The organism is Streptomyces sp. NPDC060194 (assembly GCF_042728285.1).
Taxonomy (GTDB): Bacteria; Actinomycetota; Actinomycetes; order Streptomycetales; family Streptomycetaceae; genus Streptomyces.
Window position 1 is genome coordinate 1 of record NZ_JBHWZH010000002.1, and the last position, 93,019, is coordinate 93,019.

At 73.7% G+C, this 93,019-nt stretch carries 78 protein-coding genes; 32 read left to right on the top strand and 46 right to left on the bottom strand.

The features are described 5' to 3' along the window. Positions 1 to 49: 49 nt before the first annotated feature. The gene (locus tag ACFWEG_RS00560; protein ID WP_387207546.1) at positions 50 to 913 is read right to left on the bottom strand and encodes a tyrosinase family protein; all 864 of its coding nucleotides are present in this window, start codon (positions 911 to 913) and stop codon (positions 50 to 52) included. Continuing rightward, positions 900 to 1,385, bottom strand: coding sequence for a tyrosinase family oxidase copper chaperone (locus ACFWEG_RS00565; RefSeq protein ID WP_387207548.1), 486 nt, complete (start codon positions 1,383 to 1,385; stop codon positions 900 to 902). Before ACFWEG_RS00565 ends, ACFWEG_RS00560 begins: the two co-directional genes overlap by 14 nt. 229 nt (positions 1,386 to 1,614) lie before the next feature. Here ACFWEG_RS00565 and ACFWEG_RS00570 point away from each other — a divergent pair, with 229 nt between their 5' ends. Both ACFWEG_RS00570 and ACFWEG_RS00575 read left to right on the top strand, forming a co-directional pair. After that, a complete protein-coding gene (locus tag ACFWEG_RS00570) occupies positions 1,615 to 2,115 on the top strand; it encodes a DUF5949 family protein (protein WP_387207550.1) in 501 nt (166 codons plus the stop codon). Positions 2,116 to 2,448: 333 nt separating this feature from the next. Beyond that, positions 2,449 to 2,709, top strand: coding sequence for a hypothetical protein (locus ACFWEG_RS00575; protein WP_387207552.1), 261 nt, complete (start codon positions 2,449 to 2,451; stop codon positions 2,707 to 2,709). A gap of 67 nt (positions 2,710 to 2,776) precedes the next feature. Here the strand turns inward: ACFWEG_RS00575 and ACFWEG_RS00580 are convergent, their stop codons facing one another. Further along, entirely contained in the window at positions 2,777 to 3,082 is a 306-nt protein-coding gene (locus ACFWEG_RS00580) for a hypothetical protein (RefSeq protein ID WP_387207554.1), read from the bottom strand. A 158-nt stretch (positions 3,083 to 3,240) separates the two neighbouring features. Beyond that, complete coding sequence (locus ACFWEG_RS00585) at positions 3,241 to 4,023, bottom strand: hypothetical protein (protein ID WP_387207556.1); 783 nt, start codon at positions 4,021 to 4,023, stop codon at positions 3,241 to 3,243. Positions 4,024 to 4,214: 191 nt separating this feature from the next. Between ACFWEG_RS00585 and ACFWEG_RS00590 the strand changes: the two genes are divergently transcribed. From ACFWEG_RS00590 to ACFWEG_RS00600, 3 genes are all read left to right on the top strand, one after another. After that, positions 4,215 to 4,502 (top strand): hypothetical protein, encoded by a 288-nt coding sequence (locus ACFWEG_RS00590; RefSeq protein ID WP_387207558.1) that lies wholly within the window; start codon positions 4,215 to 4,217, stop codon positions 4,500 to 4,502. 138 nt (positions 4,503 to 4,640) lie between these two features. Then, positions 4,641 to 5,366, top strand: coding sequence for a hypothetical protein (locus ACFWEG_RS00595; protein WP_387207560.1), 726 nt, complete (start codon positions 4,641 to 4,643; stop codon positions 5,364 to 5,366). Between the two features lie 50 nt (positions 5,367 to 5,416). Continuing rightward, the gene (locus tag ACFWEG_RS00600) at positions 5,417 to 6,631 is read left to right on the top strand and encodes an FAD-dependent monooxygenase (protein ID WP_387207562.1); all 1,215 of its coding nucleotides are present in this window, start codon (positions 5,417 to 5,419) and stop codon (positions 6,629 to 6,631) included. Positions 6,632 to 6,736: 105 nt separating this feature from the next. Here the strand turns inward: ACFWEG_RS00600 and ACFWEG_RS00605 are convergent, their stop codons facing one another. Beyond that, positions 6,737 to 6,916 carry a hypothetical protein gene (locus ACFWEG_RS00605; protein ID WP_387207564.1) on the bottom strand — a complete coding sequence of 60 codons (180 nt, stop codon included), beginning with the start codon at positions 6,914 to 6,916 and terminating at the stop codon, positions 6,737 to 6,739. A 127-nt stretch (positions 6,917 to 7,043) separates the two neighbouring features. Between ACFWEG_RS00605 and ACFWEG_RS00610 the strand changes: the two genes are divergently transcribed. Then, entirely contained in the window at positions 7,044 to 7,622 is a 579-nt protein-coding gene (locus ACFWEG_RS00610; protein ID WP_387207566.1) for an exonuclease domain-containing protein, read from the top strand. Between the two features lie 203 nt (positions 7,623 to 7,825). Here ACFWEG_RS00610 and ACFWEG_RS00615 read toward each other — a convergent pair whose 3' ends face one another. Together ACFWEG_RS00615 and ACFWEG_RS00620 are read right to left on the bottom strand one after the other, a co-directional pair. Next, entirely contained in the window at positions 7,826 to 8,236 is a 411-nt protein-coding gene (locus ACFWEG_RS00615; protein ID WP_387207568.1) for an FKBP-type peptidyl-prolyl cis-trans isomerase, read from the bottom strand. Between the two features lie 49 nt (positions 8,237 to 8,285). After that, a complete protein-coding gene (locus ACFWEG_RS00620; RefSeq protein WP_387207570.1) occupies positions 8,286 to 9,659 on the bottom strand; it encodes a lanthionine synthetase LanC family protein in 1,374 nt (457 codons plus the stop codon). Between the two features lie 333 nt (positions 9,660 to 9,992). Between ACFWEG_RS00620 and ACFWEG_RS00625 the strand changes: the two genes are divergently transcribed. Together ACFWEG_RS00625 and ACFWEG_RS00630 are read left to right on the top strand one after the other, a co-directional pair. Next, positions 9,993 to 11,540 (top strand): serine/threonine-protein kinase, encoded by a 1,548-nt coding sequence (locus ACFWEG_RS00625; RefSeq protein WP_387207572.1) that lies wholly within the window; start codon positions 9,993 to 9,995, stop codon positions 11,538 to 11,540. A gap of 112 nt (positions 11,541 to 11,652) precedes the next feature. After that, on the top strand, positions 11,653 to 11,829 hold the full coding sequence (locus ACFWEG_RS00630; RefSeq protein ID WP_387207574.1) for a hypothetical protein: 177 nt from the start codon (positions 11,653 to 11,655) through the stop codon (positions 11,827 to 11,829). Between the two features lie 11 nt (positions 11,830 to 11,840). Here ACFWEG_RS00630 and ACFWEG_RS00635 read toward each other — a convergent pair whose 3' ends face one another. Further along, entirely contained in the window at positions 11,841 to 12,722 is an 882-nt protein-coding gene (locus ACFWEG_RS00635) for a RimK family alpha-L-glutamate ligase (protein ID WP_387207576.1), read from the bottom strand. A gap of 229 nt (positions 12,723 to 12,951) precedes the next feature. Then, on the bottom strand, positions 12,952 to 17,229 hold the full coding sequence (locus tag ACFWEG_RS00640) for a discoidin domain-containing protein (RefSeq protein WP_387207578.1): 4,278 nt from the start codon (positions 17,227 to 17,229) through the stop codon (positions 12,952 to 12,954). Positions 17,230 to 17,478: 249 nt separating this feature from the next. On the opposite strand from ACFWEG_RS00640, the gene ACFWEG_RS00645 reads away from it, so the two are divergent. The 5 genes from ACFWEG_RS00645 to ACFWEG_RS00665 all read left to right on the top strand — a co-directional run bounded on the left by ACFWEG_RS00645 (position 17,479) and on the right by ACFWEG_RS00665 (position 20,768). After that, the gene (locus tag ACFWEG_RS00645; protein WP_387207580.1) at positions 17,479 to 17,925 is read left to right on the top strand and encodes an ATP-binding protein; all 447 of its coding nucleotides are present in this window, start codon (positions 17,479 to 17,481) and stop codon (positions 17,923 to 17,925) included. 518 nt (positions 17,926 to 18,443) lie between these two features. Continuing rightward, positions 18,444 to 19,346 (top strand): CPBP family intramembrane glutamic endopeptidase, encoded by a 903-nt coding sequence (locus ACFWEG_RS00650; RefSeq protein ID WP_387207696.1) that lies wholly within the window; start codon positions 18,444 to 18,446, stop codon positions 19,344 to 19,346. A gap of 509 nt (positions 19,347 to 19,855) precedes the next feature. Further along, on the top strand, positions 19,856 to 20,140 hold the full coding sequence (locus tag ACFWEG_RS00655) for a hypothetical protein (RefSeq protein ID WP_387207582.1): 285 nt from the start codon (positions 19,856 to 19,858) through the stop codon (positions 20,138 to 20,140). Between the two features lie 230 nt (positions 20,141 to 20,370). After that, complete coding sequence (locus tag ACFWEG_RS00660; RefSeq protein WP_387207584.1) at positions 20,371 to 20,616, top strand: hypothetical protein; 246 nt, start codon at positions 20,371 to 20,373, stop codon at positions 20,614 to 20,616. Then, positions 20,613 to 20,768 (top strand): hypothetical protein, encoded by a 156-nt coding sequence (locus ACFWEG_RS00665; protein ID WP_387207586.1) that lies wholly within the window; start codon positions 20,613 to 20,615, stop codon positions 20,766 to 20,768. Before ACFWEG_RS00660 ends, ACFWEG_RS00665 begins: the two co-directional genes overlap by 4 nt. A gap of 163 nt (positions 20,769 to 20,931) precedes the next feature. Here the strand turns inward: ACFWEG_RS00665 and ACFWEG_RS00670 are convergent, their stop codons facing one another. Continuing rightward, positions 20,932 to 21,279: a tetratricopeptide repeat protein gene (locus tag ACFWEG_RS00670; protein ID WP_387207588.1), complete on the bottom strand. Its 348-nt coding sequence runs from the start codon at positions 21,277 to 21,279 to the stop codon at positions 20,932 to 20,934. 209 nt (positions 21,280 to 21,488) lie between these two features. Further along, positions 21,489 to 23,750 carry an MMPL family transporter gene (locus ACFWEG_RS00675; RefSeq protein WP_387207590.1) on the bottom strand — a complete coding sequence of 754 codons (2,262 nt, stop codon included), beginning with the start codon at positions 23,748 to 23,750 and terminating at the stop codon, positions 21,489 to 21,491. 173 nt (positions 23,751 to 23,923) lie between these two features. Here ACFWEG_RS00675 and ACFWEG_RS00680 point away from each other — a divergent pair, with 173 nt between their 5' ends. The 3 genes from ACFWEG_RS00680 (at position 23,924) to ACFWEG_RS00690 (ending at position 26,159) form a co-directional block, all read left to right on the top strand. After that, on the top strand, positions 23,924 to 25,096 hold the full coding sequence (locus tag ACFWEG_RS00680; protein ID WP_387207592.1) for a sensor histidine kinase: 1,173 nt from the start codon (positions 23,924 to 23,926) through the stop codon (positions 25,094 to 25,096). Then, a complete protein-coding gene (locus ACFWEG_RS00685; protein WP_387207594.1) occupies positions 25,071 to 25,733 on the top strand; it encodes a response regulator in 663 nt (220 codons plus the stop codon). Before ACFWEG_RS00680 ends, ACFWEG_RS00685 begins: the two co-directional genes overlap by 26 nt. 69 nt (positions 25,734 to 25,802) lie before the next feature. Then, complete coding sequence (locus ACFWEG_RS00690; protein ID WP_387207596.1) at positions 25,803 to 26,159, top strand: hypothetical protein; 357 nt, start codon at positions 25,803 to 25,805, stop codon at positions 26,157 to 26,159. A 119-nt stretch (positions 26,160 to 26,278) separates the two neighbouring features. Here ACFWEG_RS00690 and ACFWEG_RS00695 read toward each other — a convergent pair whose 3' ends face one another. Beyond that, positions 26,279 to 27,571, bottom strand: coding sequence for a hypothetical protein (locus ACFWEG_RS00695; RefSeq protein ID WP_387207598.1), 1,293 nt, complete (start codon positions 27,569 to 27,571; stop codon positions 26,279 to 26,281). A 258-nt stretch (positions 27,572 to 27,829) separates the two neighbouring features. On the opposite strand from ACFWEG_RS00695, the gene ACFWEG_RS00700 reads away from it, so the two are divergent. Next, a complete protein-coding gene (locus ACFWEG_RS00700; RefSeq protein WP_387207600.1) occupies positions 27,830 to 28,750 on the top strand; it encodes a glycoside hydrolase family 19 protein in 921 nt (306 codons plus the stop codon). Positions 28,751 to 28,865: 115 nt separating this feature from the next. Beyond that, positions 28,866 to 29,213, top strand: coding sequence for a hypothetical protein (locus tag ACFWEG_RS00705; protein ID WP_387207602.1), 348 nt, complete (start codon positions 28,866 to 28,868; stop codon positions 29,211 to 29,213). Between the two features lie 648 nt (positions 29,214 to 29,861). Here ACFWEG_RS00705 and ACFWEG_RS00710 read toward each other — a convergent pair. The 4 genes from ACFWEG_RS00710 to ACFWEG_RS00725 all read right to left on the bottom strand — a co-directional run bounded on the left by ACFWEG_RS00710 (position 29,862) and on the right by ACFWEG_RS00725 (position 33,326). Beyond that, positions 29,862 to 31,115 (bottom strand): DUF6357 family protein, encoded by a 1,254-nt coding sequence (locus tag ACFWEG_RS00710; protein ID WP_387207604.1) that lies wholly within the window; start codon positions 31,113 to 31,115, stop codon positions 29,862 to 29,864. 97 nt (positions 31,116 to 31,212) lie between these two features. Beyond that, positions 31,213 to 31,866 (bottom strand): hypothetical protein, encoded by a 654-nt coding sequence (locus tag ACFWEG_RS00715; RefSeq protein ID WP_387207606.1) that lies wholly within the window; start codon positions 31,864 to 31,866, stop codon positions 31,213 to 31,215. 60 nt (positions 31,867 to 31,926) lie between these two features. Next, positions 31,927 to 32,847: a pyridoxamine 5'-phosphate oxidase family protein gene (locus ACFWEG_RS00720; protein ID WP_387207608.1), complete on the bottom strand. Its 921-nt coding sequence runs from the start codon at positions 32,845 to 32,847 to the stop codon at positions 31,927 to 31,929. A 2-nt stretch (positions 32,848 to 32,849) separates the two neighbouring features. Beyond that, positions 32,850 to 33,326, bottom strand: coding sequence for a VOC family protein (locus ACFWEG_RS00725; protein WP_387207610.1), 477 nt, complete (start codon positions 33,324 to 33,326; stop codon positions 32,850 to 32,852). A 153-nt stretch (positions 33,327 to 33,479) separates the two neighbouring features. Here ACFWEG_RS00725 and ACFWEG_RS00730 point away from each other — a divergent pair, with 153 nt between their 5' ends. Beyond that, entirely contained in the window at positions 33,480 to 34,061 is a 582-nt protein-coding gene (locus tag ACFWEG_RS00730) for a CGNR zinc finger domain-containing protein (RefSeq protein WP_387207612.1), read from the top strand. 11 nt (positions 34,062 to 34,072) lie between these two features. After that, positions 34,073 to 34,636 carry a TspO/MBR family protein gene (locus tag ACFWEG_RS00735; protein WP_387207614.1) on the top strand — a complete coding sequence of 188 codons (564 nt, stop codon included), beginning with the start codon at positions 34,073 to 34,075 and terminating at the stop codon, positions 34,634 to 34,636. Between the two features lie 118 nt (positions 34,637 to 34,754). On the opposite strand, the gene ACFWEG_RS00740 is transcribed toward ACFWEG_RS00735, so the two are convergent. The 4 genes from ACFWEG_RS00740 to ACFWEG_RS00755 all read right to left on the bottom strand — a co-directional run bounded on the left by ACFWEG_RS00740 (position 34,755) and on the right by ACFWEG_RS00755 (position 37,927). Then, positions 34,755 to 35,135: a VOC family protein gene (locus ACFWEG_RS00740; protein WP_387207616.1), complete on the bottom strand. Its 381-nt coding sequence runs from the start codon at positions 35,133 to 35,135 to the stop codon at positions 34,755 to 34,757. Between the two features lie 248 nt (positions 35,136 to 35,383). Next, positions 35,384 to 35,824, bottom strand: coding sequence for a subtilase-type protease inhibitor (locus ACFWEG_RS00745; protein ID WP_387207618.1), 441 nt, complete (start codon positions 35,822 to 35,824; stop codon positions 35,384 to 35,386). 313 nt (positions 35,825 to 36,137) lie between these two features. Further along, positions 36,138 to 36,944 carry an ABC transporter permease gene (locus ACFWEG_RS00750; protein ID WP_387207620.1) on the bottom strand — a complete coding sequence of 269 codons (807 nt, stop codon included), beginning with the start codon at positions 36,942 to 36,944 and terminating at the stop codon, positions 36,138 to 36,140. Then, positions 36,941 to 37,927 carry an ATP-binding cassette domain-containing protein gene (locus ACFWEG_RS00755; protein ID WP_387207622.1) on the bottom strand — a complete coding sequence of 329 codons (987 nt, stop codon included), beginning with the start codon at positions 37,925 to 37,927 and terminating at the stop codon, positions 36,941 to 36,943. Before ACFWEG_RS00755 ends, ACFWEG_RS00750 begins: the two co-directional genes overlap by 4 nt. A gap of 388 nt (positions 37,928 to 38,315) precedes the next feature. Here ACFWEG_RS00755 and ACFWEG_RS00760 point away from each other — a divergent pair, with 388 nt between their 5' ends. Next, positions 38,316 to 38,849 carry a hypothetical protein gene (locus ACFWEG_RS00760; RefSeq protein ID WP_387207624.1) on the top strand — a complete coding sequence of 178 codons (534 nt, stop codon included), beginning with the start codon at positions 38,316 to 38,318 and terminating at the stop codon, positions 38,847 to 38,849. 56 nt (positions 38,850 to 38,905) lie between these two features. On the opposite strand, the gene ACFWEG_RS00765 is transcribed toward ACFWEG_RS00760, so the two are convergent. Continuing rightward, positions 38,906 to 40,216: an MFS transporter gene (locus ACFWEG_RS00765; protein ID WP_387207626.1), complete on the bottom strand. Its 1,311-nt coding sequence runs from the start codon at positions 40,214 to 40,216 to the stop codon at positions 38,906 to 38,908. Between the two features lie 82 nt (positions 40,217 to 40,298). Here ACFWEG_RS00765 and ACFWEG_RS00770 point away from each other — a divergent pair, with 82 nt between their 5' ends. Beyond that, a complete protein-coding gene (locus ACFWEG_RS00770; protein WP_387207628.1) occupies positions 40,299 to 41,267 on the top strand; it encodes a LysR family transcriptional regulator in 969 nt (322 codons plus the stop codon). On the opposite strand, the gene ACFWEG_RS00775 is transcribed toward ACFWEG_RS00770, so the two are convergent. From ACFWEG_RS00775 to ACFWEG_RS00790, 4 genes are read right to left on the bottom strand one after another with little or no spacing between them, the layout of a single operon-like run. Beyond that, the gene (locus ACFWEG_RS00775; protein WP_387207629.1) at positions 41,212 to 42,873 is read right to left on the bottom strand and encodes a sensor histidine kinase; all 1,662 of its coding nucleotides are present in this window, start codon (positions 42,871 to 42,873) and stop codon (positions 41,212 to 41,214) included. The two genes, ACFWEG_RS00770 and ACFWEG_RS00775, sit on opposite strands and share 56 nt — an antisense overlap. Beyond that, the gene (locus ACFWEG_RS00780) at positions 42,870 to 43,607 is read right to left on the bottom strand and encodes a response regulator transcription factor (protein WP_387207630.1); all 738 of its coding nucleotides are present in this window, start codon (positions 43,605 to 43,607) and stop codon (positions 42,870 to 42,872) included. Before ACFWEG_RS00780 ends, ACFWEG_RS00775 begins: the two co-directional genes overlap by 4 nt. A 26-nt stretch (positions 43,608 to 43,633) precedes the next feature. Beyond that, positions 43,634 to 45,859: an ArnT family glycosyltransferase gene (locus ACFWEG_RS00785; RefSeq protein ID WP_387207632.1), complete on the bottom strand. Its 2,226-nt coding sequence runs from the start codon at positions 45,857 to 45,859 to the stop codon at positions 43,634 to 43,636. An 8-nt stretch (positions 45,860 to 45,867) separates the two neighbouring features. Continuing rightward, complete coding sequence (locus ACFWEG_RS00790; RefSeq protein ID WP_387207634.1) at positions 45,868 to 47,163, bottom strand: glycosyltransferase; 1,296 nt, start codon at positions 47,161 to 47,163, stop codon at positions 45,868 to 45,870. 608 nt (positions 47,164 to 47,771) lie between these two features. On the opposite strand from ACFWEG_RS00790, the gene ACFWEG_RS00795 reads away from it, so the two are divergent. Continuing rightward, on the top strand, positions 47,772 to 48,290 hold the full coding sequence (locus tag ACFWEG_RS00795) for a hypothetical protein (RefSeq protein WP_387207636.1): 519 nt from the start codon (positions 47,772 to 47,774) through the stop codon (positions 48,288 to 48,290). Between the two features lie 97 nt (positions 48,291 to 48,387). Here the strand turns inward: ACFWEG_RS00795 and ACFWEG_RS00800 are convergent, their stop codons facing one another. The 5 genes from ACFWEG_RS00800 to ACFWEG_RS00820 form a co-directional block, all read right to left on the bottom strand. Next, a complete protein-coding gene (locus ACFWEG_RS00800; protein WP_387207638.1) occupies positions 48,388 to 49,701 on the bottom strand; it encodes an MFS transporter in 1,314 nt (437 codons plus the stop codon). 79 nt (positions 49,702 to 49,780) lie between these two features. Continuing rightward, on the bottom strand, positions 49,781 to 50,539 hold the full coding sequence (locus ACFWEG_RS00805) for a class I SAM-dependent methyltransferase (RefSeq protein WP_387207640.1): 759 nt from the start codon (positions 50,537 to 50,539) through the stop codon (positions 49,781 to 49,783). Between the two features lie 343 nt (positions 50,540 to 50,882). Continuing rightward, complete coding sequence (locus ACFWEG_RS00810; RefSeq protein WP_387207642.1) at positions 50,883 to 53,036, bottom strand: UvrD-helicase domain-containing protein; 2,154 nt, start codon at positions 53,034 to 53,036, stop codon at positions 50,883 to 50,885. 83 nt (positions 53,037 to 53,119) lie between these two features. Beyond that, positions 53,120 to 54,403, bottom strand: a complete 1,284-nt coding sequence (locus ACFWEG_RS00815) for an McrC family protein (protein ID WP_387207699.1) — start codon at positions 54,401 to 54,403, stop codon at positions 53,120 to 53,122. 104 nt (positions 54,404 to 54,507) lie between these two features. Further along, on the bottom strand, positions 54,508 to 56,298 hold the full coding sequence (locus ACFWEG_RS00820) for a DUF4357 domain-containing protein (protein WP_387207644.1): 1,791 nt from the start codon (positions 56,296 to 56,298) through the stop codon (positions 54,508 to 54,510). An 81-nt stretch (positions 56,299 to 56,379) separates the two neighbouring features. Here ACFWEG_RS00820 and drmB point away from each other — a divergent pair, with 81 nt between their 5' ends. Together drmB and ACFWEG_RS00830 are read left to right on the top strand one after the other, a co-directional pair. Further along, positions 56,380 to 57,387 carry a DrmB family protein gene (gene drmB / locus ACFWEG_RS00825; protein ID WP_387207646.1) on the top strand — a complete coding sequence of 336 codons (1,008 nt, stop codon included), beginning with the start codon at positions 56,380 to 56,382 and terminating at the stop codon, positions 57,385 to 57,387. Positions 57,388 to 57,389: 2 nt separating this feature from the next. Continuing rightward, positions 57,390 to 58,505 carry a hypothetical protein gene (locus tag ACFWEG_RS00830; RefSeq protein ID WP_387207648.1) on the top strand — a complete coding sequence of 372 codons (1,116 nt, stop codon included), beginning with the start codon at positions 57,390 to 57,392 and terminating at the stop codon, positions 58,503 to 58,505. 55 nt (positions 58,506 to 58,560) lie between these two features. On the opposite strand, the gene ACFWEG_RS00835 is transcribed toward ACFWEG_RS00830, so the two are convergent. Then, positions 58,561 to 58,995, bottom strand: a complete 435-nt coding sequence (locus tag ACFWEG_RS00835; protein WP_387207650.1) for an ATP-binding protein — start codon at positions 58,993 to 58,995, stop codon at positions 58,561 to 58,563. Between the two features lie 187 nt (positions 58,996 to 59,182). Between ACFWEG_RS00835 and ACFWEG_RS00840 the strand changes: the two genes are divergently transcribed. Together ACFWEG_RS00840 and ACFWEG_RS00845 are read left to right on the top strand one after the other, a co-directional pair. Continuing rightward, entirely contained in the window at positions 59,183 to 60,088 is a 906-nt protein-coding gene (locus tag ACFWEG_RS00840) for a Scr1 family TA system antitoxin-like transcriptional regulator (protein WP_387207652.1), read from the top strand. Continuing rightward, entirely contained in the window at positions 60,085 to 60,276 is a 192-nt protein-coding gene (locus ACFWEG_RS00845; protein ID WP_387207654.1) for a DUF397 domain-containing protein, read from the top strand. The genes ACFWEG_RS00840 and ACFWEG_RS00845 overlap by 4 nt, the downstream gene beginning before the upstream one ends. A 118-nt stretch (positions 60,277 to 60,394) precedes the next feature. Here the strand turns inward: ACFWEG_RS00845 and ACFWEG_RS00850 are convergent, their stop codons facing one another. The 6 genes from ACFWEG_RS00850 to ACFWEG_RS00875 are packed head-to-tail and all read right to left on the bottom strand — an operon-like array spanning position 60,395 to position 76,615. Beyond that, complete coding sequence (locus ACFWEG_RS00850; RefSeq protein ID WP_387207656.1) at positions 60,395 to 61,825, bottom strand: hypothetical protein; 1,431 nt, start codon at positions 61,823 to 61,825, stop codon at positions 60,395 to 60,397. Positions 61,826 to 61,828: 3 nt separating this feature from the next. Beyond that, on the bottom strand, positions 61,829 to 62,035 hold the full coding sequence (locus tag ACFWEG_RS00855; protein WP_387207658.1) for a hypothetical protein: 207 nt from the start codon (positions 62,033 to 62,035) through the stop codon (positions 61,829 to 61,831). A gap of 27 nt (positions 62,036 to 62,062) precedes the next feature. Beyond that, complete coding sequence (locus ACFWEG_RS00860) at positions 62,063 to 63,079, bottom strand: EcsC family protein (protein WP_387207660.1); 1,017 nt, start codon at positions 63,077 to 63,079, stop codon at positions 62,063 to 62,065. After that, a complete protein-coding gene (locus ACFWEG_RS00865; protein WP_387207662.1) occupies positions 63,076 to 67,191 on the bottom strand; it encodes an Eco57I restriction-modification methylase domain-containing protein in 4,116 nt (1,371 codons plus the stop codon). Before ACFWEG_RS00865 ends, ACFWEG_RS00860 begins: the two co-directional genes overlap by 4 nt. Further along, complete coding sequence (locus ACFWEG_RS00870; protein WP_387207664.1) at positions 67,191 to 70,151, bottom strand: DEAD/DEAH box helicase; 2,961 nt, start codon at positions 70,149 to 70,151, stop codon at positions 67,191 to 67,193. The genes ACFWEG_RS00865 and ACFWEG_RS00870 overlap by 1 nt, the downstream gene beginning before the upstream one ends. Before the next feature lie 41 nt (positions 70,152 to 70,192). Further along, positions 70,193 to 76,615, bottom strand: coding sequence for a protein kinase (locus tag ACFWEG_RS00875; protein WP_387207666.1), 6,423 nt, complete (start codon positions 76,613 to 76,615; stop codon positions 70,193 to 70,195). Between the two features lie 432 nt (positions 76,616 to 77,047). Between ACFWEG_RS00875 and ACFWEG_RS00880 the strand changes: the two genes are divergently transcribed. Beyond that, positions 77,048 to 78,760 carry a class I SAM-dependent DNA methyltransferase gene (locus ACFWEG_RS00880; protein WP_387207668.1) on the top strand — a complete coding sequence of 571 codons (1,713 nt, stop codon included), beginning with the start codon at positions 77,048 to 77,050 and terminating at the stop codon, positions 78,758 to 78,760. Positions 78,761 to 78,934: 174 nt separating this feature from the next. On the opposite strand, the gene ACFWEG_RS00885 is transcribed toward ACFWEG_RS00880, so the two are convergent. The 4 genes from ACFWEG_RS00885 to ACFWEG_RS00900 form a co-directional block, all read right to left on the bottom strand. Beyond that, the gene (locus ACFWEG_RS00885; RefSeq protein WP_387207670.1) at positions 78,935 to 80,827 is read right to left on the bottom strand and encodes an alkyl/aryl-sulfatase; all 1,893 of its coding nucleotides are present in this window, start codon (positions 80,825 to 80,827) and stop codon (positions 78,935 to 78,937) included. 559 nt (positions 80,828 to 81,386) lie between these two features. Next, positions 81,387 to 82,724, bottom strand: a complete 1,338-nt coding sequence (locus ACFWEG_RS00890) for a glycosyltransferase family 2 protein (RefSeq protein WP_387207672.1) — start codon at positions 82,722 to 82,724, stop codon at positions 81,387 to 81,389. Between the two features lie 39 nt (positions 82,725 to 82,763). Continuing rightward, positions 82,764 to 83,957 (bottom strand): non-hydrolyzing UDP-N-acetylglucosamine 2-epimerase, encoded by a 1,194-nt coding sequence (wecB, locus tag ACFWEG_RS00895; protein ID WP_387207674.1) that lies wholly within the window; start codon positions 83,955 to 83,957, stop codon positions 82,764 to 82,766. Positions 83,958 to 84,250: 293 nt separating this feature from the next. Next, on the bottom strand, positions 84,251 to 85,027 hold the full coding sequence (locus tag ACFWEG_RS00900) for a hypothetical protein (RefSeq protein WP_387207676.1): 777 nt from the start codon (positions 85,025 to 85,027) through the stop codon (positions 84,251 to 84,253). A gap of 271 nt (positions 85,028 to 85,298) precedes the next feature. Here ACFWEG_RS00900 and ACFWEG_RS00905 point away from each other — a divergent pair, with 271 nt between their 5' ends. Beyond that, positions 85,299 to 85,445, top strand: a complete 147-nt coding sequence (locus tag ACFWEG_RS00905) for a hypothetical protein (RefSeq protein WP_387207678.1) — start codon at positions 85,299 to 85,301, stop codon at positions 85,443 to 85,445. A 108-nt stretch (positions 85,446 to 85,553) separates the two neighbouring features. Here ACFWEG_RS00905 and ACFWEG_RS00910 read toward each other — a convergent pair whose 3' ends face one another. From ACFWEG_RS00910 to ACFWEG_RS00925, 4 genes are all read right to left on the bottom strand, one after another. Continuing rightward, entirely contained in the window at positions 85,554 to 86,204 is a 651-nt protein-coding gene (locus ACFWEG_RS00910) for a TetR/AcrR family transcriptional regulator (RefSeq protein WP_387207680.1), read from the bottom strand. Positions 86,205 to 86,232: 28 nt separating this feature from the next. After that, complete coding sequence (locus tag ACFWEG_RS00915) at positions 86,233 to 86,367, bottom strand: hypothetical protein (protein ID WP_387207682.1); 135 nt, start codon at positions 86,365 to 86,367, stop codon at positions 86,233 to 86,235. Positions 86,368 to 86,928: 561 nt separating this feature from the next. Further along, the gene (locus tag ACFWEG_RS00920; RefSeq protein ID WP_387207684.1) at positions 86,929 to 87,225 is read right to left on the bottom strand and encodes an antibiotic biosynthesis monooxygenase family protein; all 297 of its coding nucleotides are present in this window, start codon (positions 87,223 to 87,225) and stop codon (positions 86,929 to 86,931) included. A 703-nt stretch (positions 87,226 to 87,928) separates the two neighbouring features. After that, on the bottom strand, positions 87,929 to 88,528 hold the full coding sequence (locus ACFWEG_RS00925; RefSeq protein WP_387207686.1) for a TetR/AcrR family transcriptional regulator C-terminal ligand-binding domain-containing protein: 600 nt from the start codon (positions 88,526 to 88,528) through the stop codon (positions 87,929 to 87,931). A gap of 194 nt (positions 88,529 to 88,722) precedes the next feature. On the opposite strand from ACFWEG_RS00925, the gene ACFWEG_RS00930 reads away from it, so the two are divergent. Both ACFWEG_RS00930 and ACFWEG_RS00935 read left to right on the top strand, forming a co-directional pair. Then, on the top strand, positions 88,723 to 90,180 hold the full coding sequence (locus ACFWEG_RS00930; protein WP_387207688.1) for an MFS transporter: 1,458 nt from the start codon (positions 88,723 to 88,725) through the stop codon (positions 90,178 to 90,180). Between the two features lie 185 nt (positions 90,181 to 90,365). Beyond that, the gene (locus ACFWEG_RS00935) at positions 90,366 to 91,343 is read left to right on the top strand and encodes a right-handed parallel beta-helix repeat-containing protein (RefSeq protein ID WP_387207690.1); all 978 of its coding nucleotides are present in this window, start codon (positions 90,366 to 90,368) and stop codon (positions 91,341 to 91,343) included. Positions 91,344 to 91,394: 51 nt separating this feature from the next. Here ACFWEG_RS00935 and ACFWEG_RS00940 read toward each other — a convergent pair whose 3' ends face one another. After that, positions 91,395 to 92,279, bottom strand: coding sequence for an aldo/keto reductase (locus tag ACFWEG_RS00940; protein ID WP_387207692.1), 885 nt, complete (start codon positions 92,277 to 92,279; stop codon positions 91,395 to 91,397). 249 nt (positions 92,280 to 92,528) lie between these two features. Between ACFWEG_RS00940 and ACFWEG_RS00945 the strand changes: the two genes are divergently transcribed. After that, on the top strand, positions 92,529 to 92,975 hold the full coding sequence (locus ACFWEG_RS00945; RefSeq protein ID WP_387207694.1) for a hypothetical protein: 447 nt from the start codon (positions 92,529 to 92,531) through the stop codon (positions 92,973 to 92,975). Positions 92,976 to 93,019: the final 44 nt, after the last annotated feature.

Below are 93,019 nucleotides of genomic sequence, written 5' to 3' on the forward strand. Positions count from 1 at the left end.
GCCCGCGGCATCACGCCGCGGGCCGTTCCCGTGTCCCCTGCCGCCGAGTTCAGCTCTGGTAGCGGTAGATCCCGCTGTGGTCCCACAGCGACGCCGGGGTGACGTTCCACGGCGGCATCCGCTGCTCGCGCCCCACCGCCCGGCTGCCCGAGGCGTTGCGCGAGGAGGACTCCGCGGGCAGGTAGCGCGCGGAGGGGTTCCTGCGCTGCCAGCGCGACCAGACCAGGTCGACGAACGAGTGGTGCAGCCAGAACACCGGGTCGTTCACCGAACCGCCGCCCAGCATCAGCCCGCTGACCCAGCGGTGCACCCGGTTGTGGTTGCGCCACCGCTCGACGCCCGTCCCCTGCCCCCAGCCCTCCAGCTTGTTGCGGAACCCCTCCGTGGCGACGGAGTTCCACGGGGCCGCGTCGTAGACGGGGTCGGCCTCGGCCCGCGCCAGGTCCCGCGCCGTCGGCAGGGACACCGGCTGGTGCGGTCGGCCGAAGTCGCGGGTCAGGAACTCGACGTCCGTGACACCGACGTTGATGTCCCAGTTCCCGTTGCGGTACGCGAACGGGCCCGTCATCACCTGCAGGTCGCCGCGCCGGCCGTTGCCGCCCATGAAGTCCTCGCCCCAGATCGACGACGACGGCGAGTTGTCCCGCGTCCAGTCCCAGTACGGCACGGAGACCGACGGGTCGACTTTGCGCAGCGCCCGCTCGAAGTCGAGCAGGAAGCGCCGGTGCCAGGGCAGGAACGAGGGCCCCATGTGCGCCACCCGCAGCCCCGTGTCGCCGTCGGCCGTGTAGTACTCGATGTGGGTCCGCACGAACCGGTCGTAGACGCCGGTGCGCTTCAGCTCCAGGACGGCGGCGACGTACCGGCGCCGCTCGGTGCGGGTCAGGTCCCGCTGGTTCTTACGCACGTACACCGTGACCACCCCCGTGGACCCGCCCGCCGTGGACGGGTGTCAGCGCCAACTGCTGCGTGCCCAGCTCCGCCACCGCGCCGCGGGCCGCGGCCAGGGGGGTGGGGTACGACTGGTAGTGGTCGAGCGGGGTGACGTAGCCGCCGCCCGCGCAGCGCATCAGGTGCAGCGGACGGCCGTCGACGAACACCCGCGGCGCGGCGCCCGGGGCCGCACGGGCCGTCAGGTGGCGGCCGCGGTAGGTCTCGTCGAACAGGACGGAGTCCCCGACGGGTTCCGCTGCGGGCCCGGCGGGCGGCGCGGCGACGATCCGTGCGAGCGCGCCCCCGGTGAACGCGGTGACCGACAGGGCCGACAGCGCCTGGAGGACGCGGCGGCGGACCGGTCCGGGAGGCGTGAGCCGTATCGCGCGCCGGCCGTGCACCGCCGCGGTACCGCGGCCCGGCGTCCCGCGCCCTGCTCGTCGTTGCTCCACGCTGCCCTCCGCCCGGTCGTGGCGACATGCGTCGCTCTGTCGGTCAACGAACGCACACCGGAAGTGTTCCGGGGCGGCGACGCGCCAGCTGCGGCCGAACGGAATCACCCCTCCCGCACATCCGCGCGGACCGCCGGGAAGCACGAGGTCGGGTCGGGGTCCGGCCCGTCAGCCGAACGGGTGAAGAGATTTTCCGGCCCGCCGCGGCGGGCGGTTAGCATCCCGCCCCATGACAAGCACACCCCTCGCGTCCGCCGACATCCAGGCCTCCCCGCTGGGCACCGTCTCGGTCATCCCCTGGGCCAGCGACCCCGCCTCCGACCAGCCCAGCGTCCCGTTCCTGATGGTCTACCCGCTCGGCGACGGGCGGGAGGGCGCCGAGGGCAGCACCGCGGCCATGACCGCCCTGCTCACCGGCCTCGGCCTGACCCTCGGCGACCGGCTCATCGCCCTCGCCGAGCAGCCGCGCATCGCCGTCTCCCTCCTCGTCGAGGCCGGACAGGCCGCGCTCACCCTCGGCGCCATGAAGGTGCAGGCCGCCGTGCCGCCGGAGTGGGAGCAGGCGGCGAAGGCGGCCGCCGAGGTCTACCTCATCTGCGCGGTCCGCCCCTGGCCCGAGGCGGTGCCGGGCCGGCCGGTCGACGAGCAGACCCTGCGGGCCTTCGTCGGCGACTCCGAGATGCTCAGCTCGAGCGCGCACTGCCTGCTGCCCGTGCGCAGCCTGCGCTGACGTTCCCGCCGGGCCGCGACCCGTCCTGCACCGGGCGCCTCACCCGGACAGGGCAATCATCGGACGATGTGCCCGGTCGGGTGAACGGGCCGGCCCGGACCGTTTTCCCAGATCAGGGCGATGGCAGCCGGGTCCGCCGGGGCGTCGCGGGCCTGCGCGCCGCGATCTCGCCGGGCGGGGACCGGCTCCCCGGTGCACGGTGAGTGCGGTGCAGGAGAGCACGGGTCGCTCCCGCCCGGCCGCCGCGGTCCCGTCATCGCCTGTCCTTCCGGCAGCGCAGCACGGTCACGGTGGTCCCGACGGACCCGTTCCGCAGGGAAAGGAACGTGTGTGATGCGCAGCATTGCCAAGGCCGCCTCGATCGCCGCTCTGACCGTCCCGCTGGTGCTCGGCACCGCCGGCCTCGCCTCGGCCGACGGCCACGACGGCGGCCCGGCGTACAAGCAGCAGAGCAACTCCGCGACCGTGAACGGCGGCGCGAGCAGCAAGGTCGTCAGCGGCTTCACGCCCGACGGTGAGGCCTACTTCCTCACCGAGACGCGCGTCGCCGGCCCGACCGGTGCCACCAGCAGCGTCGTGGCCTCGCGTTCCTGACCCAGCGCGCGACCGTCGGCTCCCGGGAATCCCACCCGGGAGCCGACGTGCGTCCGGGGCCATGGGCTCAGGAGTGGGAGGCGACGTGGCGGGCGGAGATGCCCTGCGGGCCGAGCGTCCACTCCTCGGTGGAGAAGTACGCGGTGTCGCCCTCGAACCCGGAGCGGGTCTCGGAGGTGACGATGCTGTCGTCCGTCAGGCGCAACTCCCAGCCGTACCAGGCCGGTCCGTCCGCCTCGGACGACGTGGCGGTGTCCGGCGCGAGGGGGTCCGCGGCGGCTGCGGTCGCGCCGGTGGGGGACGCGCCGGCGTGGGATTCCGCGGCGGCGGGGGACGCGGTGGCGACCCCGAAGCACACCGCGACCGCCAGCATGACCGCGCTCCTGCGATACGAGCCCACGTGCAACCACTCTCCCTCGGGTGACGGTTCCTGATCCCGCCAGTGTGCGCGCCGGGGTCGGATGATCAGCCCGCGAAACGCCCCGCCCCGCGCGATCACTCGTTCGGCGGGGCGGGGCGGGGTGCTGAGGGTTACGGGGTGGGGGCACCGGTGGAGGTGGGGTCGGGCGCGGCCGACGCGGAGGGGGTGGGCTCCGGTGCCGCAGTGGGATCCGTGGACGGGGTGGGGTCGGACGACGGGGTCGGGTCCGCGGTCGGCGTCGGGTCCGCGGTCGGGGTCGCCGACGCCGCGGGGCTCTCGGCGGCGGGGCTCTCCGCGGCGGGGGTCGCCGGCGTCGTCGCGGGGGCCGGCAGCGGGACCGGGGCGGGCGCCGGCGCCGGGAGCGTCGCCGGGACGGGCAGATCGCCGAACGCGTGGACGCTCCGCGCCGGCTTGAACAGCCGGTTGCCCTCGAACGACACCGACACCAGGTCGCCGTCGCGCTCCGCCGCCACGTCGACGGAGCAGCGGAAGCGCCCCTCGTCGTCCGTCGTCGCCCGGCACGTCTTCGCGGAGCCGCCGGTGACGGCGTCCGAGATCCGCACCTCGACCGGCATCCGCGCCAGCGGGAACAGCAGCGTCTCGGCCTCGACGAGCCGCCCGGTCACGGTGACGTTCACCGGTCCGCCCGCCTGCGCGGTCGCGCGGCCGACGTCGGTGATGGCGGTGGCCACGGAGGTCGCCGGCGCGGACGGCACGGCGCCGGCGGAGGTCGTCGTCGACGAGGCGGTGGGAGCGGGGAGGGGCGGGAGGCCGAGGTCCGCGCTCGCGGCGGTCACCCCCTGGACGAGGCCGAAGGAGAGGAGGCAGGCCGCGGTCACGACCACGCCCGCGTTCCTGGACGCGTTCCTGGACGGCCGGATGGAAGGTTTCATGGGGTGGGTCAGCTCCGTAACGCCGGGTGGATCAGGGCGTGCGCCCCCTGGTGCCGGGATCCCTCCCACGCGGCGGCCCGACTCTCACGGGGGCCGGGCGAACTCGCAGGTCGCGGTGCGCGGATGTGGGCCTCTCGGGTGACAGGCGGCCCACGACGTGACTCTCCGCAACCCCGGCCGTTTGGTAGGGCATGAACCCCACCCGACGCGTCGTCACCGCTCTCGCCCTGCTCACCGGGGCCACCGGGATGGCCGCACCCGCCGCGCACGCCGCGTCCGTCGTCGAGCCCACCACCATCTCCGTCGGCGATGCCGTCGACGGTCTGAGCACGACGGGCCTGCCCGCCGAGCACAAGGAGCGGATGCCCGTCGTGACCGAGGAGTTGGACAGCCTCGGCCAGTTGGACCGTCTGAACGAACTGCGCCAGATCACGGATCTGGTCGCCCCCGTCACCAACCTCGTGCCGAGCGTGCAGTAGCGCCGGAGGGCGGACCGGCCGATGGGCCGTCCGGGTCGGCTCGTCCGAGCCTCACCGGAATCGGTGCGGCCGCGCAGTAACCATGGACAAAGATGATCGGCCCGGTTCCGGCCGGTCCGGGAGCGAGGAGATCGGCGGATGCTGGGAATGAAGGGGCTGGCGGCGGCCGTGCCCGTGGCCGCGACCGCGCTGGCCTTCGCGGGGGCGCTGCACGCGGCCGACGCCTCGGCCACGTACTGCCCGCCCACCGCGGCGCGTTGTGCCGACACGTCGGACGACCGCGGTTACGGGGACGAGCAGGGTTACGGGGACGAGCAGGGATACGGCGACGAGGAGACCCCCGGCACTCCGACGGGTTCCGAGACCCCCGGCACTCCGACGGGTTCCGAGACCCCCGGCACTCCGACCGGTTCCGAGACCCCCGGCACTCCGACCGGTTCCGAGACCCCCGGCACTCCGACCGGTTCCGAGACCCCCGGCACCCCGACCAGTTCGCCCCCGATCGGGTCGACACCCTCGCCGTCGCCGTCCACCTCCCCCTCGTCGTCCCCGTCCACGACGCCCAGCACGTCCCCCTCGCCGTCGACCACCGGCAGCACGGGTCCCGAGACGCCGCCGCCCTCGTCCCCCGTGCCCAGCAGCTCCACGCCGGGCGGACCGGGCGGTTCGACGCCGTCGGCCACGCCGCCCTGGGGGACGCCCCCCGGCGGTCCGGACCACGAGCACGACCGCGGCCACCGGCCCGCCCTCTCGGACACCGGCTCCTCCGTGGTCGTCCCCGGCCTCCTCGCCGCCGGCGCGGTGACGCTCGCCGGCGTGGCCGCGCTGAGGGGCTCGCGGCGGTACGTCCGTAACCGTCACTGACGGCCCGCGTTACCCAGAGCCGGAACCGTGCCGACACCCCGGGAGTTCGTGTGAAGGTCGCCTGCGTGGGCGGGGGCCCCGCCTCGCTCTACCTGTCCATCCTGCTCAAGCTGCGCGACCCCGGCCACGAGGTCGCCGTGCACGAGCGCCGGCCCGCCGGCAGCACCTACGGCTGGGGGGTCACGTACTGGCCGGACATGCTGGAGGACCTCGCGCGGTGCGACGAGCCCTCCGCGCGGGCGATCGAGGAGGCCTCGGTCCGCTGGAGCGGGGGAGTGGCCCACACCGCCGCCGGTACGGTCACCCACGACGGGGACGTCGGGTACGCCGTCGGCCGGCACCGGCTGCTCGACATCCTCGCCGAGCGGGCCGACTCGCTCGGCGTACGGCTGGAGTTCGGCAGCGAGGTGCGGGCGACGGCCGACCTGTCGGGGACCGCGGACCTGGTCGTCGCCGGGGACGGCGCGCACAGCCAGCTCCGCGACCGGATCGCGGGCCGCTTCGGCACCCGGAGGGCCGAGGGCGGCAACCGGTACATCTGGCTCGGCACGTCCAAGGTGTTCACCGCGTTCACCTTCGCCTTCGTCGAGACTCCGCACGGCTGGATCTGGTGCTACGGCTACGGGTTCGGCGACGAGGGCAGCACGTTCATCGTCGAGTGCTCGGCGGCGACCTGGACCGGGCTCGGCCTCGACCGGATGCCCGAGTCCGAGTCGTTCCCGATGCTGCAGAACCTCTTCGCGAAGCCGCTCGACGGGCACGAGCTGACCGGCCGGCCCGAGATCGGCGGCCGCACGCAGTGGCGGACGTTCAGCACGGTCACCAACGAGACCTGGTACGACGGCAACCTCGTGCTGATCGGCGACGCGGCGCACACCACGCACTACTCCATCGGCGCGGGCACCACGCTCGCGATGCGGGACGCGATGTGCCTGGCCCGCACCCTGCACGACCCGGCCCGCGGCGACCTCCCCGCCGCGCTCGCCGCGTACTCGCACGAGCGCAGGAGAGCACTGCTCTCGTCGCAGAGCGCCGCTCGCCACAGCGCGCGGTGGTACGAGAGCCTCCCCCGGTACATGGCGCTCGACCCGCAGCAGATGTTCTCCCTCCTCGGCCAGCGCCACTCCCCGCTGCTCCCGTACCTGCCGCCGAAGCTCTACTACCGGCTCGACCAAGCCGTCGGCCGGGCGGAGCCCCTGCGCCGGCTCAAGCAGCGCGCGGGCTCGCGGCTGGCTTCGACCCTCCAGACCCTGCACCGCTCCTGACCGGGGCGGGCACCCGCAGCCGGACATGCCGTCGACGCCCCGACTCCGTGGGCGTCCGGCGGCCGGTCCGGCCGGAGCGGTGCCTCCCCTCGGCGGCCGAGCGGGCTACCGCATCGGCCGGTACCTCGACAGCCGGTTCCACTCCTCGTCCGGCCGCCCCGGCACCAGGCGCCCTTTCGCCTCCCAGGAGCGGGCCAGCTCGGTGAAGATCGGCTCGAGGTCATGAGGGGGGATCGTTTCTGCGGACGGGTGCTGTATCGCAAGGCGGTGGAGTGTCGTCGTCATGCGGGGTTCAACGGGCGGGGGCTGGGTGGGGTTACGTGCGGCAGGTGGCGCGGAGGTCGCGCGCACGGCTTCCGCCGGGGTGAAAACAGGGTGCCGCGGTGAGGCGGGGGTGCCTACGCTCGGCGGCATGCGTGAGGAGAGCGGGCTGTTGAACGTGGTCGACGTGGAAGCCACGTGCTGGGCGGGGGAGCCGTCGGTGGGGGCGGTGAGCGAGATCATCGAGATCGGGCTCACCGTCGTGGATGTGGGGGCGCGGCGGCGGGTGTCGCGGCACCGGATCCTGGTGCGGCCGACGAGGTCCGAAGTGAGCGCGTTCTGCACGGAGTTGACCGGGTTGACGCAGGGTGAGGTCGAGGGGGGCGTGACCTTCGCCGAGGCGTGTCGGACGCTGGTCGAGGAGTACGGGGCCGGGCGGCGGCCGTGGGCGAGCTGGGGGGACTACGACCGCCGGCAGTTCGAGCGGCAGAGCCGGGCGGAGGGGGTGGCGTACCCGTTCGGCCGCCCCGTGGAACGCGACCACACCAACGTGAAGGCCGTCTTCACCGCGGCGTACGGGCTGCGGCGGCGGCCCGGGATGGACCGCGCCCTGCAGATCGCCGGACTGCCGCTGGAGGGGCGCCACCACCGCGGCGAGGACGACGCGTGGAACATCGCCGCGCTCGTCCTCGACCTGGTGCACCGGGGGGCGTGGCCGGCGACCGCGTAGCTCCGTGCGACGAGGTCCTGGGCCGCGCCCGCGCGGTGATCCGGGATGCTGTGTCGAGGACCCGCGCGGCCCGGGGCGGGCGAGGCGGTGAACGTCGACCAGGCCGGCCGCGTGCAGGTTGCGGACCGGCGAGACGCTGCCGACGACCGCCTCGCCCAGACGGAGGCCGAGCTGGTGCAGCGTGCGCGGGGGGCGCGGTGGGTTCAGGGCGAGCCGGGCCTCGCTCTGGTCGGACCGCCGACGACCGTGAGCAGGTCCACGACGAAGATCAGCGTCGAGCCCGGTGGGATCAGCGGCGAGGGCGACTGCCGGCCGTACCCGAGACGCGGGGGGACGATGATCTCGCGTCGGCCGCCGACCCTCATCCCCCTCACGCCACGGTCCCAGCCCTTGATAGCCCGGCCTCCGCCGACGGCGAACTTGAACGGCACGTCCCGCTCCCAGGAGGAGTCGAACTCCTTCCCGGACGCGAACGTGACCCCTACGTAGTGGACCTGGACGACCCTGCCCGGCTGCGCCTCGGGTCCGTCCCCCACCACGAGGTCGCGGATCGCCAGTTCGGTGGGCGCGTCGCCTTCCGGGACATCCACCCGGGGCTTCGCCGATTCGCTCATCACGGCCCTCTCGCTCGCCTCCCGCGTCCCTCGCGGTCGTCCGGACACCTTACGTACGCAACGAGTCCGGGGCGGCGGTGCCGACCGGTCGAGCGGATCGGGCCGATGCCAGGCGGACACCGGCCGGTACCGCCCACCACTGGTCCGGGCGGTCCACGACCGTCGCTCCGGGGCCGGTCTCGACGGACCGGGCGAGGCGCAGGAGATAGGCGGCGATGCCCGACGCCCCCTGCATCCACGCGGTTCCGGGCGGCAGCAGCGGCTCTTCGTCGCGGTACTCCACGAACCGCCAGCGGGCGCCGGAGGCGTCGCGGACCGCTCGCTCCACGAGGGCGTCGCCCATCGTGCGGGCACCCTCCAGGAGGGTCTCGGAGAACTCCGTGCCGGGCTGGTCCTGCGCCGCGTCCAGGAGGACGTCTCCGACGCCCGCCGTTCCGCAGCAGCGGCCGTCGTTGTCCCAGAAGCCGGGGCGCAGCCGTTCGGGAACGCCCGAGGTGAGCAGGGAGGTCAGGCAGCGCCGGCGCAGGTCCTCGACCCGGATGCCGGAGACCTCCGCGACGCCCGCGAGGGAGAGCGCCGCGAACAGGTGCGAGGTGCCCGCCGGGCCGTGGCACCAGGTGTAGGTGATCGGCTCCACCTCCCGCTTGGACGGCGGGATGGTGTGCGGGACGACGAAACCGTCGTCATCGAGCAGGCCCACCGACAGGACGTGCCGCGCGCCGGCGACCGCCGCCTCGACGAAGTCCGCTCGTCCGAGCGCGGTGCCCGCCACGGCCAGCGCGGCGGCCACGCCGGCGGTGCCGTGGGAGTAGTTCGGCGCCCGCGACGCGGTGCTCGGCGCGATGCCCCAGTCCAGCCCGGCGTCCGTGCGGTCGGCCGTGTGCAGCAGTGCCTCACCGCCCGCCGTCGCGATCGCGTCGGCGAATTCGCCTCCGGCCCACACGGCCGTCATCACGATCCCCGCCGCACCCATGACCACGTCGTTCAGCGGGGTGTCGGAGCCCGGCTCGAACCCGAGGGTCGTCCGCCAGCCGTCGGGGGTCGTCAGGTCGTCGAGCCGCCGGAGGGCGACGGACTCGCTGCCGGGAGCGAGGAGCCTCAGCGCCGTGGCGTCACCGGCGAGCCCGTCGTAGAGCGAGGGCTCGACGCGGCGTCCCGCCTCCGCGGACAGCCGCGCCACGATCCCGTCGGCCAGGGCCCGCTCCCGACCGCTCAGCCCGCGGTGCTGCGCGATCTCCGCCAGAACCGGCGCCAGGCCCGCGATCCCGGAGTACAGCGAGTCGCGGTCCTTCGCCGGAACCGCCTCCCGGCCGTCCGCGGGCACGGTCTCGGGGAGCCACGGCCCGTCGTCCTCCCGCACCTGGTCCAGCACCCACCCCCACGCCGCCTCGCCCACCTGCCGGTATGTCTCACTCGTCGCCATCCGGCGATGGTAGGACGAGCGAGAACGGCGGGCCGACCGCTCCCCACCGCAGAAGCCTGCCGAGCGCGTCGGGCGGCTCGTCCCGAGGACGTCGACCGAGGGCGGACACGCCGGTCATCGGGGGTGGGTGACGGCAGGTGCGGCAGCCGCTGAACGCGTCCGGAGCGCTGCCCCCGCCCCCGTCCTCGCGGGGTGCGCCGGCGCTCATGTGCTCGTTCCGCTTCCCGCGGGCCTCCCGGTGGTGCAACGCCGCATGTCTGGGTACTCGCGTGCGGTGGCGGATCGGTCGGAGCGGTGGGAGTGGTGATGGGTCTTCGGGAATCGGCTCGGGGGGTGGCGGCCCTGAGCTGCGCCGACGTGGTGGCCGGCCGGTACCGGCTGGACCGGCTCCTGGGGTCGGGCGGGGCGGCGGACGTCCACCGGGGACTCGATCTGCGGCTGCGCCGCCCGGTGGCGGTCAAGGTGTTCCGCCCCGGGACGGGGGTCGACATCGAGCACGACGCGCAGCGGGAGGCGGTGCTGCTGGCCCGGCTGCGGCATCCCGGTCTGGTGACCGCGTACGACGCGGGGCACGACGACGGGCGCGCCTTCCTCGTCATGGAGCTGGTCGAGGGGACGACGCTGCGGCGCCGCATCGCGCGGGGCTCCCTCCCGGCCGGGCGGAGCGCCGCACTAGGCCGCGACGTCGCCCGGGCCCTCGCGCACGCGCACGGGGCGGGTGTGGTGCACCGGGACGTGAAGCCGTCGAACATCCTGCTGGACGCCTCGGAGCGTCCGTATCTGACCGACTTCGGGATCTCCCGGCTCCTGGACTCCTCGTCACACACGGCTCCCGGCACGCTCGTCGGGACCGCCGCCTACCTCTCGCCCGAGCAGGTCCTGGGCCGTCCCGTGGGCTGCCCGTCCGACGTCTACGCACTCGGTCTCGTGGTCCTGGAGTGCCTCACCGGCAGGCTCGAGTACGGCGGCGGGCCGCTGGAGGCGGCGATCGCCCGGTTGCACCGTCCGCCGGAACTGCCCGGCGACTTGCCCCCGGAGCTCTCCGATCTCGTCCGCGGGATGACGGACCTGGACGAGGCGGCCCGTCCGGACGCCGAGGAGTGCGCCCGGGTACTGGCGGAGGTGGCCGGCAGCGCGGGGCACACGGCCGCCCCCGCCGCCGCGGCCTGTGCCGTCCCGGCCGCGTCGGTGGTCCCCGCCGTCCCGCTCGACGCCGACCCCGCGCGCACGACCGATCGCACGCACCCCAGGCAGCCGCCGTACGCCGGACCGTCCGCACCCCGTGCGAGGACCGGTCGGAAGCGGCTGGTCCTCGCCGGCGCCGCCGCGGCGCTCGGCGCCGCGGCCCTGACCACGGCGCTGGTCCTCACCGACGGCTCCGCGTCGCCCTCGGCCGCCGCCTCCGGCTCGCCCTCCGCGCAGCGCGTGGAGACGACGGCGTCCGACGCGGACGCGCCGGGCGGGAGGCGAACGGAAGTGGCCTCGTCCGGCACGGGCGCGGCGGCTCGGCTTACGGGCCCGGCCGCGAGCGCGTCCCAGCAGGCCGGTGCGCCGCGCCCAGGAGCCTCCGAACCCGCCGGAACCGTGTCCCGGGACCCGGGAGCCGCTGCCGTCGGCGCCGGTCCCGGTTCCGCCGACGCCGGTTCCACCGCCTCCGGGACCCCTGACTCCGGGCGGGATCCGGGGACTCCTTCCGCGGGCAACGCCCTCCCCGCCGACACGTCCGGCGCGACCGCTCCCCGCGACCGCGTCCCCAGCGCCGAGCCGGAGCCGCCCCGTGAGGGCGGAGGCAAGGCGGAGAAGGCGGGTAAGGCGGAGAAGTCGAAGAAGGCGGAGAAGGTGCGGAGCGGGGGCCGGCAGAAGAAGTCCAAGAAGGGCTGAGCCCCCCCGCGACCGGCGTCGAGGCCGAGCGGGGGCTCAGGGCGCAGCGGGGGTTCGCACACCAGCCCACGACAGGACCTCGACGGCTGCCGCTGCCGCCGGGCTCGTCGCCGTGACGTACGCGCTGGTCGGGGCCCTGGTGGGCGGCGGGGTCGCCACGGGGTTCGGGGGCGGCGACGCGTGGGCCACGGCGGCGGCCTTCGGCGGCGGGGCGCTCGGAGCCGCGCTCGCCGCGTGGCACCTGCACCGCGCGCCCCGCGACGAACGGGAGGACGACGGCCTCTTCTGAGACCGGGCGGGTCACCCCGCGGCGGCCGCCGTCAGGACGGCCTCGGCGATCAGGGGTGCGGAGCCGGGGTGGGCCGCGGTGAGGAAGAGGTTGGGCTCGACGAGTTCGAGTTCCATGACGCGGGGCTGTCCGTCGTCACCGTCGACGAGGTCGACGCGGGCGTACAGGAGGTGGCCGGGACCTCCCGGTACGACCGCCAACGCCCGTTCGGCTACTGCTTGTTCAGCCTCGGTGGGCTGCCAGGGCTCCGGGGAGGGGTGGGCGTTCTTGCGCGCGTCGAAGGGGACTCCCGCGGTGAGCACGGCGCCCTTGCGGATGGCGTGCAGGAAGCGGCCGCCGAAGAACACCAGGGCCCGTTCGCCGCTGGTGTCGATGCCGGTGACGTACGGCTGCACCATCGCGGTCAGGCCCTCGGCGTGCATGCGCTCCAACTGCCGCAGCGCGGGCGCGTGTTCGGCCGCGCGGTACCGGGCGGCGTACCGCGCCCCGGCCCCCGACGTCGGCTTGACGACGAAGTCGCCCTCGGGCAGGTCGGGCGCGTCGCCCGGCGCGCGGTAGGCCGTCGGGACGGTGGGCACACCGGCGCGCGCCAGGTCCCCGAGGTAGCGCTTGTCGCTGTTCCAGCGGACGACGGGGAGCGGGTTCGCCAGCCGCGTCACGGCGGCGCACCGCACGGCCCAGTCCAGGAACTCGTCGCGCCGCCAGCTGTAGTCCCACGTGGACCGCAGCACGGCCAGATCGAAGCCGGCCCAGTCCACGGCCGGATCATCCCAGTACGCGACCACCGCCTCGGCCGCCCCGCCCTTCGCCAACTCCCGTACCAGCAGCGGCAGATCGCGGTCGACGCTGACGTCGGGACCGGGCCGGCAGGTGACCAGGGCGATGCGGGGCATGGTGCGGGGTGCTCCTCACGTACGACGGATTGCGGCGCCTCGGCCACGCGCCGCCGGACGACGAGCGGCGGACGGCTCCCGGCCGCAGGTGCGCGACCACCCCTCATCGTAGATCCACATGGTGTACGGCTCCCGGCCCCCCGACCCCCTCCGGCCGGCGGGGACGGACGCGGGCGGCCGCCTCCCCGGGTGCGGGGAGACGGCCGCCCTGGGCCTCCGGGTCCCGTGGTTACGGGAGGATGTTGAGCTTGAACGTCGAGGTGGTGTTGCGGATGTCCACGTCGTTGCCGCTCATCTTGAGGTTGTAGAAGGTGGCCTCACCGACGGCCGGGCCCTGGCCGGGCTCGGGGAGTTCGTTGACGAAGATGCCGTAGCCGGAGCGGGCTCCGTACTGGTCGGGGTTCTTCTTCGCGCCGGTGATGGTGACGTCGCGGAAGATCGTGTCCTTGACGGGGAACTGCGGCTGGCCTCCTACGTAGTTGGTCTGGAACATGATGCCGTGGTACGTCGGGTCGACGATGTCGACGTTGGTGACGCGGATGCCCTGGAAGACCTTCGAGGCCGAGAAGACCCAGATGCCGGGGAAGGTCTGCGAGCCCCAGAAGTGGCCGCCGGACCGGACGATCGAGATGTTCTCGAAGACCGTCGGGTCGGTCCCGAAGCCGTTCATCGGGTACCCGAAGTCGAGCGAGCTGATCGTGATGCCCGAGTAGACCAGGGTGTCCGCGATGTGGATGTTGCGGAAGGTGTTGCCGTAACCGCCGTAGACGGCCACGCCCGCCGCGCGCCAGGTCAGAGTCGTCGAGAGGTTCTCGTAGACGTTGCCCTTCATGTCCGCGCCGCCCGCGTCGATCGCGGAGAACAGCGCGAAGCTGTCGTCGCCGGTCGCCCTCGCGTCGTTGTTGGTCACGAGGTTGTCGGTGCTGCCGTTGGTCATGTTGACGCCGTCGGCGAACATGTTCCGGATACGGCTGTTCTTGATGACCATGTTGTCGGTGTTCGCGCCCCAGTAGAGGCACACCATGTGCTCGTTCCAGATGTCGTCGATCGTGATGTTCGACGTGTTGGCGAGGTCGAAGACCTTGCCGGGGCCGTCGATGCGCGAGGTGTAGTTCCCGAAGTACGCGAAGTGCGCGAACGTCGAGCCCTTGGCGGTGGCGTCGGCGCGGAAGCCGACGTCGGTGTTGTCCTGCGAGGACGGGGCGCGGAAGCGGGTGAACCAGGGGCCGGCCCCGACCACCTTGAGCGCCTTGCCGTAGACCTGGAACTTGCTGGACGTCTCGTAGTCGCCGGCCGGCAGGTAGACGCCGACGAACTTGGCGTCCTGGCGCGCCTTGTCGAGCGCGTTCTGCACGTCCTGGTGCGAGAACCCGGCCGGTACGACGTACGTCGCCGGGTCGGGGTTGGGCAGCGCCGCGACCTGCTCGGTGTTGACGAAGTCGATCGCGTACTGGCTGGTGTTCGCCGCGTCCTTCTGCAGCTTGATCTTCGACCCGGCCTGGACGGTCGCGCCGAGCTGGACGTGCGCCTCGTCGTAGATGTGGCGGGGCGCGCCCGCGCTCGGGGAGTTGCCCGGACCGGCCTCGGCCCCGTACAGCCAGGCGTACTTGGAGGTGAGGTCGAGCTTGGTGCGGTAGACGCCGTCGACGTAGACGTTCAGCGTGGCGTTGATGCCGCCGCCGCCCGGGGCGTCCGGGATGGAGAAGCGGGTGACCAGCGTGTTGGTGCTGGCCTTGGTGGTGAACTCCACCGACTCACCCGTGGAGTTGAGGGTGACGGCCTTGCGGCCCGACGCCTCGCCGGCGATGTCGCCGACGGTCCGGTTCGGCCCGACGACCTTCGCGCCGCCGCCGACGACACCGTCCTCGGCCTCGTACATGTCGTACGGCATGTTCGCCCCGCGGCCGACGAACAGCGGCAGGGTGCTGGTGTTGTTGTCCCGCTTGACCGGCAGCTCGTTGCCGTCGGCGGCCAGGACGACCTTGACGGTGTAGTTGCCGTTCGCCGCCGTCCAGGAGCCGAGGGCGACGGGGGCGGTGGTGGCGCCCGCGTTGATGACGCCGGTGTGCGCGCCGGTCAGCGTCTTGACGACCGCGCCCTTGGAGTCGGTGACCGTCAGGGTGATGCCGTGGGCGCCGGAGGCCGAGGCCTGGGTGCCCTGGTTCTTGATCGCGACGGAGAACTTGACGTCATCGCCCGCGGACGCCGCGCTCGGCGTCCAGCTGACGGGCGAGGCGACCAGGTCCGAGCTCGCGACCGGCTTCACGACCAGCGGCGAGGGCGCGGTGTAGCTGTTGTTGCCCTCGTTCTGCTCGATGACGGCGTTCGCCTCGTCGACGACCGCGCCGAGCGGGTAGGAGCCCGCGTCCCGCGCGCCGATGCCCGCGCTCACCGTCCGCGACTCGCCCGCGGCGAGCGCCGCGACGGCCGCCGTGGCGACCTTGGTGCCGCCGAGCTGGAAGTCGAGCGAGGTCGCGCCCGCCGCCTGCGTCCCGCTGTTGCGGACGACCGCGGACAGGGTGATCGACTCCGACTCGACCGGTGCGGCCGGGCTGGCCGTGATGCCCGTGACCTGCAGGTCCGGGTTGGCGGCCGGCGAGCCGATCACCTGGAACTCGGCGACCTGCCCGGCGGACGAGCCGGTGTTCGCGGTGAACTTCAGCTGGACGTCGGCGGCCTTCGCGGAGACCGGGATGGTCACCGTGTTCCCGCTCGCCGGGTTGAAGGTGTACGCCTTGGAGCCGACCAGGCTGGTCAGCCCGGACGCGGACTGCTCGCGGCCCAGGACCTCCAGGGTCTGGGTGCGGGTCGCCCAGGCGCTGTCCGGGTTGAGCTTCAGGACGACGGAGCTGATGTCGGCGTTCGCGCCGAGCTTGACCGTCAGGGTGTTCGGGTAGCCGGGGGCGCCCTCCCAGTAGGTGCTGGTCAGGTCGTCGTTCGCGTTCGCCGCGACGAAGGTGTGGACCGTGCTGGACGCGGAGATCGGCTTGCCGACCGCCAGGTTCGAGCCGCCCCCGCCGGTGCCCGGCCGGGTGACGGCGTTGCTCGGGGAGGACACGTTCCCGGCGGCGTCCTTGGCGCGGACGGTGTAGGTCACCGTCGCCGAGGCGGGCTGGGTGTCGGTGAACGTGGTGACCTCGCCGACGCTCTGCCGCAGCTGGCCGTTGGCGTAGACGTCGTAGCCGGTCACCTTGACGTTGTCGGTGGCCGCGGTCCAGGTCAGCCTGACCTCGCCCGCGTTCGGCTGGGTGAAGGCGAGGTTCGTCGGCGCGGTCGGCGCCTGTGTGTCGCCGCCCTGGCCCTGGCGGGTGACCGTGTTGCTGTTCGCGGACTGGTTGCCGGCCGCGTCCTTCGCGCGGACGTAGTACGCGACGGTCGCGCTGCCCGGCTGGGTGTCGGTGAAGGTCAGGACGTTGCCCGCGACGGACGTGCGCAGCTCGCCGTTGGCGTAGACGTCGTAGCCGGTGACGCCGGTGTTGTCGGTGGAGGCGTTCCAGGTCAGCTTGATCTGGCCGGCGGCGGGCTCGGTGTACGCGAGCGAACCGGGCGCGGAGGGGGCCTGGGTGTCGCCGCCGGTGGGCCCGTAGACCTCCAGCTCGGAGACCTGGGCGGCCGGCTGCTCGGTGTTCGCGGTCACCAGGACGCGGACGTAGCGGGTGGTGGTGGCGTCGAACGGGATGGAGACGCTGTTCTCGCCGGCCGCGTTGAAGACGTAGCCCTTCGACGCGGTCAGGTCGGAGAACGAGGTGCCGTTCGTGCTGCCCTGCAGCTTCAGCGTCTGGGTGCGCGCGCCCCAGCCGGCGGGGAGGCGCAGCACGACCTCGTTGACGCGGACGGACGCGCCGAGGTCGGCCTGGATCCACTGCGGGAGCTCGTTGTTCCGGCTCTCCCAGTACGTGGCCCGGTTGCCGTCGTTCGCGTTCGCCGCGGTGTAGACCTCGGTGAAGCTGCTCGCGGTCAGGGTCTTGCCGGCGGCGAGGTTGGCGGACGTGCCGTCCGCGGCGTGCACCTGGAGGGCGGAGAGCTGGGCGGCCGGCCAGCCGGTGTTCGCGGTGATGTTCGCCCGGACGTAGCGGGCCTGCGTGGCCGGGAAGCGGACGGTCACGGTGTTCGCCGTCGCCGGGTCGAAGGTGTACTGCGCCGAGGCGACGAGGGTGGCGAAGCTGGTGCCGTCCGCGCTGCCCTGGAGGGAGAGCGTCTGCCGGCGGCTCTCCCAGCCGGCCGGCAGCCGCAGGACGACCTCGTCGACGCGGACGCTGCGGCCGAGGTCGGCCTGCACCCACTGCGGGAAGCTGCTGCCGCCGGCCTGCCAGTACGTGCCCTGGTTGCCGTCGGTGACGTTCCCCGCGCCGTACTCGGCCGCCGCGCTGCTCGCCGCGGCGGTCCCGCCCGCGGCGAGGTCGGGGCCGCCCGCCGCGGAGGCGGAGAGGGCGGGTAGGCCGAGCATCAGCAGGCTCGCGGTCAGGAAGGCGACGAGCGCGCGCCATCTCCCTCTGTGTCTGGTCATGGGGTTCTGCCCTCTCCATGCACGAATCTTGCACTCAACTGTTGGAGAATTGCAGAGAGTTGTAGAGAGGTCTACGGCTGGGACAGATAAATCGGAACGGGTCCTGTCTCTTGACAGGTACGGGGCGGAGGGTCACGATGCGGGGCGGGTCGTGCACGGAAAGTGCGGTGCATACGTGGGGCGGACGGGGGTAAACGGGGTTTCGGACGCGAGCTGCCGGGAGCTTCGTCGCGGAGTCGAGGAGCTTGGATGAACATGGGTACGGCGGCGGCCTGGGACGGCCTCGGCATACAGCTCGACGGTCCGCGGACGAGTTCCGGTGCGGCGTACGACGGCTCGGCGGAGTCGATCGGCGACGCGCGCCGGTTCGCGCGGGACTTCCTCGCGCGGGTCGCGGAGACCCCCGGCCTCGCGGTCGCCCCCCGCGTCGCGGGGACGGTGCAGCTGGTGGTGAGCGAGCTGGTCACCAACGCGTGCAAGTACGCGCCCGGGCCGTGCCTCCTCGACCTCGAGGTCACGTCCTCGACCGTCACCATCGCGGTGTGGGACACCAGCCCCACCCTGCCCGCGGTCCTCCCGCCCGACCCCTCCCGGGTCGGCCAGCACGGGCTGGAGATCGTCATGGCGCTCAGCGAGGGCGTGGAGTTCCAGCGGGAGACGGTGGGGAAGCGGATCACGATCCAGCTGGCGCGCTGAGTCGGGGGCGCGGGGGCGCCGGGGCCGCCGGGGCCGCACCTATCGTCCGGCCGGCCGCTTCGGGGGGCCGGACCGCGACCCCGCGCAGCCCACGGTCGCCGAGTGGCGCTGTCTGCGCCAGGAGGCGGACGGACTCGCTTACGCCTGGCGCGGGCCGTGCGAGGCCCCGATCGACGCGGCACCCGCCGGGCCGGCCGTGCGTCGCCTCTGTCCGTAGCGTTGACCGGGACGGACACGCCGGACTCCGCCGCGAGGGGACGGATCGCCACGACGGCGGGCACGGTCGTCGCGCGTCCTCCGCTCCAGGCCGGAGGCGGCATTGACGTCGTACACCGGGCGCCAGCAAGATCCCCCGTGTGAATCCCGATATACCGCCCTCGCCCTGGGCCCCGCCCGCGCCCCCGCCACCGGCCGAGGGGGCCGCCGGGCCGCAGGGACCCGGGGCCGGGTGGCCGCCGCAGGGTGCCGGGCAGGGTTGGCCGACGGCGCCGCCCGTGGTCGTCCCGCCGGTGGGGCCCGTGCGGGCCGCGGCCGGGGCGCGGTACGACCAGCAGGGGCGCAACGGGCGGGGCGGCAGGTTCGCGTGGCTCGGGGAGCTGTCGCTCGTCGTGTTCCTGGTCGCCGTGGGTCTGCTGGTCGTCGTCGTGATCGGGGCCGTCCTCGCGGCGGTGCTGGACGCGGAGCCCGCGTCGGCGGACAGCGAGATGACCTTCGAGGACCCCGTCGCCGACACGGCCATCCAGCTCGTCGGCATCGCGATCGGGATCCCGATCGTCCTGTGGGGCGCGCGGTATCTGAACAAGCGTCCGGCCGGCACCGTCTCCTCGGTCCTGGGCCGGCTGCGGTGGAAGTGGCTCGGGCTGTGCACCGCTGTCGCCCTTCCGCTGGTCGCCGTCCAGTTCGGCGTGCTGTTCGCCTGGGCCTGGGCGGACGGGTCCGCCGAGCCGACCGGGGACGGCTTCCCCGGCTGGACGACGCTTCTCGTGAGCCTGGCGATGCTCGCGGCGCTGGTGCCGTTCCAGGCGGCGGCCGAGGAGTACGTCTTCCGGGGCTGGCTGGTCCAGGTGATCGGGCGGGCCGTGCGGTCGCCCTGGCCCGCCGTCGTCGTCTCGTCGTTCCTGTTCGCCCTGGCCCACGGCTTCGGCGAACCCTCCGGGTTCGTCCTCCTCCTCTACTCGGCGCTGTGGTGGGGCTGGCTGGTCATCCGCACCGGCGGCCTGGAGGCGGCGATCAGCCTCCACACCGCCAACAACCTGCTCGCCTTCGGCCTCGCGGCCGGCTTCGGCGACCTGGCCTCCACCGAGACGGCCGCCGACGCCCCCTGGCAGGCGACGGTCGTCGAGTTCGTCTTCGCCCCGCTCTACTGCCTGGGGATCGCGTGGCTCGCCAAGCGGCGGGGGGTCGAGCGGGTGACGCCCTGACCGGCGACGTCTCCGACCGCCGTCCGAGATGCCGGCGCCTCGTCAGCTTGCGACGGATGACCTCTGCGGGGGCGTCGTCGAGGCGTGCCCGCGGTGCCCGCCGCCAGCGCCGGAGAGGCGGCGAGGGTGACGGGCTCCTCCGACGGCCCTTCGGCCGGTCGCCGTCCCGGTCAACCGCAGCTCCGCTACCCGCCGGACCCGTCGGCCCACGTCCAGCGTCACCGGTCCCCCGTCCCGTCGTCGTTCGTCGGCGGCCCGGTGCGCGAGGCGTCTCCGGGCGCCCGGCCCGGGCAGGGCACCAGCCTTGAGGAGCCGGCGGCTCGTCACGACGTCGGCGAGTCCTCGCCACCGGCGAGGCGTTCGGCAGCCGCCCCGCCCGTCGCAAGGTTGGCACCAAGCCGCGCCACGGGACGCCTGAAGCCCCGCCCGCCTGAAACGTCAGGAGGCTGACCAGGTTGGATGGCTCTATGGTGGGACGGAAACCGGAGGGAAGGCGACCGCCCTTCGGCATGCCAACGGGAATCGTCCTGCTCGCGACGCCGGAAGGCTGGCGTCACAGTGTCCTCACCGTGGACGGCGGGATGCGCTGCGGGCGCCTCACGGGCATTCCGGTCGACGCCGGCTCGGCCGAGGCCCGGGCCGCCGCAGCGGCCATGGTGATCGGACTCGCGCATGACTTCCACGAAACGCGGGTCGAGGTGACCTGGAATTCGCCCCAGGAACCCGGGGCCTGGACCGCCCTGGTGATCGCTGCCGCGCCCCAGCCGAATACCTCTGTTCGAACGACGAGCTGAGTTCCCCGAAGCCGTCGAAGGAGTTCTCCCGATCCCGGACGGCCGCAGTCGTCGCATCGGTGGCCATCCGATACGAGAGCTGCAAGGCACGGACGAGGCCGACCCCCGTCCTCGTCGAGCACCTCGACGCCCGATGGCGTCCGCGCCTTCGCCGCCGCTTCAGTCGTTCACCCCCGCAGGGTGGTCGGTGGCCGTACTGGGCAGTCCTTACGACGGGGGGACCGGGAGACATGACTGACGGCGTCGAACTGTGGCTGCTCAGTTCAGGCCGATACTGGGGAGCGAGCGTGATGGCCGCCTTCGGAGCGCGTGGCCTTGAGCGGTGGGACTTCATGGCCGTCATGTCGGCCGTCTTCTGCGTGGCCGCTCTCGGCGCCGGCCTCTGGACCACGTGGGAGTTCGTCCGCACGCCGCGCCCGTATGCGACGGCCCTCGCCGCCTTCAAGGAAAGAGAACGCGCTGAGCGATCGGGTTGACGCGTCGTGCTGTCGATGCCGGCCCGCTTCTGACCCTCGACGTCGCGAGCCGTCCCGCCGACGGCGCCGCGCTGCTCAAGCTGCTGACGAACGACGTGCCGCCGGTCGCCGCCAGGGAGATCGCGACCGGCCGGCACACAAGCGTGCTGTGAGTCGGCGATGCGGAGATGACGTCCGAACCGCCGACGTCGGTCCCGTCAGAGGGAGAGCCGGGGTCGCCGGTCCGGCCGGCCGCCGGACCTGCCGGACCCGTCGGGGACACCCGGGGGCGCCGGGGCCGTCGCCGCCGGCGCCCCCGAGGGGAGTACCGCGAGGTCACATGCCGTCGAAGTCACCTGCGAGCGCCGCCGCCATCCGCAGGTGCGGTACGGCCTCGGTGTCCCGGCCCTGCCGCTCGAGCGTGCGGCCCAGCATCAGCCGGGCGTACTGCTCGACCGGGTCGAGCTCGAGGACCGTGCGCAGTTCGGCCTCCGCACGCCGCAGCTGCGCCGAGTGGTAGTAGGCGCGGGCGAGCAGCAGACGCGGGGCCACCTGCTGCGGTGCCTCGTCGGCCAGGGCGTCGAGGATCCCCGCCGCCGTGGCGTACTCCTTGGCGTCGAAGAACTGCCGCGCGCGCTCCCAGCGCTCCGCCGCGGTTCCGTGGTCGTAGTAGGTCGTGTCCACTGCCGCCTCCTTCACAAGGGTCCCAACAGGGGCGTGACCGTTCGCATTCCACCGCCCGGCTGACGCGGACCACCCGGCGGCATCTCCGCGCCGCCCTCAGCGGGACGGCGCACCCCCGAGGCGTGGTCGGACCTCCCGCACGCGGGCGGGGGCGCGGACGAAAGCTGTCGGGGAGTTCGGCCCCCTGCCGGCCGCGCGCGGGAGGCGGGTCAGCGGTCGACCGGGTGGGGAGGGGCGGGTTCGGGCGTGGGCCGCGGGGCGGTGGGGATCGGGCCGCGGGGAAGGACGCGGTCCAGCCACGTCGGCAGCCACCAGTTGGCCCGGCCGAGGAGCGTCATCGTCGCCGGTACCAGCACCATGCGGACGACCGTGGCGTCGACGAGGATCGCGGTGGCCAGGCCGAGCCCGAACATCTTGGTGGAGGGGTCCTCGGCGACGACGAAGGACAGGAAGACCGCCGCCATGACGAGCGCGGCCGAGGTGATGATCCGGGCGGTGCGCGAGACGCCCTCGACGATCGCAGTGCCGTTGTCGCCGGTGCGCAGGTACTCCTCCCGCACGCGGGAGAGGAGGAACACCTCGTAGTCCATCGACAGCCCGAACAGGATGGCGAAGAGGAACATCGGGATGAACGACACGATCGGGACCGTCGCCTCAAGGCCGATGAGCGCGCCTCCCCAACCCCACTGGAAGACCGCCACCAGGACGCCGTAGGCCGCGCCGATGCTCAGCAGGTTGAGCAGGACCGCCTTGAGCGGCACGAGCACCGAGCGGAAGACCGGCACGAGCAGCAGGAACGACATCGCCAGCACGGCGGCGACGAACAGCGGCAGGCGCTCGCTGGTGCGCCGGCCCACGTCGGACAGGCTCGCGGTGGCGCCGCCGACGTGGGCCCTGGCGGGGCCGTCGCCGATCGCGGAGGGCAGCACGTCGGCGCGCAGGCGGGCGACGGTGTCGGCCGTGGCCTCGTCCTGAGGGCTGGTGGTCGGGAACACCACGAGGGTCGCGATGCCGGTGGCCCGGTCGACGTGCGCCGGCGCGACGGACGCGATGCCGGGGTCCGCCGCGACCGCCGTGACGAGCCGGTCCAGCACACCGGCATCACCGGAGGGGTCCGCGGCGACGACGAGGGGGCCGTTGGTGCCCGGGCCGAACCCCTCGGCGACGAGGTCGTGGGCGCGGCGCTCGGTACGGCTGTGGGGCAGCGAGCCGTCGTCGGGCAGGCCGACGCGCAGGCCGAGCACGGGCAGCGTCGCCGTCAGCAGCAGCCCCGCCGCGCCGATCGCGTACGGCAGCGGGTGCCGGTTGACGTGCCCGATCCAGCGGCGCCACCCGGCCGCACGGGCGGTGCCCGCCGCCGCGTCCCGCCGCGGTGCGCGCCGGCCCGGCCGACCGGTCCGCAGCGCCCGGCCGATCCGGCCGGCCCCGGCCAGGCGTGGGCCGGCGGCGCCAAGGAAGGCCGGCAGCAGCGTCACCGACGCGGCCACCATGATGAGGACGACGAGCGAGACGGCGATCCCGCCCACCGTCATGAACGGCACGTCCGCGACGGCCAGGCCGAGGATCGACACGACGACGACGCCACCGGCGAGGACCACCGGCCTCCCCGCCGTGGCCACCGCCCGACCCGCCGCCTCGCGGGGATCGAGCCCCCGCGCGAGGTACTCGCGGTGCCTGGCGAGCACGAACAGCGCGTAGTCGACGCCCACCCCGAGCCCGACCATGCTGCCCAGGACGGGCGCGAAGGTCGGGACGTCCGTCACCCCCGCCAGGACCGTCATCACGGCGACTCCGATGGCCAGCCCGAAGACCGCCATGCCGATCGGCAGCGCCGCGGCGAGCAGCGAACCGAACGCGAGGAACAGGATCGCGGCCGCGGCGAGCAGGCCGATCAGCTCGCTCGTGCCGCCGGCGGGGTCGGAGAACGCGAAGAACAGGTTCCCGCCCATCTCGATCCGCAGCGGCAGGTCGGCGCGCAGCCGGTCGCCGAGAGCGACGAGGGCGTCGAGGTCCGCGGCCGACAGCCGGCTCTGGTCGGGGTACTGCACCCGGACGACCGCGATCCGCCCGTCGGCCGAGACGAGGCCGTCGCGCACGGCGGCGTCTCCGCCCGCGTCGAGTGCCGCCCCCGGGTCGCTCGTGCCGAGCACGCGCGGCAGCCGCTCCAGCTCGGTCCGCAGCCGCGTGAGAGCGGTGCGCGCGCCGTCGTCGTCGAAGAACGTCGCACCGTCGTCGACGGGGGTGACGACCACCTGGGCCGTCATCCCCTCCTGGCCGGTGCCCGCCCGCGCGATCAGTTCCGCCGCCCGCCGGGAGTCCAGTCCCGGAGCGGTCATCTCGTCCGCAGTGCGCCCGCCGAAGGCGACGGCGGCGAGGACGGCGAGCGCGGCGGCGACCAGCCAGATCGCGATCACCCGCCAGGGGCGGCGGGCGGCGCCCGCACCCAGACGCGACAGGGCTTTCGAGAGCATCGGTCCTCCAAGAGGCTCGGCGGCCGCCCTGGTGCGGCCGCCGATGCCGAGGCTCGTCGCCGCGGCGTTCGGCGGCATCGGCCGGCGGGCCGCGGATCCGTCGGCCCCGGGGCGGAGTGACGAGCCGTCCTTTCGGCCGATGCGCGGCCCGCCGCGATCCCTAGGCTGGAGGCGTGCTCCGAGACGACCTGCGCACCCTGTGGACCGAACCCCGGCCGTCCGACGCGCCCGCCCGGGTGCGGCGGGACTGGGCACTGCTCGCCGCGGGCGTCGCCGGCACGGCGCTGGAGGCCGTCCTGCGGGAGGAGGTCGTGTGGCGGCCGGTGGCGGTGCTGCTCAGCGTATGGCTGTGCGTGCTGCCCCTGTGGCGCCGGACCCGCCCGCTGGCGACGGTGGCGCTGGCGTTCGGCGCGGTGCTCCTGGTCGCGGTGGCCTCGCTCGTCGCCGCTCCGCGTGAGCCCGTCGGGCTGTACACCGGCGCGGTCGTGCTCGTGCTGGTGTACGCGCTGCCCCGGTGGGGGTCGGGACGCGAGATCGTGCTGGGCGGCGCGGTGGTCCTCACCGTCGGCGTGCTGTGCGTCGCCATGGACGGGACCCCCGTCGTCGAGAAGGTCGTGGGCGTCGTCTTCCTGCTGCTGCCCGGTGTGCTCGGGGCCGCCGTGCGGTTCCGGGTGACCGCTCGCGAGCGGCAGTCGGAGCAGCTGCGCTCCCGCGAGCGCGAGCAGCTCGCCCGGGAACTGCACGACACGGTGGCCCACCACGTGTCGGCCATGGTGATCATCGCCCAGGCCGGCCGGGTGCTCGCGGACACCGATCCGTCCGCCGCCGTCGAGGCCCTGGAAGGGGTCGAGGAGGAAGGCGCGCGCACGCTGGAGGAGATGCGCGCCATGGTCGCCGCGCTGCGCGACCGCGGGGTCGGCGCCGAGCTCGCGCCCCCGGCCGGAGTCGCGGACCTGGAGCGCCTGGTGCGCACCCCGGGGGGCCGCCTGAGGGTCGACCTGCGGCTGGACGGCGAACTGGGCGCGCTGCCACCGGCCGTGGACGCGGCCGTCTACCGGATCGTGCAGGAGTCGGCGACCAACGCGCTGCGCCACGCGGTCGACGCGACCGAGCTCGTCGTCCGGGTCTCCGCGCAACGGCACACCGTGCGGGTGAGCGTGCGCGACGACGGCCGGCGCACCGGCCGGGGCCGCGACGGGTACGGTCTCACCGGGCTGCGCGAGCGCGCGACCCTGCTCGGCGGCACCCTGCGAGCCGGCCCGGGCGCCGACCGGGGCTGGCACGTCGAGGCCGAACTGCCCGGGGCGAGGAGCGAGAGCGATGTCCGTTCGCGTCCTCGTCGCTGACGACCAGGCGATCATCCGCACCGGGCTGCGGATCATGCTGAACGCCCGACCCGGCATCGAGGTGGTCGGCGAGGCCGCCGACGGGGGCGAAGCGGTCCGCATGGCCCGCGAACTACGCCCCGACGTCTGCCTGTTCGACATCCGCATGCCGGTGCTCGACGGGCTGGAGGCCACCCGGCTCGTCGCCGGCCCGGACGTCGCCGACCCGCCGGCCGTGGTCGTCATCACCACGTTCGACCTCGACGAGTACGTCTACGGCGCGCTGCGCGCCGGCGCCCGCGGCTTCCTCCTCAAGGACACGGGGCCGGACCTGCTGGCGCAGGCCGTGCGGTCGGCGTCCGACGGCGAGGCGCTCATCGCGCCCAGCGTCACCGTCCGTCTGCTCCGGACGTTCGCCGACCTGCCCGCCGGCCGGCCCGCGGCCCAGCCGGTCGCCCCCGTCACCGCCCGCGAGGAGCAGGTGCTCCTCGCCGTCGCCCGCGGGTTGACCAACACCGAGATCGCCGACGCGCTGCACATCAGCCTCAGCACGGTGAAGACGCACCTGGCCAGCCTGATGGCCAAGCTCGGCGCCCGCAACCGGGTCGAGATCGCGATGTGGGCGTACGAGACGCGCCGCATCCTCCCCGGCCCCTGAGCCGCGCCCCGGGCCGTGCCCCATGGGCGCCCGCCCACCCGGCCGGGACCCGCCGACCCGGGCCGGCCCGTGCAGGACAAGGCCGTCGCCGCCGCTGACGAGCCCAGGGGCGCCGAGAAGAAGGGCGGACCCGCTGCCGAGGAGAAGACGCAGGCCGAAGCGTTCCAGGCCTGCGTCGCGAAGTCCGGCACGCCGACGGAGAAGAGCGCCGTCGAGGACGTCACGAAGGTGACCGGCACGGACAAGCGCAACGACATCCTCGACGCGGCCGAGGTGTACACCGACTTCACCGGCGGCATGGTGGGCCCGCACGCCGGCAAGGGCAAGCTGATCGCGTCGGCGTTCGCGTCCTGCCACGAGTCGGGGAACGGGCTCGTGACCGTCTACGACCAGGACGGGGAGATCCTCTCCAGCGGCAACTACTAGGCCGTACTCCAGAAGCCGGTGACCGTCCGGCGGCCGCCGGGGGAGTCGCGGGCGGCCGACCGCATGACGAGGTCGAAGGCGACGGCGTCGGAGGGGTCCGTCCGCGCCGCGCCTTGGGGTCAGCGAGGGCTGAGGGTGGCGCCGAAGGCGAGCAGGGCCGTGCGGGCCGCGGGGTAGACGTCGGCGGGGAAGCGCCGGTCGGAGGTGAGGGTCGCTTCGAGCAGCGGCTTCGCGGCGGAGGCCTGGGCGCCGACGCGGGCGACGTACTCGACCGCCGCACGACAGGGCTCGTCGGCACGGCCTGAGTTCAGAGGTGCCAGGGCGGCCAGCGGGACCGGGACGGCGGCGTCGGTGTCGCCGGTGAGGCGCCACCAGGCATGGGCGGCCTGGACGCGGGTCCACGGGCCGGGGGACTCCAGGAGGGGGCGGACCGCGGTCGCGTACCGCCCCGCCCGGGGTCCCAGCTCCGCCAGGCGCGGGAGGCCGGCGTAGCCGAGGCCTCGGGGTGTCTCGCCCTCCAGGAAGGCGAGGAAGACCTTCGGGTCCCCGGTGATCCGCCAGTGGGCCCACGCCGCGTTCTGCGCGCCGTGCCATCGGCGGATGCCGATCGGCAGCGGGGTGCCGCCGTCGTGGCGGGGTGGTTGCGAGACGCCGAGGGCGAAGCCCGCGAGGACGTCCGCCGCGGGCGCCGCCGCCGCGCCGATACTGCCGAGCACGTCGCAGGCCCATCGCACGTTGCGCGTGGCGAGCGTCGACAGCAGTTCCGGGACCGCCGCGCCCGCGGCGGGACCCCACACGGCCAGTGCCGAGAGGACCGGGCGCAGTCCTTCGTGGCCGGCGGAGTGGACGAGCAGGCGGCGGATCCCGGGGAGCAGCACGTCGGCCGATCCCACCATCGGTCGCAGGACCTCGCCGAGCGAGGTCGCCAGGAAGAGCGGCAGTCGGCCGCCGGCCTCCAGCCACCGTTGGACCGGGGCGAGGGCTCCCGGGTGGCCCAGACGGGCGAGAGCCAGCGCCGCGGGTCCGGCGACCCGTTCGTAGGGGTCGTCGGCAGCCGCGAGCAGGGCGCGGACGGCCGATGTGACGTCCTGCGTGGAGTCGGCCGACACGAGCCGCGCCAACGCCAGCGCCGCGTCGCCCCGGACGTGTGACTGACGGGACTCCACGCATCGCACCAAACCGGCCACCAATTCCGGCCGGGGCGCGCGCCACCCCTGCAGGATGTCCGAGGCGATGCAGACCGCGCCCTCGACCACCACGGAGGACGCGGAGTCGAACCCGCGCAGCGCCAGCGCGACCCCGCGGTCGACGTGCGCGGACTCGTCCAGCCGCAGATCGTCCGGATCCACTCCCTCGGCTGCCAGCAGCTTCCGCGCCGCGAAGCCGTGGACCGCCCCCGTCCCGAGCGCCATGGCCCGCAGGGTACAGCGACGCAATCCCTGTGGATCACCCCGCGTCGCCTACGTTCCACCCCTCCACCGCCCCTTCTCGCTCCGACGTGCGGGTCGCCGGAAGGCCGTCTGCCGGTTTTCGTCGGACGACCTTCCGGCGGGGCTTCGTGGACGCCCCGTCAGATATGTGTGCGACGCATGTTGGTCTAGACCTTGACAGGTCCAGACCACTGCGGTGTGATCGGCGCATCCTGAACCCCCACTCAAGGATGTGGTGACGTGTCACGCCTGCCCGCAGTCAGAGTCTCCCGATGGATCGCCTCGCTCGCCGCCGCAGCACTCCTCGCGGTGCTGCTGCCGTTGTTCGCGGCCGGGAGCGCCGCGGCAGCGGCGTGTGCCGGTGCGTGGAGTGCGAGCGCGGTGTACACGCAGGGGAACACCGTCTCGCTGAACGGCCGGAACTATGAGGCCAAGTGGTGGACGCAGAACGAACGGCCGGGCACCACCGGTGAGTGGGGCGTCTGGAAGGACCTGGGCGTCTGCGGGGGCGGCGGCGGAGGCGGCGAGAACCCCGACCCGTCCGGATTCATCGTCTCCGAGGCCCAGTTCAACCAGATGTTCCCGAGCCGGAACAGCTTCTACACCTACGCCGGCCTGGTGGACGCGGCGAAGACGTTCCCCCTGTTCACGAAGGAGGGCAGCGACACCGTCCGCAAGCAGGAGGCCGCCGCGTTCCTCGCGAACGTCAGCCACGAGACCGGTGGGCTGCGGTACGTCGTCGAGCAGAACACGGCCAACTACCCGCACTACTGCGACACTTCGCAGTCGTACGGCTGCCCGGCCGGCCAGGCCGCGTACTACGGCCGCGGGCCGGTCCAGCTGAGCTGGAACTTCAACTACAAGGCCGCCGGCGACTACCTCGGCCTCGACCTGCTGCGCAACCCGTACCTGGTCGAGCAGAACCCGTCCGTCGCCTGGCGCACCGGCCTGTGGTACTGGAGCACGCAGAACGGCCCCGGCACGATGACCCCGCACTTCGCGATGGTCAACCAGCGCGGCTTCGGAGAGACGATCCGCTCCATCAACGGCTCGCTGGAGTGCAACGGCCGCAACCCCGCGCAGGTCCAGAGCCGCATCAACAACTACCAGAGCTTCACGTCCATCCTGGGTGTGGCCCCGGGGTCCAACCTGAGCTGCTGACCGCCTTCCCCGCGCTGACGGGCCGTACCGGAGGGGCCTCGCCTCCGGTACGGCCCGTCGTGCCGTGCGCGGTACTGTCGTCCGGGACGTACCGGTACGAGCGGGGTGGGATGCCATGGGTGACACCGAGCGGGAGCAGGGCTTCCTGGACGGGCTGCGGGCGGCGAACCAGGTGCTGCCCGGTGAGGAGGCGGTGAGCGGCAGTGCGGCGCGGGCCGCGTCTGCGCTCGACGGTCAACTCGCGGCGTTGCGGGCGGAGGTGGCCGAGCAGGATGCCCAACTCGCCTTCCTCGACCGGCTGCACGCCGCCGCCCCCGAGCTCGCCCGCATCGAGCGGCTCCACCCGGACGCGACCTCCGTCGCCGACCTCTTCGACCGCGCGGGCGTCACCCCGGAGTCGGTCGGTCTCCTCCCCGACGATCTCCCGCGCGTGGAGGCGCACTTGAGGGAACTGCGGCAGTGAGCCTTGTCGCTGTGCGGCGTCCCCGCAGTGGGGATTCGCCGCTGCGCGGCTGGTGCGGAGTGTGGATTCGCCGCTGCGCGGCTCGTCCGGAGTGTGGATTCGCCGCTGCGCGGCTTGGGCGGCGGGAGGGGAGGGGGTCCGCCGCTGCGCTGCGATTCCAGGGAGTTCTGCCGCTGCGCGGCAGGTGCCACGCCGCTGTGCGGCTCGCCCGGAGCGTAGGCCCCCGTTGTGCGGGGGCCTCACACGCTGCTGTGCGGCGTGTCCGGAGTGAGGGTCCGCCGCTGCGCTGGCCTGGGGTGCCCCCGCGGTGGCGAAGGAGCGAGGGGGTGCGCCCGACCGGCTCGCCCGGCCCCCGTACGGACGGGGCGCCTTGTCGGCGCGTCCCCTGCACTCGGGCATGTCTTGCACGACGGCGGCCGCAGGCGCCGTCACGGCCGCCGGACCCGCACGGGCCACCGCGCCCCGTCTCCGCGAGGCCCGCGCACGGCCGCCGGACCCGCATGGGCCACCGCACCTCCGCCCCCGCGAGGCCTGCGCTGTCACGGCCGCCGGACCCGCATGGGCCACCGCACCTCCGCCCTCGCGAGGCCTGCGCTGTCACGAGCGCCGGACCCGAGCGGGCCACCGCGCCCCCGCTCCGGGCGGCCCCTAGCGAGGCTTGCGTCGGCCTTTGCGGGCGCGTTCGAAGGTGGTGATGTCGGGGGTCCAGGGGCCGTGGGGGTCGAGTGCGGGGCAGCCGCCGTGGAGGAAGGCGTCGACCAGGGTTCGATAGGCGTCGAGCCCGTCGACGAAGGTGAACTCGACGTGGTAGCGGGAGTCCGTGTCGACGGCATCCTGGCGTACCGTCGTGACCCGGGAGGCGGAGTCGGCGTAGAAGAGGAGCTGCACGCCCTCGCCCGCCGTCTCGTCCTCGAGGGTGAACATGTCGCTGCCCGCGGCCGCGCGGTCCGCGACGAACTCCCAGAAGGCGGCGGAGGCACTGCGGGGGCCGCCCGGTAGCCACTGCTGCTCGACGCCCTTGGCGTCGGTGAACAGGAGCGCCGACCTGCCCGGGCCACCGCGGGGTGCGTCGGCGGGCTCCGCGTCGTCCGTGGGGGCGCTCCGAGTGCGGGTCGCGGTCTCCGCGCACATCAGGAAGCTCACCGAGCGGACGGTGTCGTCCGCGAGGTCGGGGTGGGTGCGGCGGACGGCCGCCTCGACCGCTGTCGCCACCCGGTCCCACGCACCCTTGTCCGTGGTGCGGTTCCCCCGTCGCGGGTCGAGACCGATCCGCAGCCCGGCGCACGCCTCCTCCGCGACGGCGATCACGCGCATCACCTTCGGCAGCATCGCGGCGGTGACCGCCCTGGGCGTCCGCCGGGGAACCGTCCCCCCGCGCGCGTACTGGCCGGTGTACCGCAGGATCGCCGTGTCCAGCGGGCCGAGCCGCTGTCCCCGCGCGGCGCGGCGGCGGTTCGCGGCGTACTCCTGGGCGCGCTGCGCGTTCGGCGTCTCCGTGGCCGAGCGCAGGGCCGCGCAGAGTTCCCCGCGCTCCAGGAGGCGGATGTCGGCTCCGTGGGCGACGAGCCGGCTCCGGTCCCACGGGATGCGGCCGAAGAGCGCGTCGACATCGGGAGCCGGGGCGAGGAGGACCGGGTCGAGCAGCGCGACCGCGGCGTCCTCGTCGAGCGGGCCGCGGGTTCCGGCGGCGTCGCACAGGGGAAGGAGCGCGCTCCACAGCAGGAGGTGGCGGGTCAGGTCGTCGCGGATCGCCGCGAGATGGACCGCCTCGAGCGGGAGCGTGAACGTCCGGGGATCGTGGTTGGCGTCCGCGCCGGCGCCGAGCATCAGCCTCAGCTCGCCGTCCTCGCGGACGACGGTCGGGATCCATCCGCTGCCGCGCGAGAACACGGTCTCCGTCACGGGGCCGCCGCCTCGGTCCGGCACCGGTCGGCCGCGGCCGGGCCGGGCGGGCGGCAGGCGTCGTGGCGGAGGCGCGGGGCCGCCTCGTACGGCACTCTCACGACCACCGTTCGCACGCGGCGGCGAGGCGGGCGTCCGTGTGCACCCAGACCTCGCCGCCGGCGGCATCGGCCGGGGCGTCGGCCCGTTCGAGGCCGAGGAACGCGATCAGGGCGAGTAGTTCGGCCCGTTCGGCCTCCTCCTCGTCGGCGTCGTAGGCGTCGAAGAAGACGTAGTAGCGGTCGCTCGGATCCACGATGCCCGAGTCGGCCCAGATGCGGGCGACCTCCTGGAGCGCCGCCGCCTCCGTCGTGAACACGGCGGCGCGGGCGGCGCCGCGTGCCGCCGGTGGCGCGTCGAGGTCGGTGAGGTCGGGGAACCACTGGCCGAAGTGGTCGAGCCCGGCGTGACCGTTCTCGAAGAACAGCATCGTGCTCGTGAGGTAGCGGTTGCCGCGGTCGATGCGGAGGTACTCCGTGCGAGGCCGGTCCGCGCCCCCGCGCCGGGCGATCGCACGCTGCTCGGGCATGAGGGCCAGGCTCTGGCCCGTCGACCCGTCGGCGATGGTGCAGGTGCCGGACTCCCGGCCGCCGAAGAACGCGGCGAACGCCTCGTAGGCCTCCTGCGGATCGGCCACGGAGACCTCTTCGGCGGTGCCGTCGGCGGTGGTGAACACGAACCGCCGGGGTGCGGGGGCGTACGGGCGGGCCATGGGCGTCCTTCGCTCGCGGGGTAAATCCCGGCAGCTTAGCGCCGTGCCGGTCCGCCGGCCTCACCCGCCTCCGCCGCCGGCCCCACCCGGCTCCAGCGGCGGGTTGAAGCGGGAGTACTCCGGGTCCGACCACCGCAGTGGCGAGGCGTGCGGGGTCTCGACGGCGTGCTCGACGGTGAAGTCCACCGCGCGCTCGCCGCCGTCCCAGTCGATCGCCGCCGTGCCCGAGAGCTGGAGGGTGGTGCCGGTGGTCCAGTCGGTGAGGAGCAGGCCGGTGCGCGGGTTGACGTCGATGTTGCCGAGCGTGTTGAACATCGCGTTGCCGGCGTAGTCGGGCCAGCGCAGGCGGGTGGGGGACAGGGCCCGGAGGAAGCCGGGGCGGCCGCCCCGGTGGGAGGCGTCGGCGTTGCCGTCGCGGTCGGCGGTGGCGACGAAGAAGGTGTCGGCGGCGGCGACGAGCGCGAGCTGCCCGGGATCGAGGGCCTGGCCGCGGCGGGGAGCTGAAGGCGCCAACAGGGGTGCGAAGGACGGCAGTTCGCGTCGTTGGATGTACTTCGGGCAGTTGGCGTACACCTGGTCGAGATCGACCAGGAACCCCTGCGGGGCGGGCCGCGTGGTCCCGTTGAGGCGCATCCGCCGCCTCGTTCCCGGGTCGATGGCGAGCATCCCGACGTGGACGGACCCGCTCGCGTCCGTCAGCACCTGGTGCAGCGGGTCGCCGGGCAGCGGGTCCGCCCGTACGGTCACGGTCGTCGGCCCGGTCGCGGCGGCGAACCCCGGCGGGCCGGTGAGGAGCGAGGCCCACATCCGGCCGGCGCCGTCCGCCGCGCCGACCACCAGCATCGGCCGGTCGGCGAGGAAGCGGGCCGCCACGTCCGGGACGTCGTTGCGGACGATCCGGGCGACGGACGCGGCGCTGTCGAGCAGACCGGACCGCCGCTGCACCGCGCGCTCGCCGGGGTGGTAGTCGGACGCGGCCATGGCTAGAAGAACCCGCAGGTCGGAGCCGCGCCCGACGGGGCCGGCGCGCCCTCGGCGCCGGTCGGGGCGTAGATCTCCAGCCGGATGCCGTCGGGGTCGGTGAAGAAGATCCCGCCGGACGCCCCGCCCTCGCCGTGCGCGACGACGCCGTCGTGCACGAAGGCCGCGCCCAGTTCGCGCAGGACGGCCTCGGCGGCCGTCACCTCGTCGATGGACCCGACCTCGAACGACAGGTGGTGCAGGCCGGCCGTGCTCGGCGAGAACGGCTCGCCGCTCTGCTGCCACAGGGTCACCACCAGCCGCTCGTCGCGGCCGAGGAGCGCCCAGCGGCGGTCGTCCTCCTTGCCCTCGGCCCGGACGGTGAGGCCGAGCAGGCGGGTGTAGAAGGCGGTCGACCGTTCGAGGTCGGTGACGTTCAGGCCGACGTGGCCGGTCCGCAGGGTGGCTGGCGGGGTGGTCTCGGCCAGGGGCGTCGTCATGGCATACCTCCGTAAGGGCGCGGCAGCGGTAGGCTAACCGGTGAAATGAAATTTAGCGGTGTCCACATGGATCGGCAACCGCTGAAAGTCGAGTGACCGGTTAGATGGAGGCGGTGTGATCGGATGGCCCCACGACACGAAAGGCGCGCACCCATGAGCACCCCGCCCCCCGACCCCCGCCCGCTGACCGGCGAACCGCTGCCGCTCGACCTGCTCAACACCCGTTGGGTGGACGGCGGCGGGCCGCGCGACCTGCTCCGCATGCCCGACGGCGTGCGGACGTGGCTCGCCTCCGCCGGGCTCGACACGGCCGCGGCGGACGATCCGGCGACGTCGGACGCGCTCCTCGCCACCCGCGAGGCGCTCGCGGTGCTGGTCGGTGCGGATGCGCAGGCGGACCGTGCGCAGGCCGTCGCCGCGCTCAACCGGACGCTCGCGCGCGGGCGCGTCCGCCGCGAGCTGGGCCCCGACGGGCCCGCCGCCGTCGTCGAGACCGACACCCCCGCCTGGCTGCCCGCCTGGCGCGCGGCCGAGGGGTACCTGCGGCTGGTCGAGGCGGACCCGGGCGGCCTGCGCGTGCGCAAGTGCGCGAACCCGGCGTGCGTGCTGCACTTCCACGACACGTCGAAGAACGGCGGCCGCCGCTGGTGCTCCATGGCCGGCTGCGGCAACCGCGCGAAGGCGAGCCGGCACTACGCGCGCAGCCGTCGGGATCAGGCGGCGACGTCCGGGTAGGCGTTCCCGGTATGAGTACCCGACACGCGCCTGACCTGCACCGACCCACCCCCTTGCGGCGGCTCGCGGGCCGCCGCGGACCCACCGGCCGCCACCGTCGCCGTACCACCGCCGCGAAGGTCTACGGCTCGACGTACGCCGCCGTCGCCGCCACCGCCGTGCTCGGCGCGGCGGCCGTCGACCCGGACAGCCGCTGGTACCGGACGCTGCGGAAGCCGTCCTGGCAGCCGCCGTCCTGGTCCTTCGGCGCGGTGTGGACGCCGCTCTACGCCGGGCTCGCCTGGTCGGCCGGCCACGCCCTGCTGCGCACCCCGCCCACCGCCCGCCCCGCCCTCGCCGGCTCCTTCGCCGCGAACCTCGCCCTCAACGCCGGCTGGAACTGGCTCTTCTTCGGCGCGCGCAACCCCCGCGCGGGCCTCGCCGGCACCACCGCGCTGCTCGCAAGCGACGTCCAGCTCATCGCCCGCGTCGCCCGCCACGACCGCACGGCGGCCACGGCGCTCTTCCCGTACGCGGCCTGGACGGCCTTCGCGACGGCCCTGAACCTGGCGATCGTGCGGCGCAACCGCGGCTGACCGCCGGTGTGTTGCGGTCGTGTGCACGACCTGGCGGACGCGGCCGCCGCGCACCGGCTGCCCGAAGCGGGCAGGAGCACGGGGAAGGCGGTGCTGCGGGTCGCCGGCTGAGCCCGGGCTACACGGGGGAGAGCCGCCGGCGCAGCAGGCAGAAGACGTTGCCCTCGGGGTCGGCGAGGACGTGCCAGGACTCCTCGCCGCTCTGGCCGACGTCCGCGGGCTTCGCACCGACCGCCAGCAGCCGCTCCAGCTCGGCGTCGAGATCGCGGTCGGTGGGGTTGACGTCGATGTGCAGCGGGAGCTTCGCGACGCGCGGGTCCGTGCTCGGGCTGAGGATCAGGGTCGGCTGCGGGCCGCCGAAGCCCTCCGCCGGGCCGATCTCGATGCTCCCGTCGTCGTCCCGGTCGAGTTCGACGTAGCCGAGCACCTCGCACCAGAAGGCGGCGAGGCGCTCGGGGTCGGCGCAGTCCAGGACGAGTTCACTGATGCGGCAGGCCATGCGGGCGAGGGTACGCCCCGCACGGGGCGCGCGGCGTCCGATCCTCCCACCCACTCTCCGGCGCGGTGCCGGGCCCGTTCGCGCCCTTCGGCAATGGCGCTCGAACGTGCCGGTCGGTGCGCTCCCCCCACCGGGAGCGCACCCGTGCCGGTGCCGTCGGGGTCCTCGGGAGACCTCGGCGGCACCGGCGGTTCCGGGGCCGGCGCGGGTCGGCCCCCGCTCGGGGGCGGGGCCGGACGCGCGCGGGGTCAGAAGGCGTAGAGGGTTCGCCCGTCCAGGTGAGCCGCCAGCTCGCAGGCGTTGCCGAAGCTCGCCGACCAGTTGACGCGGCGGCCGTCCCACACCCCGTCGGCGGTCACCGTGACCGGGTCGAACTGCCGGGTGCACATCCGCGTGGGGCTCTCCGCCACCAGGGACGCCAACCGGCCCTGCACGGACCGCAGTTCGCTGCACGCGGCCTGCGGGTCCGGGTGGGTGCCGGTCGCCCGGGGCGCGCAGCTCAGGGTCACCGCGCGCTCGACGGTCGCGGTGGCCGGGTCCGACCCCCGTGCGATCCCGAGCGTGATCGCGGACGGCGCGTAGAGGCCGTACGCCGGCGGCGCGGAGGCGGGCTCCGCCGCGGCCCCGGTGGCCGTGGCGGTCAGGATCAGGGCGGCGGCGGTGCCGACGGACAGCAGGGTGCGACGCACGGGAATCTCCTCGGATGCGGGCCGATGACTTCGCTGGGGAGTGTTGCGGATGCGGAGCGTGCGCGCACGGCGGGTCATGGGGTTCCGGCCGCGGCGCCCCGAACGGCCGGACCGAATGGTCGTTCGGGCAGCGTGCAGGGGGTGGAATGGTCCGTTCCGAGGTGTCCAACATGTGGACGATTGACAGTGGTACAACGAAAAACGACCCTCTGAGCTGCGCCGACGAAAATTGGTCCAGTAACGTACAAGATCTTGTTGTCCGGAAATCGCCGCTGTGGTGCCGACTATCGGTGAACCCCTCGCGCCCTCCGCCTCAACTCCGCGTGACGCGCCCGCGCAGCGCCGTGAACGCGAGCGTGAAACTGACCGCCCCCACGCCGAGGATCGCGAGCAGCCCCGGCCACAGCTCCGACCACGCCCACCCCTCGGTGAGCAGCGAACGCAGCGCGGCGAGCAGATAGGTGACCGGGTTGTAGTCGGCGATCGTCGCCAGCCAGCCGGTGAGCGCCTCCTGCGGGAGGAACGCCGTGGTGAGGAACGCGAACGGGAAGAACAGCAGGAACGAGGAGTTCACCGCGCCCGGACTGCCGGTGCGCAGCGCGATCGCGTAGGGGAAGCCGGTGAAGGCGAGCCCCCAGAGCCCCGCGATCACGACGAACACGACCGCGCCGCCGACGCCCGTCGCGAACCGCACGCCGACCGCTGCGCCGAGCAGCAGCACGGGCACGCACAGCGCCATGACCAGCGCTAGGTCGGCCACCATCAGCCCCAGGAGCAACGCGGTGCGCCGCACCGGGGTGAGCAGCAGGCGGTCGAAGTAGCCGCTGCTGATGTCGATGACGAGCCCGCTGGCCCGCGAGATGCCCGTGACGGCGAAGACGATCGCCACCGGCAGCTGGAAGGCCCGGAAGTCGTCGACCCCGGTCGCCTCGGCGACCTTCTCGAGCGAGCCGATGTTCACGGCGAAGAAGAACACCGGGATGATCAGCGCCGGGATCACCGTCTCCAGGTCGCGCGGGATGCTGCGCAGCGCCCGGATGGCGACGGAGTTGACGTCGTGGAGGAATCCGGCGGGCCGGGAGCCGCGGGCCGGGTCGGTACGGGGGGCGGTGACGGTCATCGGGACTCCGCGGTGGGGTGCTCGGGGTCGTCCTTGTCGGCGATGCGCTCGCCGGTGACGGAGAGGAACACGTCGTCGAGCGACGGGCGGCGCAGGGAGATGTCCCGGACGGCGACGTCCGGCGCCCGGTCGAGCGCGACGGCGATGGGGGTGACGGCGGCGGGCCCGTCCGAGACGCTCAGTGTCAGCGTGCTCCCGCTCGTGTCGACCCGTTGGACGACGTCCGTCGCGCGCAGCACGTCCAGGGCGGTGGACACGGAGCCGTCGAGGGTGACCACGACGACATCCGTCCCGATCGCCCGCTTGAGCTCGTCAGGCGTCCCCTCGGCCACCAGCCGGCCCTGGTTGATGATCCCGACCCGGTGGGCGAGCGCGTCCGCCTCCTCCAGGTACTGGGTGGTCAGGAAGACGGTCATCCCGTCCTCCGCGTTGAGGCGGCGCACCTCCTCCCACACGCGCGCCCGGCTCACCGGGTCGAGCCCGGTGGTCGGCTCGTCGAGGAACAGCACCTCGGGGCGGTGCACCAGGGCGAGCGCGAGGTCCAGGCGGCGCTTCATGCCGCCGGAGTAGGTGGCGACGGGCCGCGCCAGCGCGTCGCCGATGTCGACGAGCCCGGCCAGCTCGTCGGCGCGGGCCCGCGCGTCGCCGCCGCTCAGACCGTAGAACCGGCCCTGCAGGCGCAGGAGTTCCAGCCCCGTCTGCTTGGCGTCCAGCGCGGCCTCCTGCAGCGCGACCCCGACGCGCAGGCGCACCTGCTTCGGCTGCGTGGACACGTCGTACCCGGCCACCACGGCCCGGCCCGCGGAGGGGGTGAGCAGGGTGCACAGCACCCGGGTCAGCGTGGACTTCCCCGCGCCGTTCGGGCCCAGGAACCCGTACATCTCCCCGCGGGGGAGGGCGAGGCTGACGTCGTCCACCGCGACGACGTCGCCGAAGCGGCGTGTCACGTGCTCGGCGGACAACGCGACGTCCGACTCCGGCATGCGTTGCGTCCTCTCGTACGGCGGCGGGCTCTGTCGCACCCCGGTGCGCATCGGATGCGGCGTGCGGCAGGATGCGGGGTGCCGCAGGTCGCCGCGCTGCGGGTACGGGGTGCGGCAGGTCGCCGCACGGCCCGCCCCGACGGCGACGGCGCGCACCGCGTCGGCCCCCGCCATCCTCCAGCACGCCCCCCGCCCCACCCCCCGGACACACCGCCGACACCCCCGGCTTGTGCACCGTCCGGCCCTTCACACCCCGTGCGATCCGCACGCCACCACCGCGCCCGTCCACACCCTGCCCGGCGGGCCCACCGGGGCCGACGCTGGGCGGGCCGGACGACGAAGTCCGCCCGATCCGCGCCGTCCCGGTGCCCGGACCCGAGGAAGAACCATGCGCACACCCCTCCCCGCCCTCGCCGCCGTCCTCGCCCTCGCCGCCGCCCCCGTGGCCCTCACGACCCCCGCGCAGGCCTCCACCCCCCTGATCCTGTGCACCGGATCCGTCACCGTGGACTACTCCCCGCCGCTCGGCCCGCTGCCCCGGCAGACGACGCAGGGAGTCACGGAGCGGCTCGGCGCGAGCGGGGGCGGCAGCTGCACCGGCCCGTTCGCGGGCGGCAGCGCGTTCACCGTCTTCGACCAGCAGGTCAGCTGCCTCGCGCAGGGGTTGGGCGACACGCTGGTCCAGAACGTGGTGACCTACCACTGGCAGGGCGGACAGACGAGCACGATCACCTACCCCGTGACCACGGTCGTCCACGCGGGCAACCAGGAGATCGTCACCTCCACCGGAACCGTCACCGCCGGCTACGGGGCGGGCTCCCTGTCCGAACGGGTCGCCGTCTACCCCAGCCTCGACGTGCTCGACTGCCTCGGCTCGGACATCACCCGGCAGACGGGCGTCCTGACGGTCACGCTGGGTTGAGCCCTCCGGCGGGCACGGGCGGCCCCGGGGTCCGTCCGCCGGGCGCGTGCGTGCGTTCAGGGCCGGTGGGTCCGCATCCGCCACGCCGCGGCCGTGGCGAGGGCGGCTGCCGCGATCGGCACCGCGAAGGCGGCCGTCGGCCCGAGGTGCTCGGTGGTCCAACCGCCCGCCGCCGAGCCGCCCGCGATGCCGCCGAGCAGCGCGGTGACGACGACCGTCATGCCCTCGTTGAGCCGTCCCGCGGGGACCCGCAGCTGGACGAGCGCCATGCCGGTGACCATGGCGGGCGCCGTCGCCATGCCCGCGAGGAGCAGGGCCGGCGCCAGCGCCCACACCGAGGCCGTCGCGGCCGCGGCGGCGAAGGGCAGGGACATCAGCCCGGTCATCGCGGCCAGGCACAGCGGGAGCCGGCGTCCGGGATCGGCCGCGGCCGGCCGCGAGCCGTACCAGAGGCCCGCCAGGAATGACCCGGTCGCCTGGAGGGCGAGGACGAGGGTCGCCGAGGACGCTGTCGCCCGGGCGACCGTGGCGATCTCCATCGCGCCGAAGACCGCACCGGTGGCGAGGAAGACGACGAGCAGCCCGGGCATCCCGGGGGCCCGGAGCGGGGAGCGGGCGCGGACGCCCGGGGTGCGGGGTGTGCGCGGGGGTTCCGTGGCGCGCTGGGCGGTGAACACGAGCACACCGGTGAGGAGCAGGAGCGCGGCGGCGAGCGTGCCGGCCTCGGGGAAGAGCGTCGAGCAGAGCAGTGCGGCGAGCACCGGGCCGATCATGAAGCACAGTTCGTCGGCCGCCTGCTCGAAGGAGTTGGCGGTGTGCAGGGAGCCGGGCTCGGAGCGGTACAGGTGGGTCCAGCGCGCGCGGGACATGCCGCCGACGTTGGGGGTGGTGGCCGTCGCGGCGTAGCAGGCGAAGAGCGTCCAGTCGGGGGCGTCGTGGCGGACGCACAGCACCAGGGCGATCGACCCCAGGACGGCCGGCACGGTGGCGGGCACGGCGATCCTCGCCTGCCCGTGCCGGTCGACCAGGCGCGCGGTGTACGGCGCCACCAGCGCGGTGGCGATCAGACCGGTGGCGGTGACGGCTCCGGCGAGCGCGTAGCTGCCGCGGGTCGTGGCGATCATGATGACCGCGCTCACGCTGAACATGCCCATCGGTAGCCGCGCGAGCAGGCCGCCGGCCGTGAAGGCGCGGGTTCCCGGGGCGGCGAAGAGCCGGGCGTAGGGGTTGCGGCGGGGTGGGCGCGACGGCGGACGGCTCGTGGACGGCCCCCCGGTACGGCGTACCGGGCCGTCGTCCGGTATCGGGACGGCGACCGGGGTCTCCGCGGTGGCGGACAGCGTCAGGGGACGGGTTTCGTGCGGCATGCGCCCAGCCTCGGTCCGGTCCGCGGGCGGAGTCCAACACCTGTCCGAGCGCATTCACGCACCTGTGTTGTAAGTTCGCCCGATGCCCTCCGACCTGGACCCCCGTCTGCTGCGCTCGTTCGCCGCGGTCGCCGACGAGCTGCACTTCACCAGGGCCGCCGCCCGGCTGTACGTCGCCCAGCAGGCGCTGAGCCGGGACATCCGGCGGCTGGAACGCGAGACGGGCCGCGAGCTGTTCGTGCGCACCACCCGCCACGTCGCCCTCACCGACGAGGGCGCGCGGCTGCTGCCGCACGCGCGCCGGGTGCTCGCCGCCTACGACGAGCTGGGCGCGGCCGTGGCCGTGTCGGGCGGGGACGGCAGACCGCTGCTGTTCGACGTGGGGGCGTCGGTCGGGACCGCGTACACCGTGCTGGAGGAGGCGCGGCGGGCCGAACCGGACCGCGACTTCGCGGCGCGCTTCCACAGCGGGCTCACCGGGGCGGCGGCCGACCTGCTCGCCGGCCGCCTCGACGTGTCGGCGGGCCGGGTCGCCGGCCTCGCCCCCGGCGTGCTCGGCCGGCTCGACCACCGCACCGTGCGCTACGAGCGGATGGCCGTGCTGATCGCCGACGACCACCCTCTGGCCGTGCGGGACGAGGTGCCGCTGGACGCGCTGGCGGGGGAGACGCTCTACGCGGGGGCGGGCAATCCGGCGACCGCCGAGTGGACGGACCTGGCGGCCCGGCTCTTCGCGGGCCGGGGCATCGAGATGGCCGCGCCGTATCCGGAGATCGACGGACCCGAGGAGTTCGTCCGGGTGGTGCGGCGCCGGGGCTGGTCCGTGCTGGCGAGCACGGACTTCATCGACGTGCCCGGGATGGTGCTCCGGCCGATCGTGGACCCGGTGCCCCTCGCCCCCGTCTCGCTGGTGTGGCGGCGGGGGCTGCGCCACCCGGGCCTCGAGGTGCTGCTGCGGACCGCCGGGCAGCTCGCAGCGCGGCGCGGCTGGCTGGTCAGACCGCCGGGAAGCTGGCTTCCCGCCGCGGATCTCGCCCTCCTGGCCGCGTGACCGTGCACGCGGGCCTGCCGCCGGCCCCGCGCGCGGGGCCGGTCGACGGGGGCCCTCCCCGCCGGTCCGCGGCCTCGGGATCGACGTCCGCCGCGGGGACGAGAAGCCGGAACGCGGCGCCGCGGCCCGCGGCGGTGTCGAGTTCGACGAGCCCGCCGTGCCCGTGGGCGATCGCGGCCGCGATGGACAGTCCCAGACCGCTTCCGCCGCGGGCGCGGGAGCGGGCCGGATCGGCGCGGTAGAAGCGCTCGAAGACGCGTTCCGCATGCTCGGGCGCCAGCCCCGGCCCGTCGTCCGCGACTTCGACGACGCACAGGGGGGTCCCCGGCGGGAACGCGGGCGCGGAGCCGACGTGGACGCGCCCGTCGCCCGCGGTGCCTCCGGGAGCGGAACCGGTGCGGCCCGTCCGCACCCGGATGTGCGTGCCCGGCGGGGTGTGCGTCAGCGCGTTGGAGAGCAGGTTGGTGACGACCTGGCGCAGTCGGTCGCCGTCGCCCAGCGTGACGACGCTCTGCCAGGTGCCGCCGTCCTCGGGGCCCGCCGGCCAGGGGCCGGTCCGGATCGTGTGCTCGCGGCCCCGCAGGGACAGGGAGCTGACCGCGTCGGCGGCCAGCGCGGTCAGGTCGACCGGGACCGGGGTCCGCTCGGGCTCGTGGTCGACCGTGGCCAGCAGGAGGAGGTCGTCGACGAGCAGGCTCATGCGCCGCGCGTTCTGCGCGATGAGCTCGTGCGTCTCGCGCTGCTCCCGCGCCGGCCGGTCGGCGTGGCGCAGTGCCAGCTCCGCGAAGCCCTGGACGACCGTCAGGGGCGTGCGCAGTTCGTGCCCCGCGTCGGCGACGAAGCGGCGCAGCCGGGCCTCGGAGGCCGTGCTCTCGCGCAGGGCCTGCTGCAGGTGGTCGAGCATCGTGTTCAGGACGTGGCCGAGCCTGCCGATCTCGGTGCGGGGGTTCGTCTCGCGCAGCCGGAGGCCGAGCTCGCCCGCGCCGATCCGCTGGGCGGTGTGCCCGATGCGGGTCAGCGGGAGGAGCCCGAGCCGGACGACCCACCCGCCGATCGCCACGAGCCCCGCGAGCGTGACGGCCAGGAGCAGCCCGTTGAGCCACAGGAGCTTCGAGGTCGCCCCGTCGACGGTGTCCAGCGGCAGGGCGACGACGGCGGTCACCCCCTCCGGGCCGGGATGCGATAGCACCCGCCAGTTGCCGGCCCCGGAGACCGCGGGAACGGTCCTCGGCCGCCCGTCCGGCAGGCCCAGCCGGGCGGAGGTCCGCGCGAGCCGCGGTCCGGGCCGCTCCGCCGTGCCGAGCGCCAGGGACGACCGCTGCCCGGAGGCGTCGTAGAAGAGGACGCGGAAGTCGGAGGGCAGCCGTCCCGGCGGGTCCTGCGGCGGGAACTGCTCCCTCCGGGCGGTCTCCACGGCGTCCAGGAACGCCGCGGGCGGCGGTACGAACTCCGCCAGCTGCTGGTCGACGCGGTCCAGGAGCCATCCGCGCAGCACGACGAAGCCGATCAGCTGCGAGACGAGGACCGCCAGGGTCGCCAGGGCGGTGGTGCCGAGGATGAGGCGGCGCCGCAGCGACCACGGCCGGCGCCGGCGCGGCGCGGTCACCGTTCGCCTGCCCGGGGGTGGTCGCGGGGCAGCCGGAGGCTGTAGCCGATCCCGCGGACGGTGTGGATCAGCGGGGGATCGAACCGGTCGATCTTCCTGCGGAGGTACTTCACGTACGTCTCGACGATCCTGGCGTCCCCGGCGAAGTCGTAACGCCACACCTGGTCGAGGATCTGCTGCCTGCTGAGCACGCGCGTGGCGTTGGCCAGGAGGTAGGCGAGCAGGTTGAACTCCGTGGGCGAGAGGTCGACGTGGTGGCCGGCGCGGACGACGTCGTGCGCGTCCCTGTCGAGTTCCAGGTCGGCGTAGCGCAGGATGCCGGTGTCGTCCCGCGGCTGCGCGGCCCGCGTGCGGCGCAGGATCGCCTCGATGCGCAGCAGGACCTCCTCGATGCTGAAGGGCTTCGCCACGTAGTCGTCCCCGCCGGCGCTGAGCCCGGCGATGCGGTCCCCGACCTCCGTCCGGGCGGTCAGGAACAGCACCGGCGTCCGCAGACCCGCGGTGCGGAGCCTGCGCGTCACCTCGAAGCCGTCGAGGTCGGGAAGCATCACGTCCATGAGGACCAGCTCCGGAGCGAACCGCTCGACCTCGGCCAGCGCGGCGTGTCCGGTCGCCGAACTGCTCACCTCGTAGCCGCTCAGCCGGAGCGTGGACTCCAGCAGGATGCGGATGCTCGGCTCGTCCTCCACGACGAGGAGCCGTCCCGTGCCCGGTGCTGCCGGTTGTGCGGCCATGAGGTGAGCGGTTCCTTCCGACGACGTCAGCGAGCGGCGCAGTCGTACAGCGAGCCGCTGCCGACCGGGCCCATGGGACCACGGCCACCTGTGGACGACGACGCGTCCGCGGTGCCTCCGTACGCCGAGGGATCCACCTCGGCGCAGTGCGCCCGGATCCAGTCCGTGCGCTCCCGGGCCGCCCCGCCGGATCGGGGGGCCGGGCCCGGTCCGGCCGACGAGGCGAGGACGAAGCGGAGCTCCCCGCTGCGGGTCCACCGCTCCAGCTGGGACAGGCTGGGAGCGTCGTCGGTCCCCATGAAGCCGCCCATGCCGATGACGGTCTCGTCGCTGCCCAGGATGAACGGTGCGGCGGCGACGGCGTTGCCGTCCACTGCGAGCGCGATCCGCGCCGAGGGCGCCTGGTCCACGGCGTAGCGGAGGATCCTGCGCTGCTCGCCGCTGAGCGACCCGCTTCCCAGCGCGTCCGCTCCCTGGGCGCCCGGCGCGCCGACGCCGGGGAAGGAAGGCGCTCCGGTGTCCTCTGCGCCGCCACCGCCACCGGGCAGGCCTCCCGGAGGAAGGGCCGGCAGGTCCGTCGGCATGCCGCTGGGCAGGCCCTCGGGCAGGTCTCCGGGAGGGCTCCCCCCGTCGCCTGCGCCGGGGAGGGCCGGCAGGTCCGTCGGCATGCCGCTGGGCAGGCCGAACGGCATGCCTCCCCGGCCGCCGTCCCCCCGGGCGGGTCCGGCGTCGCCGAACGGCGCCGCCGCCGGTCCGGCCGTCGGGTTGGTTCCGCCCATCGGCGAGGCGGACGCCGCCGGGACGGCGAGCGACCACGCACCCGGGGCCAGCACCGCCGTGAGGACGGCGAGCCCCACGGCGGGCGCCACCAGCCTTGCCCGCCGGGCCGCCGCCACGATCAGGGCCGTCGCCGCGCATCCGAGGGCCACCACGGCCCAGGCGAGCCAGCCGTGCCAGTCCGGGCTGCGGCGGACGAGCACGGCCGCCCACGCGGCCGTGGCCGCGACGGTGGCGGCCGCGACCGGCCACACCCACGGCGCACCGGCCCGGTGCGCGCGCGCCAGGCTCGTCAGCAGTCCGCCGCACAGGGCGGCCACCGCGGGGGCCAGCTGGGTCGTGTAGTAGGGGTGGAAGGTGCCCTGCTGGGTGGAGAACACCAGGGCGCACACGGCGAGCCAGGTACCCCAGAGCACCCAGCCGCCCGACGTCAGCAGCGCCTGCGCGGGCAGCGCGCCGCGCCGGCGCAGGACGCCGCCGGCCACGGCGACCGCCAGGGCGACGGCACAGGCGGGCAGCAGCCAGCTGATCTGTCCGCCCACCTGCTCGTTGAACAGCCGGCCGAGCCCCGGGTCGCCGCCGAACGAGACCGCGCCGCCGGCCGCCGGACCGCCGCCGTCACCGAACACGCGCCCGAGACCGTTGTAGCCGATGACCAGGTCCCAGGCCGAGCCGTCCTCGCTCCCGCCGATGTAGGGGCGCTCCCCCGGCCACAGCGCCACCATCGCGACCCACCACAGCGACGCGGGCAGCAGCACCGCGCCCCCCGCGGCCAGCCGGGTCAGGCGGAACCTCCAGGTCCCCTGCGCGCCCAGCAGCCAGGCGGCCGCGAAGGCGGGGACGACCATCCAGCCCGCCAGCATCTTGGTGAGGAACGCGGCTCCGATCAGGAAGCCCGACCCGCACAGCCACCAGGTCGCCGCCCGCTGCCGTGAGCCGGAGGCCTCCAGGGCCCGGGTCAGCGCGTACGCGGCGGAGACCAGGAGCAGCACCAGCAGGGTGTCGGGATTGTTGTCGCGGTTGATGGCCACGGTGATCGGTGTCAGCGTGAGGACGAGAGCGGCGGTGAGGCCCGCTCCCTCCCCCGCCCACCGGCGCACCGTCCGGTGCAGGACGAGGACCGCCGCCACTCCCGCGACCGCCTGGGGCAGGATCAGCGCCCAGCCGTGCACACCGAAGACCTTGCTGCTGACCACCTGCGGCCAGAGCGCGGCCGGGGGTTTGTCGACCGTGACCACGCCGGCCGGGTCGAAGGAGCCGAAGAGGAAGGCGGTCCAGCTCGTGCCCATGGACTTCACGGCGGCCGAGTAGTACGTGTTGCCCCAGCCCAGGGAGCCGAGGGCCCAGCCGTGCGTCGCCGCGGCCAGCGCGAGGACGGCTCCCAGGGCCGCGGGGGCCCACCAGCCGGGCCGGCGGTGCGTGCGCGCCGGCTCCGGGCGCGCGGCGAGCGGCGGTGGCGTCGTTGTCTGACTCACGGAACGGATCACTTCCGTCGGAGGGTGCGGCCCGGACGGCGGAAGACCGCCAGGCGGAGGACGGTGAAACGGACCAGCGTCACCGCGCCCGAGGCCGCGGCCAGGACCGCGGCCTCGGCTCCGGCCGAGGCGGACGGGACGAGCCGGGTGAACCACAGGACGGCGGCGGAGGTCACCAGGTAGCCGAGGACGAACAGCCCGCCGGCGCCCAGGTGCGCGCGGGCCGGGCCCGCGTCGGAGTGCGCGAAGGTCAGACGCCGGTTCGCCTCGGTGTTCAGCACCGTGAGGACCAGCAGCGAGACCAGGGCCGCCAGGGCGGGGGGCCACCAGCCGCGCATGACCCAGTAGAGCAGGGCCTGCCCCGCGGTCGAGACGAGGCCGACCGCCGCGAAGCAGCCCAACTCCCAGGTCAGCAGGGAGCGGCCGGAGGCGGGAGCGAGAACGGCGTCGGGATGCTCCGCGGACGGGGCGGGACGCGGTGGCACGGGCACCTTCGCCCGCCCGGACGCCTTCAGCCGCGCCATCCGCCACAGACCCCGCAGGTCGTCCCTGGCGGTGCTCACCACGTCGACCCGGGTGTCGACGTCCTCCACCCAGTCGACGGGGACCTCGTGGACGCGCATCCCGTTGTGCTCCGCCAGCAGCAGCAGCTCGGTGTCGAAGAACCACGCGTCGTCGCGCGCCACCTCCAGCAGGGGCCGCAGCACCTCCGTGCGGACCGCCTTGAAGCCGCACTGCGCGTCGGTGAACCGGACACCGTGGGTGAGGCGGACGATCGCGTTGTAGCAGCGCGAGATCGCCTCTCGGCGCGATCCGCGCACGGTCCGGGCGCCGGGAGCGAGCCTGCTGCCGATCGCCAGGTCGGAGTGGCCGCTGGCCAACGGGGCGATCAACGGCAGCAGTCCGTCCAGCCCGGTGGACAGGTCGACGTCCATGTAGGCGGCGATGTCAGCCTCGCTCGCCGCCCACACCGTCCGCAGGGCGAGCCCGCGGCCCTTGCGGTCGAGGTGGACGACCTCGACCCCGGGCAGGTCGCGGGCCAGCTCCCGGGCGACGTGCAGGGTCCGGTCGGTGCTGGCGTTGTCGGCCACGACGATGCGCCACGAGAAGGGGAACCCGGCGCGGAGCCGGGAGTGCAGGGTGCGGACGCATCCCGGCAGCGCCTGCTCCTCGTTGTGCACGGGGACGACGATGTCCACCGTCGTCGTACGGGTGCGGGCGGTGCCGCCGGAGGCCGGGTGCTGGAACGCGGCGGTCCGGCGGCGTGCGTCGGCGGTGGCTGTTCTGTTCGGACTCGGTGGCATGGCGTTCCTCAGCGAGGCGGCAAAGGGGGGCCTGTCGAAGGCCGCCTCCGACTGTGGCGGGCGCAGATGGGGGGAGCCGGGGAGAAGGCTGGGAGTTGTGTGGGAGGGCCCGGGTCCGGATGCCGACCGGAGGGGCCGGGAGGTGGGGGAGGGCGGGGGCGCCGGCCCCGGGGCCCCGGGCTGCGCGGTGCGGTGGCGCGGGGTGACGGAGACCGCGGGGATGGTGCGGGTGGGGGTGCGGGCGCGAGCGCGGGTGCGGTCGTGCGAGCGCGGACGGCGCTCCCGCCCGCACCGCAGCGAGGGCACGGGGAGCGCCGCGGCGACGGCGCAGGCCACCTCGGACGGGGCGCGCGGCACGCGTGTCCCGCCGTTCAGCGGGTGGCGCGCCCGTCGACCGAGGTCCGTCGACCGGCGGCACGAGGGCCGGAGCGGGTGCGGCGGCGGTCGTGTCCCGTCGGACCAGGGGGTGCGGCGCTGCGCGCCGTTCCGGGCCGCGGGCCGTGGAAGGCGTGGGCCGGGGCGGGACCGCCCCCGGAAAGCGTTGGACCCGCTGGTGGGACGCGCCGTAGGGTGCGGGCGCGATGTGGTCGGCGGGGAGGCGCGGGGGGATGTCGGGGCTGTACGAGGTCTGGCGGCGGGCGGAGGTGTCGCGGCGGATCGACGTCCTCTCGGGGTTCGTCGCGATGTGCGTGTCGGGGGACGACGTCGCGCGTCGTCGCCTCGCCGAGCTGGTCGCCGGTGCGGAGGCCGCGCTCTCCGCCACCCCTGGGGACCTGGAGACCGCCGCCGAGGCCCTGGACGAACTCGTCCGGTGGGCCGACACCGAGTGGAGCGACCACCCTTGGCGTCCCGTGGAGGCCCGGCCCGAGGAGGCCGACCGTCAGACGCGGGACTACGCCAAGGATCTGCGGCGCGGCATGGCGCCGCACGCCGTCCACGACGACATGGGCTGCCTCGAACTCCGTTTCGAGGTGCGCTTCCTGGCCCTGTGCCGCCGACCGGAGCTGGACTGCCCGACCCGGCAGGACCTCTTCTACGTCGCCGGGCGCGCCGCGATGGCCCTCGACCTCGGGCACCTGGACGTGGCGGAGCGGGAGATCCGGCGGATGGAACGGGTCGGGGCGTAGCGCCACGGGCGTGGGGCCACGAGCATGGGGCCACGGACATGCCGCCACGGCAGTGCCGCAGCGGCCGTCGCGCGTCGTCCGCGTCCGGCCGCCCGCGTCAGGCGGCGTCGCGCGGGGCGAAGTCCAGGTCCGCGTGGCGGACGGCGCGGGAGGCCGTCGAGACCGTCGCGCCGAGCATGCTGATGCAGCCGAAGAGCAGGAAGGTCGGGCCGGCTCCCCACGCCTCGACGAGGAGGCCGAAGACGGGGAACATCACCGGGGTGATGCCGACCGCGCTGAGCGCCTGGACGGAGGCGACCCGGCCCTGGAAGGCGAGCGCGGTGTTGGACTGCATGAGCGCCATGGACAGCCCGCCGCAGAGGCCCGAGACCATGCCCGAGACGAGCGCGGCGGCGGCGGCGAGACCGAGGTTCGGCATGACGCCGATCAGGCCGATCCCGGCTGAGGCGACGATCAGGGTGACGTTGTGCCAGTGGCCGGCGCGGGCGAAGCGGCCGCGCACGACGAGCAGCAGCGAGGTCGTGCAGACGCCGGCGCTGAGCGCGGCGTTCACCCAGGCGCCGCCGGCGGGGCCCCAGCCGCGTTCCTCGGCGAGCAGGATGACGCCGACCGCCATCGGCGGGATGCAGCCGATCATGGACAGCAGTCCGGAGAGGACGAGCGGCCCGACGACGGGCTCGTGGCGCAGGTAGACGATGCCGTCGACGAGGTCGCGGCGGGCGGTGGAGTCGACGGCGGGCCGCTCCTCGGGCGGCAGCGGCGCGAGCCGGACCGCGACCAGCAGGACCAGCGAGAGGGCGAACAGGACGCCGGTCACCGCGAACGCGGCGGCGGGCCCGCCGAGCCCCATCGAGAACCCGGCGAGGGGCGGCCCGGCGATGTGCCCGGACCGCTGCACCAGGTTGCGCAGGCTCTGCACCCGCATCAGCTGGTCGCGGCCGGTGAGCCGGGGCGGCATGGCGCCGACCGCCGGCATGAACAGCGCGTCCACCATGCCGAAGACGAGCGCGAGCGCGACGAGCAGCCAGAGGCCGGGGGTCGTGAACGCGAGCGCCGCGGCGGCCGCGAGGATCACCACGGCGCGGACCGCGTCGGACGAGATCACCACCCGGCGCGGGCCGAACCGGTCCGCGATCACCCCGCCGCCGAGCATCAGGATCGCCCGGGGTATCGCCCCCACCGCCATCACCAGCCCGACCTGCGCCGGCCCGGCCACCTTCTGCGCGGCCCAGCCCAGCGCCACGAAGTACGCGGCGTCCCCGACCACGGACAAGGTGTACGCGGCCAGCCACCGCAGGACGTTGCCGTCCCGCTGCACCGGCGTGGAACGGACGACGGCCGGCGCGGCCGCGGCCGTGTCCGGGACGGGCGGGGCCACGTCGGGGCGGGGTTCATCTGCTCGCGAGGTCACAACCGCGCATGCTCCCCCACAACGCCGGCGACGTACAACGCAATTGCCGGCTGCGGACGCCCCGCCCCGCCGCCGGCGACTACTCCACCTTGCGCGCGACCACCCGGTAGTTCTCGGCCTCACCGTCGAACGTGCTCAGCTCCGTCCGGAGCCCGACCCGGTGCAGCGCGGCTTCGAGTTCCTCGTAGCGGTAGGGCCAGCAGGACAGCACCTCCGAGCGGACGACGACGGACCCGGTCGCGTCGACCTCCGCGATCGCGATCTCGATACGGTGCTCCGCCTCCCAACGCGGCGCGATCTCCCAGCGGTAGACCACGACGGCGTCGCGACCGTTCCGGCGGACGAGTCGGTCACCGACCTCCAGCCGGGAACCTCGGGCCCTCACCCGTTCCCACGTGCGGGACGTGAGGACCAGGTGTCCCCCCGGGCGCAGAAGCCGTGACATCGACTCCAGAGCGGCACCCCTGGCTGCCGCGCCCGCGGCATGGCACAGCGAGTTGCCGACGCAGAACACCATGTCGAACGCGCCGTCCCGGAAACGGTCGGGCAGCTCCTCCCAGCTCGCCCGTACGGCCCGGACGGACGCCCCGAACTCCTCGGACAACTCCGCAGTCCTGCGAACCATCGCCTCACTGGCGTCCGTTGCGACCACCCGCATACCACGCCCCGCGAGGCCGACCGCCAACTGCCCGGTTCCGCACGAGCAGTCGAGGACGTGCGCCTTCGGGGGCAGGAGATCGAGGACCTCGCCGAACGACGCCGCGAACTCGGCGGGCGGTACCTTCGCATCCGAGATGAGCCATTCGTACACCTCGGCGAGTACGTCATAGCCCGTCACCACTACCTCCGTCACGCACGGGACTTGCGGCAGAGCATCAGTCCATCAGCGGAGGACGTCGGACACCAACGGCTTTTGCGAAAATCCGCGGCCGCCTCGATGTTGCACGGCGGCAGGCCGGCCGGCAGCGCGACCTCGAGGGCTGCCCGTGCCGGTTGCTCCTGCGCCTCGGCGAGTGCCGCGCCTCACGGCCCTGGGCGCGAGACGGCGTACCTGCTGTGGACGGCGGTCGGCCGCCCTCCAGCTTGGAGTCGCAGCCGCACACGAGGCCATCTCCTACCAGGCCTCCACGAAACCGCAGGTCGCCACCGCGAACTGACGTCTCTTCCGAACCCGGAGCGGTTCACCCGGAAAAGGGACGCGAGGGCGGTGGCAGGAACTCGCTCGGCTGCCCGGACCAGGACACCCGCAGCGCCTCCCTGGCCCGGGTGCACGCCACGAACAGCAGACAGCGCTCGCGCAGCAGGTCCGCGGTGTGCTGGAGGGGGTCCACGTCGCTGGGCGTGATCTCCCGGGTGAACGGTACGACCCCGCTGGACGCGCCGAGGACGGCCACGGCCCGGAACTCCAGGCCCTTCATCGCGTGCATCGTGGCCAGCCGCACCCCGCCGGCCCCCTCCGGCACGGGCCCCTTGACGCGCACGGCGGGGATGCCGGCGGCCTTCAGCCGGTCCCCGGTCTTGTCCAGCGCCAGGTTGAACCGTGCGCACACCCCGATCTCGTGCGGTGCGATGCCGTCACCGACCCACTTCCGGATCTGCTCGACCAGGGCAGTCACCTCGTCCTGCTGGTTGGCGAAGCCCTCGGTGTCGGGCCGGCGCCCGTGGAGCAGGGACCGGTACCCGGCCAGCGAGTCCGCGCCGCCCTCGCCGTCCATCGCCTCCACCGTGACCGGGGTGAGCAGCCGTGCGGACCAGGAGAGGATCTCCTCCGTGGAGCGGTAGTTGACGCGCAGCCGGAAGCTCCGCCCGGCGGTGTGCACACCCAGCGAGCCGAGGGTGACGCGTGAGTCGTAGATCCGTTGGTGCGGGTCGCCGGTGAGGAACAGGTCGTCGGGGGCGGGCGCGACGGCGGCGCGCAGGACGCGCCACTGCGCGGGGTGGAGGTCCTGCGCCTCGTCGACGACGACGTGCCGGTAGCCGGGGCCGTGGGTGCCCAGCAGGTCGGCCGCTCGGGCGCAGACCGCCAGGTGGGTCGTCTCGCCGCGCTCGCGCAGCAGGCGTGCGAACAGTTCGGTCGCCTCCCACACCGTCTTCCGGCGGCCCGGGCCGAGGGCTGTGCCACGGCCCCGCCGTGAGGCGAGGAGGTAGGAGTCGAGGTCGCGCAGGTTCTGGCCGAGGACGACGTGCCGGTACTCCTGGGCCAGGAACTGTTCGCCGAAGGGGGTGCCGAGCCGCTTGACCACCTTGCCCCACAGCTGCCGCTGCTCGCGGTCGCCGACCGGGTGCGGGGTTCCGGCGTCGTGCGCGCGGACGACGGAGTTGGCGTACGCGTCGACCGTGGTCACGTCGACGCGGTCGAGGAGGTCCTGGTCGGCGTCGAGGAGCAGCGCGAGGCTGTCGCGCAGCCCCGCGGCGAGGGCGTTGGTGTACGTGGTCAGCAGGATGCGGCTGTCCTCGTCGCGTCCGAGCAGGTACTTGACGCGGTGCAGCGCCGCGACGGTCTTGCCCGTGCCGGGGCCGCCGGTGACCTGCACCGGACCGCCGTAGGAGGTGCGGTAGGCGACCCGGCGCTGGGAGGGGTGGAGGAAGACGCGCCAGGCCGCGAAGGGCTTCTCGAGCGCTTCCTCGAGCTCTCGCGGGCCGGTGACGAGGCGGATGCGCGCGGTGGTGTTGGCGACGACGGTGGCGAAGTCCTCGACCGGCTCGGCGGGCGCGTCGAGGGGGCGGCGGTCGGCGACGACGTCGCGGTAGACCTCCTCCGGGCTGAACCCCTCGGCGAGGTACTGGAGCACCTCCAGCTGGTCCTCGGGCAGGAGTGTCGCGAAGGCCTCCAGCTGCGCCTTGTCCGCGAGGGAGCGGGCGGCGCGCAGGACCTGGTCGTCGATGCCGAGTTCCCGCAGCGTGCTGTCGGAGACCTTCTCGAAGAGGAGCCGCGGGGCCGTGCGGGCCGCCTGTTCGTACAGGGGGGTCAGCTCGTCGAGTGCGACGGCGTTGCGGACCTCCAGGGCGCGGGTCGCGGTGTTCGCGCTGTAGAGGCGCTTCGCGGCCCAGGTGTACGCGTCGTCGTGCGGTAGCACGTTGACCAGCAGGAACATGTCGCTGCCGTCGTCGGGGGCGAGGACGACGCCGCGCCAGAAGTCCGTGATCCGGATCGTCCGCATGCGGGGGTCGCGGGACTTCTCGACCGACTCCAGGTGGAGTCCCTTGTCGGCGTTGAGCTCGGCGATGGTCAGGGCCTGGAACTTGGCCATCGCCTTGCGGACGCCGGTGCGGATCTGTTTGTCCAGGCTGTCGTAGCCGTCCCAGAAGCTGTGGGCGAAGGCGAGCCGTGGCATCTGATGTCCCCCTGGTGTGCGGTGAGCGATACGCGGTGTGCGGGTGAGCAGGTGGCGCGGTGCGAGCGGATGACGCCCGTGGATCAGGTGGCGTCGTGCGGGGCCACCAGGCGGGCGGCCAGGGTGCGGAAGGCGGCGATCAGGTCGGCGGGCTCGCGGTCCAGGTCCAGGGCGTGCTGGTGCAGCCGGATGCTTCCGCGGCCGGCGGGTGCGTCCCGCGCGCGCCGGTTGTCGGGCACCTCGTGGACCTGGCCGGCGCTCTGCCCGGCCGCGTAGACGAGGTGGCCCTCGTCGAGGCCGAGCGCCGTGCAGTACGCGAGCATCTGGTACAGGTCGGCGTTCGGGTACGCGCCGCCCTTCTCCTTCTTGTACTTGGCGTCGACGACCGCGACCGGGGTGCGGCCGTCGGACGCGTGGACGACGAGGTCGGGGAGGAGCTTGACGCGGCCGGCGACGTCGAGTGCGTGCGGGGCCTGGAGGCGCCCGTGGAGTCCGTGTTCGCGCACCGCCTCCCGCAGGGCCACGGTCACGAAGTCCTCGAAGACCTTGTTCATGTCGAAGAGGAACCCGTGCAGGGGCAGCGCTCCGGGCCGGTGCTCGGGCGACATGCCCTTCAGTACGGTCTCCGCCAGCCGCAGCGCCGGCTGGTAGCGCGCGTTCAGGCGGGAGGCGGTCCACGCGGGCAGTTCGCCGCCGCGGACCAGCGGGGCGGCGTCGGCCAGGCGGACCCGCTGGTGGTGGAGGCGCCGGCGGACGTCGGTGGGGACGCCGGGCAGGCGCAGGAGGTGTTCGCAGGCCGCGCGGAGGATCCGGTTCTCGGGGATGTCGGGGGTGTAGGCGTCGTAGGCGATCTCCAGCGGCGGGGTGCGGCCGAAGCGCCGCCGGATCTGCTCCGCCTCCCGGATCCGCCCCCGGACGACCAGTGCGGACTCCTCCACGCGCTGGTAGCCCTGGAGCGAGCCGTGCCGCAGGGCCTGGTCGATCTGCCGTTCCACCGCGTGGGCGAGAGCGGGTACGACGTCGTCGTGCGCGCCGGTGTGCACGGTCCCCTCGCCCTCCCGCCGCCAGGCGCGCGCGGGGTCGAGACTGAACCCGAGGAGGAAGAACAGGCGGCGGACGGTGGTCTTGGGGGCGATACGCAGGGTCACGGCCGGCTGGTCGCGGGCGTGACGGCCGTGGAGGCCCGGGGTGGCGGCGGGTATCGGGATCCGGACCGCGCCGACGCGGCTGCCGGCGCGCAGCAGCCAGTGCCCGGGGCGGGCGGGGTCCGGGCTGGCGCTCTCCAGGACACCGGAGGTGGCCAGGGCCAGGCCGGCCGCCGGGTCGAGGGGGACGGAGCGGGCCGGGGCGTACTCCCGCAGGGAGATCGTCCACGCGCTGCCGCCCGGGGCGGGCGTCGTCGCGGCCCGCGGGGCGTCGGGTTCCCGGACACCGGCCTTCGGGTCGTCGACCTCCGGGTCGTCGAGCGGCGTCACGGCAGGGCCTTGCGCAGGGCGGCGAGCCCGTACCGGCTGTCGATGTCAATGCCCTCGCCGTAGTGGTGCTCCTCCAGGAGCGGCAGGATCTTCGTCCGCCAGGTGCGGTCGAGGCCGCCGGGGCGGTGGACGCCCGGTTTCATCAGGTACGAGGGGCCGATGGCGAACTCGGGCTCCGCCAGGCGGTCGTTGAGTTCGTCGAGGAGGCGGGCGCATTCGGGGTCCTTGCCCTCGCGCTCCAGCCATCGGGCCAGCAGGCCGCGGGTCGGTTCGGCGCGGGGGGAGAGTTCGACGAAGGCGAAGCGGCGGCGCATGGCGGCGTCGACCAGGGCGATGGACCGGTCGGCGGTGTTCATGGTGGCGATGACGAAGAGGTTGGGCGGGAGGGCGAAGTCGTCGCCGGAGTAGGTGAGCCGGACGGACTTCCTGCGGTACTCGAGGAGGAAGTACAGCTCACCGAAGATCTTGGCGAGGTTGCCGCGGTTGATCTCGTCGATGATCAGGAAGTGCGGGATATGGCGGTTGCCCTCGCGGGAGGCGAGGTCGGCGAGTTCGCGCAGCGGCCCCGCGGTGAGCCGGAAGGCGACCTCGCGGGTCTCGGGGTCCTCGGCGGGGCGGAACCCCTCGAAGAAGTCCTCGTACGCGTAGGAGGGGTGGAACTGGACGAGTGTGACCTGCTCGGCGCCGCCGCCGAAGTGCTCGGCGAGCTTCATCGCGAGGTAGGTCTTGCCGGTGCCGGGCGGCCCGTAGAGCACCAACTGGCGTTCGTCCCACAGGAGCTCGCGCACCTCGTCGAGCCAGCCGGGGTCGTGGACGAGGAGGTCGTCGGCGAGTGCGGGTGTGACGGCGGGCAGGGCCAGTTCCCGTGGGGGCTCGGGCGACTGCTCCTCGGCGGTCTGGGTGGGCGGGGGCCCGGCCAGCGTGGCCAGTATGTCCGCGACGGAGGTGAGGTCGACGACATCGTGCTGCACGGAGAGCTTCTGCTGGAGCTCCTCGGGCAGGTCCTCGTAGGGGTGCCCGTCCCGCCGCCAGGTGACGGTGCGGCTCAGGTTGGACAGACCGCCGGGGGAGTCGGCCTGCCGCGCCTCGCCGGTGATCCGGCCGAGGAACAGCTGTCCGTCGGAGAGGGTGGCGAGGGTGTCGCCGACGCGCATCTGGGTGAGGAAGGCGTGCAGGTCGTCGACGAGTCCGCGCTTCTGGCTGTACGAGGCGGTGCCCTCGTACCCGCCCTCGACATACCGGCGCAGGGTGCTCTTGGTCGGGTCCGTCTCGTCCATGGGCGGCAGGTGGGCGCCGGCCAGGGACACGATGCCCTCGGGGAGCCACAGTCGCCGCACCAGGTTGTGTCCGGAGACGTTGGAGCCGCGCACGAGCCAGGCTTTGCGGGGGGTGCGCAGGTTCGGCTGGAGGTAGTCGGCGAGCGGGTGGCCTTCGTCGTCGCGCCAGTTCTCGGGGCCGCCGGCGCCGTATCCGAGGACGAGGGAGGCGGCAGCCGAGGAGGAGTTGCACTCGATGTCGCGGGTCGTCACCCAGTAGCGCGGGGCCTCGCCCGGGGAGTGCATGAGGCCGGGGGCGTCGGCGAGGGAGCCGTCAGCACGCAGCGCGGCCCGCTGACGGCGGGCGTGGTCGCCGAGGGCCGGCCACTCCGTGACGCAGACCGGAGATCCCTGGAGCAGAAGGAACTTGAGGGAGCCGTTGTTCCCGGGCGTGGTGAGCAGGCGCCCGTGCGCGAGGAGGCCGCCGCCGGGGAGCTTGAGGCGGAATGTGGGCTGGTCCGGGTGCGGCATACGGCAACCTTCCTTGCAGCGAGGCGACTTCACCGCAGCCTACGTGTTGACGGTGTCAATGGATATCGCTTCCGTCGCGCCATGGTCCAGGAGGACACCGGCGTCACCGAGACCCTCCTCGACCAGCTGGTCGCCGAAGCCACCGGCTCACCCGCATCTCCGTATCCCTCCGCAGCCGGACCCGGCACCGGGAAGGTCGATCTCAGCCGCGACGAGTGGGACGCGTTCACCGCCGCCCGCCTGCCCGAACCCGCGAAGGAGTTCGCGGTCCGCCGCGGTGGCCTCGGCCTCGACGGCGAGAAGGAGGAGCCCTGGGCAGCCCTCGACGCGCATATCGACGGCGTCGTCCTGGCCGACCGCCTCCGCGAGGTCCGCGCCCTGACCGGTTTCCGCCGCCACTCCCTCACCGGTGCCCTCGTCCCCTCCGACACCAGCGGCCGCCTGCGGTGGCTCCCGGCCACCGAGGTGTACGGCGAGGGGATCGTCCTCAGCCTCGACGAGCAGCGCCTCACCGCCTGGGAGGCCGATCCGCGCGTACGGGCCCACGTCCAGGGCGTCCGCGCCGACCTCGACGTCTCCTTCCGCGGCGAACAGCTCGCCGAGACCGCGGGCGACGAACTGTCCCCCCGCTTCGTCCTCCTGCACACCCTCGCCCACCTGCTCATCCGCCAGCTCTCCTTCGAGTCCGGGTACACCACCGCCTCCCTGCGCGAACGCGTCTACGGGCGCCCCGAGTACCAGCAGCGAGGGCTGCTCGTCTACACCGCGACGGGTGACGCCGAAGGAACCCTCGGAGGCCTCGTCCGCCAGGGGGAGGCCCCGCACCTCGCCGAGACGCTGCTGCGCATGCTGGAGGCCGCCGCCTGGTGCTCGGCCGACCCGCTCTGCGTCGAACACAGCGGCCAGGGCTTCGGCAACCTCAACCGAGCCGCCTGCCACGCCTGCACGCTGCTCCCCGAGACGAGCTGCCAGACCGGCAACACCCTCCTGGACCGCGCCCTGCTCGTCGGCTCCGACCACGTCCCCGGCTACTTCGCCGACGTCCTCACCGCCGGCCGCGCGGCCGCGGCCGCCACCGCCCTGGGATGACCATGACCGCCGCCCAAGCCCCCGTCCTCCACCCCGACCTCACCGCCGCCCAGCGCGACTGCCTCGACGCGCTCCCGCTGACCGGCCGACACCTCGTCAGCGGTCCGCCCGGCAGCGGCAAGAGCCTGCTGGCCGCCCACCGCGCCGTCCACCTCGCCCTCACCGGCCGCCCCACCGTCCTGCTGACCCGGTCCAACCTGCTGCGCCAGCTCCTGCGCGACACCCTGGCCGGCCTCACGGTCCCCGGCACACCGATCGAGGCGGCCACCGCCCACAGCTGGATCGAGCGCCGCTTCGGGCCCGGGCTGTCCCGCACCCCGGACGGCTGGTACGACTGGCCGGACCTCTCCTACCGGGCCGCGGCCACCGTCGACGCCGACGAGACGGCGGTCACCCCGCACCTGGTGGTCGACGAGGGGCAGGACCTGCCGCCCGGTTTCTACACCCTGGCCCGCGTCGCCGCCGTCTCCGTCACCGCCTTCGCCGACGAGTGCCAGCGGCTCACCGAGACCCACTCCACCCTGGCCGAGATCGCCACCGCCCTCGGCCGCGCGACCGGCCGCACCACCGTCGACGGCAACCACCGCAACACCCGCGAGATCGCCTCGCTTGCCGAGTTCTACCGCGTCGGCGGAGTCCGCCCCGCCCTCCCCGCCCGCAGCGGCCCACGCCCCGCCGTCCGCCACTACACCGGCCCCGGGGCCCTCGCAGATGACATCGCCGCCCAGGCCTCGCGGCGGCCGCACCACCGGGTCGGCGTCATCGTCAACTCCCTGCGCAGCGCCGCGGATCTGATGCGCCGCCTGGAACGGTCCGGACTGGCCCACCCGCCCCAGCTCTACAGCTCCCAGGCCGTCTCGGGCCGCTACCGGGACCTCGACCTCGTCCGCCCCGGCGTCGTCCTCGTCCACCGCGCCAGCGCCAAGGGCCTGGACTTCGACTCGGTCGTCATCGCCGACACCGAGAGCGACTCCGCCACGGACCCCACGGCCGCCGACCTCCGCATGGCCTACTACGTCATGATCACCCGCGCCCGCGAGCACCTCGTCCTGGGCTGGCAGGGCACCCGCCTGCCCCGCCACCTGGAAGGGCTGGGCGGGTGGGCGACGACGAAGTGAGCCGGCGGGGCGACGGGTCCGGGCGAGGCCCCGCGCCGGCGGAGCACGCGCGGGCTCAGGACAGTTCGGCCACCACGGTCTTGCCGCTGGGCGGGTAGGGGACGGTGTGCAGGTGGTCGGTGAGGGCGGCGACGAGCGCCAGGCCCCGGCCGCCCGAGCCGAGCGCGTCGGGCGGGGCGTCCGGCGGGGGGACGCGCGGCGCGAGGTCGCCGCGGGAGTCGGTGACCTCCACCCGCAGCGCACCGGCCGAGGGGTCGTAGGCGAGCGCGAGCCGGAAACCGCGTCCCGGCCGGCGGCCGTGGAGGACGGCGTTGGCGGCGAGCTCCGCGACGACCAGTTCGGCACGCTCCGTGAGGTCGTGCGGGGCCTCCCAGGACCTCAGCTCGGTCACGGCGAGCAGCCGGGCCAGCCGGGCCCCGCGCCGCGTGGACGACAGGAGCTGGTGGAACGTCCGTACGGGTGACGAGAGTTGGGAATCGATCTGATGCATGGTGCCAGCGTGACCGCGCTGACGGGCCGGGGCCAGGTGCGGACCCCGTACGCGGAGTCAGCGTACGGGCACGCGGGGTGGACAGTACGGGCGGTACGTGGTCACGCTGAGTGGACGAGCGGTGCGGGACCGTCGAGCGGTCCGGGCCGGGTGCGGCGGGTGCGGCACGCAGGGAGAGGGGCGGCGGATGGACATCGTCGAGACGGACGCGGGTCCGGGGGCGGGGGCCGGCGGGGGCGCGGGGAGCGTGGTGCGGACTGCTCCGGTGGGGGAGTGGGAGCGGGAACCCCACCCCTCGGACAGCCTGCGGACGTTCGGAGCGGTCGTCCAGGCCCTGCGGGAGCACGCCGGACTCACCCGCACCGAACTCGCGGCGAAGGTCGGGTACTCCAAGCACACCGTGGAATCGGTCGAGCTGGGCCGCCGGATGCCGGACGAGGCCTTCGTCGAGCGCGCGGAGGCCGCCCTCGGGAACACGGGCGCGCTGCGCAAGGCGGCACGGCACCTCAGCCGGGGCGAGGCGGGACTCGCGGAGTGGTTCCGGCGCTGGGCGCGGCTGGAGCGGGAGGCGGTGAGCCTGTGCACGTACGAGTGCCGGCTGGTGCCGGGGCTGCTGCAGTCGGAGGCGTACGCGCGGGCGGTGTTCGAGGGCACGATCCCGCTGCGCACGGACGAGGAGCTGGAGGCGCAGCTCGGCGCGCGGATGGAACGGCAGGCGATGATGCGGCTGCGCCCGACCGTGCCGTTCAGCTTCATCGTGGAGGAGCACGTGTTCCGGCGGCGGTTCGGTGACGCGGAGGCGATGCGGGAGCTGTTCGACCATGTGCTGGAGCGGAGCGCGCCGCGGAACGTGACGTTGCAGATTCTGCCGCTGGAGAGTGGGCTGCATGCGTGCATGGACGGGCCCGTGCAGGTGCTGGAGACCCCGGAGTCACGTCGGCTCGGGTACTCCGAGGGGCAGAAGAACGGGCGACTGATCTCTGATCCCAAAGAGGTGAGTGTGGTCTGCCATCGCTATGAAACACTGCGCTCGCAAGCCCTCAGCCCCACGGAGTCCCGGGCCTTGCTGGAGCGACTGCGAGGAGAGCAATGAACAGCGGTACGACAGAACTCGCCTGGTTCAAGTCCAGCTACAGCGGTAGTGAAGGCGACAGCTGCGTGGAGGTCGCGATCGCCGGACAGGCCGTCCACGTCAGGGACTCCAAGGACGTGGAGCTGCCCGCGTTCGCCGTGGGCCGGGAGGGCTGGACGGCGTTCCTGGGCTTCGCGTCGGGTCGCTGAACAGCGTCGTATCGAGCAGGATCGTGCCGCCCGTCGCCGGATCTCGCGCGATGGGCGGCCCTCTTCACTTCCTCACCCTCCCGAACGCTTCTCGGACCCGTCGGGCCGTCGTGACGGCTCAGGTGAGGGTGTTGCGCAGGTGCGGGCCGAGGTGTCCGACGCAGAGTGCTCCGCTGTGGGCGGTGTCGTCGTAGAAGTGGAGACGCGGGGCGATCGTGTTGCCGCCGCCGATCTTGAGGTGCGCCTGCATGAAGACCCGGCCGCTGGGATCGACGGACTGGGGCACCGGCAGCATGCGCTCGTTGCGCAGCTTGTGGTGTCTGGCGACGGTGTCCGACTCCCGCATGGCCACCTTGGCCGCAGGAAAGGGAAAGGCCGCGCTGGCTTCAGACTTGCACCAACTCAGGAAGTCGCCGGTGGTCGTGCCCTCCTTCGACGCGCCGGCGAACTGGTTCAGGGCCAGCAGCCCGTCCCACGCGACCCGTAGCCAGTTGTCCACCGACTGACTGTCGAGCCCCTGGGTGACCTTGTGCCTGCCGGTGAACGAGACGTGAGGGAGCTCGTCCAGGCGCTCCAGCAGGTCTGCGAAGGTCGCCGGGTAGCTGATCTCGGGGGTAGAGACCTGGGTGTGCGATGCCGCGTACTCGCCCACCGCGTCGAGCCGGTCGCGCAGGAAGCGGACGAGCCGCTGCGACTCCTGGACCTTGTCGTACAACTCCTCGTTCTCGCCGCGCAGTTCGTTGCTGCTCCGTTCGGACTTGGCGAGCTCCGCGTAGAGCTCGTTGAGCTCGTCGACGCGCAGGGCCTCCGCGCGTTCCGCCTCGTCGAGGACGGCGGTGAGCGCCTTGTTCTCCGTGCGGAGCTGGGCGAGGTCGGCGCCGTCCGGAGTGGGCCGGGGCCGGGGCCGGGGGCGCGGCACGTCGAGCAGGGCGCTGGGCAGCGGCTGCCGCAGCGCGAGCCGCTGGGGGAGTGAGGCGAGGACCGCCGCGGCCTTGGGACGATTGCTCTCGATGGTCTTCCGGGACATCACCGGGTGGCGCTGCGCGTCCGGCCGCCAGGCCGGGTCCATGCCCGGCAGGTAGGTGCGGACACCGCCGCCGAACACGGGGTGGAACTCGAGCGCCCTGTTGAACGCGGACTGCGCCTCGGGGGTGAGGACGTAGAGCACGGCCAGTCCGTGCAGACTGCGGAAGAGCGGGTCCACGACCGATGTGGCCCAGTCCTCCGGGTCCTTCCCGTACGGCACCGTGGCGACGACGACGGGCATGCGCCGCCGGGTGTCGCACAGTTCCCCGATCACGTCGTGGACGTCGGCGGCCTCGACGAAGGCCGGCGTGGTGGTGACGTCGGCGAGGTGGTCGCGGGCCTCCAGGCGGTCGAGGAGGAGGCGGACGAGCCGCGGCGTCTTGGCGGGCGTGGGGAAGGTGTCGTCCCGTGCCGGCTGGTGCTCGATGTCGACCTGCACCCAGGTGCGGCCCTCGTCCAGCGCGGAGCGCACGACGAGCGTCGACTGCCAGGTTCCCGAGACGGCGGTGGGCGTCTCCCGCATACGCTACCGGCTGTGCGCCCCCTTGCTGCCGGAGGCGGAGTCGAGGTCCAGCGTGACGCCCGGGGCGATGTCGGTACGGCCCTCCTCCACCCCGGACGGGTCGTACTTCTTCTCGCGGAGCCATGCGAACAGCTGCCGCTCGGCAGCGGCACAGGTGTGGACGAAGTCCTCCTTCGTCGACACCACCATGCGGTATCCGCGAAGTTCCATGCGCGGGGTCCTCTCGTGGCCGGGTGCCTACAGCGGGTCGGTCTGCGGTTCGTCGTCGTCCCAGACGGTCGCCAGGGCGGCGGGCAGCGGGAGACCGTACTTCTCGCACAGGAACCGGGTCTGGCAGTACCGCTGGGCGTCGGCGGCGACGTTGCCGAGGATCGCGGCGTTCGCGCCGGCGCCGATGACGATGCCGATGACCGGCAGGGCCTTGGCGACGTTCTGGACCGGCACCCGCGCGCCTGCGGGCCCGAGGTGCTTCATCAACTTCTCGACGGCGGCGATCAGTCGGTGGTCTGAGCGGAGTTTCTGCGACCACTTGACGCGCCCCTGAATCGCGGTCGCGGCTCGTGCGGTCTCGGTCATCGGCTTGGCCTTCGCGGCCTGCGCCATGAACGACCGGCGGACCAGGCGCTCGATGAACGCCTGCTCGTCGGGGTCCCTGGCGTCGTAGCCGTAGGAGTAGGCGACGCGCGCGGCGATCGAGGTGCTCAGCACCTGGATCACGAGGATGTCCGCGGAGATCGCCGCGATCGTGCCGGCGACGGGGACCAGGGCCAGGGCGCCCATGGCGCCGCCCTCGGCCGCGCCGATGGTCCGCCACTTGAGCGTGTTGGATGACAGCAGCCGGTCACATGTCTTGAGCTCCTCCTTCCGGAGGTCGGTGAACGTGTCGAGGTCGACGCCCTGCTTGCGGGCGAGTTCCTCGACGTTCTTGTGGTCGTTGAGGTCCAGCGCCCAGGTGTTGGCCAGTTCCAGCAGCGCGACCGCGCCCTCCATCGCGGGGCGCAGGGCTGCGGCGGTCACGGCGTCGCCCGCGTGGCGGATCGGAGCCTTGACGGCCTGCGGGACGGCCTGCCGGGCCCGGCTCACGACCTTCCCCGCGGCGTCGCCCGAGCGGCTGAGCGCGGTGCCGGCCCAGTTCGGCAGTCCGCGGGGGTTGTTGCGGCGCTCCCAGTGCTCAATGAGCGCGTTCCACACCTGCTGGTCGTACTTGCCCATCGACGGTATGCCGTCGACGGGTATCTCCGAGTCCGTGCTCATTCCGGGTCTCCGTTTCGCGCGGGGCTGTGGCGGGGGCCGTGGCCGGGGGGCGGGGTGAGGGGGGAGCGGTAGGTGCCGGACTCCGACTCGTCGAGAGGCGTGTCGAGGGTGAGGCCGGCGGTGGCCATGCGGTCGTACTCGGCGAGGATCAGAGCCTTGGTCCGGTACCCGCCGTACGCCTTCACGTCGTTGTCGCGGGTGACGTTGAACGTGTCGAGGATGTACGCGGTGTCGTCGCGCGAGATCCCGTAGAGGTGGAAGAACAGCGCGTCCAGCTCGGCGCGGATCTGGGGGCGGCGGTCGGGGTCCCAGCGGAAGGGGGCGCCTGTGTCGCCGAGGTCGCGGGCGAAGGGGGCCATGTCGTGGGCGGTGTAGGTGAGCTCCAGCAAGCGGGGGGTGATGAACGACGTGTGCCCGGCGAGCTGTTTCGGCGTGTGGACCGGAAGTTGTTCGACGTAGTTGAAGCTGAGGTGGGTGCCGCCGATCTTCTGTCGGACGACGTAGTCGAATGCCAGAGACGAGAAGGTGGCCAGGAGAAGCGGAGTTTGGTCGGCGCTGGTGGGGAGAGCGAGAGGGAAGGGGTGGCCGAAGCCGTAGGCCGGGGCGGCGGCCGCGATCATCGTGCGCTCGTCGCTCGCCCGGCAGATGTCCCGCCAGCCGAGCACCCAGTCACGGTCCCAGCCCTTTGCCGCAAGACGGCTTCGTGCTCCCGCCGCCATGACCGGCTTACCGTTCTTGTCAACCTCACCCGTCGGCACGTCCTGTTCTGGGACCCAGTAGCGCGGCATCGGTACGGCTGAAGCGTCCTGGTGCTGATCCAGGGTGAAGCGGGGGAGTGTGCCCTTGTTGAGCTGCTGCTCCGTGGCGTTTTCGTAGGTGGAGAAACGATGGCTGTAGTGGTGGAGCATCTTTCCTTCGTACAGCGGGAGCATGCGCTCTCCGGCCCTAACGAAGACGTTACCTTCCAGGTGCCAACCATCGTCAGTGAGTTCTTCATCAGTGCGAAACTTGTCGGAGTCCGTGTTCATCATGAACATGAGCTGGAACTTCACTCCCCATGGGTTACCATCCGAGGCTCCTTCCTTGAACAGCACTGCGACGTCTTGGTAGATGCCTAGCGTGATCTCCTTGTCGCGGCGGGACCGAAATACGGGGCAAGTTCCGGTGTTTGGGTTCATGGCCAGGATTTCCGCGGCGGTGAGTGAGTAGCTCCTTTCCGGGATCTGTGCAGCCTGGCGTACCTTGAAGACCAACCGGATGGGCTCGCCCACACTTCCCGAGCCACGCAGCATGAAGAGGCAAAAGCGAAGCTGATTGTGGACTCCGGGGAAGACCTTGTCCTCGTTCTCGAAGTCGTATAGGGCAACCAGATTCCCCTGGACGATCAGGTCCTTGAAGAAGTGCTGATTGAAGGAATCCGTAGCGATACCTGAAGGGACGATCTGACCGCTACGCCCTCTCGCTTCCATGACGGTGCGGGCATGCTCGGTGAAGAGCGAGTACGTGTTGAGTCGACCGTAGGCCGTCAGCGGGAATCGTCCGGACGCGTGCGCAAAATGCTTGAACCCGTCGTTCTTGCGCTGCTCGTCCCTGAAAGCTGCGTACAGCTCGGGGTTCTGTTCGGCCAGCAGTCTGATCTTCTTGTTGCGGGCGGTCATGTTCGCCGCTTCAGCGATGTCCGCTCGCTTGGCTGCGAAGAATTCGCGTGCGTCGACCTGAACCTGATCCCACGGCGGGTTCCCCACCACCGCGTCGAAGCCGCCCGACCAGCCCGTCCCCGGCTGGACGCCCGCTCCCGACTCCGGGACGTGGAAGACCTCCGGGAACTCCAGGTGCCAGTGGAAGAAGCGGTACGCGTCCCGCAGCCGCAGGATCTCCGCGTGGGTGGTGTCCGGGACGCCGGCCTGGTCGCGGCCGCGCAGGGCGCGGAAGACCTGGTCGGTGGGGGCCTCGGGGGCTCCGTCGTGCTTGGGCCAGACGAAGGCCGCGCACCAGGCGTCGGCGGCGTGGAGGTCCTGGACGAACGCGGTCGAGGCGGTGTACTCGCGGTAGGCGGACTCCTGGGCCAGGACCTGGCCCATGGCGTCCGACGGCGCGGCGATGATGCGGGCGAGTTCGGCCGCGTACCCGGTGTTGGCGGGCAGCGTGCCCGCGTCGAAGAGCAGTTCGTCCTGGCCTCCGCGCTGCGCCTTGTTGCGCTTGACGAGGCCCGCCGCGTACTTCCTGTCGTCGCCCTCGATCGGCTTGAACGCCTCGTCCGGGACGCCGTCCGCGAGCAGCTTCGGGGTCGCGCCGATCAGGCCGTTGCCGTGCTTGACGTGCGCGTCGAGGAACCCGAGCGCCTTGCCCGGCTCCAGCGCCTCCAGCCACAGCGAGACCTTCGCCAGCTCCACGGCCATCGGGTTGAGGTCGACCCCGTAGACGCACCGGGCGACGACCTCGTGCAGGGCGTGGCGCACCGCGTCGACCGTCGGCTCGGGGTTGCGCTCGCGCACGGAGGCGAGGCGCTTGGCGATGCGGCGGGCCGAGGCGACGAGGAAGTGCCCGGAGCCGCAGGCGGGGTCGCAGACCGTCAGTGACAGCAGCTCGGCGGCGATGTCGTCCGTCGGGTCCGGGTGGCCCGCGCTCGCCGCGCGCTGCTCACCCCGCTTGACCGCGTCGTCGATGACCGGGTCGAGGGTGGTGTCGAGCAGGCACTCGATGAGCGACGACGGCGTGTAGTAACTGCCGGTCATCTTGCGGCTGTTGCCCGCGACCTCGACGAGTTCGAAGCTGCGGTCGGTGACCGAGTGCTTGGGTTCAAGTTCCAGCAGCGACTCGTACACCGAGCCGAGCTCCTCCGCGTCGAGGTGCCGGTAGTCGACCGAGCGCCAGCGGCGCGCGCCGGGGTCGCGGACCTGGGCGAGGTGGCGGACGGCGGTCAGCAGCGACTCGTTGGACAGCTTCAGGCCGTCGAGCGGCGCGTCGGCGTCGGAGCGCGAGAACAGCCCGCCGAGGCCGGGCAGGCCGATCTCGGGCCGCCCGCCCTCCGTGCCGAGCGCGCCGAGGACGATCCGCAGCGCCTCGTACAGGTCGCCGTGGGCGGTGCCCTGGCGCCGGCGGGCGTGGGTGCGCAGCCGGGCGGAGGAGAAGAAGCGCGCGTACGTCTCGCGCGGGCCCTCGGTGGCCCGGGGGTCGAGCAGCGCCCCGCGGTCCTCGGCGACGAAGACGAACAGCAGGCGGTAGACGAGGCGCAGCAGGGCCTCGCGCAGGGCCTTGGGGTCGACGTCCTCGCGCAGCCGGCCGTTGTCCGGGTGGCGCAGGAAGCCGGTTCCCAGCACCGTCAGGGCGTGCTGGACGCCCAGGCGGAGCTGGTCGAGGGCGCGGGCCCCGGAGGTGACGGCCTCGGTGCGCCACTTCTCCAGCCAGCAGCCCGACGGCGCCGCGCCCTCGGGGACGGTGAAGCGGGAGGCGTGCAGCAGGGCGTAGAGGAGGACGAACTCGCTGAACAGCTCACCGTCGAAGATCGCTTCGAGGTCGAACTCGACGTACGCGGCCGTGGACATCGCGGAGGAGTCCCGCAGCAGGCGGATCTGGCGGCCGTTGGTGAGGACCGCCCAGAGGTGGGCGTCGGTGCGGTTGAGGCAGTCCTGGACGAGGGAGTGGGCGGGGATCCGCCCGCGCGCCGCGGCCTTGTCGAGCTTCTGGTTCCAGGGGACGCGGTGGACGAGGGCCGGGCCGTTGCGGTGGGAGACCGGGAACCGGACGTCCGGGTCGGCGGCCGACGGTACGCCCTGCGGGCCGACCGGGGTGAGCTGCCCGAAGTCGAGCTTGCGGAAGAGCTGGGCGAGCCAGTCGTTGTCCGCGCGGCCGGTCGGGTCGGCGGCGGGTTCGCGGGTCTCCGGGTCGGCGGGCAGGGCCGCGCGCAGCTCGCGCCAGAGCGGCTTGAGGTACTCCCAGGCGCGCTCGGCCTCGTCGCGGACGGGGACGCTCGCGGGCAGGCCGTAGTCGCCGGGCTTGGTGCCCGGCACGGTCTTCGCCTCCGCGATGCGCAGCAGCATGTCGGAGGGGAGCAGGCCGCCGACGGTGGTGACGGCGGTGAAGGCCTGAGCGGTGCGGGTGGCGGCGGACATCAGGCGTCAGCTCCAGCGGAAGAGGCGGCGGCGGCCGGGGCGGCGGGGAGGTAGACGTAGGCGCCGAGGACGTCGGCGGGCCTCTGCGGTACGACCTTGAGGCCGCGGACGATCTCGTCGCCCGCCTTGCGGACCCGGCGGTGCGAGGCGTCCAGGTCGGCGGCGAGCCGGACCCCGTACTCCTCCAGGTGGGCGGTGACCTCGCCGAGGTTGTCGAGGGTGCGGGTGATCTGGTTGGTGGCCAGCTGCGGGTTGGTGTTGGCCGAGGCGCGGGCGGCGAGCAGTGCGGCCGCCGCGTCGTCGTCGAGCCAGCGGGCGCGCTGCGGCATCCCCTCGAAGGCCAGCAGCCGGGCGTCCTCGGCGACGAGCTGCTTCTCGCCGTTGCGGGACGGCAGGGTGAGGTGGAAGCGGTAGCGGACCAGGAGGAGCGTGGTGCGCACGGTCACCGCGTCCGTGGTGACGACGCCGCAGCGGCGGGCCGGGCGGGGCCCCCTGGCCCGGCCGTCGAGGGCGGAGTCCAGGACGTAGGAGGCGAGCGCGCCGACGGCCGGGTCGGTGCGGACCAGGGCGGCCTCGCCCCGGGTGATCGCCGGGGAGGCGCGGAAGGGGATCTGCCGGTCCTCCTCGACGACCCGGTTGCCCAGGGTCGCGGAGAACGCGTCGCGCAGTCCGGCCGGCGCCCCGCCGACCTGCGCGGTGAAGTCGCCCGAACCGTCGCGCGGGTCGCGGACCACGGCGTCGAGGCCGTGCAGGGCGGCCAGCGCGAACTCGCGGACCTCGTCGGCCCCGCCGAGCGCGGCCCGTACGGCGGCGACCTCGCGGGCCACCTCCTCGGGGTGGATGGTGCGCTGGGCGTACTTGGAGCGGGAGGTCTTCTCGCGTTCGGCGGCCGAGTTCCAGTCGCGTTCGACCTGGTCGAGGGTCTGCTGGACGCCCGGCATCTCGAACAGGGTCTCCTGGCTGCCCTGGCGGCCGTGCAGGAGCAGCCACTCCACCACGGCGTCGGTGACGCCGGAGGCGGTCTCGTCGGGGACGGAGACGGAGATGCCGAGGTCCTTCTGGATCTGCCGGTGCTTCTTGAACAGGACCTCGAGGACCTTGCCGTCGATGCCGTTGTCCCCGCCGAACATGGTGATGACGCGGACCTGGTCGCGCTTCTGCCCGTAGCGGTCCACGCGGCCCTCGCGCTGGTCGTGGCGGGTGGGGTTCCAGGCCAGGTCGTAGTGGATAACCGCGTCGAAGTGGTGCTGGAGGTTGACGCCCTCGGAGAGGCAGTCGGTGGCGATCAGGACGCGGCGGACGGCCGGGTCGTCGGCGCCCAGGGCTCCCAGTTCCTCGATCCGCTCCAGGCGCTGCTGGGGCGAGATGGTGCCGGTGACGGCGGCGACGTGCGTCTTGCGGCCGAGCTTGCCCGGCGTGCCGTCCGCGCCGCCCAGCTCCTCCGCCAGGTACTCGGCCGTCGGGATGTAGCGGCAGAAGACGATCGGGTTGTAGCCGTCGGCCAGCAGCGACTTCAGGTGCTTGACCAGTGCCTTCAGCTTCGCGTCGCCCTGCTGGCCGGCCAGGGCGGCGGCCCGCTCGGACAGGTCGAGCAGCCGGGCCCCGGCCTCCTCGCTCTCGCTCGCTCCGGGGGCGACGTCCAGGCCCTCCAGCGCGTCGAGGTCGGCGGAGTCGTGGCTCAGCGGGGCACCGAGGACGTCGGCCTCCTCCGCGCTGCGCGCGACGGCGGACGCGGACCGGGTCCGCAGGGTCTGGGCGGCGGCGCGCGGCGAGGACACCATCGAGCGGAGCAGGGCGATCACCGACCACCAGGCGATGCGGGCCTCCCGCCTGCCCTGGTCGCCGGCGGTCCGCACCCGGTCGGCGGCGTACGCGATGGCGTCGTCGAGGAGGGCGCGGTACTCGTTGGTGAGCTTGTAGGGCTCGTCCTTGATCCACCGGTCGGAGGGGAACGCGGTGCGCTCGGCGAGCGAGTCGTCGGCCAGGCCGTCCTCCTTGGTCAGGTACTGCCGGACGTCGGCGCGCTTGCGGGCCACGAAGTGCTCGGCGAGCCGGGCGCGCCCGACGGGGTTGTCCAGGTCGACGTCGGCCAGCTCGGGGCGGACCAGGCCGAGCAGGTTGCGGAACGCGGACTCCTTGCCCGAGTGCGGGGTCGCCGTCAGGAGCAGCAGGTGGCGCTCCTGGTCGGCGGCGACCCGCCGCAGCAGCTCGAAGCGGAGCTGGTCGGCGCCCGCCCTGCCGCCCGCGCGGACGTCGTCGGCGGCGACGCAGGTGTGCGCCTCGTCCACGATCACCAGGTCGGGGCAGTTGCGGACGAAGTCCTCGCGGTGGCGGGTGGACTTGATGAAGTCCGTCGAGATGATCGTGTACGGGTGCCGGTCGAAGAGCGACTGGCCCAGTTCCAGGCCGCGTTCGAGCCGGGAGACGGTGGAGGCGAGCACCAGCTCGGCGTCGATGCCGAACTTCTCGCGCAGCTCCCCCTGCCACTGCTCGGCCAGCGCGGGCGAGCACAGGACCGTCATCCGGCTCGCCTCGCCCTGGGCGAGCAGTTCGGAGGCGATCAGCCCGGCCTCGACGGTCTTGCCGATGCCGACGTCGTCGGAGATCAGCAGGCGCACGGTGCGCTGGCGCAGGGCCATCAGGAGGGGGACGAGCTGGTAGGCGCGCGGCTCGACGGCGATCGACGCCAGGGAGCGGAACGGACCCGCGCCCGAGCGGAAGCCGACGCGCAGCGCGGTGCGCAGCAGGCCGGCCGCGCGCTGGTCGCCGAGGTCGCCGGGGTCGGGGGCGGCGAACTCCGCCGCCCGTACGTCCTCGAAGGCGGGGAAGACGGCGGCGACGTCGTCCACGCCGCCGCCCAGCGGGCGCAGCACCAGCATGTCGGGCGCGCTCTCGGGCAGCACCACCCACTCGCGGCCGCGCGCGGTCACGAGGGAACCGGCGGAGTACGTCAGGCTCATGGGGTGTCTCGGATCCTTCGTCGGGTGCGGGTGCGGATGGGTCAACGGGTCTGGAAGTAACCGGAGTTGGCGTCGATGAGACCGTCCCAGTCCGCCCCTGCGCCTGTCGGGAAGCGCAGGACGTCCCAGCCGATGTCCTCCAGCCGCTCGGCGGCGTCCTGGTCCCGGGCGGGGCGGCCGGCGTGGGCGGGGGAGTCGACGAACACCGCCACGTTCGCACCCGGGAGGCGGAACACGAAGTCCGGTTGCGCGGCGGCCTCCCCGACCAGGGGGCTCGACTCGTCGGGGAGCCGGTAGCCCTTCTCCTTCAGCCAGCCGAGCAGGTCGCCGGCCTCGACCAGCGCGCTCAGGTCCGCCTCCAGGGCGCTGTCGCCCTCGGAGGGCCGGGGGTCCGGAGACGCCTGGGCGTCCTTCGACCCCTCAGCGGCCCGGGCGGCCAGCCGGGCGAACTGCTCGCTGCGGGACTCGCCCCGGTCCTCCTTGGCCGTCGTCGAGGTCGCCAGGCGCAGCAGCAGCGGTCGGGCCGCGTGCCGGCTCAGGTGCCGGTGGGCGGCCTGGTTGCCGTAGGTCAGCAGGCACTCGTAGCAGCCCCGCGCGCACTTCTCGTCGCCGCCGGGGCCGCCGCGGTCGGCCCCCTCGTCGTCGGGGTCGAAGTGGCACAGCTCCAGGGCGGTGCGCGCGGCCTGGGCCAGAGCCCGCCTGTCGTGCTGGAGGCGGCGCAGCACGCCCGCGCCGCCCTCGGCGGCCTCGGTGAACAGCACCCGGCGGCGCGGGCCCTCGTCCGGCGGCAGCAGCTCGGCGGTCAGTTCGGCGTCCTCCAGCTCGAAGGCGGCCTCGATCCCGCGCTCCAGGGCGTACATGAACGACAGCGCCACCGGCTCGGGCTGCGCCTCGTCCAGGGTCACGACGAGGATGTTGCGCCGGTCCTCGACGTAGGGCAGGACGCGCTTCTTGCGGCGCTTCTCGTTGCCGCCCTCGTCGACCACCGGCATGTCGCCCTCGATCGCCTCGGAGGCGGCCTTGTCGTTGAGCCAGCGGCCGTCGCCCAGGTCGAGCCAGTAGCCGTCCGGCTCGCCCTGCTTGTCCCGCACCCGTCCGAGGTTGGTGATGCGCACGGTCGCGGAGTCGCCGTAGTCCAGGTCGAGCACGGGCGCACCCTGCCGGTCGGTGACGTGCGCGGTGAGCCGGCCCGAGCGGGCCCCGTGGTTCTGGAAGGCGTACGACGTCTCCAGGCGGAACCCGGCCCGGCGGCGCTCCTCCTCGTCGGAGGAGATCCGCTCGCGCGGCGTGGTGTACACGGTGTGCAGGTGCAGCAGGTTGGTGCGCCGGCCGCGCAGCGGCTCGTCGCACATGTCGCAGAGGTCGACGCCCGCGGACCCCTCGTAGTGGTAGCCGCAGTGGTCGCAGCGCTTGGCCTCGGCGGTCGCCAGGTCGCCCGAGGAGTCCGGCGGCAGCTGGGCGCGGGTGACCTGGTAGCGGGCGCCCTCGTGGTAGATCAGCGCGCCGGGGCCGAACTCGCGGATCGCCAGGAACCGGGGGCGCTGGAGGTAGTCGCCGTCGGCGTTGCGGCGGTTGCCGGAACGCGGGATGTAGGCGGCCAGCGGCAGCCGGGGGAAGCTGTAGCCGGGCAGGAAGCCCTCGGAGGCCAGGTAGCGGTAGGGGTTGAAGTCGCTCATCACCGACTTGGAGTCCGAGGAGCGGTTGAGCAGCAGTGCGGTCTGGGTCTCCGCCTCCCGCCGCCGGGAGCGGGCGCGCGCCTGCTCGCCCTGGGTGAGGGTGTGGTCGACGACCCGCCGGTTCTGCTCGTACTGGTCCAGTACGGCGGCCCGGAACAGCTGCCGCCAGCGGTCGAAGGCGGCGTCGAACTTCTTGTGCGCATCGGCGACCCGGTCCTCGATCCACTCGTCGTACCACCAGGTGGTGTCGGTGAAGTCGGGGATCAGCGGGGCCAGGGCGGTCCGGGCCGCCGTGACCGCGCGCCGCCGGGCGCTCTCGTCCAGGGACAGGTCCCGGATGTCGGAGAGCAGCGGCAGCGGCATGTCCGGGTCCGGGCGCTCCTCGCCGTCGGGGTCGTAGGCGACGTCGACGACGTCGGGGACGGAGCTGCCCAGCTTCATGCCCGTCTCGGCCAGCCAGATGCCCTGGAGGTGCGAGCGGACCAGGTCCTCGTTGGCGAGGTCCAGGCGCGGCGGTGCGACCTGCCCGGCCACCATGTCCCGCGAGCGGCGGAAGTAGTACTGGTCGTGGCTGTTGCCCGTGGCGCAGTACGTGGTGACCAGGGCGGGCTGCCCCGACCGGCCCGCGCGGCCCGAGCGCTGGGCGTAGTTGGCCGGCGTCGGCGGCACGTTGCGCATCATGACGGCGTTGAGCGAGGAGATGTCCACGCCCAGCTCCATCGTCGGCGAGCAGTACAGGAGCGGCAGATCGCCCGCCCGGAACTCGGCCTCGCGCTTCTGCCGGTCCTCGGGCGCGACCTGCGCGGTGTGCTCGCGGGCGTACAGGCCCGCCAGCTCGCCGGCGGCCTCCTGGTAGAGGCGTCGGAAGAACGGGTTGACGCGGGGGCCCTCACCGCTGCTGTACGTGTGCGTCAGCGGGTCCTGCACGCCGCTGGTCCCCGTCCCGGCCCGCCAGATCAGCGACGCGGCCGAGACCCGGTAGCCGGTGCGGGCCTCCACCGGGCGGCGGCGGAAGGCCGGCCCGGAGGCCTCGGGCCCGGCCTCCACCCGGTGTACCAGGTCCGCGTCGCACAGGACGCGGAGCAGGTCGTCGATGACCGCCTGGACGTCCTCGTGGTCCAGGGTCCGGAACACCGCCGCGGTACGCCGCAGGTACTTGCCGTACTTGCCGCGGGCGGAGAGGAACAGCGCCGTACGCTCCATGCCGGGCTTCGACGGGTAGGGGTAGGCGGTGCCGACGGCCGGCCGGTCGCCCTCGGAGAGGACCCACGGGTCGACGAGCCGCTCCTCCCCGGCGCGCTGCAGCGCGTCGAAGTCGTCGCGGAAGTACTGCACGTCGATGGCGAGATGGCGGCGCATGTACGCCAGGAGCGCGTGGGCCACCTCCCGGCGAAGGGTCGGCTCGGCGTCGCGCAGCGCCTGGTGCGTGGACGCCCAGCGGTCCTCCTGCTCGGCGAGCCAGTCCAGGTCCTCGTAGTCGATGCGCAGCAGACCGGTCTGCTCCAGGTTCGGCATCGTGATGCGCCAGCCGCGCTCCAGGTCGCGGTAGAGGCGGAAGCCGACGACGTCGCGGAAGACCTTGGCGGCCCGGCGCTCCAGGCCCGGGGCCATGTTCGGGTTGCCGGTGTACTCGCGGGGGGCCAGGCCCATGACGTCGGTGACGGCCTGGGTGAGGTCGTCGTGGCGCAGCCCGTCCGCACCGGCCTCCAGCGCCGCCTGGTACAGGGCCCCGCGCAACTGGGTCACCTGGGCGAAGTCGTTGAAGTGCCCGGCCTGCAAGGAGGCGTCCTGGCGGTTGTCGACGAACGTGAGCAGCTTGCGGGCCTCCTTCGACAGCACGTCCAGGGGCACCGCGCGGAGCGACTTGACGATGGACGCCGAGACGACCGACGTCGCCGAGGAGCGGCCCTCCTGGCCGAGGGTGGCCAGCTTGGCGAAGTCCCGGCCGCGCGTCTGCTCGTAGGAGATCTGGCAGTGCAGGCAGAACAGGAACGGAGCGGGGACGAACGCGGCCACCAGCCCCTCGCCGGACTCGTGGCCCAGCGGGTCGACCACGACGCGCTGGGGCACCCTGGGCCGGTACGACTTCTTGACGACGGTGAGGCCCTGGCCGTCGGGCTCCAGCCAGGACTCCGGCAGCCGCCGGTCCTGTACGGCCTGCTGGGGGTCGGCCGGCCACTCGTAGTCCTCGCCGGGCGTTCCGACGTACAGGTAGCCCTCGCCCTCGCGGCCACCGGAGGCCGAGGTGTCCCGGCGCGGCTCGTAGCGGAAGGACCCCTGGTCCTCGGTGCGCCACACGGTGACGTACTCCTGGCCGCACTCGCGGCAGAACGCCAGCGGGAAGAGCGGCTTGCCGTCGCTGTCGGGCTGCTCCAGCTGGTAGGTGCGGGTCAGCGGGCGGGTCAGCGGGTCCTGGAGCGTCGTGTAGACGGTGTCGCCCTTGGAGAGGAACTGGTGCAGCCGGAACGCGAACAGGGGCCGCTCGGTCACCGGGTGCTTGGCCTGCGACCCGGCCTCCAGGGTGGCGCGGATCGCCTCGGCGACCGTCTCGGCGGGCACGCCGGAGGACCCGGCGAGATCCTCGGCCGCCTGCTCGATCGTGCCCGGCGGGCAGCGGCGCAGCCGGCCCGTGCCCGGCTCGCGCTCCAGGCCGAACCTCGACTCCAGCCAGCGGGCCAGCGGGTCCCGGGTGAGTGCCTGGTAGGACAGGGGCGCCGCGGCCGCGCGCAGCCGGTCGGCGGGCACGCTCCCCGCGGCCTCCTCCTCGGTGGCCCGTACGAGGGTCTCGCCGATGACCCGCTTGGGCAGCACCGTGGTGCCGAACAGCCGCCCCGCGACCTTCGCCACCTCGCGCTGCTGGTCGGGCCAGGTGCCCGACGTGGACATCGTCGCGGAGGTGCCGACGCATTGGAGCGTCTCGGCCGCCCGGCAGGCCTCGCGGACCCGGCGGATCAGCAGGGCCACGTCCGCGCCCTGGCGGCCCCGGTAGGTGTGCAGCTCGTCGAAGACCAGGAACTGCAGGCCCTCGGCCATCCGGATCAGGCTGGCCCGGTCGTCGGGCCGGGTGAGCATCAGCTCCAGCATCACGTAGTTGGTGAGCAGGATGTCCGGCGGGTTCCTGCGCAGCTCGCGCCGCTGCTCGTCGCTCTCCTGGCCGGTGTAGCGGGCGAAGGTGACGGGCTCGCGGCCGGCGCCGAAGCCGTTGCGGAGGTACTTCTCCAGCTCGAGGAGCTGCGAGTTGGCCAGCGCGTTCATCGGGTAGACGACGATCGCGCGGACCCGACCGGACGCCGCGGGGGCCGCGGGGGCCGCACCCTCGTGATCCTGGGCGCGCTCCCGCTCGCGTTCCTGCTCGCGTTCCTTGAGGACCCGGTCGACGATGGGGACGATGTAGGCCAGGGACTTGCCCGAGCCCGTGCCGGTGGTCAGGACGTAGGAGTCGCCGGCCTGTGCGGCCTCGATCGCCTCGCGCTGGTGCCGGTGGAAGGTGAGGGGCCGGCCGCTGGGACGGCGGGCGTCCTCCTTCTTCCCGGCCTGGAAGATCTCCGCGCACCTGGGGTGCAGGACGCCGTCGCGGACCAGGTCCTGGACGTTGCCGCCGTCGTCGAAGAACGGGTTCAACGAGAGCCAGGGGTCGGGCCACTGCGACTTGCGCGCCAGATCGTCCTCGATGAAGCCGCTGATCCGGCCGTCCCGTACGACCGTGGCGCCCTTGGTGAAGCGCTCGTACTCGTCGATCAGGTCGCGGTGGATGCCGAAGACGTCCATCGCGTCGGGCACCCGCGGCGCACGGCGCGGCACGGGGGCGGGCAGCGGGGCGGACGGTTCGGGGAACTCCTTCCGCAGCCGCGCCACCGGGTCCATCGCCGTCCACTCGGGGGAGAGCAGAGCCGCCGTGTCGTCCGGGGCCAGGGCGAGCGGGACGAGGATCTCGCGGACCAGGGTGGCGTTCTCGGGGCGGTTCGCCGCGTCCTTCTCCAGCAGCCGGTTGACCAGCAGGACCAGCTCGTCGGGCAGGTCGGGACGGACCACGGTGAGGGAGGGCGGGGACTGCGTCTGGTGCTGCTCGGAGAGGTCGAAGGCGACCTTGGCGTTGAACGGCGGCTTGCCGATGAGCAGTTCGTACAGGACGCAGCCGAGGGCGTACAGGTCGGCGGAGGCGGTGACCAGGTCGGCGCGGAACTGCTCGGGGGCCATGTAGCGGGCGGTGCCGACCGCGACGCCCGTGCTGGTGAGCCGGTTCTGGTCGGGGTCGTCGACGATCCGGCCCATGCCGAAGTCGAGGATCTTGACGGTGCCGTCCCGGGTGAGCATGAGGTTGGCGGGCTTGAGGTCGCGGTGCACGATGCCGGCGCTGTGCGCCGAGGCGAGGCCGGCCGCGATCTGCGCGGCGATCGCGGCCGCCCAGGAGAGCGGGAGTTGCGGCTCCTCGTCGATCAGTTCGGTCAGCGGGTGGCCGTCGAGCAGCTCCATCGCGAGATAGGGGAGACCGCCCTCCCGCGCGTCGTCGTCGACGCCGCCGTCGACGAGGCGGGTGAGGTTGGGATGGCGCGGGGAGAGGCGGCGCATGATGTCGACCTCGCGCCGGAAGCGCTCGACCGCCTGCCGGTCCTGGCCGGTGTCGATCACTCCGCCGGTCCGGCTGCGCAGGATCGTCTTCAGCGCCACGACCTGGTCGGCCGCGTCCGCGGAGGCGTGGAGGTCCACCGCGCTGTGCACCTGGCCCATGTTGCCGCGGCCGACGACCCCGGTGACCCGGAACCTCCCGGCTACCGTCCCGAGATCCACTCGCACTCCCTGGTGTCGTGTCTGTCGTTCGTACACGTGGTCCACATCGGCCGATGGCTTCTCGGCGGTGATGTCCTGGCACTCGCGGGGAGGGTGGGGCGCCCCAGGCGCGCAACAGTACACCGGAAGCGCCAAGGAGAACATGCCAATTGCGTTGACGCAGTACACAAGTTGCCGCGGAAGGATCATCCTGCGGCGAGACGTAGCCCGCGGCCCCCTGGCAAGCGCACTCCCAGCCCTACGGACCGAACGGTGGCCCCGCGCGAGCCGCGAGTGCGAACCGGTCGCTTCGGGGTGCGAGAGGGTCTGCAGCTGCCCGGACTCACCAGAACGGGCGACGGGAGCCGTCGTCTTCCGCGAGGGGTACGTGAGTCATGTCAACGCATGGGCAAGAGCGTGTGCAGGGGGGCTCTCCCGTGTACGGTGGCGCGTATGTCGGACTCTGCGCAGCTCAGACCGAGCCCCCGAGGCGAGGCCGCCCCGGCGCTCGTCACCGGCGCGGAGGTCGCCCGTCTCGCCGGCGTCACCCGCGCCGCCGTGTCCAACTGGCGGCGCCGCTATGAGGACTTCCCCTCCATGGTCGGCGGCAGCGCCTCCAGCCCCCTGTTCGCCTGGCCCGCTGTCGAGGAGTGGCTCGCCCGCCGCCACAAGAGCCAGGAGGTCTCCCTGGAGGTCCAGGCATGGCAGGCACTCCGCGCCGAGTTCGGCGACGACACGGTCGCCGCGGTCGCCGCCGCAGCCGAACACGTCATGGGTGCCGCCGCCCCTCACACCCCCTCGCCCTCCGGCGGTCCTCCGTCCCGCGCCCCGCTCAGCGCGCACCTGAGAGAACTCCTGGACCGGCTGGCCGCCGACGCGGGCGCCACGGGCGCCGTCGAAGGCCTGGTAGCCAGGCTCGTCGACTCCGTACGCCGCACCGGATCGGACGTGACCACCTCTTCTCGCGTCGTCCGCGCCGTGCTGCGCTTCGCCCCCTCGCTGCAGAGCGGCGCGCGGGTCTTCGACCCCGCCTGCGGCATCGGAACGCTCCTGTACGCGCTACCACCCGACGGCGGTCTCGTCCGCGTCGGCCAGGACCTCGACGAGGCGTCCGGCCGGATCGCCCGCGCCCGCGCCACCCTGGCGAGCCACCCCGACACCGTGATCACGTCCGGGGACTCACTGCGCGCCGACGGCTTCACCGGACTCACCGCCGACCTCGTCGTCTGCGACCCGCCGACCGCGCTCACCGACTGGGGTCGCGAAGACCTCATGCTCGATCCCCGCTGGGAGTTCGGCACCCCCTCCCGGGCCGAGGGCGAACTGGCCTGGCTCCAGCACGCGTACTCCCACGTGGCCCCCGGCGGACACGCCCTGCTGGTCATGCCCGCCTCCGTCGCCTACCGCAAGGCCGGCCGCCGCATCCGGGCGGAACTGGTCCGGCGCGGCGTGATCAGCAAGATCGTCGCCCTTCCCAGCGGAGTCGCCTCCGGGCACGCCCTCCCCGTCCACCTCTGGCTCCTGCGCCGCCCCGACGAGGCGGGCCGACGGGCGGACACCGTCACCCTGGTCGACCTCACCGCGAGCAGCCCCGACGGACCGTTCGACCCCGCCGAGGGCCAGAGCGTCGAGGTCCCCCTCATCGACCTCCTCGACGACGACGTCGACCTCACCCCCGCCGTCCATGCCCCCGCCCTCCACCGCGACCTCGCCCTCGAGTACGAACGCGCGCGCTCCGAGATCACCTCCGCCCTCGCCGCGCTGGAGACCCTGCTGCCCGAGCTGCGCACCGGCGGCGGCACCAACCTCTGGGAGGGGGCGACCGTGACCGTCTCCGAACTCGTCCGCGCCGGCCTGGTGGACCTCAGCGACGGCACCGTGCGCGCCGGCGACGACCAGATCGACCCCGACTACCTCGACGGCTTCCTGTCCGCGGGCCCCAACATCCGCCGCTCCACCTCCCAGAGCGGCACCTACCGGCCCGACCCCCGCAGCGCCCGCATCCCCCAACGCGACCTCGCGGTCCAGCACCGCTACGGCAAGGCCTTCCGCGCCCTGCGCGACGCCGAGACCCAGGCCCTCCGCCTGACAGAAACGGTCCGCCGCATGAGCGAACTCGCCCGGGAGGGCCTGGGCAACGGCGCACTGGAACCGCACGACGGCTGAGGGCGGGGCGCGGGTCTGCCGGCGCGGTCCTCGGGATGGACGTCGGGGGAGAGGGGCAGGGGCCGGGACGGTCGTCGTCCCGGCCCCTGCCTCACGGCGGTCCGGCCGGGCCGGGGGGCACCGGCACCTCCCCCTGTTCCCGGGCAGGGCTGCCGTCGTGCGTCGGGTCCCTGCTCAGGGCGTGACGATGGCGAAGTCGGGGTCGCCGGGGTCGAGGACGGCGGTGAGCCGGGCGAGGGCGGTGCTGTCGCCGTCGACGCGGACGCCGGCCCGCTCCAGGCCCTCGGGGGTGAGCCCGGTGGTCGTGAGCGCGGACATGCCCGGGACGGTGGCGGTCAGGGCCACGTCGGCGGCGTCCTTCTGAGGGGCGGCGGTGTACGTGAGGACGCCGTTGGCCAGGGTGAGGCGGTAGCGCTCGTCCGCGTCCGTGAGGTGCACGTCGACGGTGAGGTGCTCGTTCCAGGCTTTGGGCCCGTCGATCTGGATCGCGAGCGCGTCGAAGAGCATGGTGGGGGACAGGTGGGCGACGATGTCCGGCGACGCGGTGACGGTGGGGGTTCCGAACCGGCCCTCGCGCAGCTCGGTGGTGCCGGAGAGGTAGAAGTTGCGCCAGGTCCCGTTCTCGGCGCCGTAGCCGAGCTGCTCGAGGGTGTCGGCGAGCAGCTCCCGGGCGGGGGTGTGATCGGGGTCGGCGAAGACGACGTGGCTCAGGACCTCGGCCGCCCACCGGTAGTCCCCTTCGTCGAACGCACCGCGTGCCTTGTCGACGACCGCGTCGGCGCCGCCCATGAACTCCGTGTAGCGCCGGCCGGCCTCGACCGGCGGGTGCTGCCACAGGTGGGCGGGGTTGCCGTCGAACCAGCCCATGTAGCGCTGGTAGATCGCCTTGAGGTTGTGGCTGACCGAGCCGTAGTAGCCGTGGGTGTTCCAGGCGTTCTCCAGGGCGGGCGGCAGCTGCAGGTGCTCGGCGATCTCCGCCCCCGTCCAGCCCTTGTTGATCAGCCGCAGGGACTGGTCGTGGAGGTAGCCGTACAGGTCGCGCTGCTGCGTCAGGAACCCGACGACGTTCTCCCGGCCCCAGGTGGGCCAGTGGTGGGAGGCGAAGGCGACGTCGGTGGTCCCGCCGAACAGGTCGACGGCCTCGGTCAGGGCCCTCGACCAGAGGTAGGGGTCGCGGACGACGGCGCCGCGCAGGGTCAGCAGGTTGTGCAGGGTGTGGGTGGCGTCCTCGGCCGTGCACAGTGCCCTGAAGTCGGGGAAGTGGATCAGCAGTTCGGCCGGGGCCTCGGTGTTCGGGGCCATCTGGAAGACCATCCTGATCCCGTCGACGGTCTCCTCCTGGCCCGTCTCGGTGACCGTCAGGGTCGGCGGGATCAGGGTGACCGTGCCGGTCGACGTGGTCTGCCCCAGCCCGGCCCCTACCGCGCCCCGCGGTCCGCGCGCGAGCGCCGCGCCGTACATGTAGGCGGCGCGGCGGCCCATCGCGGTGCCCGCGTACACGTTCTCCGCGACCGCGTGCTCCGTGAAGCCCTCCGGCGCGATGACCGTGACGCGGCCCGCGTCGACGTCGTCCTGGGTGGTGACGCCCTTGACGCCGCCGAAGTGGTCGACGTGCGAGTGGGTGTACAGCACCGCGGTCACCGGCCGCGGCCCGCGGTGCTCCCGGTACAGCTCCAGGGCCGCGGCGGCGGTCTCGGTGGAGATCAGCGGGTCGATCACGAGCACACCCTCGTCACCCTCGACGAAGGTGACGTTCGACAGGTCGAGCCCGCGGACCTGGTAGATGCCCTCCACGACCTCGAACAGGCCCTGCTCCGCGACGAGCCGCGACTGGCGCCACAGACTCGGGTTAACCGTGTCGGGCGCCTCTCCTTCGAGGAAGGCGTAGGTGTCGTTGTCCCAGACGGCGCGTCCGTCCTCAGCGGTGACGAGGCCGGGGACGCGGCGGGCGACGAGTCCGCGTGCGGCGTCCTCGAAGTCCGTTCGGTCCGAGAAGGGCAGGCGGTCCCGAAGGGCGGCCTGCTGGCGGGCGATGGAAGGCTGCGCGGCTTTCGGCGAGTAGCTCATTCACCCACATTCGCACCGTTTGTCATGCTTTGGGCTCCGCGACGCGGTCGCGTCGCGGTCGACCGCACCGGCCGGACCGGCCGGGCCCGGGGACACGCGGGGCGGCGTGCGGCTGCCACGCCCCGCCGGTCAGGGGAAACCGCGTCCGTCACCGCTCCACGTGCACGGCGGGCGAACCGTCTCCCACGGTCCTGTGTCCAGGACCTGGCGTCGTGCGACGGGCGGAACTCCACACCGATCGGGTCACGTTCGGGGCCGAGTCGGGCGGCGTCGTTCGGTCGGGCCGCACGAAGACCGGCGACGTGGCGGCGATCCTCGTCACCAGCGGCCTACCCGGCGCCGGGGCGGCCGCTGCGCGTCTCGCCGAGACCGCGGACGTGTCCGGCGGCTCCGTCCGGTTCGGGACAACGGGCCAGGACGTCGTTCAGGCCGATGCGGTCTTCCCGGGGCAGGGCGGGGGGCGGGTGGGCCGGCCGGTCACCTGCCGTACGGTCGACGGCCGTGGCGGTGCGGCGGACGGGTCCCTGCGCCACGGTGGAGACGCGGCCGGGGTTGGCGGTCACGCCTCGGTGGCCACGGGGCCGCTGTGACGGGTCTCGGCGTTGCGGCGGGTCTTCGCCCACCCGGTGCGGCCGCGCAGGAGCCGGACGAAGCCGCGGGCGGAGACGATGAAGAGGTGGTAGGCGTACAGCCACAGGGACAGGCCCCACAGCACCCCCTTGAGCCGGGAGTGGTCCGGGGCGTACTGGGCGCGGTAGACCGGGCCCCACAGGACGAACGGCACGACGGACACGACGCCGAGGGCGAGCGCGAGCGGCCAGGCGGCGAGCAGGACGCCGCCACCGGTGAGGACCACCGCGGTCAGGACGCAGGTCAGCAGCAGGGTCGCGAGGTGCGCGACCGGCTGCAGGAAGGTGTACAGCGACTCCAGGACGCCTCGGGCCCCGTAGTGGCGGGAGGCGATGATCCGGGGGGCGTACCGGACACAGGTGATGTTGCCCTGGGCCCAGCGGGTGCGCTGGGTGAGGAAGCGCCGGGTGTGCGGGAGGGCTTCCTGGGTGACCCAGGTGTCCGCGAGGTGCGTGACCCGGTAGCCGGCCAGGCGCATCTGCAGGCCCAGCTCGTAGTCCTCGAGCAGGGCGTCGTGCTGCCAGGGGCGCCGCTCGGGGCCGGCGATCCCGTCCAGTGCGGACAACCGGGTGAACTGGCCGTTCCCGCCGAGCCCGACGGATCCCGTGCCTCGGCGCAGGAGCTGCATCCCGGTGTTGGACGTGGCGAACTCCGCGTCCTGCATGCGGATCAGGAGCCGGGCGTAGGCGTTGGCGACGCGTCCCTTCGCGGGCAGGGGCCGCGGGTCGTCGGCGTTGCGCATCCGCACCCCGATCTGGACGCCGCCGGTGTCCGCGTCGGCGAACGCGTCGGCACCGGCGACGAAGTCCAGTGCATCCGGGCTGAGTTGCCCGTCGGCGTCGACGACGCAGACGACGACACGCGCACGGTCGGCATCCGCGGGCAGGTGCTCGCCCAGGGCTTCGTAGGCGGCGTTCAGGGCGGCGCCCTTGCCGGTGCGGGCGTGGGGGCGGCGGCGGGAGACGAGGTGGACCAGCGGGTCGCGTGCGGCGAGGTCGGAGACGAGGAGACCGGTGCGGTCGTCGCTGGCGTCGTCGATCACCCACACGTGAGCGGCGGGGAAGCGCGAGCGCAGGAGCGTCGTCGTGGTCGCGACGACCGCCTCCTCGTCCCGGCACGGAACGAAGAAGTGCCAGCCGAACGAGGCCGGATCGCCCCTGGTGGAGGGCTGCCTGCGGGCGTAGGCGTACCGCGCCCCGGCCCAGTACACGAGGAAGCAGGCCAGCAGGAGGAACGGGAGGACGAACAGCAGGACGTGGTCGAGCACGAGGACTCCTCGGTCAGGTGCGGCAGGCGGGCGCCGGGATCACGCGGCGGCCGGGCGGCGGACCGGACCGGTCCGCCGGGCCCCGCGCTCCACGGGCGGTCCCGGGACGGCGTCCTCGCGCCGGGCGGCTCGCGCGATCAGGTCGACGATGCGTCGTGAGGCCCGGCCGTCCCCGAACGGGCTGGGGAGCGAGGCGAGACGGCGCAGGCCGGCAGCGCCCTCGGCGAGCCGGCGGCGGACGGCTGCACCGATGCGGGGACCGGGCGGGACCAGCTCGGCGAACTCGGCCAGGGCTTCGGGGCGTTCGGTCGACCTCCGCACGCAGACCAGGGGGCGTCCGAGCACGGTGCTCTCCTCCTGGACGCCGCCCGAGTCGGAGATCAGGACGGCGGCGTCGCCCGCCAGTGCGAGGAACGACGCGTAGTCGACCGGAGCGATGCACCTGATGTCGGCGAGCAGCGGGCGGAGGCCGGCCTGCTCGGCCCGGACACGGGTCCGCGGGTGCAGGGGCAGGACGACCGGGAGCTCGCGTGCGAGCCCGGCCAGCTCCTCCAGGACCGCGGCCAGGACCGCCGGGTCGTCGGTGTTCTCCGGGCGGTGGATCGTCGCCAGGACGTAGCCGTCGCGCTCCAGGGCGTGCCGGGCCAGGACCTCCGCGCAGGTCCCGGCGCGGGGGCGGTGGTGGTGCACGGCTTCCACCACCGTGTTGCCGGTGACGCTGATCCGCTGGTCCGGCGTGCCCTCCGCCAGGAGCAGGGACCGGTTGTCGGGCGTCGCCGCGCACAGGACGTCGGCGAGCCGATCGATGACCACCCGGTTGTGCTCCTCGGGCATGGCACGGTCGTGGCTGCGCAGTCCGGCCTCGACGTGGACCAGGGGGATGTCGCGGGCGTTCGCGGCCAGCGCCCCGGAGAGGGCCGCGTTCGTGTCGCCCTGCACGACGACGGCCCGGGGGAGTCGGTCGGCGAACCGGGCGTCCAGCCCTTCCAGCGCGGTCGCGATCTGGACGGCCCGCGGCCGGCCGCCCACCCCCGCCAGGTACTCGGGTTCCGGCATGCCCAGGCCGGCCAGGACGTCCTGCGACATCGCGCCGTCGTAGTGCTGGCCGGTGTGCAGGACCCTGGCCGCGGGCCCCAGCAGCCGGACCGGCTCGGCGAGCTTCACCAGCTCCGGCCGGGTCCCCAGGACGACGGCCACGCTTCCAGCCGAAAGGGGTTCATCAGGGGTGCTCATGCGGAGCAACGCTAACGTCGAACGATTCGATGCCCCGTGCCCGACGTGTGGTCCCTCCGTGCTCGAAGAGATGTCACGACCGAAGGCCCGGGACGTTCGGTGGCGCAGCGGCGCCGGGTGAGGACGCACTTCCCGTGCGGCGGTGACGTTGGTCCCGCGGACTCCCGCACGGCACCGCACCGCGTGGGAGTCGTGCGGCCGGGCACGGAGTCCGCGTCGCAGCACGTTCGACGGGTGGCTCGTCCGTCGTACGGACTCGTCTTCCTCACCGGTCGCCGCCCGTCCCTGACCGGTCAGTCCGTCGGCCGGCGCACGCGGCTGTCGTCCGTCACCTCGTACACGTCGATGCGCAGGAGCTGCCGGACGTGGGCCGGGACGCGCGCGGCGGCCCTGAGGGACGAGGACGGTACGACGAGGGCGTAGCGGGTGCGCGGGTCCTGGCCGGTCATGCGGCGCAGGAGTTGGCCGTAGGCGATGTCGGCGTCGATGCCCTTCTCGCGGGTGCGGCCCTTGGCCTCGCAGATCAGCCGCTCTGCTCCGCGCACGGCCTCCAGGTCGGTCCACTTGTCCGTGGGGTCGACCGGTGTCCAGCCTTCGGCCAGCAGCCAGGTGCGGAAGGCGTCGAGCACCCGGTCCTCGTCGCTCGCGCGGGCCAGCACCTTCGTCAGGGCCGCCAGGTCGACGTCCTCGTTGCGGTGCAGCCGGCCGCGGCTGTCGGCGTCCAGGTCGGCGGGGCGGACGACGACCAGGCGGATGCCGTGCGCGGGGATCTCGGCGTCGCGCCGGGCGTCGTACTGGGCGCGTTGCTCGCCGCGGTGGACGCCGCTGACGGTCAGCCGGTCCGGCTTGTCGAAGTGGGGCGTCGGCCGGTCGTGCTGCGGCTCGCGGTACTCCACCACGAGCTGGTGCCCCGGCCAGTAGGCGTCCACCTGCAGCCTGACCCGCCGGCCGTCCGCCCCGGGGTCCCCCAGCAACCAGTCGAACCGGTGCTGCGTCCGGGCGCTCTCCCCGAGGATCCGCTCGCACAAGCCGACGACGTAGGCCTCGTCGCTGTCGTCCCGCGTCCCCATGACCGGGCATCCTGCCACCGCTCGCGGTCGGTGGGACAGGGTCGGAGAACCTTGCCTGCGCCGGAGCCGGTGGCGAGCGATACTGCGTGCCGTGGAACGTGCAGATCTTGCTCTCGCTCTCGAAGGGCATGGCACCGGTACTGCCCACCGGGTTGCCCTGGCATTGCGTGCCGGGGTCCCGTTCCGGGGCTACTCCGAAGCCCCGCAGTCGGCTCGCCGTTTCCTCACCACCTGGGCGTGGCGAGCCCGGTGCATGGCGGAGGACGGGATGGTGAGCGGCAAAGACCTCGCGCGGGGGCTGCAGGCCCTCGAGCGCCACGGAGACGCGCTCGTCGCCCTTGCGCGAGTGGACATGGCCGAGGGCACGCACCTGGTCTTCCTGACCGCCGACGGCAGCTCCTGCGTGGCGGTGCTGTAGGGCCGGTCCGACGCCTTTCATTCGACGGAGACTCGCCGATCAGCGGATCTCGTTGCCGGGGTGGTGTGGGAGGCATCGGCGACCGATCAACGTCCCGCCCCCCTGTCGTCACGCGATCGTTCGCCGACGGGCAGGCGGCGCGAGCGGGTGCGGCGCCACGTCGTCGCACGGCTGCGTACGGGGCGCTGTGCCGAGTCCCTGGTGGATGAGGTGCAGGGTGAGGGTGGCGACGTGGTCGGGGTCGGTGCCTTGGTCGACGGCGGTCATCGCGGCTTGGAGGAGGCCGCCGATGAGCTGGGCGGTCAGGCGGGGGTCGGTGGGGCCGAGGTCGGCGACGGCGGTGATGAGGGGGGTGTAGTGGAGGTGGTGGAGTTCGTGGACGCGGTCGCGGCACTCGGTGGGGAGGTCGGCGCGCATGAGGGCGGCGGCCGGGCGATGGAGGCCCTGGGCGGAGAGGTGGAGTTCGGCGCGGACGAAGGCGTCGATGCGTGCGCGGGGGTCGCTCGCTTCTGTCAGTGCCTGGGTCATGGCGGCGTTCGCGGTGGTGAAGGTGTCTTCCACGACCGCGGCGAGCAGGGGGCCGCTGGAGGGGAAGTACTGGTAGAAGCTGGGGCGGGACAGCCCTGCGCGTGCGGTGACGGCGGCCGGGGTGACGGCGGCGGCGCTCTGCTCGGCGAGGATGTCGACGGCGGCGCGGATCAGCGCCGCCCGTTGCTGGGCGCGGTGCTCAGGAACGGTGGCGGCGCTGATCTTGGGCATGGTGCGGGGGCCCTTTCGACTCGGGTGGTCAGGTGAGGCGGCCGTCCCTGAGGGCTGTGACGCGGTCGGCTGTGTCCAGTATCTCCGTGTCGTGGGTGACCATGCCGGCGGCGGTGTCGTCGGTGCGGGTCTGCCCGGCCGGGCCGAGGACGAGCAGCAGCACGGCGGCCGGTGCGACCTGACTCGCCTCCGGCGAGAACGGCGCGGAGGAAGCGGCGGATCAGCATCCTGGTGCTGGACTCGGCGGTGTAGCCGGGTCAGGCGGGCGCACGCTCCGGCCTGGTCGACGGTCGGGGTGCCCGGCTTCTCGTCGATCGCCGCCGTGTCGGCCGAGGAGGCGAGCCGCAGGGCCACGGCGGTGGCCTGGTCGGCCACGGGGCAGGGACCTCGCCGAAAAGGCCGTGGCGCGGCTTCTGCCGCAGCGGCAGCGGCGCGTGGACGGTGCCGACGTCGCCGAAGGAGGCGTGGCCGATGGCGGTCACCGGGGTGTGGGCCCGGCCGACGGCGAGCCGGTCGCCGGTGTGGACGCCTTCCTTACGGCGTCCTGGCCGACCGGGACGCCGTCGGCGCCCGTCTTCGACAGGGGCCTGCCCGAGACGGGCGAGGGGGCGGGGGAGCCGGTGGGCTCCACTCGGAAGGCCGTCAGGTCCCGCTGCTCGGCCCCGAGCCGGACAGCGGGGCGTGGACGGGCCACCGGCCCAGCGGCTCGGCGTATCCGCTCTCCTCAGGCGCCGACGGCGACCACGGTCTCGAACGACTCCACGTCGCCCGCCATGCCCGGCGACGACGTCGAGTGCGCGTCGTGGAAGGACGCCGACCGCATCCAGGCGCTGAACGCGTCCTTGGAGACGAAGTCCATCACCGCCACGTACACGGCGCCCTCGCCCTGCGGCCGCAGCAGACGAGCCCCCAGCAGGCCCTCCACATCGGCCAGGTGCGCGCCCATGCTCGCCCCGAACTGCTCCTCGAACCCCGCGGCAGCCGCAGCAGGAACAGGAATCCGGTTCATCACAGTGAACATCTCTGACATCACTCCACAGATCGTGTCCGGCGCCGACGGAACTTGTCGACGCTCGTGTCAGCATCCTACGCCACTTTCCTGACGCGCGTGTCAGCATGTTCGTGGGGGTCGCCCCGCCGCCGGGCCGCCGCATCCGGAACCCTGACCCTGAGCGGGCATGTCCCGTCGCACCGGGCAGACCGGGTTCCGGCGGCTGGGCTCACCCGCCGGGGCAGGCGGGTCCGAGGGCGAGGGGGGTCTCGGCCGACCGGCCCTCGTTGATCCCCCATCGATGGGCTGACGAGATCGTGCGCAGCGTCTGGTTCATCCCTGGGCGCGAGACGTCGTACCTACGAGGCCACCACGAAACCCCAGGTCGCCACCGCCAACTGACGTTCCTTCCGAACCCGGAGCGGTTCAGTGCGGCGTTTGCCGGGGCAGCGGCCCGGGGTGCATCGCCTCGGGCCGCTTGGACTGGGGGCGGACAGTTCCCGGATCAGGTTCGGGGCGATCGGAAATCGCTTGTGGTGATTCGCCGGCGCGGGACGGGAGTCGGTCCTGGCCGCCTGAACCGGTCGTCGCGGCAGGCCGGAAGCGTCCCCGACGGCACCGCGTTCGCGCCCACCCGGATGGACCGATGGACCGTGCGCCGGGACGGGGCGCGTCGCGGTCGTGAGGTCTGGTGGCGCGGATTCCCGTGCAGGCAAGGCTTCCTGACGATCCGTCATCTCACCGCACGGGCCGCCGCGACGGCGGAGAGGGCGGCGTGGTCGGCGTCGGCGTCCGTGAGGGGGTGGCCGGTGTTGAGGAGGGCGTAGTAGAGGGGGGCGGAGACGGCGGCGACGACGCGGTGGGGGTCGGTGCCGTGGGGGAGTTCGCCGCGGGCGACGGCGTCGGTGACGCAACCGGTCCACTCCTCGATGCGGACGGCGTAGAAGCGGTGGAGGGCGGCGGCGGCCTGCTCGTTGCAGAGGGACGCGGCGATGAGCGCCTTGAACAGGCGCCCCTGGCGCGGGTCGGTGAGGGTCCGCACGACGAGGCGGGCGTTTGCGCGCAGGTCCTCCTCGACGGAGCCGGTGTCGGCGCGGGGGAGGGACTGGGCGGCCATGTCCTCCAGCAGGTCGGCGGCCAGCGCCCCCGGCGTCCCCCAGCGGCGGTAGACGGTGGTCTTGCCGACGTCCGAGCGGCGGGCGATCTCGGCCAGGTCGAGCCCGGCGAAACCCTCCTCGACCAGGGCGTCGCTCGCCGCGCGCAGGACGGCGTCGCGGACGCGGGCGGTGCGTCCGCCGGGACGGACGGTTCCCGGGGCGGGGGATTCGGGCACGGCGGCCTCCTGCCGGCTGTGGCGGACTCGATCTACCCCCATCTTATCGGAACCAGGGTTCTCTTACGAGCCGCCGCAGTGCTACAGTCCTCTACGTAACGGCACACGAGACCCGTTAAGCCAGCCGGGTCGGCCCGTGCCCCTCCGCCGCGCTCCTCCCGCCCCGCCCTCGCGGGGCCTGCGAAAGGACGGTCATGTCCACCATCGATTCGGCCCCGCGGTCCACCGCCGGGACCTCCGCCTCGACACCGCCCCCGCAGCCGCTGACCGGTCGGCTGAAGGTCGTCATGGCGGTGCTGCTGGTCGCCCAGTTCATGCTGGCCGTCGACTTCTCGATCCTGAACGTCGCGCTGCCCGTGGTCGGCGAGGGCCTGGGCTTCTCGCTGTCCGACCTGCAGTGGATCGCCACCTCGTTCGCGCTGGCCGCGGCCGGTTTCACCCTCCTCTTCGGCCGGCTCGGCGACCTTGTCGGCCGCAAGCGCACCTTCCTCGTGGGCCTGGGCGTGCTGGGCGCGGCCTCGCTGATGGGCGGGCTCGCCACGAGCCCCGAGGTCCTGCTGGCCGCCCGCGTCCTCCAGGGGCTGGCGACCGCGGCCGTCACCCCGGCCGGCCTGTCGCTGCTGACCACCTCCTTCCCCGAGGGGCCGCTGCGGCAGAAGGCGCTGGGCCTGAACGGGGCGCTGATGTCGGCCGGGTTCACCGCCGGGGCCGTCCTCGGCGGGGTGCTCACCGACCTGCTCTCCTGGCGCTGGGCGTTCTTCGTCAACGTCCCCGTCGCGCTGGCCGTGCTCCTCGTCGCCCCGGCCGTCATCACCGAGTCGCGGCCCGCGGTCCGGCCGAAGCCCGACCTGCCCGGGGCCCTGTCGGTCACCCTCGGCCTGCTCGCCGTCGTCTACGGCCTCACCCGGGCCGGCGAGCACGGCTGGGGCGACGCCCACACACTGGTCGGCCTGGCCGCCGGCGCCGCGCTGCTGGTCGTCTTCGTCCTCGTCGAGCGCCGGGCCGACCAGCCCCTGGTCCCGCTGGGCGTGCTCACGCGGCCCTCCGTCGCGTGGGGCAACGTCGTCGGCCTGCTGGCCTTCGTCACCGAGACCTCCCTGGTCTACCTGCTGACGCTCTACCTCCAGAAGACCCTGGGCTTCACGCCGCTGGAGGCCGGTCTCTCCTTCGGCGTCCTCGGCATCGGCACCGTCGTCGGCGGCATGCTCGCGCCGAAGGTCATCGCCCGCTTCTCCACCCCGACCGCGCTGGTGTTCGGCGGTGTCGTCCAGGCCGTCTTCACCGCCGCGCTCCTGTTCCTCGGCACCACCACGACCGCCTCGATGGCGCTGCTGCTGCCGGCGACGTTCTTCGGCGGGGTCGGCAACATGCTCGTCATCGTCGGGTTCATGGTCACCGCCACGTCCGGGCTGCCCGACCACGAGCAGGGCCTGGCCACCGGGCTCGCCACGATGTCCCAGCAGGTCGGCATCACCATGGGAACCCCGATCATGTCGACGGTCGTCACCGCGGCGACCGCCGGCGCGGCCACCGCGGGCGCGGTCCTCCACGGCGTCACCGTGGCCGTCGCGGCCAACACCGCGCTCGTCCTGCTCGGCGTGCTCGTCGCCGCGGTCTTCCTCCGCGCGAGGTCCACCGCGGCCCGCGCGTGACCCGCGCACGGCGCGCCCCGCACCCCGCGTCCGACGGAAGGCCGTCGGCGCGGGGCCGGCCGCTGTCCGCGTCGCTCCCGCGTCCGCCCGCAACTCCCGGTGTTGGTCTAGGCCTTGATGTGGGCATGGCGCACACTGGGCGCGTGCGCCCCCACCGCACGTCGTCGTTCGTCGGAAGGTCTTCCATGGGAAACACCACGGGCCGCCGCTCCCTGGCAGCCGTCGCGGTCGCCGCGACCCTCACCGCGCTCGCCGGCGCGCCTGCCGCCGCGGGCGACGGGCGGACGGTCGCCGTCGTGACGGGCGCGCAGCTGAAGGCAGCGCTGCAGGCGGCCGCGCCGGGGGACACCATCCGGCTCGCGGACGGTGTCTACACCGGCAACTTCAAGGCCACCGCCGCCGCCCGCGCCGACGCGCGCATCACGCTGACCGGTTCGTCCCGCGCCGTCCTGCGGACGAGCACCGGCGGCGGGAACGTCCTGCACCTGAACGGGGCCTCGTACTGGACCGTGCAGGGCGTCACGCTCACCCACGCCCAGAAGGGCATGATGATCGACGCGGCGGCCGGCGTCGTGGTCGACGGGGTGACCGTCCACGACCTGACCATGGAGGGCGTCCACTTCCGGACGTCGAGCACCGACGGGGTGCTGCGCGACTCCTGGATCCACGACACCGGCCAGGACGGCCGCGGCATGGGCGAGGGCGTGTACGTCGGGACGGCGAACACGCTGTCCGACCGCAGCGACCGGGTGCAGATCCTGGGCAACACCTTCGGCCCGTGGGTGCGCGGCGAGGCGGTGGACCTCAAGGAGGGCACCACCGGCGGCCGGGTCGCGGACAACACCTTCGACGGCACGGGCCTGACCGGCCGCAACTTCGACGACTCCTGGGTGGACGTCAAGGGCAACGACTACGTCATCGAGGGCAACCGGGGGGTGAACACGACGAACAACGGCTTCGAGGTGCACACCCAGGTCCCCGGTTGGGGGTGCGGCACGGTGTTCCGCGGCAACCACGCCGACCTCAACGGGGCGACGGGCAGCGGTCGTTACGCGATCCACGCCATCGACCACAGCGCCGCGTGCCCGACGAGGGTGACGCCCGACAACACCGTCACCGGCGGCCGCGGGCTGGTGAACCCGGGTGTGCCGGTGACGCCCTGACGGCGGGCGGGGGCCGTCAAGCGCCGTGCCTGCCGCGGGAGTTGCCGCTGCTCAGCTCGCGTCGAGGCGGGCGAGCTGGTCCGGGGTGAGGGTGAGGTCGGCCGCCGCGGCGGAGTCGGTGACGGAGGCGGGGTGCTTGGCGCCGGGGATCGGGATGACCGCGGGGGACCGGGCCAGCTCCCACGCGAGGGCGACCCGCTGCGGGGAGACGCCGAGTTCGTCCGCGACGGACCGGAACGCGGGGTGCCGCGCGGCGAGTTCCTTCGCGTCGGCGAGGCCGCCGAGCGGGCTCCAGGCCAGGAAGGCGAGCCCGAGTTCGGCGCAGACCTCGATCTCGGGAGCGCTGCTGCGGAAGCCGGGGGAGAACTGGTTCTGCACGCTGACGAGCGCGTCGCCGAGGACGGCGTGGGCGAGGCGGATCTGCGCCGGGTCGGCGTTGGAGAGCCCCACCATGGCCACCTTGCCGCTGTCGTGGATCTCCTTGAGCGTGCCCACGACCTCCTCGTAGGGCACGGCCGGGTCGGGCCGGTGGTGCTGCCACAGGGTGATCCGCTCGACGCCGAGGCGGCCGAGCGAGTCGTCGACGGCCTTGCGCAGGTGCGAGGCCGAGCTGTCGGTGTCCCAGCCGCCGCCGTCGGTGCGGACGTGGCCGCCCTTGGTGGCCAGCAGGACCCGGTCGCGGGCGCCGAGTTCGTCCAGGAGGCCGGCGACGAGGCGCTCGTTCTCCCCCTGCGCGCCGGCGCCCTTCTCGTCGCCGGGGCCGTAGGCGTCCGCGGTGTCGAACAGCGTGACGCCCGCCTCCAGGGCCGCCGTCACCGTGTCGAGGAGCTGCCGCCGCGGCTGCGGGCCGGTCTGGTCGAACGTCATCAGGCCCAGGCCGACGGCCCCGACCTCGTGCCGTCCGACGGTGTCGTTGCCGAGGTGTCGTGTCTGCATACCTGTACTTCCTCGCGAGGGTTCCGGATCCGGTGCCCCGGCGACCGCCTTGCGGCGTCCGACGGCGCTCCGACGGAGTACTGCCCCGTTCCGGTCGTCCGGAACGCCGGCCGGTCGAGGGCGACCGCGACGGCGGGCCGCCGAAAGGGTGTCGGGGTGTAACTCCCGTTACTGCAGGGCCTCTTGTGGGTTGTCATGAACGCGCTCTATGGTGCGCGGGACCGTTCCGCGTCCTTGAGGAGATTGACGATGACGTCCCTCCGCACCGCCGCCGCAACCGTGGCCGTCGCCCTCGCCGCACTCGGCGTGAGCGCCCCGTCCGCGCAGGCCGCCCCCGTGGCCGCCCCCGTCCAGGCCGCCCCCGCCGCCGTCACCACCCTCGGCGCACCCGACGCCTGCGGGCAGGACCCGTGGACCACCGGCGTCCCCGACCAGCCGTTCGGCTTCGACTACACGCAGCCCTGCCGCAACCACGACTCCTGTCGCGCGCAGGCCGACGCCGACCGGGTCGCCGGCCGGACGAACCTGACCCAGCACCGCAACGCCGCCTACGCCTGCCACAACCGCTTCTCCGACGAGTTGCACCGCGTCTGCGACGTCACCCCGAACCGGTCCGTCGCGGCCCGCTCGGCCTGCCACGCCACCGCCGGGCTATACTTCAGCGCAGTGTGGGCCTTCAACACGCCGGTGAGCTGAGGCACCGGACGGCACCCCCAGGGGCGGCGGGGACGCCACGCGCG

What these genes read in the sequence shown, in the direction of transcription:
- ACFWEG_RS00570 (WP_387207550.1), top strand. Translation starts at nt 1,615, where the DNA reads ATGACAAGCACACCCCTCGCGTCCGCCGACATCCAGGCCTCCCCGCTG.
- ACFWEG_RS00575 (WP_387207552.1), top strand. Translation starts at nt 2,449, where the DNA reads ATGCGCAGCATTGCCAAGGCCGCCTCGATCGCCGCTCTGACCGTCCCG.
- ACFWEG_RS00580 (WP_387207554.1), bottom strand. Translation starts at nt 3,082, where the DNA reads ATGCTGGCGGTCGCGGTGTGCTTCGGGGTCGCCACCGCGTCCCCCGCC.
- ACFWEG_RS00585 (WP_387207556.1), bottom strand. Translation starts at nt 4,023, where the DNA reads ATGAAACCTTCCATCCGGCCGTCCAGGAACGCGTCCAGGAACGCGGGC.
- ACFWEG_RS00590 (WP_387207558.1), top strand. Translation starts at nt 4,215, where the DNA reads ATGAACCCCACCCGACGCGTCGTCACCGCTCTCGCCCTGCTCACCGGG.
- ACFWEG_RS00595 (WP_387207560.1), top strand. Translation starts at nt 4,641, where the DNA reads ATGCTGGGAATGAAGGGGCTGGCGGCGGCCGTGCCCGTGGCCGCGACC.
- ACFWEG_RS00605 (WP_387207564.1), bottom strand. Translation starts at nt 6,916, where the DNA reads ATGACGACGACACTCCACCGCCTTGCGATACAGCACCCGTCCGCAGAA.
- ACFWEG_RS00610 (WP_387207566.1), top strand. Translation starts at nt 7,044, where the DNA reads ATGCGTGAGGAGAGCGGGCTGTTGAACGTGGTCGACGTGGAAGCCACG.
- ACFWEG_RS00615 (WP_387207568.1), bottom strand. Translation starts at nt 8,236, where the DNA reads ATGAGCGAATCGGCGAAGCCCCGGGTGGATGTCCCGGAAGGCGACGCG.
- ACFWEG_RS00620 (WP_387207570.1), bottom strand. Translation starts at nt 9,659, where the DNA reads ATGGCGACGAGTGAGACATACCGGCAGGTGGGCGAGGCGGCGTGGGGG.
- ACFWEG_RS00635 (WP_387207576.1), bottom strand. Translation starts at nt 12,722, where the DNA reads ATGCCCCGCATCGCCCTGGTCACCTGCCGGCCCGGTCCCGACGTCAGC.
- ACFWEG_RS00640 (WP_387207578.1), bottom strand. Translation starts at nt 17,229, where the DNA reads ATGACCAGACACAGAGGGAGATGGCGCGCGCTCGTCGCCTTCCTGACC.
- ACFWEG_RS00645 (WP_387207580.1), top strand. Translation starts at nt 17,479, where the DNA reads ATGAACATGGGTACGGCGGCGGCCTGGGACGGCCTCGGCATACAGCTC.
- ACFWEG_RS00655 (WP_387207582.1), top strand. Translation starts at nt 19,856, where the DNA reads ATGCCAACGGGAATCGTCCTGCTCGCGACGCCGGAAGGCTGGCGTCAC.
- ACFWEG_RS00660 (WP_387207584.1), top strand. Translation starts at nt 20,371, where the DNA reads ATGACTGACGGCGTCGAACTGTGGCTGCTCAGTTCAGGCCGATACTGG.
- ACFWEG_RS00675 (WP_387207590.1), bottom strand. Translation starts at nt 23,750, where the DNA reads ATGCTCTCGAAAGCCCTGTCGCGTCTGGGTGCGGGCGCCGCCCGCCGC.
- ACFWEG_RS00685 (WP_387207594.1), top strand. Translation starts at nt 25,071, where the DNA reads ATGTCCGTTCGCGTCCTCGTCGCTGACGACCAGGCGATCATCCGCACC.
- ACFWEG_RS00695 (WP_387207598.1), bottom strand. Translation starts at nt 27,571, where the DNA reads ATGGCGCTCGGGACGGGGGCGGTCCACGGCTTCGCGGCGCGGAAGCTG.
- ACFWEG_RS00705 (WP_387207602.1), top strand. Translation starts at nt 28,866, where the DNA reads ATGGGTGACACCGAGCGGGAGCAGGGCTTCCTGGACGGGCTGCGGGCG.
- ACFWEG_RS00715 (WP_387207606.1), bottom strand. Translation starts at nt 31,866, where the DNA reads ATGGCCCGCCCGTACGCCCCCGCACCCCGGCGGTTCGTGTTCACCACC.
- ACFWEG_RS00720 (WP_387207608.1), bottom strand. Translation starts at nt 32,847, where the DNA reads ATGGCCGCGTCCGACTACCACCCCGGCGAGCGCGCGGTGCAGCGGCGG.
- ACFWEG_RS00725 (WP_387207610.1), bottom strand. Translation starts at nt 33,326, where the DNA reads ATGACGACGCCCCTGGCCGAGACCACCCCGCCAGCCACCCTGCGGACC.
- ACFWEG_RS00730 (WP_387207612.1), top strand. Translation starts at nt 33,480, where the DNA reads ATGAGCACCCCGCCCCCCGACCCCCGCCCGCTGACCGGCGAACCGCTG.
- ACFWEG_RS00735 (WP_387207614.1), top strand. Translation starts at nt 34,073, where the DNA reads ATGAGTACCCGACACGCGCCTGACCTGCACCGACCCACCCCCTTGCGG.
- ACFWEG_RS00740 (WP_387207616.1), bottom strand. Translation starts at nt 35,135, where the DNA reads ATGGCCTGCCGCATCAGTGAACTCGTCCTGGACTGCGCCGACCCCGAG.
- ACFWEG_RS00750 (WP_387207620.1), bottom strand. Translation starts at nt 36,944, where the DNA reads ATGACCGTCACCGCCCCCCGTACCGACCCGGCCCGCGGCTCCCGGCCC.
- ACFWEG_RS00755 (WP_387207622.1), bottom strand. Translation starts at nt 37,927, where the DNA reads ATGCCGGAGTCGGACGTCGCGTTGTCCGCCGAGCACGTGACACGCCGC.
- ACFWEG_RS00760 (WP_387207624.1), top strand. Translation starts at nt 38,316, where the DNA reads ATGCGCACACCCCTCCCCGCCCTCGCCGCCGTCCTCGCCCTCGCCGCC.
- ACFWEG_RS00765 (WP_387207626.1), bottom strand. Translation starts at nt 40,216, where the DNA reads ATGCCGCACGAAACCCGTCCCCTGACGCTGTCCGCCACCGCGGAGACC.
- ACFWEG_RS00770 (WP_387207628.1), top strand. Translation starts at nt 40,299, where the DNA reads ATGCCCTCCGACCTGGACCCCCGTCTGCTGCGCTCGTTCGCCGCGGTC.
- ACFWEG_RS00780 (WP_387207630.1), bottom strand. Translation starts at nt 43,607, where the DNA reads ATGGCCGCACAACCGGCAGCACCGGGCACGGGACGGCTCCTCGTCGTG.
- ACFWEG_RS00790 (WP_387207634.1), bottom strand. Translation starts at nt 47,163, where the DNA reads ATGCCACCGAGTCCGAACAGAACAGCCACCGCCGACGCACGCCGCCGG.
- ACFWEG_RS00795 (WP_387207636.1), top strand. Translation starts at nt 47,772, where the DNA reads ATGTCGGGGCTGTACGAGGTCTGGCGGCGGGCGGAGGTGTCGCGGCGG.
- ACFWEG_RS00810 (WP_387207642.1), bottom strand. Translation starts at nt 53,036, where the DNA reads ATGCCACGGCTCGCCTTCGCCCACAGCTTCTGGGACGGCTACGACAGC.
- ACFWEG_RS00820 (WP_387207644.1), bottom strand. Translation starts at nt 56,298, where the DNA reads ATGCCGCACCCGGACCAGCCCACATTCCGCCTCAAGCTCCCCGGCGGC.
- drmB (WP_387207646.1), top strand. Translation starts at nt 56,380, where the DNA reads ATGGTCCAGGAGGACACCGGCGTCACCGAGACCCTCCTCGACCAGCTG.
- ACFWEG_RS00830 (WP_387207648.1), top strand. Translation starts at nt 57,390, where the DNA reads ATGACCGCCGCCCAAGCCCCCGTCCTCCACCCCGACCTCACCGCCGCC.
- ACFWEG_RS00835 (WP_387207650.1), bottom strand. Translation starts at nt 58,995, where the DNA reads ATGCATCAGATCGATTCCCAACTCTCGTCACCCGTACGGACGTTCCAC.
- ACFWEG_RS00840 (WP_387207652.1), top strand. Translation starts at nt 59,183, where the DNA reads ATGGACATCGTCGAGACGGACGCGGGTCCGGGGGCGGGGGCCGGCGGG.
- ACFWEG_RS00845 (WP_387207654.1), top strand. Translation starts at nt 60,085, where the DNA reads ATGAACAGCGGTACGACAGAACTCGCCTGGTTCAAGTCCAGCTACAGC.
- ACFWEG_RS00850 (WP_387207656.1), bottom strand. Translation starts at nt 61,825, where the DNA reads ATGCGGGAGACGCCCACCGCCGTCTCGGGAACCTGGCAGTCGACGCTC.
- ACFWEG_RS00855 (WP_387207658.1), bottom strand. Translation starts at nt 62,035, where the DNA reads ATGGAACTTCGCGGATACCGCATGGTGGTGTCGACGAAGGAGGACTTC.
- ACFWEG_RS00860 (WP_387207660.1), bottom strand. Translation starts at nt 63,079, where the DNA reads ATGAGCACGGACTCGGAGATACCCGTCGACGGCATACCGTCGATGGGC.
- ACFWEG_RS00865 (WP_387207662.1), bottom strand. Translation starts at nt 67,191, where the DNA reads ATGTCCGCCGCCACCCGCACCGCTCAGGCCTTCACCGCCGTCACCACC.
- ACFWEG_RS00870 (WP_387207664.1), bottom strand. Translation starts at nt 70,151, where the DNA reads ATGAGCCTGACGTACTCCGCCGGTTCCCTCGTGACCGCGCGCGGCCGC.
- ACFWEG_RS00880 (WP_387207668.1), top strand. Translation starts at nt 77,048, where the DNA reads ATGTCGGACTCTGCGCAGCTCAGACCGAGCCCCCGAGGCGAGGCCGCC.
- ACFWEG_RS00885 (WP_387207670.1), bottom strand. Translation starts at nt 80,827, where the DNA reads ATGAGCTACTCGCCGAAAGCCGCGCAGCCTTCCATCGCCCGCCAGCAG.
- wecB (WP_387207674.1), bottom strand. Translation starts at nt 83,957, where the DNA reads ATGAGCACCCCTGATGAACCCCTTTCGGCTGGAAGCGTGGCCGTCGTC.
- ACFWEG_RS00900 (WP_387207676.1), bottom strand. Translation starts at nt 85,027, where the DNA reads ATGGGGACGCGGGACGACAGCGACGAGGCCTACGTCGTCGGCTTGTGC.
- ACFWEG_RS00910 (WP_387207680.1), bottom strand. Translation starts at nt 86,204, where the DNA reads ATGCCCAAGATCAGCGCCGCCACCGTTCCTGAGCACCGCGCCCAGCAA.
- ACFWEG_RS00920 (WP_387207684.1), bottom strand. Translation starts at nt 87,225, where the DNA reads ATGTTCACTGTGATGAACCGGATTCCTGTTCCTGCTGCGGCTGCCGCG.
- ACFWEG_RS00930 (WP_387207688.1), top strand. Translation starts at nt 88,723, where the DNA reads ATGTCCACCATCGATTCGGCCCCGCGGTCCACCGCCGGGACCTCCGCC.
- ACFWEG_RS00935 (WP_387207690.1), top strand. Translation starts at nt 90,366, where the DNA reads ATGGGAAACACCACGGGCCGCCGCTCCCTGGCAGCCGTCGCGGTCGCC.
- ACFWEG_RS00940 (WP_387207692.1), bottom strand. Translation starts at nt 92,279, where the DNA reads ATGCAGACACGACACCTCGGCAACGACACCGTCGGACGGCACGAGGTC.
- ACFWEG_RS00945 (WP_387207694.1), top strand. Translation starts at nt 92,529, where the DNA reads ATGACGTCCCTCCGCACCGCCGCCGCAACCGTGGCCGTCGCCCTCGCC.